This window comes from Pseudomonas gingeri (assembly GCF_013385635.1).
Lineage (GTDB): Bacteria > Pseudomonadota > Gammaproteobacteria > Pseudomonadales > Pseudomonadaceae > Aquipseudomonas > Aquipseudomonas gingeri_A.
The window spans coordinates 1-115343 of the sequence record NZ_JACAPR010000013.1 but is presented as its reverse complement, the minus strand read 5'-3'; the positions used below and the strand labels follow the sequence as shown (position 1 = coordinate 115343).

The 115343-nt window shown below is 63.2% G+C and carries 82 protein-coding genes and 1 riboswitch (1 of these 83 running past the window's edge); of the genes, 48 read left to right on the top strand and 34 right to left on the bottom strand.

Annotation, left to right across the window (positions count from 1 at the left end):
- On the top strand, positions 1-965 hold the 3' portion of the coding sequence (gene ahpF / locus HX851_RS41410) for an alkyl hydroperoxide reductase subunit F (RefSeq protein ID WP_177056778.1). 601 nt of this gene lie to the left of the window's left edge; only the last 965 of its 1566 coding nucleotides appear in the window; its start codon lies off the left edge, out of view; it ends in the stop codon at positions 963-965.
- Positions 966-1157: 192 nt separating this feature from the next.
- On the opposite strand, the gene gloA is transcribed toward ahpF, so the two are convergent.
- The 4 genes from gloA to HX851_RS41390 form a co-directional block, all read right to left on the bottom strand.
- Positions 1158-1688: a lactoylglutathione lyase gene (gene gloA / locus HX851_RS41405; RefSeq protein WP_177063884.1), complete on the bottom strand. Its 531-nt coding sequence runs from the start codon at positions 1686-1688 to the stop codon at positions 1158-1160.
- A gap of 649 nt (positions 1689-2337) precedes the next feature.
- The gene (locus tag HX851_RS41400; RefSeq protein ID WP_177063883.1) at positions 2338-2697 is read right to left on the bottom strand and encodes a histone-like nucleoid-structuring protein, MvaT/MvaU family; all 360 of its coding nucleotides are present in this window, start codon (positions 2695-2697) and stop codon (positions 2338-2340) included.
- Positions 2698-2954: 257 nt separating this feature from the next.
- Positions 2955-4499 (bottom strand): EAL domain-containing protein, encoded by a 1545-nt coding sequence (locus HX851_RS41395; RefSeq protein ID WP_177063882.1) that lies wholly within the window; start codon positions 4497-4499, stop codon positions 2955-2957.
- Positions 4500-4566: 67 nt separating this feature from the next.
- The gene (locus tag HX851_RS41390) at positions 4567-5439 is read right to left on the bottom strand and encodes a LysR family transcriptional regulator (RefSeq protein WP_177063881.1); all 873 of its coding nucleotides are present in this window, start codon (positions 5437-5439) and stop codon (positions 4567-4569) included.
- Positions 5440-5527: 88 nt separating this feature from the next.
- On the opposite strand from HX851_RS41390, the gene HX851_RS41385 reads away from it, so the two are divergent.
- Both HX851_RS41385 and hppD read left to right on the top strand, forming a co-directional pair.
- A complete protein-coding gene (locus HX851_RS41385) occupies positions 5528-6466 on the top strand; it encodes a DMT family transporter (RefSeq protein ID WP_177056782.1) in 939 nt (312 codons plus the stop codon).
- A 225-nt stretch (positions 6467-6691) separates the two neighbouring features.
- Entirely contained in the window at positions 6692-7768 is a 1077-nt protein-coding gene (hppD, locus tag HX851_RS41380) for a 4-hydroxyphenylpyruvate dioxygenase (RefSeq protein WP_177056783.1), read from the top strand.
- Positions 7769-7901: 133 nt separating this feature from the next.
- Here hppD and HX851_RS41375 read toward each other — a convergent pair whose 3' ends face one another.
- Complete coding sequence (locus tag HX851_RS41375) at positions 7902-8543, bottom strand: DUF1345 domain-containing protein (protein ID WP_177056784.1); 642 nt, start codon at positions 8541-8543, stop codon at positions 7902-7904.
- Between the two features lie 366 nt (positions 8544-8909).
- On the opposite strand from HX851_RS41375, the gene HX851_RS41370 reads away from it, so the two are divergent.
- From HX851_RS41370 to HX851_RS41270, 21 genes are all read left to right on the top strand, one after another.
- Positions 8910-10043, top strand: coding sequence for a substrate-binding domain-containing protein (locus tag HX851_RS41370; RefSeq protein WP_177056785.1), 1134 nt, complete (start codon positions 8910-8912; stop codon positions 10041-10043).
- Between the two features lie 269 nt (positions 10044-10312).
- Positions 10313-22783 carry a filamentous hemagglutinin family protein gene (locus HX851_RS41365; protein WP_177063880.1) on the top strand — a complete coding sequence of 4157 codons (12471 nt, stop codon included), beginning with the start codon at positions 10313-10315 and terminating at the stop codon, positions 22781-22783.
- A 200-nt stretch (positions 22784-22983) separates the two neighbouring features.
- Positions 22984-23586, top strand: coding sequence for a transposase (locus tag HX851_RS41360; RefSeq protein WP_177063879.1), 603 nt, complete (start codon positions 22984-22986; stop codon positions 23584-23586).
- A gap of 131 nt (positions 23587-23717) precedes the next feature.
- A complete protein-coding gene (locus tag HX851_RS41355; RefSeq protein WP_369680896.1) occupies positions 23718-25271 on the top strand; it encodes a ShlB/FhaC/HecB family hemolysin secretion/activation protein in 1554 nt (517 codons plus the stop codon).
- A 23-nt stretch (positions 25272-25294) separates the two neighbouring features.
- A complete protein-coding gene (locus tag HX851_RS41350) occupies positions 25295-27139 on the top strand; it encodes a DUF2341 domain-containing protein (protein ID WP_177063877.1) in 1845 nt (614 codons plus the stop codon).
- An 11-nt stretch (positions 27140-27150) separates the two neighbouring features.
- Positions 27151-27576, top strand: coding sequence for an ExbD/TolR family protein (locus tag HX851_RS41345; RefSeq protein WP_017128493.1), 426 nt, complete (start codon positions 27151-27153; stop codon positions 27574-27576).
- 2 nt (positions 27577-27578) lie between these two features.
- Positions 27579-28286 carry an energy transducer TonB gene (locus HX851_RS41340; protein ID WP_177063876.1) on the top strand — a complete coding sequence of 236 codons (708 nt, stop codon included), beginning with the start codon at positions 27579-27581 and terminating at the stop codon, positions 28284-28286.
- A 40-nt stretch (positions 28287-28326) separates the two neighbouring features.
- Positions 28327-30051, top strand: coding sequence for a putative porin (locus tag HX851_RS41335; protein ID WP_017128491.1), 1725 nt, complete (start codon positions 28327-28329; stop codon positions 30049-30051).
- Positions 30052-30067: 16 nt separating this feature from the next.
- A complete protein-coding gene (locus tag HX851_RS41330; protein WP_370590637.1) occupies positions 30068-30715 on the top strand; it encodes a DNA repair protein in 648 nt (215 codons plus the stop codon).
- Between the two features lie 17 nt (positions 30716-30732).
- The gene (locus HX851_RS41325) at positions 30733-31221 is read left to right on the top strand and encodes a YbjN domain-containing protein (RefSeq protein WP_177056792.1); all 489 of its coding nucleotides are present in this window, start codon (positions 30733-30735) and stop codon (positions 31219-31221) included.
- The gene (locus HX851_RS41320) at positions 31218-32171 is read left to right on the top strand and encodes a peptidylprolyl isomerase (RefSeq protein ID WP_177063875.1); all 954 of its coding nucleotides are present in this window, start codon (positions 31218-31220) and stop codon (positions 32169-32171) included. Before HX851_RS41325 ends, HX851_RS41320 begins: the two co-directional genes overlap by 4 nt.
- 58 nt (positions 32172-32229) lie before the next feature.
- Entirely contained in the window at positions 32230-33207 is a 978-nt protein-coding gene (locus HX851_RS41315) for a LysR family transcriptional regulator (protein ID WP_177063874.1), read from the top strand.
- A gap of 505 nt (positions 33208-33712) precedes the next feature.
- The gene (gene pelX / locus HX851_RS41310; RefSeq protein ID WP_177056794.1) at positions 33713-34645 is read left to right on the top strand and encodes a UDP-N-acetylglucosamine C4-epimerase PelX; all 933 of its coding nucleotides are present in this window, start codon (positions 33713-33715) and stop codon (positions 34643-34645) included.
- Positions 34646-34725: 80 nt separating this feature from the next.
- Positions 34726-37545: a bifunctional glycoside hydrolase/polysaccharide deacetylase family protein gene (locus HX851_RS41305; protein WP_177063873.1), complete on the top strand. Its 2820-nt coding sequence runs from the start codon at positions 34726-34728 to the stop codon at positions 37543-37545.
- Complete coding sequence (locus HX851_RS41300) at positions 37523-41113, top strand: tetratricopeptide repeat protein (protein ID WP_177063872.1); 3591 nt, start codon at positions 37523-37525, stop codon at positions 41111-41113. Before HX851_RS41305 ends, HX851_RS41300 begins: the two co-directional genes overlap by 23 nt.
- A gap of 28 nt (positions 41114-41141) precedes the next feature.
- Complete coding sequence (locus tag HX851_RS41295; RefSeq protein WP_177056796.1) at positions 41142-41663, top strand: penicillin-binding protein activator LpoB; 522 nt, start codon at positions 41142-41144, stop codon at positions 41661-41663.
- Between the two features lie 5 nt (positions 41664-41668).
- On the top strand, positions 41669-43039 hold the full coding sequence (locus tag HX851_RS41290) for a PelD GGDEF domain-containing protein (RefSeq protein ID WP_177056797.1): 1371 nt from the start codon (positions 41669-41671) through the stop codon (positions 43037-43039).
- A complete protein-coding gene (locus HX851_RS41285) occupies positions 43017-44006 on the top strand; it encodes a tetratricopeptide repeat protein (protein WP_177056798.1) in 990 nt (329 codons plus the stop codon). Before HX851_RS41290 ends, HX851_RS41285 begins: the two co-directional genes overlap by 23 nt.
- Complete coding sequence (pelF, locus tag HX851_RS41280) at positions 44003-45535, top strand: GT4 family glycosyltransferase PelF (RefSeq protein ID WP_177056799.1); 1533 nt, start codon at positions 44003-44005, stop codon at positions 45533-45535. Before HX851_RS41285 ends, pelF begins: the two co-directional genes overlap by 4 nt.
- Complete coding sequence (gene pelG / locus HX851_RS41275) at positions 45536-46906, top strand: exopolysaccharide Pel transporter PelG (RefSeq protein ID WP_177056800.1); 1371 nt, start codon at positions 45536-45538, stop codon at positions 46904-46906.
- Between the two features lie 193 nt (positions 46907-47099).
- Positions 47100-47621: a GNAT family N-acetyltransferase gene (locus HX851_RS41270; RefSeq protein ID WP_177063871.1), complete on the top strand. Its 522-nt coding sequence runs from the start codon at positions 47100-47102 to the stop codon at positions 47619-47621.
- Between the two features lie 16 nt (positions 47622-47637).
- Here the strand turns inward: HX851_RS41270 and HX851_RS41265 are convergent, their stop codons facing one another.
- The 3 genes from HX851_RS41265 to HX851_RS41255 are packed head-to-tail and all read right to left on the bottom strand — an operon-like array spanning position 47638 to position 51621.
- Complete coding sequence (locus tag HX851_RS41265) at positions 47638-49062, bottom strand: efflux transporter outer membrane subunit (RefSeq protein WP_177056801.1); 1425 nt, start codon at positions 49060-49062, stop codon at positions 47638-47640.
- Position 49063: 1 nt separating this feature from the next.
- Positions 49064-50092 carry an HlyD family secretion protein gene (locus HX851_RS41260; protein WP_177056802.1) on the bottom strand — a complete coding sequence of 343 codons (1029 nt, stop codon included), beginning with the start codon at positions 50090-50092 and terminating at the stop codon, positions 49064-49066.
- Complete coding sequence (locus HX851_RS41255; RefSeq protein WP_177063870.1) at positions 50089-51621, bottom strand: MFS transporter; 1533 nt, start codon at positions 51619-51621, stop codon at positions 50089-50091. The genes HX851_RS41260 and HX851_RS41255 overlap by 4 nt, the downstream gene beginning before the upstream one ends.
- Positions 51622-51717: 96 nt before the next feature.
- On the opposite strand from HX851_RS41255, the gene HX851_RS41250 reads away from it, so the two are divergent.
- Positions 51718-52476 (top strand): IclR family transcriptional regulator, encoded by a 759-nt coding sequence (locus HX851_RS41250; RefSeq protein WP_177056804.1) that lies wholly within the window; start codon positions 51718-51720, stop codon positions 52474-52476.
- A gap of 111 nt (positions 52477-52587) precedes the next feature.
- On the opposite strand, the gene HX851_RS41245 is transcribed toward HX851_RS41250, so the two are convergent.
- Positions 52588-52854, bottom strand: a complete 267-nt coding sequence (locus tag HX851_RS41245; RefSeq protein WP_177056805.1) for a DUF2790 domain-containing protein — start codon at positions 52852-52854, stop codon at positions 52588-52590.
- 808 nt (positions 52855-53662) lie between these two features.
- On the opposite strand from HX851_RS41245, the gene HX851_RS41240 reads away from it, so the two are divergent.
- The 8 genes from HX851_RS41240 (at position 53663) to HX851_RS41205 (ending at position 60266) form a co-directional block, all read left to right on the top strand.
- Positions 53663-54511, top strand: a complete 849-nt coding sequence (locus HX851_RS41240; protein ID WP_177056806.1) for a transporter substrate-binding protein — start codon at positions 53663-53665, stop codon at positions 54509-54511.
- 53 nt (positions 54512-54564) lie between these two features.
- Positions 54565-55227 carry an amino acid ABC transporter permease gene (locus tag HX851_RS41235; RefSeq protein WP_177056807.1) on the top strand — a complete coding sequence of 221 codons (663 nt, stop codon included), beginning with the start codon at positions 54565-54567 and terminating at the stop codon, positions 55225-55227.
- Positions 55228-55236: 9 nt separating this feature from the next.
- The gene (locus HX851_RS41230; RefSeq protein WP_177056808.1) at positions 55237-55899 is read left to right on the top strand and encodes an amino acid ABC transporter permease; all 663 of its coding nucleotides are present in this window, start codon (positions 55237-55239) and stop codon (positions 55897-55899) included.
- Positions 55896-56687: an amino acid ABC transporter ATP-binding protein gene (locus HX851_RS41225; protein WP_177056809.1), complete on the top strand. Its 792-nt coding sequence runs from the start codon at positions 55896-55898 to the stop codon at positions 56685-56687. The genes HX851_RS41230 and HX851_RS41225 overlap by 4 nt, the downstream gene beginning before the upstream one ends.
- Positions 56688-56708: 21 nt before the next feature.
- On the top strand, positions 56709-57095 hold the full coding sequence (locus HX851_RS41220; RefSeq protein ID WP_177063869.1) for a RidA family protein: 387 nt from the start codon (positions 56709-56711) through the stop codon (positions 57093-57095).
- Between the two features lie 212 nt (positions 57096-57307).
- The gene (locus HX851_RS41215; RefSeq protein WP_177056811.1) at positions 57308-58072 is read left to right on the top strand and encodes an IclR family transcriptional regulator; all 765 of its coding nucleotides are present in this window, start codon (positions 57308-57310) and stop codon (positions 58070-58072) included.
- Between the two features lie 35 nt (positions 58073-58107).
- Positions 58108-59325 carry an amino acid deaminase gene (locus HX851_RS41210; protein WP_177056812.1) on the top strand — a complete coding sequence of 406 codons (1218 nt, stop codon included), beginning with the start codon at positions 58108-58110 and terminating at the stop codon, positions 59323-59325.
- 14 nt (positions 59326-59339) lie between these two features.
- Positions 59340-60266: a sugar kinase gene (locus HX851_RS41205; protein ID WP_177063868.1), complete on the top strand. Its 927-nt coding sequence runs from the start codon at positions 59340-59342 to the stop codon at positions 60264-60266.
- Between the two features lie 137 nt (positions 60267-60403).
- On the opposite strand, the gene HX851_RS41200 is transcribed toward HX851_RS41205, so the two are convergent.
- Positions 60404-60679 carry a peptidylprolyl isomerase gene (locus tag HX851_RS41200; RefSeq protein WP_007932676.1) on the bottom strand — a complete coding sequence of 92 codons (276 nt, stop codon included), beginning with the start codon at positions 60677-60679 and terminating at the stop codon, positions 60404-60406.
- A gap of 58 nt (positions 60680-60737) precedes the next feature.
- A complete protein-coding gene (locus tag HX851_RS41195) occupies positions 60738-63272 on the bottom strand; it encodes a PAS domain-containing hybrid sensor histidine kinase/response regulator (protein WP_177063867.1) in 2535 nt (844 codons plus the stop codon).
- A 135-nt stretch (positions 63273-63407) separates the two neighbouring features.
- Between HX851_RS41195 and HX851_RS41190 the strand changes: the two genes are divergently transcribed.
- Positions 63408-64577 carry a PilT/PilU family type 4a pilus ATPase gene (locus HX851_RS41190; RefSeq protein WP_177063866.1) on the top strand — a complete coding sequence of 390 codons (1170 nt, stop codon included), beginning with the start codon at positions 63408-63410 and terminating at the stop codon, positions 64575-64577.
- A gap of 77 nt (positions 64578-64654) precedes the next feature.
- On the opposite strand, the gene HX851_RS41185 is transcribed toward HX851_RS41190, so the two are convergent.
- From HX851_RS41185 to HX851_RS41150, 8 genes are all read right to left on the bottom strand, one after another.
- Entirely contained in the window at positions 64655-65593 is a 939-nt protein-coding gene (locus tag HX851_RS41185) for a carbohydrate kinase family protein (RefSeq protein ID WP_177063865.1), read from the bottom strand.
- Positions 65594-65599: 6 nt separating this feature from the next.
- Positions 65600-67090: a xylulokinase gene (gene xylB / locus HX851_RS41180; RefSeq protein ID WP_177063864.1), complete on the bottom strand. Its 1491-nt coding sequence runs from the start codon at positions 67088-67090 to the stop codon at positions 65600-65602.
- Positions 67091-67205: 115 nt separating this feature from the next.
- A complete protein-coding gene (locus tag HX851_RS41175; protein ID WP_177063863.1) occupies positions 67206-68687 on the bottom strand; it encodes a mannitol dehydrogenase family protein in 1482 nt (493 codons plus the stop codon).
- Positions 68688-68720: 33 nt separating this feature from the next.
- Positions 68721-69824 carry an ABC transporter ATP-binding protein gene (locus HX851_RS41170; protein WP_177056819.1) on the bottom strand — a complete coding sequence of 368 codons (1104 nt, stop codon included), beginning with the start codon at positions 69822-69824 and terminating at the stop codon, positions 68721-68723.
- 148 nt (positions 69825-69972) lie between these two features.
- The gene (locus HX851_RS41165; protein ID WP_177056820.1) at positions 69973-70809 is read right to left on the bottom strand and encodes a carbohydrate ABC transporter permease; all 837 of its coding nucleotides are present in this window, start codon (positions 70807-70809) and stop codon (positions 69973-69975) included.
- Between the two features lie 10 nt (positions 70810-70819).
- Entirely contained in the window at positions 70820-71746 is a 927-nt protein-coding gene (locus HX851_RS41160) for a carbohydrate ABC transporter permease (RefSeq protein ID WP_177056821.1), read from the bottom strand.
- A gap of 137 nt (positions 71747-71883) precedes the next feature.
- Positions 71884-73194, bottom strand: coding sequence for an ABC transporter substrate-binding protein (locus HX851_RS41155; protein ID WP_177056822.1), 1311 nt, complete (start codon positions 73192-73194; stop codon positions 71884-71886).
- Between the two features lie 435 nt (positions 73195-73629).
- Positions 73630-74535 (bottom strand): AraC family transcriptional regulator, encoded by a 906-nt coding sequence (locus tag HX851_RS41150; protein WP_177056823.1) that lies wholly within the window; start codon positions 74533-74535, stop codon positions 73630-73632.
- Between the two features lie 133 nt (positions 74536-74668).
- Here HX851_RS41150 and cobF point away from each other — a divergent pair, with 133 nt between their 5' ends.
- Positions 74669-75430 (top strand): precorrin-6A synthase (deacetylating), encoded by a 762-nt coding sequence (gene cobF / locus HX851_RS41145; RefSeq protein ID WP_177063862.1) that lies wholly within the window; start codon positions 74669-74671, stop codon positions 75428-75430.
- A 183-nt stretch (positions 75431-75613) separates the two neighbouring features.
- Positions 75614-77872 carry a glycoside hydrolase gene (locus tag HX851_RS41140; RefSeq protein WP_256262742.1) on the top strand — a complete coding sequence of 753 codons (2259 nt, stop codon included), beginning with the start codon at positions 75614-75616 and terminating at the stop codon, positions 77870-77872.
- A 12-nt stretch (positions 77873-77884) separates the two neighbouring features.
- Here the strand turns inward: HX851_RS41140 and HX851_RS41135 are convergent, their stop codons facing one another.
- A complete protein-coding gene (locus tag HX851_RS41135; RefSeq protein WP_177063860.1) occupies positions 77885-79174 on the bottom strand; it encodes a glycosyltransferase in 1290 nt (429 codons plus the stop codon).
- Positions 79175-79265: 91 nt separating this feature from the next.
- A riboswitch (cobalamin riboswitch) is annotated at positions 79266-79470 on the top strand.
- 97 nt (positions 79471-79567) lie between these two features.
- On the opposite strand from HX851_RS41135, the gene cobW reads away from it, so the two are divergent.
- The 4 genes from cobW to HX851_RS41115 are packed head-to-tail and all read left to right on the top strand — an operon-like array spanning position 79568 to position 86107.
- Positions 79568-80641 carry a cobalamin biosynthesis protein CobW gene (gene cobW / locus HX851_RS41130; protein ID WP_177056827.1) on the top strand — a complete coding sequence of 358 codons (1074 nt, stop codon included), beginning with the start codon at positions 79568-79570 and terminating at the stop codon, positions 80639-80641.
- Between the two features lie 4 nt (positions 80642-80645).
- Positions 80646-84419, top strand: coding sequence for a cobaltochelatase subunit CobN (gene cobN / locus HX851_RS41125; protein WP_177063859.1), 3774 nt, complete (start codon positions 80646-80648; stop codon positions 84417-84419).
- Positions 84420-84431: 12 nt separating this feature from the next.
- Positions 84432-85433: a magnesium chelatase ATPase subunit I gene (locus HX851_RS41120; RefSeq protein WP_177056829.1), complete on the top strand. Its 1002-nt coding sequence runs from the start codon at positions 84432-84434 to the stop codon at positions 85431-85433.
- Complete coding sequence (locus tag HX851_RS41115) at positions 85358-86107, top strand: vWA domain-containing protein (protein WP_177056830.1); 750 nt, start codon at positions 85358-85360, stop codon at positions 86105-86107. Before HX851_RS41120 ends, HX851_RS41115 begins: the two co-directional genes overlap by 76 nt.
- 21 nt (positions 86108-86128) lie before the next feature.
- Here HX851_RS41115 and nirD read toward each other — a convergent pair whose 3' ends face one another.
- The 12 genes from nirD to argH form a co-directional block, all read right to left on the bottom strand.
- Positions 86129-86503, bottom strand: a complete 375-nt coding sequence (nirD, locus tag HX851_RS41110) for a nitrite reductase small subunit NirD (RefSeq protein WP_177056831.1) — start codon at positions 86501-86503, stop codon at positions 86129-86131.
- Positions 86503-89061, bottom strand: coding sequence for a nitrite reductase large subunit NirB (nirB, locus tag HX851_RS41105; protein ID WP_177056832.1), 2559 nt, complete (start codon positions 89059-89061; stop codon positions 86503-86505). Before nirB ends, nirD begins: the two co-directional genes overlap by 1 nt.
- A gap of 377 nt (positions 89062-89438) precedes the next feature.
- The gene (locus HX851_RS41100; RefSeq protein ID WP_177063858.1) at positions 89439-93494 is read right to left on the bottom strand and encodes a bifunctional nitrate reductase/sulfite reductase flavoprotein subunit alpha; all 4056 of its coding nucleotides are present in this window, start codon (positions 93492-93494) and stop codon (positions 89439-89441) included.
- 316 nt (positions 93495-93810) lie between these two features.
- The gene (locus HX851_RS41095; RefSeq protein ID WP_177063857.1) at positions 93811-94530 is read right to left on the bottom strand and encodes an HPP family protein; all 720 of its coding nucleotides are present in this window, start codon (positions 94528-94530) and stop codon (positions 93811-93813) included.
- Between the two features lie 157 nt (positions 94531-94687).
- Positions 94688-95860 (bottom strand): MFS transporter, encoded by a 1173-nt coding sequence (locus tag HX851_RS41090; RefSeq protein ID WP_177063856.1) that lies wholly within the window; start codon positions 95858-95860, stop codon positions 94688-94690.
- 107 nt (positions 95861-95967) lie between these two features.
- A complete protein-coding gene (locus tag HX851_RS41085; RefSeq protein ID WP_177063855.1) occupies positions 95968-97323 on the bottom strand; it encodes an MmgE/PrpD family protein in 1356 nt (451 codons plus the stop codon).
- Between the two features lie 6 nt (positions 97324-97329).
- On the bottom strand, positions 97330-98259 hold the full coding sequence (locus tag HX851_RS41080) for a polysaccharide deacetylase family protein (protein ID WP_218170455.1): 930 nt from the start codon (positions 98257-98259) through the stop codon (positions 97330-97332).
- The gene (locus tag HX851_RS41075; RefSeq protein WP_177063854.1) at positions 98252-99094 is read right to left on the bottom strand and encodes a polysaccharide deacetylase family protein; all 843 of its coding nucleotides are present in this window, start codon (positions 99092-99094) and stop codon (positions 98252-98254) included. The genes HX851_RS41080 and HX851_RS41075 overlap by 8 nt, the downstream gene beginning before the upstream one ends.
- Positions 99095-99123: 29 nt before the next feature.
- On the bottom strand, positions 99124-99942 hold the full coding sequence (locus HX851_RS41070; protein WP_177063853.1) for an ABC transporter substrate-binding protein: 819 nt from the start codon (positions 99940-99942) through the stop codon (positions 99124-99126).
- 38 nt (positions 99943-99980) lie between these two features.
- A complete protein-coding gene (locus tag HX851_RS41065) occupies positions 99981-100745 on the bottom strand; it encodes an amino acid ABC transporter ATP-binding protein (RefSeq protein ID WP_177056839.1) in 765 nt (254 codons plus the stop codon).
- Between the two features lie 20 nt (positions 100746-100765).
- Positions 100766-101644, bottom strand: a complete 879-nt coding sequence (locus HX851_RS41060) for an amino acid ABC transporter permease (RefSeq protein ID WP_177056840.1) — start codon at positions 101642-101644, stop codon at positions 100766-100768.
- A 148-nt stretch (positions 101645-101792) separates the two neighbouring features.
- Positions 101793-103220 (bottom strand): argininosuccinate lyase, encoded by a 1428-nt coding sequence (argH, locus tag HX851_RS41055; protein WP_177056841.1) that lies wholly within the window; start codon positions 103218-103220, stop codon positions 101793-101795.
- Positions 103221-103516: 296 nt separating this feature from the next.
- On the opposite strand from argH, the gene HX851_RS41050 reads away from it, so the two are divergent.
- Positions 103517-104482, top strand: coding sequence for a LysR family transcriptional regulator (locus HX851_RS41050; protein ID WP_177063852.1), 966 nt, complete (start codon positions 103517-103519; stop codon positions 104480-104482).
- On the opposite strand, the gene HX851_RS41045 is transcribed toward HX851_RS41050, so the two are convergent.
- Both HX851_RS41045 and HX851_RS41040 read right to left on the bottom strand, forming a co-directional pair.
- Complete coding sequence (locus HX851_RS41045) at positions 104387-104761, bottom strand: type VI secretion system contractile sheath small subunit (RefSeq protein WP_177063845.1); 375 nt, start codon at positions 104759-104761, stop codon at positions 104387-104389. The two genes, HX851_RS41050 and HX851_RS41045, sit on opposite strands and share 96 nt — an antisense overlap.
- Positions 104762-105187: 426 nt before the next feature.
- Positions 105188-106102, bottom strand: a complete 915-nt coding sequence (locus tag HX851_RS41040; RefSeq protein WP_177056843.1) for a MurR/RpiR family transcriptional regulator — start codon at positions 106100-106102, stop codon at positions 105188-105190.
- A gap of 306 nt (positions 106103-106408) precedes the next feature.
- On the opposite strand from HX851_RS41040, the gene HX851_RS41035 reads away from it, so the two are divergent.
- The 7 genes from HX851_RS41035 to HX851_RS41005 all read left to right on the top strand — a co-directional run bounded on the left by HX851_RS41035 (position 106409) and on the right by HX851_RS41005 (position 115258).
- On the top strand, positions 106409-108346 hold the full coding sequence (locus tag HX851_RS41035; protein WP_177063851.1) for a bifunctional 5-dehydro-2-deoxygluconokinase/5-dehydro-2-deoxyphosphogluconate aldolase: 1938 nt from the start codon (positions 106409-106411) through the stop codon (positions 108344-108346).
- Between the two features lie 158 nt (positions 108347-108504).
- Positions 108505-109398: a myo-inosose-2 dehydratase gene (gene iolE / locus HX851_RS41030; protein WP_177063850.1), complete on the top strand. Its 894-nt coding sequence runs from the start codon at positions 108505-108507 to the stop codon at positions 109396-109398.
- Positions 109395-110204, top strand: coding sequence for a 5-deoxy-glucuronate isomerase (gene iolB / locus HX851_RS41025; RefSeq protein ID WP_177063849.1), 810 nt, complete (start codon positions 109395-109397; stop codon positions 110202-110204). Before iolE ends, iolB begins: the two co-directional genes overlap by 4 nt.
- A gap of 35 nt (positions 110205-110239) precedes the next feature.
- Positions 110240-111064, top strand: coding sequence for a TIM barrel protein (locus tag HX851_RS41020; RefSeq protein ID WP_177063848.1), 825 nt, complete (start codon positions 110240-110242; stop codon positions 111062-111064).
- Complete coding sequence (gene iolD / locus HX851_RS41015) at positions 111061-112998, top strand: 3D-(3,5/4)-trihydroxycyclohexane-1,2-dione acylhydrolase (decyclizing) (RefSeq protein ID WP_177063847.1); 1938 nt, start codon at positions 111061-111063, stop codon at positions 112996-112998. The genes HX851_RS41020 and iolD overlap by 4 nt, the downstream gene beginning before the upstream one ends.
- A gap of 39 nt (positions 112999-113037) precedes the next feature.
- Positions 113038-114051: a bifunctional inositol 2-dehydrogenase/D-chiro-inositol 1-dehydrogenase gene (iolG, locus tag HX851_RS41010; protein WP_177056849.1), complete on the top strand. Its 1014-nt coding sequence runs from the start codon at positions 113038-113040 to the stop codon at positions 114049-114051.
- Positions 114052-114235: 184 nt separating this feature from the next.
- On the top strand, positions 114236-115258 hold the full coding sequence (locus HX851_RS41005) for a Gfo/Idh/MocA family protein (RefSeq protein ID WP_177063846.1): 1023 nt from the start codon (positions 114236-114238) through the stop codon (positions 115256-115258).
- Positions 115259-115343 lie beyond the last annotated feature (85 nt).

The following is a 115343-nucleotide window of genomic DNA, read 5'->3' as shown; positions in this document are numbered from 1 at the left end:
AACAGGCGGAAAAACTCAACGCCAAGGACGCCTTTGACGTCCTCGTGGTCGGCGGTGGCCCGGCCGGTGCCGCGGCAGCCATCTACGCTGCCCGCAAAGGTATCCGCACCGGTGTCGCAGCCGAGCGTTTCGGTGGCCAGGTGCTGGACACCATGGCGATCGAGAACTTTATCTCGGTCCAGGAAACCGAAGGGCCGAAACTGGCCAGCGCCCTGGAAGAGCACGTTCGCCAGTACGACGTCGATATCATGAACCTGCAGCGTGCCAGTGCCCTGGTGCCGGCGAAGAATGCCGGTGAGCTGCACGAAGTCCGCTTCGAAAGTGGTGCCAGCCTCAAGGCCAAGACCGTGATCCTCGCCACCGGCGCCCGCTGGCGTGAAATGGGTGTGCCAGGTGAACAGGAATACAAGGCCAAGGGTGTGTGCTTCTGCCCGCACTGCGATGGCCCGCTGTTCAAGGGCAAGCGTGTCGCCGTGATCGGTGGCGGCAACTCCGGTGTCGAGGCGGCCATCGACCTGGCCGGTATCGTCAGCCACGTGACGCTGCTGGAATTCGACAGCAAGCTGCGTGCCGACGCTGTACTGCAACGCAAGCTCTACAGCCTGCCGAACGTCAATGTCATCACCAGTGCTCTGACCAGTGAGGTCAAGGGCGATGGTCAGAAGGTCACCGGCCTGGTCTACAAGGACCGTGATTCCGGTGAGTTCAACACCATCGAACTGGAAGGTATCTTCGTGCAGATCGGTCTGCTGCCGAATACCGACTGGCTCAAGGGCAGTGTCGAGTTGTCGCCCCGGGGCGAGATCATTGTCGATGCACGCGGCGAGACTTCGCTGCCGGGTATCTTCGCTGCCGGTGACGTCACCACGGTGCCGTACAAGCAGATCGTGATCGCGGTGGGCGAGGGGGCCAAGGCTTCGTTGAGCGCCTTCGATCACCTGATCCGCACCTCCGCTCCGGCCTGATTGAACGCTACATAACTTGCCGATCGTTCCCACGCAGAGCGTGGGAATGCCTCACTGGACGCTCTGCGTCCGCTTCTGTGACGCAGAGCGTCACGGGCTGTATTCCCACGCAGAGCGTGGGAACGATCATATAGCGCATTAAAAAGCCCCATGGATCGACGATCCATGGGGCTTTTGCATTGGCGGGTGTGATCAGGCGTCTTGCAGCGGCGCCGGCTGGATGATCTCGACCCAATAGGCGTCCGGATCCTTCACGAAAGCCAGGCTTTTCATGCGGCCATCCGTCAGGCGTTTCTGGAACTCCACGCCCAGGTCCTCGAAGCGCGCGCAGGCGGCACGGATGTCCGGCACCGAGATGCAGATATGGCCGAAGCCACGCGGATCGGTGTTGCCGTTGTGGTAGGCGAAATCGGGGTCGTTCTCGGTGCCGTGGTTGTGGGTCAGTTCCAGGATGCCGGGAATCGACTTCATCCATTGTGTGCGCGTTGCCGCATCGGCCGGAATCTGCGATTTGTCCACCAGGGCAAGGAAATACAGGCTGAACTCGGCTTCCGGGAAGTCACGTTTCTCCACCAGGGAGAAGCCCAGTACACGGGTGTAGAAATCCAGGGACTGGGTGGCGTCCTTGACACGCAGCATGGTGTGGTTGAACACGAAGCCCTGGGTGGCGGTGTCGGGTTGGGCGGTAACGCCGGGGAATGTGTTCAGGTCGTGCAGGCTCATAAGCCCTCCGCGAAGGTGGTGAAGGCGGTCGATCGATAAAACACCGGCACGGGCTGGCCGGTCTCGGACCTTGTGGGATACAGGATGATACGTAAAGCGCAGTCGCACTCCAAATCCTGTCGGTGAATTCTAGGGATTCAGGGCGACGGGGAGGTAATAGCGGGGTACTTCGGGGGAAGGGATAAGTTATATGAAGTGCAGGTGGATAAACGTCGGGGCATAAAGAAGCCCGCCGAAGCGGGCATTGGGGCGCTAATCCTTTAGCAGCCTTCATCCTGTAAGAGTCGATGTGAAAAAAATGTGAAGGCTTCGAACGGGTATCTTTTATCCGACCGGCGTCGAGGTGGGTGATGAGGGTGCGCGGCTGTGCGAGATTTTTTACATCACCTGCTTCGAATGGAAATAACTGACAGCGTTCAAGGAACATGCGGTACTTACTGGCCAGTTGTCATTAGTTGTGCGGGAGATGAAATCAGCAACAGGGCGGAACTCTGTTGGAGGTAATCTGTCGTGCGCTTGTTTTCCGTGGCGGTCGCCTTGAACAGTCTTTGAAAGAGTCGCGCGGCCTTGTGACTTGTTAATCAATGAGACGTGTTGTTATTCCATAAAAAACCCTGCATTTACAGGGTTTTTATGGGAGTGGTAGAAGTTAACCGCGTAGCCAGGAGTCCACGGTGGCAGCACCGTATTGTTCCTTCCAGGCTTTGAGCCCACGGTGATTACCGCCCTTGGTTTCGATCAGTTCTCCCGTATGAGGGTTCTGATAGACCTTGACCACGCGAGCGCGACGCTGCTTGGGCGCATGGGCGGTCTTGGCGCTGGAGGCCTGGGGATCGAGGATGGCGTTGACCTCCCGCAGGCTCTTGCCATAGGTCTTCATCAGGTCTTTGAGTTTTTTCTCGAACTCGATTTCCTTCTTGAGCCCGGCATCGTTTTTCAGGGCTTCCAACTGAGCGAGTTGTTCTTGCAGGGCTTTTTCTGCGGCGCGAAATTCAGCGAGTCTGGACAAGATTTTTACTCCAATAGTCTATTCGGTTGCCATGAACCTATAACAAAGAGACAAGCCGTCGCTTACAGTCGATCCCACCAGACACTGTCCACAGTGCCCTGAATACGCTGGGTCATTATGTATAAACCCGAGGCTTTCCCGTCAATTTACTGCTGGCAGGAAAAAGTGTAGTAGTTCTCGGCCCAAGAGTAAATCATATGGCTAAAGTAGTAGGACAAAAGTGCGGGAGTTGCCTGCCGCCTTTGTTTCATTGTGGATTAATCGGCATTCTGCTGCTTGAGACTGCTGAGAAAATCCGCGGCGGGTAACGGTTTGCCAAACAGATAGCCCTGCAGGAAGTCGACGCCGCGGGAAGCCAGGTAATCCCGTTGTTCGGCGGTTTCCACGCCTTCGGCAACGATGCCCAGTTCCAGCTTGCCGCTCAACTCGATAATGCTATCCAGAATATGCCGCGACAGTGCATCGAGGCCGATCATGGCGACAAAACTCTGGTCGATCTTCAGATAATCGACATTGAACTTGCGCAGGTAATTCAGGCTGGAGTGCCCGGTGCCGAAGTCATCGATGGCGACCATCACTCCCAGGCTGTGCAACTGTTCGAACAGTTGATGGGTAATTGCGCTGGGCTCGATCAACTCCCGCTCGGTCAATTCCAGCACCAGCCTGATCTGGCCCGGCGCGAAGGCCGCGAGAAACTGCCGACAGTCCTCCACCAGTTGCAGGTCGTGGCAATGGCTGGCGGTGATATTCACGCCGACGTGAAAGCCGGGCTCGAACGCGTCCGAGTGCGGGGCCAGGAGGGCCGCGGTCTGTTGCAGCAGCGAACGGGTCATGGGCACGATCAGGCCGGAGTGTTCGGCGAAGGGAATAAACAGATCCGGGCGCACCAGGCCTTCACGGGGATGGTTCCAGCGCATCAACACCTCCAGGCCTGACCATTTCAAGGTGTCGCTGTGCACCACGGGCTGGAAATACGGAACGAACTCGCGGGCTTCAAGAGCCCGCTGCAACTCGTGGCTTGGCGCACCGGAGCGCTTCTGCAGCCAGCGGGTGGTAATGCCGGCCAATACGCCGAGTATCAGCAGCAGGACCAGCAACTCCAGGTACTCCTTGCCAACATAGCGCCAGGCCTCGCCTTCGGGAAAGCCCGCGCTGACGCTGAACGGGAAACGCGTGGAGCGCAGGCTGGCCTGGGCCACGGCAAAGGCCGGTGCCTTGCCCCCGACCACCTGTCCCTGGCCGGAGATCCAGACATTGCCGACCTGCAACACCAGACCGGCCTCGCGACCGATCAGGCGCAACAGGTTACCCAGGTGATAACCGTCGATACTGACCATCGCCGCACCATTGCCCTGTGCCAGGCGCAGGACCAGCAGCGACGACTTGGGCGTGACCGGGTTGCCGTCCATCAACCAGAGTCGACCACCGACATAATCGGCCGGATTGACAACTTCCTGATAAGGGCCGAACAACGAAGTGCAATACAGATTGTTGTTCCAGGCCAGGTTGGCCGCGCGCACGAACGGGCGTCGGGTCACCTGTTCGCGCAGGGCCAACTCGACTTCGGCGCAGGGGCGGCCGGCCAGCGGGACAATGGCATGGGCCGACAGCTCGGCGTTGTCGAGCATCAGTTCGAACTGTTTCAGCGCGTCGTCGGCGGTTTCCCGGCTATGGGCATTCAAGGCCCGATCGGCTTGCCAGTGCAGAATGGCTATACCCGAGACGATGGGCAGCAGGCCAATCAGCAGGCTCAGCCCGTAACGGGCAGGCCGGGAGCGAGAGCCTTTGACGGTCAGTGGCATTCAGTGAACCTGTGTCGGCAGGGGAGCGGTAGACGGATGATAGTTGGCGGTTGTCGCGCGTGCGTGCTCAGCGGTAATCGAAACCCTTCGCCAGGTCGATAAAGGCCTGGGTGGCGGGAGAGACCTCGCGCCGATCGAGCACGGCGATGCCGATCTGGCGCTTGACCGGCGGTGACAGTGGCCGACTGATATAGCCCGGAGCCGGATGTTCGGGCAATGACTGTTCGGCGACCACTGTCACACCTTCGCCACGGGCTACGGCGGTCAGGATGCTGAGCAACTGTGCGGTGCGGTAACGCACATCCGGCACCAGGCGCTGGGTGGCAAACAGTCGGGAGACCAGTTCACCGGAGCCGGCCCCCGTAAGTATGAACGGTTCCCCGCAGAGGTCCCTCAGTTCGACCGACGCCTTCCGGCCAAGGGGATGATCCGCCGGCAGCAGTGCGACCATCTGGTCCTCCACCAGGGCGAAGGTATCGAAGCGTTCTTCGGGCAGGACCACAAAGCCGACATCGATGCGCCGATCCTCCAGCCATTGCAGCACTTGTCGATCCGGTCCCTCATCGACATGCACCTGGATCCCCGGATGTTCGTGCCTGTAGCGTGTGAGCAGCGCCGGCAGCAGCTTGCTGGAGGCGGTCGGGCCAAAGGAGCCGATACGCAGGGTGCCGCTTTTCATGCCCCGGGCATCGGCGGCCTCCTGTTTCAAGGTGTCCGCCAGGCCAAGCATGGCCCGAGCCCGTTGCAGCAACTGGGCGCCGATATCGGTCAGTTCCACCTGGTGCTGATGGCGACGAACCAGCTCGACCCCCAGCTCCTGCTCCAATCCCTTGATCGCGTGGGATACGGCGGACTGGCTGATCCCGAGCCGTTGGGCGGCTGTGGTGAAACCTTGCAGCTCGGCCACCAGGGAAAACACTTCCAGTTGGGTCAGGGTCATGAGCTTTTACTCATTTTACGATGATCGAGGATAACTAAAATAATACGTGCAGGTTAGCAACAGGTCGGGCCAGCGCCCAGGAGAAAACATGCATACCCAGGCACCTGCCTTCAGCCCCAGTAATGATCTGTGGGTGTATTTCAAGCTCGCCGGGGTCTCGATGATCTGGGGCGGGACCTTTGTCGCCGGGCGCTTCCTGTCCGCTGATATCGCGCCGTTGCTGCTGGCCAGCCTGCGCTTCCTGCTGGCCAGCGTGATCCTGCTGGTGTTTATCGCGGTGGCGCGTATCCCGCTGGTGCTGCCGGATAAAAAGCAGTTCGCTCAACTGGCGGTGTTGGGTTTTTTCGGCATCTTTCTCTACAACCTCTGCTTCTTCTACGGCCTGCACTACATCAACGCCTCGCGAGCGTCGCTGATCGTGGTGCTGAACCCGGCGGTGTTCGGGCTGGCGTCGTGGCTGTTCTTCAAGGAGCGCCTGAGTCCCCTGAAAGTGCTTGGCATCCTGGTCTGCATGGGCGGAGCGGGGCTGGTGATCGTCAGCGGCAACCGCAGCCCGTTCGAAGGCGCGAGCCAGGCCTGGATCGGCGACCTGCTGATCTTCGGTTGCGTGCTGTCCTGGGCGGTCTACTCGCTGTTTTCGCGCGACCTGACCCGGGCCCTCGGTCCGCTGACCACCGTCACCTATTCGATCTGGCTCGGCACGGCGATGCTGTGGCTGGCGACCTGGCTGCGCGGGGAGGCGAGTCTTGAAGTGATCGGCGCCCTGAATCCGCCGCAACTGCTGAGCCTGGTGTACCTCGGCGGCCTGGGTTCGGCACTGGCCTATATCTGGTACTACGACGGTATCCAGCGTATCGGCGCGACGCGCGCCGGCGTATTTATCGGCCTCAACCCGCTGACCGCGGTGATCTGCGGCGCACTCTTGCTGGGCGAGCAACTGACGTCGATCATGTGCCTGGGCGGCGTGCTGATCCTCGCCGGCATCTACCTGTGCAACCGACCGCCACGGTTGTCGCGCAAGGGTTGATGAAAAGGGCTGGATGAAAAAGGGATACGGACAAAACGGTTTACGCCATGTAGAATCAATTTACGCCTATAAGAATAACGTCTCATGAAGCTACTTGGGTTCCAACTGATCTTCGGCGACTTCCTTGCCCGCAGCGTGCGGGGAATTTCCTGTGCGCCACCCGCCAACGTCCGCATTGATAGCAACTAACTGACCGTTACTTGATAAAAATGATGAGGCGTCACCATGACCGATATCTTCGAAAACCCGATGGGCCTGATGGGCTTTGAGTTCATCGAATTCGCATCGCCGACCCCGAACACCCTGGAGCCGATCTTCGAGATCATGGGCTTCACCAAGGTCGCGACCCACCGCTCCAAGAACGTGCACCTGTACCGCCAGGGCGCGATCAACCTGATCCTCAACAACGAACCCCACAGCGTGGCCTCGTACTTCGCCGCCGAGCACGGTCCGTCGGTATGTGGCATGGCTTTCCGTGTGCAGAACGCCCAGAAAGCCTACGCCCGCGCCCTGGAACTGGGTGCCCAGCCGATTCATATCGCCACCGGTCCGATGGAACTGAACCTGCCGGCGATCAAGGGCATCGGCGGCGCGCCGCTGTATCTGATCGACCGTTATGGCGAGGGCAGCTCGATCTATGACATCGACTTCGTCTACCTCGACGGTGTCGACCGCCACCCGCAGGGCGCGGGCCTGAAGATCATCGACCACCTGACCCATAACGTCTATCGCGGGCGCATGGCCTACTGGGCGAAGTTCTACGAGACGCTGTTCAATTTCCGCGAAATCCGCTACTTCGACATCAAGGGCGAATACACCGGCCTGACTTCCAAGGCCATGACCGCCCCGGACGGCATGATCCGCATCCCGCTGAACGAAGAGTCTTCCAAGGGTGCCGGGCAGATCGAAGAGTTCCTGATGCAGTTCAACGGCGAGGGCATCCAGCACGTGGCCTTCCTCACCGACGACCTGGTCAAGACCTGGGACCAGTTGAAGAAGATCGGCATGCGCTTCATGACCGCGCCGCCGGAAACCTACTACGAGATGCTCGAAGGCCGCTTGCCGAACCATGGCGAACCGGTCGCCGAACTGCAATCACGCGGCATCCTGCTGGACGGTTCGTCGCAAGAGGGCGACAAGCGTCTGCTGCTGCAAATCTTCTCGGAAACCCTGATGGGCCCGGTGTTCTTCGAATTCATCCAGCGCAAGGGCGACGATGGTTTCGGCGAAGGCAACTTCAAGGCGCTGTTCGAATCCATCGAGCGTGACCAGGTCCGGCGTGGCGTGCTCGCCACCGAGTGACGTCCTACACGATGATCGTTCCCACGCTTTGCGTGGGAATGCCTCACGGGACGCTCCGCGTCCGCTCTGCAGGTGACGCCGAGCGTCATGGGCTGCATTCCCACGCGGAGCGTGGGAACGATCACAGGCGTTTTCAGCCAAACAACCCCGCCGCGATATTGATCGAAAACCCCAGGATCGCCGTGTTGAACAGGAAGCCGATCAGCGACTGCGCCAGCACCACCTTGCGCAACGCCTTGGTTGCGACCCCGACATCCGACGTCTGCACCGCCACGCTGATGGTGAACGAGAAGTACAGGAAGTCCCAGTAGTCCGGATGCTGCTCGCCATCGGCAAAACGCAGCGGCGGGTCCCCGTCCTGCGACAGATAAAACTGTCGCGCATAATGCACGCTGAAAATCACCCCGATCAGCAACCATGAGCCCAGCACCGTCAGCCCGGTAAAACCGTAGCGCAGCGCCCTGGCATGGCTGTCCAGATCCTTGCTGCCGGCCAGTTCGAACGTGATCGCCGCGAGACTTGCAATCGCCGCGATGGACACCATCAACAGCACCAGTCCGGCATTTTCGTCCTCGCGTTCGACAAAGCGCTGCACATCCTCGGGCTTGGCCATCACCGTCAACCACATCATCAGTGCCAGGTAAGCCCAGACGCCGGCATTCCAGCCGACCAGGATCTTGTTCAGCACAGGGCTGACCGGAGCGAGGACACCCACCGTGAGGCCGAGGAGGGCGGCGAGGGTCAGGCGCGGATGGGTACGGGCTAAATGGGGCATAAAGGCTCGCTGTCGCAAATTGTTCATGCACCTTAGCATGCGGCTCCGACAGAACTCGGGTTCCTCGTCCTGTCATATCCGCGCAAGGCCTGCCCATGTCTCGCCACCTGTAGCGACGGGCTCTTTGCCACTCCCGTAAACCCCCCGCGATAACACGATAAAACCCTGCAAACACCCGAGAATTTATTTAAAAATCAAGGGGATTCACCCGAGGTTTTTTCCTTTATCTGTCACCGGAACTTGAGAACTTCTGCTCCATGGCCTCACCCCACAAGCCATCTGGAACACGGCAATTGGCAGAGCGCCATGGCGTCATGAACGAGCAAAAAAAACTCAACGTACGAACACGACGAAAGGAGATTCTTCATGTTTAAGCGCACGATGATCGCAGCGTCCCTGGTTGTTGCCGCCCTGGCTTCGGCCCAATCGATGGCTGCGGTAGTAGGTGGTGGTGCCACTCTGCCAGAAGGCCTGTACAACGATTCGGCATTCCGTCCTTCGACTTTCGATGTTTACGTCGGTGTCGGTAGCGGCGCGGGCAAGACTGCCTTCCTGAAAAACGACGCCACTCAATTCGGCAAGGCTGCTGGTGTTCCCGTCAGCTACGCCGGTAGCGATTCGATCCTCTCCAGCGGCTCGGCTACTGCTGACCTCGATGCCTACAACACTGCCCACAACACGGCTGGCATTGCCAACGCCGCCAACTGGGGGCCGCTGATCCAGATTCCGTCGGTGGGTACTTCGGTCACCATCCCGTACAACAAATCGGGTATCACCAACCTCAACCTGACCAGCGCCCAGCTGTGCCAGGCGTTCTCCGGCCAGGCCGCAACCTGGGGTGCGCTGCTCGGCACTTCCGACAACACCCCGATCGTCGTGGTCTACCGTTCCGGTAGCAGCGGTACTTCCGAGGTACTGTCGCGTCACCTGAACAGCCAGTGCCCAACCCTGTTCACCACCAGCAGCACCTTCACTACCGCTCAGACGGGTGCAGAGCCTGCCAACTGGGTCGCTGTAGCAACCAGCGGTGATATGGCTACCACCGTGGCTGCCACTCCTGGTGCCATCGGTTATGTCGGTCCGGACAGCGTCGACGCCACCAACAACGCCGTGGTTGCCAGGGTCAACGGTCTGCTGCCAACCGTCGGTAACGTGACCACTGCCTTGAGCGCCATCGCTCCACCCACCGGTACTGCCCGCAACAACCCAGTCAACTGGGCTCCAGTACTGGCTAACCCCGCTACTGGCTACAGCCTGGTTGCGTATACCTTCCTGGACATCGGCCAGTGCTACCGTGATGCTGCTGTCACCACTTCGGTACGTGACTTCATGACCAAGCACTACGGTGCAATCGTGAACAACGATTCGATCATCACTGCCCACAAGTTCATTCCATTGAGCGGTACCTGGAAATCCGCAATTCGCGGTGCCTTCCTGACTTCCAACAGTCTGGCAGTCGGCGACACCAGCGTCTGCAACGGCATCGGCCGTCCGCTGTAACCTTCGGGTTTCATCGGCTTTCACCCGGAACCGGCGGTAGCCCAAGGCTATCGCCGGCTCTTCCATTCGGGGTGTTTTTTCCTCCCGGACCGAGGCCTCCGCGAGCGTCGATCCAGTCAATCCGGCCCCGCCATACACGTCTTCATGAACTTTCCATGACAAGCGTTCGGTCCCGTCCCTCGCCAACCGCCTTCTTCTTATTAGCCGTGCCTGCGCCCCGGGTACCGGTGTTCAGCAATTTCCGTGCAACAGGAAAAGGAACAGTCGTGATGCGTCTCCTCAAAAACCAACCCGAAGCGTTTTCCGGCAACACGGGTACCGGTCCCTGGCACCTCAAGCCGCTGGCCCAGGCCATTGCGTTGCTGCTGGTCGCCGGTGGCGCGCAGGCGCAACCGCTGGCGTTCAGTTCGAATTGGTTCGCGGCCAAGGGCGCGGCCCAGGCGTCAGGGGCGGCGCGACCCGGTGTGACGCCAGGTTCGCCACCGCCGTTGGCGCAACAGCAACGGGCCAACCAGGTGCTGCAACGCTCCCTGACCAACCTCAACAACACCGTGGCGGCCATCGCTGCCCAGCAGGCGGCGCAGGCCGCAGGCCGTTCGGCCGCGCTGATCGCGCCGCAGACCATCCACAATGGCCTGGGCGGCAACGGCCTGAACTTCGTGATCGGCCCGGATGGCAAGCCGCTGTTCGTCAACGCCGAAGCACCGGTGCAGACCGATAGCAACGGCAAGACCAATGTGTCGATCAAGCAGACCGCCGACAAGGCAATCCTCAACTGGGAAACCTTCAACATTGGTCGCGATACCACCCTGGAGTTCCAGCAGAACGCCGACTGGGCGGTGCTGAACAAGGTCAACAATGCCACCGCGCCGAGCCAGATCCAGGGCCAGATCAAGGGCGCGGGTACCGTGATGGTGCTCAACCAGAACGGCGTGATCTTCAGCGGCAGCAGCCAGGTCAACGTGCGCAACCTGGTGGTGGCGGCCACCACCATGAAGGACGAGGACTTCCGCGACCATGGCCTGTACAACGGTACCCAGCCGGTGTTTACCGGTGCCGGGGGCAAGGTCGAGGTGCAAAGCGGGGCACGGATCGAAACCCATGCCCCGGCATCTTCCACGGCAGGCGGCGGCTATGTGCTGTTGCTGGGCTCGGAAGTCGAGAACGCCGGCACCATCAGCACCCAGAAAGGCCAGACGTTGATGGCGGCCGGCGACAGCTTTGTGATCCGCAAGGGCTACTCCACCGACGGCAACCCGAATTCGACCACCCGTGGCAACGAAGTCAGTGTTGTCCGCGACAATACCAGCGCCGCCGGCAAGGTCACCAACAGTGGCCTGGTCATGGCGGCCACCGGCGATATCACCCTGACCGGTCACGAAGTCATCCAGAACGGCGTACTGCTCGCCAGCACCTCGGTCGATACCCGTGGCACCCTGCACCTCAATGGCACCGGCAGTGGCGCCAGCGTGGTCCTCGGGGAGGGCAGCACCAGTGCGATCCTGATCGACAACAGCAGCGCCCTGAATAGCCAGCTCTCCGGCCAGACCGGGCCGATTACCAACGCTACCGACGATATCGTCGGTGCCGGCAACGACCGCCGGGCACTGTCGCGCGTCGAGATCAACAGCGACGGTACCGTGGATTTCCGCAATGGCTCCATCACCCTCGCCACCGGCGGCCAGGTCATGGTCAATGCCGGCCAGCGCAGCCTTGTGCGCGATGGCGCGATCATCGACGTCTCGGGGGCTGTCGGTGTGCAGGTGGCGATGGAAGCCAACAGCATCAAGGTCAATATCCAGGGCAACGAACAGCGCGATGCCGCAGTCAACCGCGATGGCGGCAAGCTCAACAGCACTGACGTCTGGGTCGATGTCCGCGACCTGGTGTTCGTCCCGGCCGGTACCAACGGCTACCCCACCGACCGCTGGTACACCGCCGGTGGCTTGCTGGAGGTCAGCGGTTACCTCGGCACCCAGGCCCACGGCATCGGCGAGTGGATGGCCCAGGGTGGCGTGGTCAATTTCACCGGCAACGATGTGGTGACCCAGGCCGGTTCGCAGATCAATGTGTCCGGCGGCACCCTGGATGTGCAGGGCGGGATGATCAAGCAAAGCTGGCTCAAGGGCGCCAACGGCCGGCTGTACGGAATCTCCAGCGCCCCTGGCGATATCCTCTACACCGGTATCTACAAAGGGTATGAGTCCACCAGTACCCGCTGGGGCCAGACCGAGTATTTCTATAACCCGTTGCTGGCGCCCCGCGAACGCTACGAAAGCGGCTATGTCGTCGGTCGCGATGCCGGCAGCCTGGTGATCGGCACCCGCAATGCGGTGCTCGAAGGCAATGTTGTCGGCGACACCTTCCAGGGTGATCGCCAGACCCGTGCGCCCCAGGCCGGCCTGGATGGCTACAACCAGTCGCAAAAGGCCGCCGCGCGTGGTGCGCAACTGGTGGTCGGCAACTACGTCCCTTATTACGTCAAGTCCAGCGGCTTGTTGCAATACGCATTGGGCGCCGATGCCAACACCCTGAAGAACGTGATCCTCAACCAGAGTAGCGAGCAGATCGCCGCCGGACTGGACCTGAACACTGCCTTGCCAGCGGATCGCCAGGGCACGCTGGTACTCAATACCGACCGACTCAACGGTTTCAACCTGGGCGCGCTGAAAGTCGCGACCACCGGCACTATCACGGTCGACAGCGCGGTGCAGGTCGGTAATGGCGGGGCGATTACCCTGTTCGGTCCTCAGGTCGACGTGAATGCCAACCTGACCGCACGCGCGGGGACCATCCAGCTCGGCAACGTGCTGCAGCAGTTCGGCAGCAACGGGCTGGCGGACAGCACACTCGGCGGTGCCGGTCGGGTGACGGTGGGGCAGGGTGTCAAGCTCGATGCCCGCGGCCTGTGGACCAACCAGATGCTGGAGACCGGCAATAACAGCGGCCTGGCCTACCTGAACGGCGGCACCATCTCGCTGCGTAGCAGCGGTGACCTGACCCTCGGCACCGACAGCGTGGTCGATGTGTCCTCGGGGGGCGCCCTGTTGTTCAAGAACAAGCAGCAGGGCGGCAAGGGCGGTGACGTGACCCTGGCGGCCAATGCCAATGTCTCCACCGGCACCGGCAAGCTGACCCTGGGCGGCGAGATCCGCGGTCAGGGTGTGAACGGTGGCGGTACCCTGTCGATGCAGGCCGGCAAGGTGCTGATCAGCGACTCGGCGACCAGCGCCCCCGCCGATACCCTGCTGCTCAATGGCGGGTTCTTCAACAAGGGCTTCTCCGCCTATGACATCAAGGGTAACCAGGGCCTGATCGTTGCCGATGGCACCCAGGTCGATGTCAGCATGCCGGTGTACCGTTTTGGCGAACAGGCACTGGCTACGCCCGGTGGCGGGGACCCGTCCGCAGCCCTGGAAACCTGGACCCCGCCGGTCTACCAGGAGGATGCGATCAAAGGTGTGCTGACCCAGCGCAAGGGGGCCAGCCTGAGCCTGCAAGCCGGTACGTTGCTATCCACCGCGGCGGATATGGCCACGGTCGAGGCCGTGATCGGCAAGGGCGCGGTGATCAATGTCGATCCCGGCCAATCCATTGCCGTGCGCAGCATCGGCCAGTTGACGGTGGACGGCCGGCTCAATGCCTGGGGCGGGAATATCACCCTGGGGCAGGTGGCGCAATCCGGCACGACGACGGAAGTCCCCAATGCCGCCGGCCATGGCCGCTCGATCTGGATCGGCGAACAGGCCGTGCTGGATGTGGCGTCCCGTGCGGTCATCGCCGTCGACATCAAGGGCAATCGCTACGGGCAGGTACGTCGCGGTGGCAGTATCGTGATCGGCGGTGAAATCGATCACGCAACCGGCCAGGCCAGTGCCGCCGATCTGTTTGTGGTTATCCGCGAAGGCGCGACCCTTGATGCCTCCGGGGCACAGGCGACGCTGGATATTCCGGGGCAGGGCGCCATTCAGGTCGCCAGCGATGGTGGCAGCCTCTCCATCGCTTCGCGTAACGGCGTCTATCTGGATGGCAACCTGTTTGCCCGGGCTGGGGGTGTAGGGGCCGCGGGCGGCAGTCTCGCCGTGGCGCTGGAGTCGAACAGTTACCTGTCGCCGGCGGCGGATCGGGTCTTGCAATTGCGCGAACTGATCATCAGCCAGCATCGCGATGCCAGTCTGTTGCCGCTCGGCAGCGACGCCGATTCGGTTGCCAACAGCCTGGTCTACGGCCATGGCCGACTGGCGGCCGACCAGGTTCGCGACGGCGGTTTTGGCAACCTGGCCTTGCTCAGCAACGGCGTGCTGAGCTTTGACGGTGATGTGAACCTGGCCTTGAACCAGAGCCTGTCGCTGTATTCCGGCGCCCTGGGCCTGGCCGAATCCTCGGCGGCGAATGCCCGGATCCAACTGTCCGCGGCCTATGTCCGGCTGGCCGGGTTGGCGCCTATGGGGAAAGACTTCCATACGTCGCCAACCTTGCGTACCGGTACTTCCACGCAAGCCACCCAGGGCATATTCGAGGTACAAAGCCAACTGCTGGATGTCCGCGATCAGGTCCGCTTCGGTGCCCGGGGCACTATCGCTCAACAGGCGGGCCCCCTGACACTGGACCGCCGTGGCTTCGAGCAGGTGAACCTGCGCAGCGAAGGCGATATGCGCTTGCTCGCCAGCACCGGGACCATCCCGACGACCTCCCTGATCACCCCCGCGGCGCTCGGCCTGATCGCCGCGCAGATCTATCCGGACACCAATGCCCAGGCGCTTATTTCCGCAAAACGCGTGGATATCGGGCGTACCACGGTGACCACGCCACGCGTGCCTTATTCGGCATTCGGCCGCTTGACCGTCGAGGCGGACCTGATCAACCAGGGTGGTGTCCTGCGGGCGCCACTGGGGTCACTGATTCTCGGACGCAGCGACGCCGGTCCGGGTAATCCTGTCGCCACGGCTGAGGTCAACCTGTTGTCCGGCAGCCTGACCTCGGTCAGCGGCAAGGGTTTGGTCATGCCCTACGGCGGTACGGTCGACGGTATCACCTACCTGTACAACGGTGTGCCCCTGGACAAGTCGCTGTTGAGCAATGAAGACGGCAAGGTCCCGCGCGGTATCGAGTTGCGCGGCCAGTCGGTGGCGGTGGACGAGGGCGCGGTGGTCGATGTCTCCGGCGGCGGCGACCTGACCGGTGCCGGCTTTATCTCCGGGCGCGGAGGTTCCACCGATGCGCGTTTCAACCCGCTGGTGCAGTTCAATGCCGATGGCAGTTTCACCTTGCCGGGGCTGTCGACCAATCCGATCTATGCAATTATCCCCGGAGTCCAGGCCGGCTATGCCCCTGGCGGCTCATCGGACCCGGTAGTGGGCCGGCAGATCACCATCGGCGCGGGCGTGCCCGGCCTGCCGGCGGGTATCTACACCTTGCTGCCGTCGTCCTATGCGCTGTTGCCGGGAGCATTCCGGGTCGAGATCAACGGCCTCTCCGGGCAGGGTGGCGTCCTGGGTGCGCAGGCCATGCGCAATGGCTCCTGGTCGACCTCCGGGTCGCTGTCCATCGCCGGCACCGGTATTCGCGACAGCCTGTCCAGCCAGGTGATCGTGACTTCCGCCGATGTGCTGCGGCGTTATTCCCAGTACAACGAAACCAGCCTCAGCAGTTTTATCCTGGCCGATGCCGCCAAGCTTGGCGTGCCACCGATTCTGATGGCCCGCGACGCCAAGGCCTTCGACCTCAAGTTGGACCTCAATACTACCGGGCGCCCCAGCTTCAGCTTCTCCGGCCAGTTGCTGGCCGAGCGGGGTGCCGGCGGCAATGGCAGTACGACTGCGATCACGACATCCCAGGGCGGAATCGAGGTGGTGGCCAAAGGCGCGACGGCGACCTCTGGGTTCGTTGGCGTTACGCTGGAGGATGCCGACCTGAATGCCATCGGTTCCAAAAGCCTGGCACTGGGTGGCGGGGCGACCGCTGTGTATGGACAGGGTGGCAACTACATGACCTTCAAGAACGCCGGTGCCGTCACGTTGCGCAGTGGTGCCGGACTGGTCGGGCCGGAAGTTTTCCTGGTGGGTGATGTGGTTGTGGAACAGGGGGCGAGCATCAGCACCCTGGGCCAAGGTGCGGCTGCTCGCCAGGGTGCGGGCTACATCTATGCCCCCGGGACCGTCAGTGTATTGGCGGTGTCCAATGATCGACTGAACGTCCTTGCGCCCGAAGCCGGTGGTAGCAGCGGCATTCGTATCGGTGTCTGCGGCACGATTTGTTCCGGCACGACCAGCCTGTACTCCGAAGGCACCCTCGTGATGGCGACCAACAACACCTTCGCCCTCGATGAGTCCGTGCGCTACGGCACCCGCCACCTGACCCTGGCGGTGGGTGCGATCAACGCCGGCAGCGCCCAGTCACTGGCCGACATGGCCGCCAACAACGCCTTGCCCAGCGGCCTGATGCTTAACCAGGCCGTGCTCGATCGCCTGTTGCGTGGCGATACCAGCACTGGCGCCCCGGCCCTGGAAACCCTGGAACTGAGTGCCCGGGACGCCTTCAACTTCTATGGCGACGTGACCCTCGACACCTACGACAGCGTCACCGGGCAATCGCGGCTCAAGGAACTGGTGCTGACCACGCCGGCCATCTATGGCGCCGGTACCAGCGCCAACAACGCGACCATCCGCACCGCCGACCTGATCTGGAACGGCGCCCAGGGCAAGCCCGGCACGGTGGTCAACGGCGGAGCGGGGACCGGCAGCGGCAACCTGAATATCCAGGCCGAACGCATCGAGTTCGGCTACGGGCCCAATACCCAACCCGGCACACTGCCGTCCTATGACCGCCTGGCCCTGGGCTTCGCCAATGTCAACCTGAGTGCCAGCGACCGCATCACCGCCAACCACAAGGGCAGCCTGGCGGTGTACCAGAGCCAGGGCGCCTATGTCGAAGGCAAGGGCTACAGCTACAGTGGTGGCAACTTGAACATGCTGACGCCGCTGCTGACCGGCGAGGCGGGCTCGGTCAACAAGATCACCGCCGGTGGGGCGATCCAGATGTCCGCGCCGGCGGGCTCGAGCCCTGGCGATGCGACACTGGGCTCCGGCGCCCTGGGCGCCGAGCTGTCGTTGTCGGGCAAGAGCATCGTGCTCGACACCCGCATCGCTCTGCCCAGCGGCAAACTGACCCTCGCCGCCGAAGGCGACCTGACCCTCACCGACGCGGCGCGGATCGATATGTCCGGGCGCAAGGTCACCCTCAATGATGTCGACAAGTACAGCTGGGGCGGCGATGCGACCCTGCAAAGCCGTACCGGCAACATCCGCCAGGCGGCCGGCTCGGTGATCGACCTGCGGGCCGTCAACAACCAGGCCGGCACCCTCAAGGTCGTGGCACTGGATCCTTCGGCTGGCCTGGTGGACCTGCAAGGGCAGATCCTCGGCAGCAGCAGCGGCTACTACGATGCCGGCGGCACCCTGGTACCGTACAAATCCGCTGGCGTGGATATCCGCGCCCAGCGCCTGGGGCTTACCGGCACCCTGGACAGCCAGTTCGCCGCCCTCAACCAGCGTCTCAACGACGGCCAGGTATTCGGCTCCCGCAGCTTCCAGCTCAAGCAGGGCGACCTGAATATCGGCAGCGATATCAAGGCGGGGGATGTCAATGTCTCCATCGATAATGGCAGCCTCACCGTCAATGGCACCATCGACGCCAGCGGCGAGCGGGTCGGCAGTATCCGCCTGGCCGGCAAGAATGGCTTGACCCTGGGCGGCAATGCGCTGCTCGACGCCCATGGCAGCGTGCTGCGGGTCGACAGCTACGGCAAGATCATCGATTCGCCGAACCGCGCCATTGTCGAACTGAGCTCCGGCGACGGCACGCTGACCCTGGCCAGCGGTGCGCGTATCGATCTGCGTCACGGCACCGCGGCCAAGCCGGGGCAGGGCGACGGCCAGGCCCGTGGCACCCTGGAACTCAATGCCCCGCGTATCGGCAGCGATGGCCGGCCGACCTCGGCCGATGGCAGCCAGGGCCAGGATGCGGCGACCTATGGCGATATCGCCATCGATGCCCGCAGCGGCCTGATCATCCAGGGCGCCAAGTCCATCGCCCTCAATGCGGTACAACGTTATACCGATGCCAAGGATGGCGTCGATCAGGCGGCCAGTGGTCGTCCTTATCAATATATCGATCAGGACTACTTGAACGAGAAAGACAAGGACAGCGCCAAGTTCATCGAAAACGCCTTGAAGAACAATACGTTGCTCAACGGCAAACTGGCGGGCCTGCACAACGCGACCTATGACGATGTTTTCCACCTGCGTCCGGGTGTCGAGGTCGTCGCCAAAGGCGACCTGGTGGTACAGGGCGACCTCGATCTGTCCGGTTACCGCTACGCCAGCCTGCGCGCCGGCGAAGTCGGAGCGCTGGTGATGCGTGCCGGTGGCGACCTGGATATCTACGGCAGCATCAACGATGGCTTTGCCCCACCGCCGAAAACCCAGGACGACAGCGGTTGGTTGCTGACCGAAGGCAAACAGATGTTCGGCGGCGACGTGGTACTGCCCAAGGGCGGTATCGTACTGCAGCAGGACACGGCATTCCCGGCGGGCAAGGTGCTCAACTATGACCTGCCGATCCAGGCCCTGACCGTGGCGGCGGGCACGGTGTTGCCGGCCACCGGCACCCTGGGCGCGGCGATCAGCCTACCGGCGGGCACGGTGCTGTCGGGAGCGATCTACAACGCCAACGGCAGCCTGGCTTACGCGGCAGGCACGTTGCTCGATCAGCCGCTGGTGGTCGCCGCGGGCATGAAGCTGGGGGCGGGCACCCGTCTGGCCGGTAATACCGCGCTCGACGCCATGACCTGGCCGGCCGGCGTGCCGCTGCCAAGCCGGCCGCTGGCTTCGATCAACGACAGCAACCCCAATGTGGTGATGCTGGCGGGCTCGATCACCTTGCTCAAGGGTTCGGTGATTCCGTCCATGACTGATCTCAAGCTGGGTGGGAAGTCGATCGATCTGCGCGATGGCGCCCAGGGCAGCAACTGGGCCGTGGCGTCGATGTTGCCGGAAGGCTCGCAATCCTGGTCGATACGACTGGTGGCGGGGGCCGATACCGCTGCGGCGGACACACGCCTGACGGATCTGTATGCCGAGCACGGGACTATCCGCCTGGCGGATACCCACTATGGGATGACAGCCGTTCCAGCCGCGGGCGCATTGGTCTGGACCAAGGCCGGTTCGTTGGATATTTATGGTGACGAGAGCATGGTGGGTAAACCGATCGATTTTGATCTGATCGGTTGGCCAACCATGTGCGAGGATTCACCGAGTTTTTGTGCGGTCCCCCCTCCTGTATATCTCTGGACCAAGGAAGGTTCGCTGGATATTTATGGCGACGAGAGCATGGTGGGCAAACCGATCGATTTTGATCTGATCGGCTGGGCAACCATGTGCGAGGACTCACCGGCCTTTTGCAAGGCCCAGTCGTCTGACTATGCCCTTGAGCCGGGTAAGTCGAATTTCAGCGTCCTGCGCACGGGTACCGGAGATCTGGAATTGCTTAGCTCCGGCAATTTGAATATGGACTCGCTGTACGGTGTCTACACGGCGGGCTCATCGACGGCTGTCAGCTCCGACTTCAATCAAGCCAGGGGGCGCAATGGCAATCTTCTGCCCGATCAATTGGGAGGATACGAATCACTGGTCGACGGCGGTACGGGCAGTCTCTATCGCGCCTGGTATCCGGAGCATGGCGGCAACCTTCTACTGAGTGTCGGCGGTGACCTGAGCGGCGATGCACTGGCGCAGAAGCAGGTGGCAAGCGGTGATCCAATCCAGTTGTCCAGTGCTGCCGTGGGCAACTGGCTCTGGCGCCAGGGCAGCGGGGACGCATTGAGTCAAGGCGCGATACCCACCGCGTGGTGGATCAATTTCGGTACCTACACAAGCTTCAACAACACCAGCGTACTGACCGGCTTTACCGGCTTTGGCACCCTGGGTGGTGGCAATGTCGATGTTCGGGTCGGAGGAGATGCCGGTACCCTGGTGCAAAAAGGGGACTTCATCTCCACCGCGGGTACCCAGAGTACCGCGCTACGCAGCCAGGGGCTGGTCCTGGCCGTGGGCAGCACGGGCCGTGTCGGTACGGATGGCCAACTGATGCTCACCGGCGGTGGCGATTTGAACTTCCAGGTCGGTGGTGGCTTGAACCCGACCCTGGCCGCCCGAAATCCGCTGGACCTTAACGGTAATGCCCTGGCACCGATCCATGACCTGCAAGGTGCCCTCATCAACCTGCGCGGCAACCTGCAAGTGCAGGCCGGCGCGTTGGGCGGGATCGATCTGCGCTACGGACGTTTCCCGCAGCAGCACGATTCGACCGATACCCGGGCCTTTGATCCCTACACGGCCTCCCTGGCCAGTTCCACCGGTGGACTGGTATTGATCCCCGGTGACGCGACGATCAGCCTTTCGACCCGTGGCGATCTGGTCGTGGGCGGCGCCACCGATCCGGGCCGAGTGTTACAACCCAACAGTGTCGCGTTCGATGTAAATCCTGGTGCGGCGCCCCCCAATCCGTTCTCGGGTACTGGATATGGCTGGTTCTCGCTCTGGACCGATCACACGGCCATTGATCTGTTTTCGGCGGGGGGCAATCTGACACCGAGCACCCAGATCGGTGAAGTCAATACTTCCAATGCTCCGATCCAGGGCAAAAATACTTCTCCTACCGACGGCCGTTTTGTCTACCCATCCATTCTGCGTGCGGTAGCCGCCAATGGCAGCTTCTACTACGGGCCTTCGGCACTCTACAGTGCGAGCAATCTCGGCAGCGCCTATAACTATTCGTTGCTGTTGGCTCCTTCGGTCAACGGCCAGCTCGAGTTCCTTGCCGCTGATTCGCTGTACGGCGGCGGGTATGCGATCAATCAATCCGGTGCCGCAGCCAGTGCGATCGCTACACCGTTCAAACCGGCCTTTGTGGGTTACGACAGCAGTGGTACCAAGGTCGTCGATAACCAGGGTGGTGCGGGTGTTGCTGTCGATATCGAAAAAGGCCGATACCCGCTCTTCGCCTTTGGCGCGGATACCGCATCGACCCGCAGCAATGTCCTGCCTGCACGGTTCTATGCCCGAGACGGCGATATCGTCGGCTTGCGCACCGGTGAAATCCTTTCCTTCAACAATGGCAGCAATTGGTACGAAAGCGCCGGTCCGGTACGAATCATGGCCGGGCGCGATATCGTCAGCAGCGGAAAAGCCAAGGGGGACCTGGGGGTGCCGACTGATCAGGGGCTGTCGGTTGGGCAGACCACCGGCAACCTGTTCGCCCACAACGACCCGACCGATATTTCCGTGATCCAGGCCGGCCGCGACATTCTGTACAGCACATTCAACGTGGCCGGCCCCGGCACCCTGGAGATCAGTGCCGGGCGCAATATCCTGATGGAGGACAAGGTCAGTATCACCAGCCTGGGCGCCGTGGTGCCCGGCGATTCACGGCCGGGGGCGGATATCGTGTTGCAGGCCGGCATCGGTGCCAACGGTCCGGACTACGCGCGCTTTGTCGCGGCTTACCTGGATCCGGCGAACCTCGCCCAGCCGGGCGAGTCCTTGTCCGGGCAGGGCGGCAAGGTGGCCAAGACCTACGAGGCGGAACTGCTGGCCTGGCTGGCCGAACGTTATGGCTTCAGCGGCGATGTCGGACAGGCACGGGCCTATTTCGCGGCCCTGGCACCGCAACAGCAACGGGTCTTTGCCCGCGACGTATATTTCGCCGAGCTCAAGGCCGGCGGCCGCGAGTACAACCAGGTCGGCGGGCCGCGTGAGGGCAGCTACCTGCGGGGGCGCGAAGCGATTGCCGCGCTGTTCCCGGACACCGATGTGGCGGGCAACCCGATAGGTTACCAGGGCGATATCACTCTGTTCGGCGGCGCCGGGGTACACACCAACTTCGGGGGGTCGATCCAGATGCTGACGCCGGGCGGGAAGCAGGTGTTCGGTATCGAGGGCGCCGCGCCACCGTCCACGGCGGGCGTCATCACCCAGGGCTCGGGGGATATCCAGCTGTATTCCCAGGGCAGCATCCTGCTCGGCCAGAGCCGGATCATGACCACCTTCGGCGGCTCGATCATGGGCTGGTCGGCGCAAGGCGACATCAACGCCGGGCGCGGCTCCAAGACCACCGTGGTCTACACGCCGCCCAAGCGCGTGTATGACGGCTGGGGCAACGTCAGCCTGTCCCCGGCGGTGCCGAGTACCGGTGCCGGTATCGCCACCCTGAACCCGATTGCGGAAGTGAAGCCGGGCGATATCGACCTGATCGCACCACTGGGCACTATCGATGCGGGCGAGGCGGGAATCCGGGTCTCGGGCAACGTCAACATCGCCGCCCTGCATGTGGTGAACGCGGCGAACATTCAGGTCCAGGGCAAGTCCTCGGGTGTACCGGTGGTGGCGTCGGTCAATACCGGGGCGATCACCTCGGCCAGCGCGGCGGCGAGCTCGGCGACCCAGGCGGCGGACGACGTGGCGCGTCAGCAGCAGGCCAACGCCCGGCAGAACCAGCCTTCGGTGTTCACCGTGCAGGTACTGAGCTTCGGCCAGGAGCGCCTGGAACCTTCGCGCGACGGTGCCAGCCGTTCGCCGGCCTACAACCCCGGCAGCCCCGTGCAAGTGCTGGGCGCCGGTCCTCTGGACGAGCAGGCGCGGCAGCGTCTGACCGAAGAGGAACGGGGCAACCTGACCTTGTAATACCTGGTGTTTCTCCTCTGGGGGCGGCCGTGATGGCCGCCCTTTTTTTATGCCGGCAGACCGCCATGGAATGAAGCTTTTGTGACAAAAGTTCGGTAGCACAAGGCCAGCTCCGTCATGGATATGTGACGTGTGCAAGGGGCCGCAAGGCGACGATTCCTGAGGATGACGGGAAGGCGGGGAGATCGAGGATGGGGACTATGGAACGTTACTCGAAAGTGGGCATGCAGGAGCTGGACCAGCGTTTGTCGAAGATCGTCGAAGCGGCGCGCAAGAAGCCGGTGTCGGTCTACCGCTACGGGGCGCCGTGGGTCTGGATCGTCTCCCAGGAGGACTGGCAGGGGGCCTTGAAGGAGGTCTCCAGCTACATCCCGTCGGGGCACTCGCTGGTGCTGTTGCGCCCGCAGATCGATGACCTGCTGGACGACCACCGTGAAGTCCTGCTGGCGCTCAATGCCGACTCGAAGATGCTGATCGCGCCGCAGACGGTCATGCACATCCTCCTGCTGCAACTGCTGTATTCGGTGCCCAGCGAGCAGCAACTGTACGAACAACTCAATTACAACCTGCTGTTCCGCTGGTTCGTCGGCCTGGACCTGAACCAGAAGGTCTGGAACTTCAACATCCTCAGCAAAGACATCGCCACGCTGCTGGACAACCCGCGGGCGGTGACGCTGATCCAGAAAATCATCGGCGAGGTGTTCTGTGGCGCGCTGCTGCAGATGCCGGAGTTCTCCCTGAACTTTGCCCTGCTGCACACCTGGCTCGCCAGGCACGCGGTCACGGCGCTGTCGAGCAATTGATCGAACAAGCGGCGGGAAACACCGCCGCGACGGTTTCGAATTCATTCGAGACCTTTCTGAATTTAGGGGGCGGTGTGAAGCATCTGTTCTTCAAAGAGGCGCGAGCGATAAACGCCGGGCGCTGGCTGCCAGTGTGCGCGGGATTGGCCCTGGCGCTGCTGGGACGGCCAGTGTTGGCCGAGGAAGCTACCGCGCGCCTGTTGGATGTCAACGAGTACGTCGTGCGCGGCAATACCGTGCTCGATGCGCGGGATATCGAGGAAGCGGTGTACCCGTTTCTCGGCCCGCACAAAGCCCTGACCGATATCGAAGGCGCACGGGATGCCTTGCAGAAAATCTACCAGGCCAAGGGTTACCAGTCGGTGTTTGTCGAGTTGCCCGAGCAAAAGGTCGAGGAAGGCATCGTCTACCTGCAGGTCAGCGAGACCAAGGTCGGACGGGTGCGCGTGGTCGGTGCCAAGCACTACTCCCCGGTCGAGATCCGCGATGACGTGCCGGCCCTGAAGGAGGGCGAGGTGCCCAACTTCGCCAATGTCCAGGGCGAATTGGCGGCGTTGAACAAGACGGCGGGGCGGCAGGTCATGCCACTGGTTCGCGAGGGCCAGCGGCCCGGCACCATGGACGTCGACCTGCAAGTGGAAGACAAGAATCCCTGGCACGCCAGCCTGGGCCTGAACAACGACTACAGCGCCGACACCCAGGAACTGCGGGCGGTCACTTCGCTGGGTTATGACAACCTCTGGCAACGGGGTCACAGCGTTTCCCTGACCTACTTCACCGCGCCGCAAGAGCAGGACAACGCCAAGGTCTGGTCAGGGTCCTATACCGCACCCATCACCGATCGCTGGTCGGTGCAACTGTCCGGGTACAAGTCCGACAGTAACGTCGCGACCATCGGTGGCAGCAATGTCCTGGGCAAGGGCCACTCCTATGGCATTTCCGGAATCTACAGCCTGCCGGCATCGGATGCCTGGGCCAACTCGTTTTCCCTAGGTGTGGATTTCAAGGACTTCGAGGAGCAGCTCAAGTTCGGTGGCAGCAGCGACACCGTGCCGCTCAAGTACGCACCGATCACCCTGGGCTACAACGGCTATCGCTATACCGAGAGCTCCCAGCTGGGCCTGGGCCTGAGCCTGGTGGCCGGCACCCGGGCGTTCTTCGGTTATGGCAGCGACGGTCAGGAATTCGGCCGTAAGCGCTACAAGGCCAGTCCCAGTTTCACGGTGCTCAAGGGCGACCTGAATTACACCTGGAGCTTCCTCGGCGACTGGCAGAGCGCCTCGAAGGCATCGTTCCAGCTGACCTCGAGCCCACTGGTTTCCAACGAACAGATGTCCGCCGGTGGCGCCACTTCGGTGCGCGGTTACCTGGCGGCCGAGCGCACCGGTGACGAAGGTTATCTGCTCTCCCAGGAACTGCGCACACCTTCGCTGGCCAAGTTCCTCGGCAGCTATGTCCAGGAGTGGCGCTTCTATGTCTTCGCCGAAGGCGCCCAACTGTACCTGCGTGAACCGCTGATCGAACAGCAATCGGACTACAGCCTCGCCAGTGTCGGCCTGGGCACCCGCGCCAGCCTGGTCGACTGGCTGTCCGGCAGCCTCGACTGGGGCTACCCGTTGCTGGACGGACCGAACACCAAGAAACAGGACCCACGTTTGCACTTCAGCCTGCAAGCCACTTTCTGAACCCATAAAAAGGAGCATTTTTCATGCAGCGCCTGATGACTTTCCTGTTGATCTGCCTGGGCTTCGTGCTCCCGGCCACTGCCCAGGCCTGGTGGCAGGATGACTGGCATTACCGCAAGCAGATCACCGTCGACACCACGCCCCAGGGCGCGGCCATCAACGAGGCCCTGGGCCGCACCAGCCTGTTGGTACGCCTGCACACCGGCAACTTCACCTTCGACGGGGTCAAGGAAGACGGTTCGGACCTGCGCTTTGTCGCCGCCGATGACAAGACCGTGCTCAATTACCAGATCGAAAGCTTCGACCCGCTGATGGGCATGGCGCTGATCTGGGTCGATGTGCCGAAGATCGAAGGCGGCCAGCGCCAGGACATCTGGATGTACTACGGCAACCAGAAGGCCCCGGCCACCAGCAACGGGCAACTGGCCTTCGAGCCGAACTACACCGCCGTCTACCATTTCGACGGCGCGGCCGCCACGCCGCCCAAGGACGCCACGGCATTTTCCAACAATGCCCAGAATGCTACCGGCAACCGTATCGATGGCGTGATCGGCGGGGCGTTGCAGTTCGGCGGCCAGCCGCTGCTGCTGCCGGCCAGCCCGTCGCTGCAATACACCGCCGGCGGAGCGTTCACCCTGAGTGCCTGGGTACGTCTGGACCAGGCTTCGGGTGAGCAACTGTTGATGGCCCGTCGCGAAGGCGCTCATGCCTTCCTGCTCGGCGTCAGCCAGGGCATACCATTCATCGAGATCAACGGTCAGCGCGTGGTGTCGACCCAGGCACTGAATCCCGGTCAATGGCAGCACCTGGCACTGACCGCCCAGGGCAGCAAGGTGGCGGTATTCGTCAACGGTCGCGAAACCGCGACCCTAGCCCAGGAAGTGCCGGCCTTCAATTCGTTGATCGCGATCGGTGGCGACGTTCCGCCCGTGGCTGCCGCTGATCCGGCGGCGCCGGCTTCGAGTGCCTTCCAGGCCTTCAACGGCGCCATCGACGAACTGCGCCTGTCCAAGGTCGTGCGTCCCGCCGCCGCGCTGCTGGCCGATGCCTCGGCCCAGGGCGCCGAATCGAAACTGGTGGTCTATGGTGCCGACGAAGAACAGTCGGGCTTCGGCTTCGGCAGTCTCGGCTTCCTGCTCAAGGCGGTGCCGGTGGATGCCTGGGTGATCATCGCCGTGCTGGTGCTGATGATGATCCAGTCGTGGTTCATCATGATCCGCAAGAACCGCGCCCTGGGCCGCGTCAGCCGCGCCAACGAAGCCTTCCGCGAGCAGTTCGGCCAGATCGGCACGCGCCTGGAAATGTTCGCCGACGACCAGGACCTGGCCCGACGGCTGGAGTACTCCTCGCTGTGGCGCCTGTACCTGGTGGCGGTCAAGGAGATCCGTACCCGCCGCGCCCAGGGCGCCGATACCTCGTCGGTCTCGGCCGCCACCATCGAAGCCATCCGCTGCTCCATGGACGGCGTGCGCACCCGGGAAAACCAGCAACTGAGCGCCAAGCTGTCGACCCTCTCCAACGCCATTGCCGGCGGCCCGTACATCGGCCTGCTCGGGACGGTGCTGGGGATCATGGTGGTGTTCCTCGGTACGGCCATGGCCGGTGACGTCAACATCAACGCCATTGCCCCGGGCATGGCGGCGGCCTTGCTGGCCACGGCCATGGGCCTGTTCGTCGCGATCCCGGCACTGTTTGGCTACAACCGCCTGATCACCCGCAACAAGGAAGTCAGTGCCGACATGCGCGTGTTCGTCGATGAGTTCATCACCCGCCTGGCGGAAATGCATGGCGAGGGCCAGTCCCACGACAACGCTCGCGGGCGTGCTGCGCATGCCGATCATCACGTCGCCGACATGCTGTCGGTCTGAGGGGAACTGCCATGGCTTCCGTAAACACCTCCCATGACGACGATGACGATGCCGCCGTCGACAGCATCAACATCACGCCCCTGGTGGACGTGCTGATGGTGGTGCTGGTGATGTTCATCCTCACCGCCACGGCCCAGGTCTCGGGGATCCAGATCCACTTGCCCAAGGCCAGTGCCTCGGTGTCGTTGTCCGAGGCCAAGACCAAGGCCATCTCGGTCAACGACGGTGGCCAGGTGTTCCTCGACGCGTACCCGGTGACCTTACCGGAGCTGGAGGAGCGCCTGCGTATCGAGAAGGCGCAGAGCCCGGACTTCCCGATCATCGTGCGTGGCGACGCCACGGTGCAGTACCAGAAAGTGATCGAAGTGCTCGACCTGCTGCGACGCCTGGAGCTGTCCCAGGTCGGGCTGGTCACCGGCAAACCGAACCAGGGCTGACCATGACCGCCAAATTACCGATCAGCCCCGATCCCGTGAAGAAGTCGCCCTTGCGCCTGGTGAAGTGGGGCGCCGGGTTGCTGCTGGGCGCCGCCGCCGCGTGGTTCCTGTGGCAGTGGGCCCACGACATGAGCGGGGTCCGTCGCGAAGCGCCGAAGGTGCCGATGATCATCCCGTTACCGCCTCCGCCACCACCGCCGCCTCCTGAGCCGGAAAAGCCCACGGAGCCGGAGACCCCGGTGGAAGAGAAGGTGCCCGAGCCGACGCCCGAACCTGAAGAGGTCAAGCCACAGGAAGAAGCACCGCCCTCACCGGCGGACGACCTGGCCAACCCGATGCAGATCGACGGCGATGCCCAGGCCGGTGGCGATGCCTTCAACATCGGCGCGGGCAAGGGCGGTGGCATGGCCGGTGCCGGCGGTGGACGACTGGGTAACGGCACCTACAGCCAGTTCCTCGCGTACACCTTCCAGCGCGTGCTCAAGGAGAACCCTGACCTGCGCAACCTGGCGTTTTCGCTGCAGACCGATGTCTGGCTCAGCGCCGCCGGAGAAATCACCCGGGTCGAGCTGGTCAAGTCCAGTGGCGATCCGAAGCTCGATACACAGGTGCTGGCCGCCTTGCGCGCCGCCCCTCGATTAAACGAACGGCCACCGGCCTCGATGACCTTGCCGGTGCGCATTTCCCTGCAAGGCCGCCGTCCCGGCTAGCCCCATACATGTGCAGTCTTGTCTAAGGAGTTCAGTGCAAATGGTTTCCAATGTGAATCGATTGAGCCTGGCGGTCGGCCTGGTCATCGCGACCCTGGTCGGACAGGCGACGGCCCAGACCGCGCCTTCGGAGAACGCCACGATCAATCTGATCCGGCTGCTGGTGCAGCAGGGCGTGCTGAAAAAGGAGCAGGCCGACGGCCTGATCGCCCAGGCCGAGAAGGAAGCGGTCCAGGCACGCCAGGCCAACGCCGTCGCAGCCAGCGCACCGGCGGCAACGCCGGGTGAGGTGCGGGTGCAATACGTCCCGGCGATCGTCCGCGACCAGATCCGCGACCAGGTCAAGGCCGAAGTCATGGCCACCGCCAAGCAGGAGAACTGGGCGCAACCGAATACCTTCCCGGACTGGGTGTCGCGGATCAGTTTCGATGGCGATATCCGCCTGCGCGACGAGTCGCGCTATTACGCCGGTGGCAATGACAACGATGCCAACGGCAGCTCGGGCATCAACAGCAAGGAAATCATCGATTTCGCCAAGCTCAACGCCAACGGTCCCTATGACGTCAATCCACAGAGTTCCACCGGCCTGCCGCCATTGCTCAATACCCGTGAAGACCGCGAGAACCTGTTCCGGATCAGGGCCCGGCTGGGCATGAAAGCAGTGATTTCCCCGGAGTGGATGGCCGGCGTGCGGATCGGCACCGGTTCGGACAACAACCCGGTGTCCACCACCCAGACCCTGGGCGGCGGCTTTGCCAAGAAGGATATCTGGCTCGACCAGGGTTACCTGACCTGGAAGCCCTACGACTATGTGAGCATCACCGGCGGGCGGATGGCCAACCCGTTCTTCTCCACCGACATGTTGTACTCCACCGACCTGAACTTCGACGGCATCGCCGCCGTCTTCGACCGCAAGCTGAACGCCGATTGGGGCCTGTTCGGCACGGTCGGCGCGTTCCCGGTGGAATACAGCAACGATACCTTCACCAGCAATGGTTCGGACAAGCAGGCCAGCGACAACAAATGGCTGTATGGCGGCCAGATCGGCGCCAACTGGCAGTTCAGCCAGCACAACCGCCTCAAGGGCGCGTTGGCCTACTACCGTTTCGACAATATCGAGGGCAAGCGCTCCAGTCCATGTGAACCGTGGAACGGCGATCCTGGCTGCGACACCGACGGCACGCGCTCGGCGTTCATGCAGAAAGGCAACACGGTGTTCCTGCTGCGCAATATCACCCCGGACCCGACGAACCCGGCCAAGACCCCGCAACCGCAATTCGTCGGCCTGGCTTCGGAGTTCAACCTGATCGACCTGAACCTGGTGCTCGACAGCGAACTGCCGGAAGACTTCAAGCTGCGCAGCCACGTCAACTACGTGCATAACCTGGGCTACGACGAAGGCGAGATGACCAAGCGCTCCGAAGGCCAGATCGTCAACAACCTGGACAACGACGGCAAGGTGGAAAGCGGCGCCAACGCAATGATGGTGCAGTTCACTCTCGGCAACGCGCTGGAACTCAAGCGCAAGGGCGACTGGAACGTCTTCGGTGGCTACAAGTACATCCAGCCGGACGCCTTGCCGGACGGTTTCAACGATTCCTCGTTCCACCTCGGCGGCACCAACGCCAAGGGTTTCTTCCTCGGCGCCAACTACGGCCTGGACAAGAACGTGATCGCCACCGCGCGCTGGCTCAATTCGGAGACGGTGTATGGCGCGCCATTCGATATCGATGTCATGCAGCTTGAAATCAACACGCGCTTCTAAGCGCGAGGGAGGACCCATGAACATGCGAGCCCAGGTGCGCTGGTCGACGTTGTTGCTGGCGGTCGGCGTGGCACTGGCCAACGGCGCCAGCGCCGAAGGCATGGAGGAGCGCTTGCGCACCCAGTTGCGCAGCACTACCCAGCAATTGCAGGCGCTGCAAAGCGAGCAGGCCCAGGCCAGCGCGGCGCGGCTTGCCGCGGAAAACCAGGCCAAGGCGGCCCAGGCGCAGATCAAACAATTGACCGCCGAACTGGCCAAGGCCAAGGGCCTGAGTGAGCAGTTGGCCGGCCAGCAACAGGCCCTGCAGAGCCAGGCCCAGGCCTTCTCGGTAGCCGCCAACGAGCAGTTGGGCAAGTTCAAGAAAGCCTATGACGACCTGCTGGTGATGGCCAAGGCCAAGGAGGCCGAACGCGCCAAGCTGCAAGGACAACTGACCGAGCGTGACACACAAGTGCAGCAATGTTCGGCCAAGAATCAACAGATGTACGGGATCGCCAAGGAGATCCTCGCCGCCTACGAAAAAATCGACGTGGCCGAGGTGATGAAAATCCGTCAACCCTTCGCCGGCAGCGCCCGGGTCAAGTTCGAGGAAATGGCCCAGGCCTTTGGCGACGACCTCTACAAGAACCAGTTCGATGCGAGCCACGCATCGCTCAATCAATGACCAGCAAGGAAGATCCCATGAGCGAACACCTGATCGAAACCGTGAATCCGGACAGCCTGACCGAACTGCTGCAAGGCGCCGGCTATCGGGTCAACCGCACCGACCAGAACGGTATCGTGCAACTGCTCAGCGCCAGCCAGGGCATCGGTTACGCCGTGCGTTTCGGCAACCCGGCGGTACAAGAGGGCGATTATGTCGACTTCACCTACAGTTGCGCGCTGCGGGTCCAGGGCGAACTGCCGGCCGGCCTGGCGGAGTTGTGGAACGCTTCGCGGCGCTTTGCCCGCCTGTCGGTGCAGGGTGAGTTCCTGGTGATGGAAATGGACGTGGTGGTGGCTGCCGGTGTCAGCTTGAACTACCTGCGTGGCAACCTGGAACTGTGGGATCGCCTGCTGCAGGAGTTCATTGTCTACCTGCGTGAGTACAGCCAGCACGCCGCGCAATTGCAGGCGCAACCGCAAGCCCTGGCTGAACCGGCGGCACATGAGGAGGAGGCGGCCCTGTGAAAAAAAGCAACCTGTTGGCCGGCGCCGGTGCGCTGGCCGTGCTGGTCGGGGCGGTCGCCCTGGCCATGCGTCCGGGTAATGATCCGGTGGCGGCGGTGCAGCCGCCACCTTCCGTCGTGCAGCTGGCGGCGAATGACCCGGCCGTCGCCCGCCTGGGCAACCAGCAAGTGGCGCCCGAGGAACTGAAGGCGCTATTGGCGACGCTACCGGCTGAATCGCGCGAGCAATTGCGCGGTAACCGCGCAGCGCTGGAAAGCTGGATTCGCAGTCGCCTGGCGGAGAAGGCGGTGCTCGAACAGGCCGATGCCCAGGGCTGGCGCCAGCGCCCGGAGATCGAACAGCAGACCCGCGCCGCTACCGAACAGATCGTCTTGCGTAATTACCTGGCGTCGGTCAGCCAGGTACCGGCTGACTATCCGAGCGGCGAAGAACTGCAGCAGGCCTACGAGAGCGGCAAATCGGCCTGGCAAACGCCGCCCTTGTACCGGGTCAGCCAGATCTTCCTCGCGGTGCCCGATCAGCAGGCGCTGGAAAGCGTACGCAAGCAGGCAGTGGACCTGAGCCGTCGTGCCCAGGCCGCACCGGGGGAGTTTGCCGCCTTGGCGAGCCAGTATTCCCAGGACCGCGACACTGCCAAACGCGGCGGCGACTCGGGCCTGCAACCCTTGCAGCAACTGGTTCCGGAAATCCGTGGCGCGCTGTCGCGGCTGAAGGTCGGCGCGGTGGCGGACCCGGTACAGAGCGCGGCGGGGTTCCATATCGTCAAGCTCACCGAGTTGCAGCCGTCGCGCACGGCCACCCTCGACGAGTTGCGCGACCGCCTGCGTGATGCCCTGCGCAGCCAGCGTCAGGAACAGATTGCCAAGGCCTACCTGGAAGGCATGTTCAACACCGCGACCTTGAGTATCGACGGTGCGGTCCTCAACCAGGTGCTTGAAGAGAAACGCTGAACCAGAAACTGCCATTGGATGGTTGGGCGCCGTCAGGCGTCGACAGGGAGTCTGAATGATGTCATTGAACGAATCCGCCCAGCGCATGGGCTCCACGAAGTACCACGGCCCGGTTGGACCCCGCGAGCCGTGGTTGGCGCTGGCCGAACGGATCGAGGCGGAAACCGCGCGGTTCTTTCTCGCCAGCGCCCGTTGCGGCTGTTTCATGCAGGCGGCGCGCAGCCTGAATATCAAATCGACCCAATTGCGCAAGCAATTGGCGTTGCTCGAAGAACAACTCGGTCACCCGCTGTTCGTGTACCAGGGCAGCGCGCTGATCCTCAGTCGCGACGGCCAGCAATTACAGGCGCGGTTGATCGCCCTGGCCCATGAGCGGCGGTTGCCGGTCATTGAGCAACCGCGGGTGCGCCTGGCGATCGCCGAATCGATCCTGCACGACATCCTCGGCCGTGACCTGATCGGCTTGCTGCGCCGCAATGCCAGCGTGCGCCTGGAAATCATCCCGGTGGACAGTGCCTTGTCCTTGCAGGCCCTGAGCGCCGATGTGGTGGTCTGGTTGTCGGGCGTCGATTCGCCATGGCCGGGACCGAGTTTCGACATCAGCGAACCACAAGCCCTGGCGCAACTTGATTACCTGCCGCATATCGCCAAGCGCTACTCACGCGTGGCGGTGCGCCCGGACTCCCTGGACGATCTGAAAGACTACATGCTGGTGCAGTGGCAGCACGACCGCCATATCGAGGGCTTCCAGCCGTGGAACAGCCTGGTGGAGCAGCGCCTGGCCGGTGTGGTGCAAGTGCATTCCTACGAACTGATGCTGGAAATGATCCGTTGCAGCGCCTGCATCGGCTTGCTGCCGCGCTACATCACCCGCTTCGACCGCGGGCTGGCGGCGCTGCCCGGGTTGTTCGACGAAAGCATGCAACGCCGTGCCTGGCTGGCCACCCAGCGTGACGCCGGGGGCAGGGAAGAAGTGCAGATGATTGTCGAGCTGATCCTGCACACCTTCAGGGCGCGGCGGGAGTGGTTTGAATAACGGATTATCGCCTGAACTGACTTTGATCGTTCCCACGCTCCAGCGTGGGAATGCCTTTCAGGACGCTCCGCGTCCGCTCTTGTGACGCTGAGCGTCACGGGCTGCATTACCACGCGGAGCGTGGGAACGATCAGGGCGAGTCGTAGCGTTGATATTTTCCGATCCGCTGCATCCGCTTGGCCGGTTCGCTCGTATAGCTTTTTTGGGGTGGCAGGTCAAAATATTGGCTTATTCATAAAAGTCGTTCGAATATTTAAAAAGTCTCGACATATTGTTGACGGTCGCCGCGCGATATCCCACTATGACGCCGTTGGCTGCTTGATTTTATTAATGTTTTTTTGACGCCAGCGTTCTGAAGGTTCTCCATGAAAAGGCGGTACAGCCTTTAAAGCGGGTGGGGCACTACAGGGAAGGCCAGTGATTACGGCTCAGGGCCATGCCTTATTCCCCGCAAGTGCTAGCTTCATGCGCTGGGATTGCGATGTTTTTTCTTTTGGGATGATCTATGTCTGCCGAACGGATACTGGTAACTGGGGGCGCCGGCTTCATTGGTTCGCACCTCGTGGATGCACTGCTGGCCAAAGGTCATGCCGTTCGGGTACTGGACGATCTCTCCACCGGCAAGGTGAGCAACCTGCCGATGGACAATGCTTGCCTCAAGCTGGTGGTCGGCGACGTTGCCGATGCCGCCACCCTGGCTGAAGCCATGCAGGGTTGCAGTGCGGTGGTGCACCTGGCCGCCGTCGCGTCGGTGCAGGCCTCGGTCGAAGATCCGGTACGCACCCATCGGAGCAATTTCATCGGCACCCTGCGGGTGTGCGAGGCGATGATCGCCGCCGGTATCCGTCGGGTGGTATTTGCCTCCAGTGCCGCGGTGTACGGCAATAACGGGGAGGGCACCGCGATCGATGAAGACACGCCCAAAGCGCCCCTCACGCCCTATGCGGCGGATAAGCTCGCCAGCGAGTACTACCTGGATTTCTATCGCCGCCAGCACGGCCTGGAACCGGTGATCCTGCGTTTCTTCAATATCTTCGGGCCGCGCCAGGATCCGTCCTCGCCGTACTCCGGGGTGATCAGCATTTTCAGCGAACGGGCGAAGACCGGACAACCGATCACGGTGTTCGGTGATGGCGGGCAAACCCGCGATTTCGTCTATGTCGAAGACCTGGTGAAGATCCTCGTCCAGGGCCTTGAGCGCCCACAAGCCACTCCGGATGCCACCAATGTCGGGCTCAGTGGGGTAACCACCCTCAATGACCTGATTGCCGCCCTCGGGCAGATCGGCGGCCAGCCGCTGAACGTGAGCCATGCTCCGGCCCGCTCCGGGGACATCCGCCACTCCAAGGCCGACAACCGCCGCCTGCGCGAGCGTTTCGACCTGGGCACGCCGACCGTCATGACCGAAGGCCTGGCACGACTTTACCGCAGTCTCTAGTTCCATCGCCTTGCAGGCACTCCGTGCGCGGGGTGTCGGTAGTCTGATGTTGTGCGGATTGATCTACTGAAGAGTAAGTTATGGAAATCGAGTTTCGCAGGGCGCGTGTCTGCCGTGTCTGTAAAGTGGTACGGCGTCTGTTCACCGCGTTGGCATTGTGTGCGACCCATTCGGTCGTGCAGGCCGCGCCGGCGGCCCCTGCCAGCGTCGGGTTCTGGTACGCCGAGCGGCCACCGCTGGAGGAACTGGCGCAGTTCGAATGGAGCGTGGTCGAACCCGGTCATATGACCCGCGCCGATGTCGCCACCTTGCGCAAACTCGGCAGCCAGCCGTTCGCCTACCTGTCGGTGGGCGAATTCGACGGCGACCGTGCCGCCCTGGACAAGGAAGCCCTGAGCCAGGGTGCGAGCACCATCCGCAACAAGGCCTGGGACAGCCAGGTCATGGACATTGCCACGCCGGCCTGGCGCGAGCACCTGTTCAAACGCGCCAAGGCATTGCAGGAGCAGGGCTATGCCGGTCTGTTCCTCGATACCCTCGACAGTTTTCAACTGCTCCCTGAAGCCAATCGTGAACCACAACGCCAGGCACTGGCCTCCTTCCTGCGTGAACTGCACAGTCGTCAGCCAACCCTGAAGCTGTTCTTCAACCGTGGCTTCGAAGTGCTGGGCGAACTCGATGGCGTGGCCTCGGCCGTGGCCGTCGAATCGATCCATGCCGGTTGGGATGCCTCGGCCAAGCGCTATCGGCCGGTGTCGGAGTCTGACCGCAACTGGCTGGAAGGTGAACTCAAGCCGCTGCGGGCAAAGAATATTCCGCTGGTGGCCATCGATTACCTGCCGCCGAACCGTCGTGAAGAGGCGCGCAAGCTGGTCCGCCAGTTGAGCCAGGAAGGCTTTGTCCCGGTGGTCACTACTCCGGATCTCAATGCCCTGAGCATGAGCGCCGTGGAAGTGCAGCCGCGCCGCATCGCCATGCTTTATGACCCCCGTGAAGGTGAACTCTACGACCACGCCGGGCACCGGATGCTCGGTGGCCTGCTGGAATACCTCGGTTATCGGGTGGATTACCTGCCGGTGGACGACAGCCTGCCGTCCCATGGTTTTGCCGGCCTGTACGCCGGGGTGGTGATATGGATGACCAGTGGCCCGCCCCAGGACAGCCGTGCCTTTTACAGCTGGATAGGCAAACGCCTGGACGAGCAGGTGCCGCTGGCGATCATGGCCGGCCTGCCGATCGAGGATCGCGCATTGCTCAAGCGCCTGGGCCTGAACCTGGCTGCGCCGGGGGCTCGCGATGGGCTGCATGTGCTGAGCCAGGACAAGGCGTTGATCGGTGCCTTTGAAGCACCGGTGGTGGCGCGTAGCCGTGAACTGACCCGGGTCACGCTGCTGCCCGACGGGCCCAAACCGGCCCTGCTGCTGGGTGACGACAAGGGCGGCAAGTTCGCCCCGGTGGTCACCGCAAACTGGGGCGGCATGGCACTGGCCCCTTATGTGGTGGAAGCCAACGTCGAACGTACCCGCTGGATTCTCGATCCGTTCGCCTTTGTCCAGAAAGCCCTGCGCCTGCCGGTCCAGCCGCGCCCGGACACCACCACCGAGAACGGCCGGCGGATTGCCACGGTGCATATCGATGGCGACGGCTTCCCGTCCCACGCCGAAGTGCGCGGCACACCGTATTCCGGGCGCCAGGTGCTGGATGACTACATTCGTCCCAATCCGTTCCTGACGTCGGTGTCGATCATCGAAGGCGAGGTCGGGCCCAAGGGCATGTCGCCGTTCCTCGCCAAAGAGTTGGAGCCGATCGCCCAGGAGATCTTTGCCGATCCCAAGGTCGAGGTCGCCAGCCACACCTACAGCCATCCGTTCTACATGCAGCCCGACAAGGCCAGGCAGGACGAGGACTTCCATGCCGAATACGGCCTGCGCCTGAATATCCCGGGTTACAAGACCCTCGATTACAAGCGCGAGATCTTCGGCTCGCGGGACTACATCAACAGTCGCCTGACCACCGCGAAGAAGCCGGTGAAGATGATCTTCTGGCCGGGCGACGCGTTGCCGAGCGCCGAGACCATCAAGATGGCCTATGACGCCGGGCTGAAAAACGTCAACGGCGGGCAGACGATCCTGACCAAGGCCAATCCGTCACTGACCGGCCTCTATCCGTTGCTGCGTCCCACCGAAGGCGGCCTGCAGTACTACGCGCCGGTGATCAACGAGAACATGTACACCAACCTGTGGAAGGGCCCGTACTACGGTTTCCGCGATGTGATCGACACCTTCGAGCTGACCGACAGTCCACGGCGCCTGCGCGGTATCCATCTGTACTATCACTTCTATTCGGGCACCAAGCAGGCCTCGATCAAGGCCATGACCGATATCTACCAGTTCATGCGCGGCCAGCAACCGCTGTCGTTGTGGATGAGCGATTACCTGGATCGGGTCCACGGCCTGTACCAGGCCAGCCTGGCCCGCACGGCCAACGGTGACTGGCAGGTTCGCGGCATGGATGGCCTGCGCACCCTGCGCCTGGATCCGGCGCTGGGCTGGCCGGATCTCGCTCGTTCCCAGGGCGTGGCCGGTGTCCGCGATCTGCCCCAGGGCCGTTATGTGGCACTGAGCAGCGATCACGCACTGTTGGCCCTGCGACCCGAGCGTGACCCACGCCCGGCGCTGGAGCTGGCGAATATTCCCTTGCGGGACTGGCGTTATGTGAATGACCGACAGGTGACGTTCTCCTTCGCCGGCGAATTCAACCTGGAGTTTTCGGTGCGCTCGGCCAGTGCCTGTCGGGTCGAGGTCCAGGGCCAGCGTTACGCCGGCAAGTCCGAACAGGGCCTGTGGCTTTTCCAACTTCCAATGAAGCAGGTGAGTGATGCCCAACTCCTCTGCAACTAAGACCAAAAGCGCGCGGCTGCTCAATCCCTGGGCGCTGCTGCTGGTGGCGATCGCTGTCGGCGTATTGCTGTGGGCGACCTTTCGCAACGAGGACGCGTTCCGTCCCAAGGGCGGTCAGCCGGACGAGGTCTCGGCCAGCTATGCCGAGGTGCTGCTGGCGGCGCATCCGCAAAACAGCGAACTGCGCACCCAATTGCTCGACCTGCTGATCCAGCTGGGTGATTACCCGCGCGCGGAAAAGCACCTGGCCGACTGGCCGCAGGCCGATCCGACGCTGAAGAACTATTACCGCTTGCAGCTCGATGCCCTGGCCTTGAACAACAGCACTGACAGCGTCGCCTTGCAGGCCCTGGCCGCGCGCTTCAAGGCTTTTGACTACAAGCAGTTGCCGACAGCGCAGCTCGAACGCCTTCCCGCGTTGGCCCTGAGCGCCCAGGCCCCGGGCCTGGCGGCCGATGCCTATGCCGAACTGGCTCGTCGTGATCCCAAGCAGCGCGACCGGTGGCTGGCCGAAGCAGCGAAGTGGTACCTGGCCAGCGAACAGCCCGGCCGGGCTGCCGATATCTATGTGCAACTGCTCGAAGGCAGCCAGAAGCCTGAAGAGCGCCGACAGCTTCTCGAAGAAGCCTTCAAGGGCCTGGTGGCGGCGGACCGTGGCGATCAGGCCGCCGAGCTGCTGGCCAAGGAACTGACCACGCAGCCAGAGAGCGAATTCAATCCGACCCTGCTTGACCAGGGTGTCGATGTAGCCGTAGCGCATAACCGCGTTGACCTGGCCGAGCAGTTCTTCAGCGCCTGGCGCAAGTTGCAGCCCGACAGCCCGGAAGTCCTGGCCAAGGAGTTCAAGCAGCGTTTGGCGTTCGGTGATCTCGAGGGCGCCCACACGGTAGGCCTGCAACTGCTCGAACAGCGTCCGCAAGACCCGTTGCTGCTGGAGCAGATGGCGCATATCGCCGAATGGCAGGGGGACTCGGCGTCGGCGCTGGGTTACTGGATCGACCTGAGCAAGCTGCGCGACAACCCGGCCGAGTTCGAGCACACCTGGCGCCTGGCGATGCAGACCTACGACTTCGACCGGGGCATCCCGGTGCTGGCGGGGATCATGCACAAGCGCGCGCTGACCGACGTAGAGCTCGATGCCCTGGTGTACGCCGAAGAGTCGCGCGGCACCCCCGAACAGGCCGAGAAGTGGTTGCGCAGCTATGTGACCCGGTACCCGAAACACCGACTGGCCTGGGTCCGTCTGTTGCAGAACCTGGAAAACACCGAGCAGTACCAGGCACGCCTGGACGTCTGGAAGAACTTTGCCAAGCGTTACCCGCTGAGCAGTACCGAGCGGGTGGACTGGGCCAACAACTACCTCAAGCTGTTTGACAGCCAGTCGGCCTGGCAGGTGATCACGGCGGTCGACGGCAACAGGATCGACGATATCAATTACTGGCAGTCCCGTGCCGCACTGGCCTGGGACCTGGAGAAGGACGAGGAACTGCGGGTCGCCCTGGAAAAAATGCTGGTCATCAAGGGCTCGCTCAATCTCGGCGACGAGAGCGAGCTGATTGCCCTCTATCGCAGCCGCGATCCACGCAAGGCCTTGCAGTTGACCGTCGATAGCTGGCGCCAGGGCCACAACCCGCAGCGTCTGGTGGCCGCCTTGCAACTGGCCCAGGAACTCCAGGACTGGCCATTGGTGATCGACCTGCTCAAGGAAGCCGAGGAGTACCCGGATGCTTCCGAGCGCTCCCAGGTGCTGGCGGCCCGTGGCGCGCTGGCGGTGCAGCAGGGACAGACCGACGAGGCGCTGCGCCTGTATCGCCTGGGGCTGAGCCGTTTCCCGGATGACAATACGTTCCGCGAACGCCTGATGTGGCTGTATGTCGACCTCGGTCGCACCGCTGAGATCAAGCCGTTGCTGCAACAATGGCGGGCCCTGGCACGCAGTGACAGCACCCTGTGGCTGCCGTTTGCCGCCGCCAGTCAACTGGTCGGGCGCAACACCGAGGCCCTGGCCTGGTATCGCCTGTACCTGCAAGCCAACCCTGGCGACTGGATGGTCCAGGCCGCCTACGCCGATGCCCTGGAAGGCGCCGGCTACGCCGATTCGGCCCAGCGTCTGCGGCTCAAGCTCAACCGCGAGGTGACCCCGGAACTGATTCGCGCCACGCCGCAGGGTTACTCGACCTGGCTGCGCCTGCTGGCCAGCAGTTATTCGTCGCGCAAGGCGCAGAACAAGGCGATGCAGTGGCTGGACGGTTCCAAGCCGATGCTGCAACTGTGGTTCGATCAGTTGCTGGCGCGCCTGGATGACATCAACCAGTCGGCGCAGAAAGATGACTGGCTGGCCTGGGCTCGCAGTCGTGGCCTGAAGATCAGCGGCTACGAGCAGATCCAGGAAGCCTTGCGCGGCAGCAACCGCCAGGCCCTCGAACGCCTGGTGGCCAGCGGCGACCTGGATCCGGCACAGCAGGTCGAGGCTCTGAACAGTCTCGGCCGCGGCGGCGAAGCGCTGGCCGTCGACCTGTCGGCCCTGGGCGACGAACAGCCGCCGGCGATCCGCGAGCAATTGCGCCGCCAGGCCATCGAGATGACCGAGCGGACCCCGCAGGGCATGCTGTTTTCCTGGCAGCGACAGGACTATGGTGGATTGGTGTTCAACGGTCCACGCCTGACCACCGCGCGTAACCTGGATGACAACTGGTACGCCAAGCTGGTGCTGGAGCAGGGCCAATACAGTGGCGATACCGTGGACTCATCGCGCCTGGGCAGCGAGACCAATACCGAGTTGACCTTGCAGCGGCAACTGGAGAACGGCAACTACAAGCTGATCTTCGACAGCAGCCTGCGCAAGGACGATGATCGCAACGGCCTCGGGGTCAGCCGCACCTGGCAGGTGGACAGCGGCAACGAGCTGGATGTCGGCGCCGACTGGCACCGCAAGAACGAAGACACCGGGCTGATGCGCGCCTTCGGCCGCCAGGACGATGTCTGGGTGGGCGGACGCCATCGCTACTCGGCCCGCGACCAACTGTCGTGGAACCTGGCCCAGCGTTCGTTCTCGACCCGTGGCGGCGATGACCTGGGCAACGGCCAGGCGCTGAAGATCGAGTTCGACCATACCTTGCAGTTCGAAGGGCCGAACTGGGAACTGCGCAGCGGTATCGACTATCAGCACAACAGCCTGAACAACCGTTCGTTGCCCAACCTGGCGAGCACCCAGGGCGGTGCGCTGGACCTGGTCGGACTCGAACTGGACGACCCGAGCGAGATCACCAGCCAGACCCTGCTGCAGAAACGCTACGGCCAGTTGTTCTTCGGCAGTTCGTGGCGGCGCGGTTTCCCGGGCGCACTGAACCGCACACGCGGGCAGTACACCTGGCTGGTGGATGTCAGTTCGGGCTGGCAGTGGACCGACAACACCATCAACTATGCAATCAGTACCGGTATCGGCACCGAAGTGCTGGGGGATGACGAATTGGCAGTGACCTTCGGCTACCAGTCGGCGCCGGAAGGCGGCACGGGCAAGTCCGGCGGTACCGCAGGTGTCAGTTACAGCGTGCGTTTCGGACGCTGATCATGGAATTCAAAGAGGAGTTAACCTTATGCAATCCATTCGTTGCGTGAGTCTGGCAATGGCCGCCGTGCTGATGGCCGGCTGCAGCAGCTTTACCAGCCAGAGCAGCCCCGAGTTGTCCAGCAAGGCCCGTTGGGGCGTGTTGCCGCTGGTCAACTATTCGCAGACGCCCCAGGCCGGCGAGCGCAGTGAGCAGATCCTGCTCAGCGTGCTGAGCAGCCGTGGCCTGCAACCGCAGGTCTATGCCGGCGCGCCGGGGCAGGGTGAACAGGCCCTGCTCGACGATAACGAGCGCCTGGCCGGGGCGATGGACTGGGCCCGTGAGCAGAAGCTCGACTACGTGGTGTCCGGCAGCGTCGAGGAGTGGCAATACAAGAACGGCCTGGATGGCGAGCCGGCGGTGGGCATCAGCCTGCGGGTGGTCGAGGCCGGCACCGGCAAGGTGCTCTGGAGCAACAGCGGCGCCCGTGCCGGCTGGTCCCGTGAAAGCCTGGCCGGTGCGGCCCAGAAGGTCCTCGACAAGCTTGTCGGCGGCCTGCGGATCGAGTGACTGCGATGAACTCTCCCCACATGGACTACGTGCTGGCGCCGCGCGCCAGCGGTCCGGCGTCATGGCTGGAAACCTTCCTGGTGACCGCGCTGGTCATCGGCTTCGGTCTCTGGCTGACGCCGGAAGACCCGTTGCAGGTACAGGCCGAGTTCCCCTGGTCGGTGCTGGCGCCGCTGTTGCTGGGTGTGCGCTACGGTTTTGTCCGTGGCCTGATCAGCGCCAGCTTGCTGGTGGCGGCGTTCTTCGTCCTGCGCCAGTCGGGATTGGCCGGTTATGCGCAGATCGCTCCGTCCTACATTGTCGGCGTGCTGGTCTGCGGCATGCTCGTCGGCGAAGTGCGTGACCTGTGGGAGCGGCGGTTGTTGCGCTTGCAGATGGCCAACGAGTACCGCCAGTACCGGCTCGATGACTTCACCCGCGCGCACCAGATCCTGCGGGTATCCCACGATCGTCTGGAGCAGCGCCTGGCCGGCAGCGACCAGAGCCTGCGCAGCTCGTTGCTGGGCCTGCGTGATCGCCTGCGCGCGGCGCCCAATGGCGATGATTCGCTGACCTTGCTGGCCGAGCCGGTGTTGACCCTGCTCGGCCAGTACGGCTCGCTGCGGGTAGCCGGCTTGTACCGGGTGGAGCAGGCGCGCGGCACGGTGCCGACGCTGACCCTGCTGGCAGCCACCGGGACCATGGGCCCGCTGGACAACAAGGACCTGTTGGTCAGCTTGTGTCTGGAACGCGAAGAGCTGGTGAGTGTGCGTGAGGAGCTGATCGATGCCGGCGGACAGGCCGCGGTGTCGTCGTTGCAGGCCTGTATCCCGCTGGTGGACACCCACGGCCGGATGCTGGCGATTCTCGCGGTACGGCAGATGCCGTTCTTCGCCTTCCAGGAGCGTACCCTCAGCCTGTTGGCCTTGCTCGCCGGGCATATCGCCGACCTGCTGCATCACGATCCGCAGGTCCTGCAACTGGAGAGCACCGACGCCCAGCACTTCACCCGCCAGCTCAAGCGCTCGCTGGTGGACGTCGAGCGGCATGGCTTGTCCGGCTGTCTCTATGCGTTCGAGCTGACCCAGTCCAACGATGAACTGGCGCGGTTGTTCGAACGCAGCCAGCGTGGTCTCGACCTGCATCTGACCCTGGTCAACGAGCGTGGACATGCGCTGTTGCTGGTGCTGTTGCCGCTGACCAGCGCCGAGGGCGCCGAAGGCTATATGGCACGCCTGGGCAAGCTGATCCACGAACACTTCGGCATGACCGTCGACCTGGCCGGCCTGGGGGTGAACGTGCTGCCTTACGATCTGGAGTCGGCCCGGCAACGGGACGGCCTGCGCAACTTCCTGCATAACGAGTGTGGCCTGAATGTTCAGCAAGTGGCTGTTTAGCGGGGCGCTGTTTTTCGAGGCGGGGAGTTGGGCCAGTCTGACGGCACAGCTGCCCGACCTGCAGATCGCGCTCCTGTACGCAATGACCCACGGCATCGCCTGCGGCCTGCTGGCGGCGGCCGTGTGGCTGTTGCTGCCGGCGCGTTATCGCCGACCATTGCCGTGGAGCCCGCTGTTCATTTTCAGCCTGGCGTTTTTTGTGCCGTTGATCGGTGCTGTCGGGGTGATCGCGGCGATCTTTCCGGCCTTGTACCTGCCACGCAAGCGCGAAACGCAGATGTGGCAGGCGGTGGGTATTCCCGAACTGCCGTTTCGCGCGCAGACCCAGTTGCACTCGCCGACCTTCGGTGACAGCGGCCTGCAGGATGTATTGCGCCACGCCCCCGATCCGGACCAGCGCCTGGCGGCCCTGCTCGCCACCCGACGCATGCCGGGCAAGGAAGCAGTGCCGATTCTCAAGCTGGCCCTGGGCGATCCGAGCGACGATGTGCGCCTGCTGGCGTACTCGATGCTCGACAAGCAGGAAAGCGATATCAACCAGCGCATCCAGATGTCCCTCGAACAGTTGTCCGGTGCCTCGGCGCAGAAGGCGGGCGCCTTGCACGGTACATTGGCCCGCTGGTACTGGGAGCTGGCCTACCTGGGCCTGGCCCAGGGCAGCGTCCAGCAGCACGTGCTCGGCCAGGCCGGGGAACATGCGGAACTGGCGCTGAAAGCCGGCGAGGGCGGTGAACTGCTGTTGCTGGCCGGACGTATCGCGCTGGAGCGTGGCGATATCGGCAAGGCGCGGCTGCATATGCACCAGGCCCAGGAAGCGGGCATGGACCCGGCCAAGGTCATCCCGTTCCGTGCCGAGATCGCCTTTGAAACCGGGCGCTATGCCGAGATTCCCGCGCTGCTGAAAAGCCTGCCGCCGGAGATGCAACAACGTCCGCCCTTTGCCGGGCTGGTAAGGACCTGGACATGAAAAAGCCCATCGATCCGACCCCCATGGCCGATGTCTGCCTGTTGCTCGAAGGCACCTGGCCCTACGTGCGTGGCGGTGTGTCCGGTTGGATTCACCAGATGATCCTCGGGCTGCCGCAACTGACCTTTTCCGTGCTGTTCATCGGTGGTCAGCGGGAAGCCTACGGGCAGCGCCGCTACGAGATTCCAGCGAACGTGGTGCATATCGAAGAGGTGTACCTGGAGGAAGCCTGGCGCAATCCCAAGCACAAGCGTGTCGCCCATACGGCCTCCCTCGAAGAGTTGAGCAATCTCTACCGTTACCTGCACAACCCGGAGAAGCCCGCCGCCGAGCTGGGCTTTGGCGTGCTCGACTCGCTGGCCCAGGGGCGGATCACCCTGGACGATGTGCTCTACAGCCGTCCCAGTTGGGAAGCGCTGACCGAAGGCTACGAGCAACATTGTGCCGATCCGTCCTTCGTCAACTATTTCTGGACCCTGCGCACCATGCAGTCGCCGTTGCTGATGCTGGCCGACGCGGCCCGGCGGATGCCGCGGGCGCGGGTCCTGCATTCGATTTCCACCGGCTATGCCGGACTGGTGGGCTGCATCCTCAAGCAGTTGTGGGGCTGCCAGTTCCTGCTCAGCGAACATGGCATCTACACCAAGGAGCGCAAGATCGACCTGGCCCAGGCCAGTTGGATCGCCGAAAGCAGCAACCAGGCGCTCAACGACAGCATGGACTCGGGCTCCGGCTATATCCGCATGCTCTGGGTGCGCTTCTTCGAACGCATCGGCCATCTGGTGTACGAGAGTGCCGACCAGATCATTGCCTTGTACGACGGCAACCGCCAGCGGCAGATCAAGGACGGTGCGCCGGTCGCACGCACCCAGGTGATTCCCAACGGGATCAACCTGGAGCTCTGGACCCAGGCCCTCAACGCTCGCGCCGAAGGCATCGCGCCGGTGGTCGGGCTGATCGGTCGCGTGGTGCCGATCAAGGATGTGAAAACCTTCCTGCGGGCCATGCGCGGGGTGGTCAGTGTCATGCCCCAGGTTGAAGGCTGGATCGTCGGACCGGAAGAGGAAGACCCCGAGTACGTTGCCGAGTGCCGCAGTCTGGTGGCGAGCCTGGGGTTGGAGAAAAAGGTCTTGTTCCTCGGTTTCCAGAAGATCCAGGAGATCCTGCCGCAACTGGGCCTGATGGTGTTGACCTCCATCAGCGAGGCTCAGCCCCTGGTGATTCTCGAAGCCTGGGCCGCCGGCACCCCGGTGGTCAGCAGCGACGTCGGTTCCTGCCGCGAACTGATCGAGGGCGGCGAAGCGGCCGACCGCGATCTCGGCCTGGCCGGGGAGGTGGTGGCGATTGCCGATCCGCAGGCCACGTCGCAGGCGATCATCGACCTGCTGCGCAGCCCCGAGCGCTGGAAGTCCGCCCAGGCGGCGGGCTTGCTGCGGGTTCACCGTTATTACAGCGAGACCTTGATGATCGACCGTTATCGCACGCTTTATCAGGCGGCCATGGGCACCGCACAAAGGGAGATCGGGTAAATGGCCGGCATCGGTTTCGAACTGCGCAAGATTCTCTCGCGCGACTCCTACACGTCGACACTGCACGCCTATGTCTATGCCGGCCTGATCAGTTCCGGGCCCTGGGTCCTGTCGATCCTCAGTGTGATGCTGGTGGGTATCATCAGTCTTGGCCTGGTGGTCCCGGAAGTCCTGATCCGCCAGTTCCTGATCACTGTGACCTACCTGATGGCGACATCGCTGATCCTCACCGGCGGCTTGCAGCTGTTTTTCACCCGCTTCGTCTCCGACCGCCTGTTCGAACGCAAGTACGAACAGATCCTGCCGAACCTGGTGGGGGTGTTGCTGCTGGTGACCCTGGGCTCCGGGTTGCTGGGCATCGTCCTGCTGACCACGCTGTTCGACCAGCCGCTGATCTACCGGCTGCTGACCCTGGCCAATTTCGTGGTGCTCTGCAACCTCTGGCTGGTGATCATCTTCCTCTCCGGGATGAAGGCCTATAACCGTATCCTGCTGGTGATGCTGGTGGGGTATGCGCTGATGGTCGGCAGTGCATTCTTCCTGCGCTACATGGGCATGGAAGGACTGTTGCTGGCGTTGTTGCTGGGCCATAGCACGCTGCTGTTCCTGTTTCTCTACGATATCCTGCGCGAATACCGCGCCGAGAAACTGGTCGCCTTCGACTTCCTGGATCGGCGCCAGGTGTTTGTCAGCCTGCTGCTCACCGGGCTCTGCTACAACCTGGGAATCTGGATCGACAAGTTCATCTTCTGGTTCAACCCGCAAACCTCGAGCCAGGTGATCGGGCCGATGCGTGCCTCGATTCTCTATGACTTGCCGATCTTTCTCGCCTACCTGGCGATCATTCCCGGCATGGCGGTGTTCCTGGTTCGGATCGAAACCGACTTTGCCGAGTGGTATGACCGGCTGTTCCGTGCGGTTCGCGATGGCGAGACCTTGCAGCATATCGGCTCGCTGAAGGCCGAGATGACCTTCTCGATTCGCCAGGGCCTGCTGGAAATCTGCAAGGTCCAGGGGCTGACGGTGGTCCTGTTGTTCCTCTTCGGCCCGCGTCTGCTGGAGTGGCTGGGAATGTCCAGCTACTACCTGCCGCTGTTCTATATCGACCTGATCGGGGTGAGCATCCAGGTGGTGTTCATGGCGATCCTCAACGTGTTTTTCTACCTCGACAAACGGGCGATCGTGCTGGAGCTGTGCCTGTTGTTCGTGGTGCTCAACGCGGCGTTGACCGTGCTCAGCCTGTACCTTGGCCCGAGCTTCTTCGGCTACGGCTTCACCTTTTCGCTGTTGGTCTGTGTGTTGCTGGGGCTGGCGCGCTTGTCGACGGCACTGGATGACCTGGAATACGAGACTTTCATGCTGTCACGCTGATTGTTCTGTCTGATCGTTCCCACGCTCCAGCGTGGGAACGCCTCCCTGGACGCTCTGCGTCCGCTCTTGTGACGCGGAGCGTCACGGGCTGCATGCCCACGCGGAGCGTGGGAACGATCGTACGGTCCTTTGCCAGCCTGTCGCGAACCGCTCTACACTGGCTGGCCTTGTTGTTTTTATGGAAGAAAAAACGATGCCTGCCGAGACTCCCTCCGTCGTGATCGAGCGTTTCCGTGAAGCCCATGTCGAGGGCATCACCGCGCTCTACAACGAACCCGCCGTCTGCCGCCAGGTACTGCAGATGCCGTTCCAGTCCGCTGAAGCCTGGCGCCAGCGCCTGATCCAGCGCCAGGACAACGAACGTCTGCTCTCGCTGGTGGCGTTGCATGAAGGTGGGGTGATCGGCAGTTGCTCGCTGGAGCAATACAGCCGCGTGCGGCGCAGCCATGCCGGCACTATCGGCATGGGCGTGGCGACGGCCTGGCAGGGCAAGGGCGTCGGTTCGCAACTGCTGGCGGCGGTGCTGGAGGTGGCGGACAACTGGATGAACCTGCAGCGTGTAGAACTCTGCGTGTATGCCGACAATGCGGCGGCTCAGGGCCTGTACCGCAAGTTCGGCTTCGAGGAGGAGGGCGTGATGCGCGACTATGCGATTCGCGACGGCCGCCTGGTGGATACGCTGAACATGGCGCGGCTGCGCCGATCCTTGGCTTGAGTCCTCCGGGATCAGGTCATGGCTGGCTTGTCGGCGGCCAGCCACCACCGAGCGCCTTGTACAACTGCACCAGGTCGGTCGACACCTTGGTCGAACTGTCGGCCAGGGCGCTCTGGGTGGCGATCAACGCGCGCTGTACCCCGAGCACATTGATAAAGTCGACGGCGCCTTCCTGGTAGCGTTGCCGGGCGTTGTCCAGGGCGATCCGGTTCTGTCGTACGGCTTCTTCCAGCGAGGCATGATGGCGCTGTTCGGCGCTGTAGTCGGTCAGGGCATTGTCCACTTCGTGCCAGGCCCCGAGCACCGTGCGCTGGTAGTTCAGCGCCGCTTCCTGCTGCTGGTGTTCACGCAGTTCGAGGGTCCCGGTCAGGCGACCGCCCTGGAAGATCGGCAGGTAGAGACTGGGACCGAAGTTCCACTGTCGCGAGCCCCAACTGCCGATGTCCGAACCTTCCAGGGTCTGGAAGCCGAAACTGCCGCCGAGGCTGACCCGCGGATAGAAGTCGGCCTTGGCCACGCCGATGGCGGCGGTGGCACGGTGCAGGGTGGCTTCGGCCTGCTGGATGTCCGGGCGGCGTTGCGCGAGTTCCGAAGGCAGGCCGACCGGCACCCGGGTCGGTGGCAAAGGAATCGGTGCCGCCGGTGACAGTCGTGCGCTCAGGCTGCGCGGTTGTTCACCGAGCAGGTAGCTCAAGGCATTGATCAGCCGGGCCTGCTGCGCTTCCAGCAAGGGCAGGCGGGCTTCGATATCGGCGACCTGGGCGGCGGCGTTGGCGGTGTCGAGCTGGGTGGTGACGCCGTTGTCGTAGCGGGTCTGGGTCAGGTCGCGGCTGTGCCGGGCGATATCGAGGTTCTGCCGGGCGACTTCCAGGCGTGCCTGGGTGCCGCGCAGGCGCAGGTAGTCGCTGGCGGTCTCGGCGGCGACGCTGAGCAGCACGCCATTGCGCTGGGCCTGGCTGAGGTCGACCGCCGCATCGGCGCTTTCCAGGCCGCGGCGCACGTGGCCCCACAGGTCGACCTCCCAACTGGCATCGAGGCCCAGGGTCCAGAGATCGAAGGGCGACTGACCATTGTTGTTGGAGGCATCCAGCAGGCCGGTGGCGCTGTTGCGTTCACGCTGGTAACTGCCCGAAGCGGATACGCCGGGCAGTTGTTCGCCGCCGGCGACCTGGCGGGCCGCGCGGCTTTGCAGCAAGCGCTCATTGGCGCCGCGCACATCGAAGTTGGCTTGCGCGGAGCGTTCGACCAGTTCGGACAGCAGCGGGTCGTTGAACTGCCGCCACCAGCTCACATCGATGGCCTGTGCCGCCGCGCTGCTGCGCACGTTCCGCGCTTCGGTGCTCCAGGCGTCGGGCAGGTCGGCACGGGGCGTGCTGAAGTCCGGACCCACACTACAGGCGCCGAGCCCGGCGAAGGCCAGCAGGCAAAAATAGCCGCGCATGCTACAGGCTCCCCTGGGTGATGACCCGGGCGACTACCGACATGCCCACCCGCAACCCGTCCAGGCCCGGCTGGTCATGGTCGAAGACGATCTTCACCGGGATCCGCTGCACCACCTTGGTGAAGTTGCCGGTGGCATTGTCCGGGGCAATCGCGGAAAAACTCAGGCCGGTGGCCGGCGCCAGGCTGTCGATATGGCCGCGATAGGTGCGGTCGGGGAAGCTGTCGATGGCGATGTCCACCGCCTGGTCGGGCCGCATGTGGGTCAACTGGGTTTCGCGGAAGTTGGCGACGACATAAGCGTCGCTGACCGGGACCACGGCCATCACCGCCTTGCCCGGGGCGACATAGGCGCCGACCCGGACACTGCGCTGGCCGATCACGCCGTCGCGAGGGGCGACCACGTGGGTGTAGGAGACATTGAGGTCGGCCTGGACCAGCGTCGCATGAGCCTGCTGCACCGCCGCCTCGGCCATTTCCAGGCGGGCCTTGAGCACATCCTGGTTCTTCTGCTGTTCCAGCCTGGCCGCCGCATCATGATCGCGCGCCGCTTGCCAGCGGGTCAGGTCGGCCGCGGATTTCTGTTGTTCCTCGCGTGTGCCGGCACCGGCGCTGGAGAGGTTGCGATAACGCTGGGCGTTGGCTTCGGCAAAGCGCAGGGACGCAGCCGTCGAGCGCAAGGTGGCATCGGCCTGGGTGATCAGCGTGGCCTGGCGTTCCAGCTCTGCGGCGAGGTTCTTCACCTGGGCCTGGGCGGCGTTGACCGCGGCGATGGCGGCGGCTTGCGCGGCCTGGTAATCGCGGGCGTCGATTTCCAGCAGCAGTTGGCCGGCCTTGACCGGCTGGTTGTCGGCTACCGCAACGTTGCTCACCACCCCGGCGATTTGCGGGGCGATCAGTACCGAGTCGGCGCTGATGCGCGCGTCGTCGGTGCTTTGCGCGCCATCGCTGTGCAGCAGGTGATAACCGGTATACACCACGGCCAGGAGCACGGCGCCCCCGACCAGGCTGAGAGAGAGTCTGGGTTTCATGGCATTTTCGGTGGTTGAGGTGGGAAGGGCCGGGTTGGCAGGGTCAGCAGGAGAATCGCCAGGATCGCGATCAGCCCGATGATTGCCAGGAAGGCGTCGCTGAAGCTCAAGATGAAGGCTTGTTCACGCAGGCGGCCGGCCATGGCCGTGATCGGTTGCTCTTCCAGCAGCGGCGCCAGTGCCAACTGGCTGGACGACCACTGGTCCACCAGCACATTGGAGTGTTGGTGCTGGCGGGCGGTGATGAAGTTCTCCAGCAGCACTGTGCCGATCACCGAGGCCAGGCCGCGAATCGAGTTGACAATGGCCGAGGCGAAGGGGCCTTCCATCGGTTGGATCACCCCGGTGGCAGTCATCAGCAGAGGGACGACGATCATCGGCTGGCCGAGGGTCTGCAGCAGTTGCAGTGCATAGAAGTCTTCGCGTACCCAGGCGCCGGTCAGGTGCGAGCCGCCGAGACAGGCCAGGGTTATCAGCCCCAGCCCACAGGCGATCACGTAGCGCGAATCGACCCAGTTGCGGTTGATCACGGTTGCCACCATCGGCGCCAGCAGCAGTTGCGGCAGGGCGATCAGCAGCGCCAGGGGCATGGTCTGGGCGGCGCGATAGTCCTGGATGTGGCCCAGGTAGTTGGCAGGCAGCGCCACCGCCGACAACGACACCATCACGAACAACGCCAGGGTGGCGATGCCATAGGCGAAGTTGCGCCGCTCCAGCAGTTGCACCTTGAACAGTGGCAGCGGATGGAACCATTCATTGAGCAGGAACAGCGGCAGGCAGATGGCCGCCCCCGCCAGCAGCAGACAGATCAGCGGCGACTCCAGCCAGTCCAGGCGTTCACCCTGCATCAGGCCGATGACCAGCATGGCCAGGCCACCGCAGCCGAGCAGCGCGCCACGCCAGTCGGCCTGCTTGAAGCGCTCCAGGCGCAGCGGGTCCTGTGGAATGCCATAGGCGATAAAGGCCGTGGCGAGCAGGCCGAATGGGGCGATCTGCCAGAACACCAGGCGCCAGTCGAGGTTTTCGGTCCAGGCGGCGGCCAGGGGCAAGGAGATATTCGGGCCGAAGGTCGCGGTCAGCGCATAGGCCGACAGCCCGTACAGCTTGTAGTGCCACGGCAGGAAGCGCAGGGCCACGGTCATCAGCAGCGGTGGCAAGGCGCCGCCCGCCAGGCCTTGCAGCACCCGCAGCAGCAACAGCACATCGAGGTTGGGCGCCAGCGGGCAGAGTACACCGAAGAAGCTGAAGGCCAGGGTCATGGCCATGGCGAAGCGGCGCAGGGAAAAGGTCACCGCCAGCCAGGGCGCGATCAGCATCGCCGAGACCTCCGCGGCTGCATACAATGCGCTGATCCATGTGCCTTCGTCATGGCCGATGCCGAACACCCCCAGCACATCCGCCAGGGCGAGTTCGGTGACCCGATCGTTGATACCCGAGGTCAAGGCCGCGATCAGTACGCCCACCAGCCCGATGATCAGGCGCCGGTCGAACGGTACCGCCACGGGTGGCGGGGGAAGGGGGGACAACATGCACGCAGATCCTGTAAGAGGCGGTTGCTTGAAAACGTGACCGCTATCAATAATTCGGTACACTGTATCATTCAGTGATACAGAGGAGCAATATCCATGTCAGTGCCTGAAACGGAACGCGGCGGCATCCAGGTGATCGCCCGTGCGGCGGCGATCCTGCGGTGCCTCGAAAATGAACCGGGTGGCTTGAGCCTGGGAGCGATTGCCAAGCGCATCGACTTGCCGCGCTCGACGGTCCAGCGCCTGGTCGATGCCCTGGCCCTGGAGCAGCTACTGGAGATCCAGGGACCCGCCGGCGTACGTCTGGGCCCGGCCTTGATGCGCCTGGCTTCCCACAGTCATGTCGATGTGACACAAAAGACCCGGCCTTATCTGGAGCAACTGTCCCGTGAAACCGGCGAAACCGTGGTCCTGCTGCATGCCAGTGGAGCTGAACTACTGATCCTGCAGATGGCGTTGTCGACCCAGCCGCTGCGGGTCGTGCCGGATGCCAGTTCGTTCCTGACCATGCATGCGACCTCGGGGGGCAAGGTGCTGCTCGCGCGCATGAGCGACGAAGCGGTGACACAACTGTTGGGGAAGAATCTCAAGAGCCTGACGCCGAGCACCCAGACCCATTTGCCGGACCTGCTGGCGGAGCTGGCGGAGGTGCGGCGCACCGGTGTGGCTTTTGACGCCGATGGGCATATGCCGGGAGTCAGTGCGATGGGGGTCGAGTTGGTGACCGGCCAGGGGGTCTACGCATTGTGCGTGGTGGCACCGACGGTGCGTCTTGAAGGGGCGCGCGGTGAAGTACGTGAGCGTCTGCTGGCGACGCAGAAGGCCATGCTGAAGGCTTTTGACAGCGTCAAATAATCCCTTGCGCAGTTGCTCGCACAGGCCTCATCGCGGGCAAGCCGGCTCCCACCAGAGGAAGCACGGCAGCCAGGACCTTGCGCTGGGGCGACGGTGTTCGAGCAGGCGATATCAATTATTGAAATCGCAGGCTTCCGACATCTTGCGATAAGTGACGTCCTCGATTTTCCCGGCCTTGTCGACAAACTTCATATCGGCATTGATCACTTTGCAGGTTGAGGTGGGCTGCTCGGTCATGGAGATCAGCTTGTCGATGTTCAGCGGCATGCCGTAGTGATAAGGCACCGCCTGGGGCGTGGCGTTGGTGTCGGCCTGGGCCATGCCGGCAACGGCGGTCAGGGCCAGGGCGCTGGTCATCAAAAGGGTACGAAGTTTCATGATGTATCTCCGAAGCAGGCTTGAGGTTCCGTTCGACACCCGATGTGTTGAACATGCCGCGGAGGGCGACAGAAAGGATCTGCGCTGACGCGGTCGATTTCACTTTCCATGGCTGGGATTAACCCTGAATTAAGTGTAGGGCTTTTTATTAGCTTACTAACGGAGTCGGAAAGTGGCTAATCGCCATTGATCAGATACCAAAGGATTCATACGAAAGTTAATGTCAAAAACATGCCGCGAATTGCTAGAATTCACCATTACCTGCCAGTAAGGTCAAAAAAACGGCAGATCTCCAGCGAAATTCAATTCAGGTGATCAGCGTGGCTAGAGGATTTGTGCTGTACATGGTCGGAATGGCAGCGGTTCTGCTGGTATTCGCGGTAGTGCTGACGATGCTACTGCGTTGATGGTTCAACGCAATTTCCGACCGTTCCGATAGGCCTTGATTTCTACCTGTGACAAGTACATCACCTTCGTTCATGCGCTGGATTCACTGACGCCTTCGCGGGCAAGCCCTGCTCCTACAGTTATATATCGATACCGCCGCAAGGGGCGCCCGCCCCGAAATCACCCACCTGCGCACTGCTTTGGGGCCTTGGCACCCACTGGCACGTTGCTTTCCGTAGCACACTCGTCTGGTCCCTCCAGTAACAGTATTTTTCTCTCTAATCCTATCCATTTGATTTTAATCACTTTTTAAAGATGGCTAGGTGATGCCAGATTGCTGTGGCACACTTTCTGCTCTCTATTCCGTTGTTACATACTAAGTTCCGGTATAACGGAACACACATCATCGGAGTGCAACGTCATGCATCGCGTACCTTCCTTGTTCAAAGCGTGTGCTTTTCTTTTTGCCGCCACGGCGGTTGTGGCTGGGGCCGCCCAGGCCGCCGACAGCAAGCTCGACAGTGTGCTCAAGCGCGGTCACCTGATCGTCGGCACCGGCAGCACCAACGCGCCGTGGCACTTCCAGGGCGCGGACGGCAAGTTGCAAGGCTTCGATATCGATATCGGCGCGATGATCGCCAAGGGCCTGTTCAATGATGCGAGCAAGGTCGAGTACGTGGTGCAGTCTTCCGACGCACGGATTCCCAACCTGCTGACCGACAAGGTCGACATCAGTTGCCAGTTCATCACCGTGACCGCCAGTCGCGCCCAGCAGGTGGCCTTCACCCTGCCGTACTACCGCGAAGGCGTTGGCCTGCTGCTGCCGATCAACAGCAAGTACAAGGAAATCGATGACCTGAAAGCCGCCGGCGACGGCGTCACCGTGGCGGTGCTACAGAACGTCTATGCCGAAGAACTGGTGCACCAGGCGCTGCCAAAGGCCAAGGTCGACCAGTACGACAGCGTCGACCTGATGTACCAGGCGGTGAACTCCGGCCGTGCCGACGCCGCCGCCACCGACCAGTCCTCGGTCAAGTACCTGATGGTGCAGAACCCTGGCCGCTACCGCAGCCCGACCTACGCCTGGAGCCCGCAAACCTACGCCTGTGCGGTCAAGCGCGGCGACCAGGACTGGCTGAACTTCGTCAACACCGCGCTGCATGAATCCATGACCGGCGTCGAGTTCCCGACCTATGCGGCATCCTTCAAGAAATGGTTCGGCGTAGACCTGCCATCCCCAGAGATCGGTTTCCCTGTCGAATTCAAGTGATCCGTTAAGGGCAGGGCGCCGCTGGCGGCGCCTTGTCGAAGGTACTCTGAACCATGAACTATCAGTTGAACTTTGCCGCCGTCTGGCGCGATTTCCCCAGTTTGCTGGCAGGGCTCGGCCTGGGCCTCGAACTGGCCTTGCTGTCGATTGCCATCGGTTGCGTGATCGGCCTGATGATGGCGTTTGCCTTGCTCAGCAAGCATCGCGCATTGCGGGTGGTGGCTTCGGTGTATGTCACGGTGATCCGTAACACGCCGATCCTGGTGCTGATCCTGTTGATCTACTTCGCCATGCCCAGCCTGGGCATCCGGCTGGACAAGATCCCCTCGTTCATCATCACCCTGTCGTTGTATGCCGGCGCCTACCTGACCGAAGTGTTCCGCTCCGGCCTGTTGAGCATCCCCAAGGGCCAGCGCGAAGCCGGGTTGGCCATCGGCCTCGGCGAATGGCAGGTGCGGGCCTACGTGACCGTCCCGGTAATGTTGCGCAACGTGCTGCCGGCGCTGTCCAACAACTTCATCTCGCTGTTCAAGGACACCTCGCTGGCGGCGGCGATCGCCGTGCCGGAGCTGACCTATTACGCCCGCAAGATCAACGTGGAGAGCTACCGGGTGATCGAAACCTGGATGGTCACCACCGCGCTCTATGTGGTTGCCTGTTACCTCATTGCCATGATGCTGCGTTACCTCGAACAGCGTCTGGCGATTCGCCGCTAGGAGTCCCCCATGTACGAATCCCCAAGCTGGCTGCATGAGTTGTGGGTCGCCCGGGACACCCTGTGGCAGGGCTTTCTGACCAGCGTGCAATGTTCGGCCCTGGCCATTGTCTGCGGCACCCTGATCGGCATCGCCGCCGGATTGGTGCTGACCTACGGCAAGTTCTGGATGCGCGTGCCGTTCCGCCTGTACGTCGACCTGATTCGCGGCACACCGGTGTTTGTCCTGGTGCTGGCCTGCTTCTACATGGCCCCGGCGCTGGGCTGGCAGATCAGTGCATTCCAGGCCGGGGCCCTGGGCCTGACGCTGTTCTGCGGCTCCCATGTGGCGGAAATCGTCCGTGGTTCACTGCAGGCGATTCCCCGTGGGCAACTGGAAGCGGGCAAGGCCATCGGCCTGACCTTCTACCAGTCCCTCGGCTACGTGCTGTTGCCCCAGGCGCTGCGGCAGATCCTGCCGACCTGGGTCAACTCGTCGACCGAGATCGTCAAGGCCTCCACCCTGCTGTCGGTGATCGGCGTCGCCGAACTGCTGCTCAGCACCCAGCAGGTGATCGCCCGGACCTTCATGACCCTGGAGTTCTACCTGTTCGCAGGGTTCTTGTTCTTCATCATCAACTACGCCATCGAACTGCTCGGTCGGCATATTGAAAAGCGGGTGGCGTTGCCATGATTCCGACTACCAGTCAAAACGACAAGCAGGCGCTGCTCAGCATTCGCGGCCTGCACAAACAATACGGCCCGGTCGAAGTGCTCAAGGGCGTCGACCTGGAAATGCAGCGCGGCAACGTGGTCACGCTGATCGGTTCCAGCGGCTCGGGCAAGACCACGCTGCTGCGTTGCGTGAACCTGCTGGAAGAGTTCCAGGGCGGGCAGATCACCCTCGATGGCGAGTCCATCGGCTACAGCGAAGTCAATGGCAAGCGCGTGCGTCACCCGGAAAAAGTCATCGCCCAGCATCGGGCCATGACCGGCATGGCGTTCCAGCAGTTCAACCTGTTTCCGCACCTGACCGCGTTGCAGAACGTCACGTTGGGTCTGCTCAAGGTCAAGAAACTGCCCAAGGACCAGGCCATCGTCCTGGCGGAAAAATGGCTGGACCGGGTCGGCCTGCTGCAGCGTCGCGATTACTTCCCCGGCCAGTTGTCCGGCGGCCAGCAGCAGCGCGTGGCGATTGCCCGGGCCATTGCGATGAACCCGAGCCTGATGCTGTTCGACGAAGTGACCTCGGCCCTCGACCCAGAACTGGTCGGCGAAGTGCTTGCGGTGATCAAGGGCCTGGCCGAAGAGGGCATGACCATGTTGCTGGTCACCCACGAGATGCGCTTTGCCTTCGAAGTCTCGGACAAGATCGTTTTCATGAACCAGGGACGCATTGAAGAACAGGGGCCACCCAAAGAACTGTTCGAGCGCCCGCAATCGCCGCGTCTCGCGGAATTTCTCAAGAACACGCGTTTTTAACTTTCATTCAAGGAGAACATCATGAGCATTACTCGTTACGGCACCGGCAGCGCCGCGGGTGGCGGTCAGCCTCGTCCTTTCGCCCGTGCCGTCGAAGCCGATGGCTGGCTGCATGTGTCCGGCCAGGTGCCGGCGCTCAATGGTGAAATCATTGTCGGCGGCATCGTCGAGCAGACGCACCAGACCATGAAAAACCTGATCGCGATTCTCGAAGAGGCCGGTTATGGCCTGGAAAACGTGGTACGCGCCGGTGTCTGGCTGGAGGATCCACGGGATTTCTGGAGCTTCAACAAGGTCTTTTCCGAGTACTTCACGCCCGAACACGCTCCGGCGCGGGCCTGTGTGCAGGCGAACATGATGGTCGACTGCAAGGTCGAGATCGACTGCATCGCGTACAAGAAGAAGTGATGAAACCCTGATGGGCCTTTCGCGAGCAAGCTCTGCTCCTACAGGTTTTGATGATCGTTCCCACGTTCTGCGTGGGAATGCCTCTTGGGACGCTCTGCGTCCGCTGTTGTGACGCGTAGCGTCACGGGCTGCATTCCCACGCGGAGCTTGGGAACGATCAACGAATAATGGATGTAAACTCCCCGGCAATTTTTCAATGGGATTGCACTGACATGACCGAAGACACCATCAAGCGCCGGGCAAAAGGGCTGGACCGGGCGTTCGATATCCTCGACTACCTCAAGGAAATCGGCCAGCCATTGCGCCCCAACGATATCGCCAGCGGCATCGGCAGCCCCAAGTCCACGGTCTACGAACTGGTGGCCTCGCTGCTGGAACGACGGATTCTGGAAACCGTCGGCAAGGAAGGGCACGTCTATCTGGGCCGCCAGCTGTATTTCCTTGGCCAGGCCCACCTGCGTCACTTCGATCTCACCCGCGAGGCCGATCACGCCCTGCAGGAAATCGTCAGCCAGACCCACGAAACCGCGCAGATGTGCCTGCTCAACGGGCGCAAGTACACCGTGGCACTGATGAAGGAGGGCGAGCGGCATTTCCGTATTTCCTCGGATATCGGTGAAAACGCGCCGATTCCCTGGACCGCGTCCGGCCGCCTGTTGCTGGCGCATTTGAGCGACCAGGCAATCATCGATCTGATCGATCACGACGACTTTATCCTGCCGGATGGCCAGCGCCTGCCGCTGGAGGTCTTCCTCGGGGAAATCCGTCAGGCCGGTATCGACGGGTTCTTTTCCTTCGATAGCGTCGCCGACACCTTTACCCACTGTTTCGCCGCGCCCGTCAAGGACGAGCGGGGCATCTGCATCGCGACCCTGTGCATCGTCGCACCCCGGGCCGATGCAAAGAAAAACTACAACGACTATCGCCGGGTGCTGATCGACAGCGCGAACAACCTGGCCCGTCGTATCAACGAATAGCAGCGGCTGCGGCCGCGCCTGTCAAGGAGTCTGAAATGCCTGTTGCCCTGAACATTCCCGCCGTGGAGAAAGGCGCGGCCGCCATCGGTGCCCAGCTGGTACGTGACGTCAGTCTGCCGGCCCTGGTGCTGCACCGCGAAGCACTGGAACACAATATCCGCTGGATGCAGGACTTCGTCAGCCGCAGCGGTGCCGAACTGGCGCCCCACGGCAAGACCAGCATGGTCCCGGCACTGTTTCAGCGCCAGTTGGCCCAGGGCGCCTGGGGCCTGACCCTGGCCACCGCGGTACAGACCCGTGCGGCCTATGCCGCGGGTGTACGGCGGGTATTGATGGCCAACCAGTTGGTGGGCGCGGCGAACATGGCATTGATTGCCGAGTTGCTGGCGGATCCGCAGTTCGAGTTCCACTGCATGGTCGATCATCCGGATAACGTCGCGGCCCTGGGTGAGTTTTTCGCCGGGCGCGGCCTGCGCCTCAATGTGATGATCGAATACGGTGTGGTCGGCGGGCGTTGTGGCTGCCGCAGCGAGCAGGAAGTGCTGGACCTGGCCAAGGCGATCAAGGCCCAGCCGGCGCTGGCGCTGACCGGCATCGAAGGTTACGAAGGGGTAATCCACGGCGATGAGGCCGTCAGCGGCATCCGTGCCTTCGCCGGCTCCCTGGTGCGCCTGGCGGTGCATTTGCAGAACAGCGGTTCGTTCGATATCGGCAAGCCGATCATCACCGCTTCGGGTTCGGCCTGGTATGACCTGATCGCTGAAGAGTTCGAGGCGCAGAATGCCGGCGGGCGTTTCCTCAGCGTGCTGCGTCCCGGCAGCTATGTGGCCCACGACCATGGTATCTACAAGGACGCCCAATGCTGTGTGCTGCATCGTCGCGGCGACCTCGGCGAGGGCCTGCGCCCGGCGCTGGAAGTCTGGGCCCATGTGCAGTCGATGCCCGAACCTGGTTTTGCGGTGATCGCCCTGGGCAAGCGTGACGTGGCCTTCGACGCCGGCCTGCCGGTGCCCTTGCTGCGCTACAAGGCGGGCGTGGTGCCGGCGGTGGGCGAGGACGTCAGCGCCTGCAAGGTCACCGCGGTGATGGACCAGCACGCCTTTATGACCGTGGCGCCGGGCTGCGAGCTGCGGGTCGGGGATATCGTCTCGTTCGGCACTTCCCATCCCTGCCTGACCTTCGACAAGTGGCGCGTGGGCTGCATTGTCGATGAGCAACTGAGCGTGATCGAGACCTTCGACACCTGCTTCTAAGGGATATTGCTGGAATGACCACTCTGAACCTGCCCCCACCGCGCATTGCCCTGATCGGCGAATGCATGATCGAACTGCAACAACACGCCGACGCCAGCCTGCACCAGAGCTTCGGCGGCGACACCCTGAACACCGCGGTCTATCTCTCCCGGGAACTGGCCGGGCGTGGCTCGGTGGATTACGTCACGGCCCTGGGGGACGACAGTTTCAGCGACGCCATGTGCCGGATCTGGGCTGAAGAGGGCATCGGCCTGGACAGGGTCCAGCGCCTGCCTGGTCGCCTGCCCGGCCTCTACTGCATCCAGACCGATGCCCGCGGCGAGCGCCGCTTCCTTTACTGGCGCAACGAAGCGGCGGTCCGCGATTGTTTCACCACGCCGGCCGCCGCGCCGATTCTAGCGGCCTTGCCGGACTATGATGTGCTGTACTTCAGCGGCATTACCCTCGCGGTGCTCGGCGAACTCGGCCGGGAGAAGCTGATCGCGGTGTTGCAGGAAGCTCGTCGCGGCGATACCCGGGTGGTCTTCGACAACAACTACCGGCCGCGCCTCTGGTCCGGTGTCGAGCAGGCACGCGCGGCGTATCGCTCGATCCTGCCGTATGTCGACCTGGCATTGCTGACCTTGGAGGACGAACAGGCGCTGTTCGACTATGCCGACGGCACGGCGGTATTCAGGGCCTACGAGCAGATCGGCACGCCGGAAGTGGTGCTCAAGCGTGGTGCCGAGAGTTGTCTGATCCGTTGCGAAGGCGAGGCGTTCGAAGTACCGGCACAGAAGGTCGAGACCGTGGTGGACACCACGGCGGCGGGGGATTCGTTCAGTGCCGGGTATCTCGCCAGTCGCCTGACCGGCGGCAATCCGCAACAGGCGGCACTGGCCGGGCATCGGTTGGCAAGCCGGGTGATCCAGGTGCGCGGGGCGTTGATTCCCCGAGGTTGAGTGTCGTTCTTGCGGGCCTCTTCGCGGCGATGCGGCGTCCCGACAAGCCCGGCTCCCACGGATCGTAGTCGTGTGGGAGCCGGGCTTGCCCGCGAAGAACGATGACGCGGTTCTCCGGCTCAGTCGCGGTAGAACACTTAGTCGCGGTAGAACACTTGCACCAGGTGATAACCGAACTTGCTCTTGATCGGGCCGTGCACGGTGCGCAACGGTTTCTTGAAGATCACCTGGTCAATCGCGCCGACCATCTGCCCCGGGCGCACTTCCCCCAGGTCACCACCGCGCTTGCCCGAAGGGCAGGTGGAGTACTTCTTGGCCAGCACATCGAAGGCCTCGCCCTTGGCGATGCGTTGCTTGAGCTGTTCGGCTTCCTCGGCGGTCTTGACCAGGATATGACGGGCTTGGGCTTTCATGGACGGGTTACCTTGAAACGGTGGGGCGGACAACAGGGCGCGCGATTATGCCTGAAGATCAGTCGCCGTGGCCGATCATATCGCGTACCCGGTTGGCCAGCAGGTCAAGGGTGAAAGGTTTGGCGATCAGGTCCATGCCGTCTTCGAGAAAACCCTGGCGTTCGGCGGCTTTCTCCGCGTAACCGGTCATGAACAGCACTTTCAGCCCCGGACGATGCTGACGGGCGATCTCGGCCAGTTGCCGGCCGTTCATCCCCGGCAGGCCGACGTCGGTTACCAGCAGGTCGATGCGCAGCGACGATTCCAGCAACGGCAGGGCCGTGCGCGCATCGGCGGCCGGATGCACCGTGTAGCCCAACTCGTCCAGCACGCTGAGTACCAGCATGCGCACCGCCGGATCGTCCTCCACCACCATCACCGACTCATCGGCCGCGGCCGTGGGCGATTGCAGGTTGTCGGGCACCGGCACCGACTCGTTGGCCACGGCGTGGAATCGTGGCAGGTACAGCCGCACGCAGGTGCCTTCGCCAGGTTCGCTTTGCAGGGTGACATGGCCACCGGACTGCTGGGCAAAGCCATAGATCATCGACAGCCCGAGGCCGGTGCCCTGGCCGATGGGTTTGGTGGTGAAGAACGGGTCGAAGGCCTTGGCCAGGATCAGCGGGCTCATGCCGGTGCCGTTGTCGCTGACGCCGATCATCACGTAGTCGCCGGCCTTGACCGTCTCCAGGGTGCTGATATCGCTGCCGTCGAGGTAGCTGTTGGCGGTTTCGATCAACAGCGTGCCGCCTTCGGGCATCGCATCGCGGGCATTGATCACCAGGTTGAGCAGGGCGCTTTCCAGTTGCCCGGTGTCGGTGTTCACCGGCCAGATATCCTGTCCGAGCCGGACCTGCAGGTCGATATGCGCGCCCTTGGTGCGGCTGAACAGGTCCTCCAGCGATTGCACCAACTGGTTCGGGTCGATGCGCTTGCGGTCCAGCGATTGCCGGCGGGAGAAGGCCAGCAGGCGGTGGGTCAGGGCCGCCGCGCGCTGGGCCGAACTGACCGCGGCATCGGCGAAACGGCCGATCTCGGTGCAGCGCCCGGCAGCGATGTAGCGCTGCATCAGGTCAAGGCTGCCGATGATGCCGGTGAGCATATTGTTGAAGTCATGGGCAATGCCGCCGGTCAACTGGCCCACCGCTTCCATCTTCTGCGCATGGCGCAGGGCATCTTCGGCGCGCTCGCGCTCGAACATTTCGTTCTGCAGGCGCTGGTTCGACTCGGCCAGGGCCTGGGTGCGCTGGGCCACGCGCTCTTCGAGGGTTTCGTTGAGGTTGCGCAGGGCTTCTTCGGTCTGTTTGCGCTCGGTTTCGTCGCTGACGAAGATATAGAAACCGTTGACCGCTCCGTCCGGCCCATAGCGTGGCAGGTAGCGCATCGCCGCGTGGCGGTCGCGACCGTCGCGGTGCGGGCTGTCGACACTGAAGCTGCAGGCCTTGCCCGCCAGCGCGCCGGCGATATGTTCGGCGCGCCGGGCATAGGCGCGCTCGCCGAGCACCTCGCGCAGGGTCTTGCCGTAGAGTTCCTGGGGTGTCTTGCCGAACCAGTCGAGGTAGGCGCTGTTGTTCAGGCGAAAGCGCTCCTCGCGGTCGACATAGCCGATGAGCGCCGGCACGGCATTGATCACCAGTTGCAGCTCGGTCTGGCTCTGGCGCAGGGCCTGTTCACTGTGCTTGCGTTCGGTGATGTCCAGGGCTGCGCCGACAAAGCGTTGGGCCCGGCCATGGGAACCCTGGTAGCAACGGCCACGAGCGAACACCCAGCGTACCTGGCCGTTGGTCCGGACCCGGTATTCCTCGGCGTGCTCGGTGTTGTTCTCCAGGCAATGCTTGATCCCGCGCGCCACCAGACCACGATCCTCCGGGTGAACGTTCTCCATGTACACGCTGATGGGCGTCTGTGCCGCCAGTGCCGGGTCGACGCCGTGCAGCCGGGCAAAGCGCGCGTCGGTGACGAAGCGGTCCTGGTCGATATCCCAGTCCCAGGTGCCCAGGGTGCCGGTGGCGGCCATCGCCAGTTGCAGGCGTTCTTCGCTGTCCTGCTGGGCCTTGATGCTGGCGTCGGAGCGCTGCTGTAGTTCCAGGGCCAGGCGCCGGCGTTCGTTGGTTTCGATGGCGGTGACCAGAATGCCGGCTACCTCGCCCCGTTCGTCACGCACCGGGCTGTAGGTCAGGTCCAGCCAGAGGTCGACTTTCACACCACTGTGGTGCACGTTGAAATATTGCTCCGGCAGACTGCGGGTCTGGCCTTGCAGCACGGCCTGGAAGATCGGTGCGTTGAAGTCCTGGTAATCCGGCCAGGTGTCGTTGGCCGGCTGGCCGAACGCCTGGGGATGGCGGTCGCCGATAAGCCGGCCGAAGCCGTCGTTGTAGATCTGTACCAGTTGTGCGCCCCAGAGCAGCAGCATCGGCATGGGCGAGTGGGTGACGATATCCGCCGCGGTACGCAGGCTCTGCGGCCAGCGATCGATCGCGCCCACGGGGCTGCGGGGCCAGTCCTGGCGGCCCATGAGGGTGGCGACGTCGTTGTCGGGGATCGATCCGTTCATAAACCTGCCTTGAAGGTGAAGCTTTGAGTTGCGCAGCGGCTTATTATCCCGCCAAGCTGTAGACCATTGCCAATTCGAAATGACAGCGGATTTTTTGTCTAAACCTCAATTGAATGTATTGCGGACACCTTTGCCATGGAAATCCACGCCTTATTGAAAACCCTGGCCGCCCAGGACGGTTCGGACTTGTACCTGTCGACCGGGGCACCGCCGTGTGCCAAGTTCAACGGCGTACTCAAGCCATTGGGCATCGAAGCGCTCAAGGCCGGTGAGGTGGCACTGATCGCCGACGGTATCATGGACGCCGAGCAGCGCCAGCAGTTCGAGCGGGAACTGGAGATGAACCTGGCGATGTCATTGCCGGGTGTCGGGCGTTTCCGGGTCAATATCTTCAAGCAGCGCAACGAAGTGTCGATTGTCGCCCGTAACATCAAGCTGGAGATTCCCCGTTTCGAGGACCTCAAGCTGCCGCCGATCCTGCTCGACACCATCATGGAAAAGCGCGGCCTGGTGCTGTTCGTCGGCGCCACGGGCTCAGGCAAGTCGACTTCCCTGGCAGCCCTGATCGATTACCGCAACCGCCACAGCAGCGGCCATATCATCACCATCGAGGATCCGGTGGAGTATATCCACCGGCACAAGAAGTCGATCATCAACCAGCGTGAAGTGGGGGTCGACACCCGCAGCTTCCATGCCGCGCTGAAAAATACCCTGCGCCAGGCCCCGGATGTGATCCTGATCGGCGAGATCCGTGATCGCGAAACCATGGAACACGCCCTGGCCTTTGCCGACACCGGGCACCTGGCGATCTCCACCCTGCATGCCAACAACGCCAACCAGGCGCTGGACCGGATCATCAATTTCTTTCCGGAAGACCGTCGTCCGCAATTGCTCAATGACCTCGGTAACAACCTGCAGGCGTTTGTCTCGCAACGGCTGGTGCGTACCACTGACGGCAAGCGCCGGGCGGCGGTGGAGGTGATGCTGGGCACGCCGACGATCCGTGACTTCATCAAGCGCAACGAGTTTTCCGAGCTCAAGGGCATCATGGAGAAGTCCGAGATCAGTGGCATGCAGACCTTCGACACGGCCTTGTTCCACCTGGTGGTGGAAGGGGCGATCGACGAGGAGGAAGCGCTGAAGAATGCCGACTCGGTGAACAACCTGCGCCTGCGCCTGAAGTTGCATCAGGACAACGGCGCCCTGGCCCAGCAGAACACACCGCCCGCACCACCAGTGGCGGCACGGGAGCTGGATGTGAAGGACTGGGGCCTGGTGGACGATGGCGAACGCGGTCCGGGTTGAAGCACCGGATGTAATTCGGAGCGGAGGTATCAGCAGTGCGAGGACAGTTCGCACTGCTGTCTGTCGATTTTTCGCGATCAGGCCACCTGATGGCGGTAGGGCAGGTCCGGGCCGGTGCGGCTGCAGGTAATCGCCGCGGCGCTGACGGCGAAGTCCAGCATGCCGTCGATCTGTGCCTTGTCCAGGCGTTCCAGGCCGTTCACCGAGTCCAGTTGCTGCTCGGTCAGCCAGGCGATCAGCGCGGCCTGGAAGGTGTCGCCGGCACCGACGGTATCGGCCGTGACGACTTCGCGCGCGGGCACCGACCAGTGGCCATGGCGGCGGCTGAAGACGCTGGCGCCCTGGGTGCCACGGGTCAGGAATACCACCTGGCAGCGCTGGGCCAGCCATTCCTCGGCAACGCTGCGTGGGTCGCGATCGGGGTAGAGCAAACCCAGGTCCTCGTCGCTGACCTTGATCATGTCGGCATGTTCGGCCAGTTCCGCGATGCGCTGGCGCCACAGTTCGATATTCGGCTCAGGGTTGAGGCGCACATTGGGGTCGAGGGTGATCAGCCGGCGACCGCTTTCCCGGCGTACCAGGGTCAGCAGGGTGTCGGCAATCGGCTGCACCACCAGCGAGAACGAGCCGATATGCAGGCCGCGCACCTCGTCGCCGAGCTCGGGCAGGTGCCCCGGCAGCAACTGGCGGTCGGCACAGCCTTCGCCACGGAAGCTGTAGTGGGGCGAACCGTCGGCACCCACGGCAACCATAGCCAGGGTGGTGGGGGCGTCGAAGTCCAGCAGGTAATCGGCGCGCACGCCTTCTTCGCGCAGGACCTGTTGCAGGCGTCGTCCCAGGTAATCGGTGGACAGCCCGGCCAACAGCGCCGAATCGACACCCAGGCGGCGCAGGCCGACCGCGACGTTGAACGGCGAGCCACCGGCAATTGCCTTGAAGTTCACTTTCGACGTCTGCCCGCTTGCGTCGGGCTCACTGAAAAAATCAAACAGTGCTTCACCACAGACCAGATACATGGATGCTTACTCTTGAATGACCGCGACCTGTTGGCGGTAGCGGTGATAAATCGGTTGATAGGCGCTGACATTGGCCGGGATCGGCCGGGTTTCGCTGGCGGCGTCGAGGCTGACGCAACGGTCGCACAGTTCGGCCAGGCTGTGAATCGCCCCGGATTGGCACCAGGCAGCCTGGATCGCGGCACCGAGGGCAGCGGCTTCGCTCTGCTCGGTGCAGACCACCGGGGTGTCCATGATATCGGCGACCATCTGTCGCCAGACCGCGCTTTTCGCGCCGCCGCCGATCAGGCGGATACCGTGGCTTTGCAGGCCGTTGCCGCGCAGCAGGTCGAGGCCGTAGCGCAGGCCGAACGTGGTGCCTTCGACCACGGCCCGGCACAGGTTGGCCTGGGTCAGGTTGGTCAGCGTCAGGCCGAGCAGGCTACCGGTGGCCTGGGGCAGGGCGGGCACCCGCTCGCCATTGAGGAACGGCAGCATGCTGACGCCATCGGCGCCGATGGGCGCCTCATTGACCCGGGCATTGAAGTCATCGAGTCCGAGATTGAACAGCTCGCGCACCGCGCCGGTGGCGTTGGTCAGGTTCATGGTGCAGATCAGCGGCAACCAGCCGCCGCTGGAGGAGCAGAACGCCGCCACCGAGGCATCGGGACTGATCAGCGGCCGTTCGGCGTAGGCGTAGACGGTGCCGGAGGAACCCAGGCTCATGGTGATCACGCCCAGGCGGATATTGCCGGTGCCGATGGCGCCCATCATGTTGTCGCCGCCGCCGCTGGAGACCAGGGCGTCGGGGTTGATCCCCAGTTGCCGGGCGATTTCCGGCAGGACCCGACCGACCGGCTGGTGGGCCTCCAGCAGCTCCGGCAGGGCCGCCTGCAGGCGCCCGCTGGGGTCGATATCGCGCAGCAGTTGCAGGTCCCAGCCGCGCTGGCGCACATCGAAGTAACCACTGCCGGAGGCATCGCCGTACTCCGCGCAAGCGCGACCGGTCAGCCAGTAGTTGAGGTAGTCGTGGGGCAGCAGGATATGGGCGATCCGGGCGAACAACTCGGGATGCTGTTCCTTGGTCCAGAGCAGCTTGGACACCGTGTAGCCGGGGGCGATCACCAGGCCCAGGCGTTCGAGCGAACCTGTTTCGCCGCCCAGGTGTTCCAGCAGGCGCTGGTTTTCCGGGGTGGTTTCGGTGTCGCACCAGAGCTTGGCCGGACGCAGGACCTGGCCTTGCTCGTCGAGCAGCACCAGACCGTGCTGCTGACCGGAGACGCCGATGCCGAGGATTGCCTGGCCGTCGACCCCGGCGACCTGCAACGCCTGGCGGGTGGCGAGGACAAACGCCTGCAGCCATTCACCGGTGTCCTGCTCACGACGGCCATGGGCGCCGCTGATCATGCTGTGGGGGGCCGAGCCCTGGCCAAGCACCTGGCCGCTGACGGTGTCGAGGACAATCGCCTTGGTGCCTTGGGTGCCGCAATCGATACCGAGGTAGAGTTTCTGCTTCATGGAGGTGCCTGGTGGTTGTGAATTGATCACTCAATCTTGCCTGGACACAAAACTGTAGGAGCCATCACACATTTCCGAGCCGGCAAGCCGGCTCCTACAAGGAGCCATCACACATTCAATTGGCCTTGGCCAACAAGCGCTCCAGTGTCTTGCTCACGCCCACTTCGCGCAAGCTGTTGAAGCAGTTTTCGAAGGCCGCGACAAACTCCTTCGATTGCGCAATCGCCGTGCCGAAGATTTCTTCCACCGCCAGCAAGCGCTGCACGATCAGGCTGTCATCGGCCACCAGCGCCTGACAGAACTCGGCCCGCGGATCGGGAATGCGGTAGGTCGTACCGTTTTCATCGACACCCTTGAGGTACAGGGCCCAGGCCGCCACCACCAGCGCCGCGCGTTCGGTTTCGCGACCATCGGCGATCAGCCGGTTGATGGTCGGGATGGTGAACTTGGGAAACTTCGACGAACCGTCGGAGCAGACCCGCTCCAACTGGTCGGCAATCGCCTGGTTGGAGAAACGCTCGACCAGGGTGTTCTTGTAGTCGGTCAGGTCGATCCCCGGTACCGGCGCCAGTTGCGGGGTCACGTCCAGGTCCATGTAGGCACGCATATAGGCCACGAACAGCGGGTCGTTCATGGTTTCGTGGACGAAGCGGTAGCCCTTGAGGAAGCCCAGGTAGGTGAGGGCCAGGTGGCTGCCGTTGAGCAGCTTGATCTTCATCTCCTCATAGGGCGTGACGTCGTCGGTGAACTGCACGCCGACCTTTTCCCAGGCCGGCCGGCCATCGACGAACTTGTCTTCCAGGACCCACTGCACAAAGGGTTCGCAGACCACCGGCCAGGCGTCGTCGACACCATGCTCGTCATGCAGTTGCAGGCGATGGGCGGCGCTGGTCATCGGGGTGATGCGGTCGACCATGGCGTTGGGGAAGCTGACATGCCCGGCGATCCAGTCGCGCAGGTCGGCATCGCGCAGGGCGGCGAAGGCCAGCAGAGCCTTGCGGGTCACCGCGCCGTTGTGCGGCAGGTTATCGCAGGACATCAGGGTGAAGGCTGCAATGCCGTTGGCGCGGCGCTTGGCCAGGGCCGCGCAGAGGAAGCCGAAGACGGTCTGTGGTTGATCCGGGTGGCGCAGGTCGTGCTGGATCTGCGGCAGGTGGCTCATGAATTCGCCGTTGCTGTCGTCGATGCAGTAGCCGCCCTCGGTGATGGTCAGCGAGACGATACGGATCTGCGGCGAGGCCAGCTTGTCGATCAGCGCCTGGGCGTCGTCCTGGGCCAGCAGCATGCCGCTGATGGAGGCGATCACGCGGGTTTCGGTGTCGTCGCCGTCGCCCAGTTCATAGAGGGTGTAGAGGTAGTCCTGGGCCGCCAGGGCATCACGGACGCCCTGGTCTTCCTTGCGCAGGCCGACGCCGCAGATGCTCCAGTCCAGGCCCTCGCCGAGGTTCATCAGGGCGTCGGTGTAGTAAGCCTGGTGGGCGCGGTGAAAGCCGCCGACGCCGATGTGGGCGATGCCTTGCCGGGTGTTGGTCGCGGCGTATTGAGGCAGCGCGACTTCGGGGGCCAGGTTGTGCAGGTTCTGTTTGTTCAGGTTCATTGCAAGGAGCTCTCGTCAATCAGGCGTCGTCAATCAGGCGGCAGCGCGCAGCGGGCGGGCGACCGCAACGCCGTCGGCATCGAATAGGTGGCAGTGGGTGCTGTCCAGGTGCAGGTTGAGCGTCTCGCCGTACTGGCTGGCCAGGTCACCGCGGATGCGCATGGTCAGCGGCTCGCCGGAGCGGGTCACGACATGGCAGAAGGTGTCGCTGCCGAGGCGCTCGCCGACATCGGCGGTGACTTGCAGGGTGCAATCCCCGGGGCTGGCGATTTCCAGGTGTTCCGGGCGGATGCCCAGGGTCACCGGGCTGCCGACGCTGAGGCTGGCGCCACTGTGGGGCAGACTGATGCGGGTGCCGGCCTCCAGTTCGACTTCACAGCCCTGGCCGTCGATGCGACTGACCTTGCCCTTGAGGAAGCCCATCTTCGGTGTGCCGAGGAAGCCGGCGACAAACAGGTTGGCCGGCGAATGATAGAGCTCCAGGGGCGAGCCGACCTGTTCGACGCGACCGCTGTTGAGGACCACCACCTTGTCGGCCAGGGTCATGGCTTCGACCTGGTCGTGGGTCACGTAGATCATGGTTGCCTGCAGTTCCTTGTGCAGGCGCGCCAGTTCCAGGCGCATCTGCACGCGCAGGGCGGCGTCGAGGTTGGACAGCGGTTCGTCGAACAGGAAGATCTTCGGATTGCGCACGATCGCCCGGCCGATGGCGACCCGCTGACGCTGGCCGCCGGAGAGTTGCTTGGGCTTGCGTTCGAGCAACGGACCGAGTTCGAGGATACGCGCGGCTTCGTTGACCTTGCGCTCGACATCGGCCTTGGCCACGCCGGCCAGGTCGAGGGCGAAGGACATGTTCTTGCGCACGCTCATGTGCGGATACAGGGCGTAGGTCTGGAACACCATCGCCAGGTCGCGCTTGGCCGGGCTGACTTCGGTGATATCGCGACCGTCCAGTTCGATGGTGCCGGAGGTGACTTCCTCCAGCCCGGCGATCAACCGCAGCAGGGTGGACTTGCCGCAGCCGGACGGGCCGACGAAGACCACGAATTCACGGTCGCGGACTTCCAGATCGATGCCCTTGATGATGGAAAAACCTTCGAAGCCTTTTTGCAGATTCTTGATTTTCAGGTTGGCCATGGTGAGGCTCCTTTTGAAGTTCGCTGCGAATCCCTGTGGGAGCCGGCTTGCCGGCGATGAGGCCCTTGAGCCTTGCGGCAACCGTTCGGTCGCTATCGCTGGCAAGCCAGCTCCTGCACGGGTTCTGTTTTGTTCAAAAAATGCTGATTTACTTCACGGCACCGAAGGACAGGCCGCGTACCAGTTGTTTCTGGCTGATCCAGCCGAAGATCAGGATCGGTGCGCAGGCCAGGGTCGAGACGGCGGACAGCTTGGCCCAGAACAAGCCCTCGGGGCTCGAGTAGGAAGCGATCAACGCGGTCAGCGGCGCGGCATTGGAAGAGGTCAGGTTCAGCGACCAGAACGCTTCGTTCCAGCACAGGATCAACGACAGCAGCATGGTCGAGGCGAGCCCGCCCTTGCTGATCGGCAGCAGCACCCGGACCATTTCCTGCAGCAGCGTGGCACCGTCGAGGCGGGCGGCTTCGAGGATGTCCTTGGGGATGTCCTTGAAGTAGGTGTACACCATCCAGACCACGATCGGCAGGTTGATCAGGGTGTAGATCACGATCAGCGCGATGCGTGTGTCGAGCAGCCCGAAGGACTTGGCCAGCAGGTAGATCGGCATCAGCACGCCCACCGGCGGCAGCATCTTGGTGGAGAGCATCCACAGCAGGGTGCGCTTGGTCCGCTGGGTTTCGTAGAACGCCATGGAGTAGGCCGCAGGCACCGCGATCAGCATGCACAGCAGCGTGGCGCTGAAGGAGATCACCACCGAGTTCCAGGCGAAGTGGAAGTAGTCACTGCGCTCCTGGATATGCAGGTAGTTCTCCAGCGTCGGGGTGAAGAAGAACTGCGGCGGCGTGGCGAACGCGTCGATCTCGGTCTTGAAGCTGGTCAGCACCATCCAGAAGATCGGGAAGAAGATCAGGATCGCGATGGCCCAGGCCAGGATGCCGAGCAGCACGCTTTGCAGGCGCCGGGATTGTTTGAGTGTGAGGGTCATGGCGCGGGCCTCAAGGCTTGTCTGTCAGGTTTTTGCCGATCATCCGCACCAGGATGATCGCGGCGATATTGGCGATGATCACGGCGATCAGGCCGCCGGCCGAAGCCATGCCGACATCGAACTGCACCAGGGCCTGGTTGTAGATCAGGTACGCCAGGTTGGTCGAGGCATAACCCGGACCACCGTTGGTGGTGGTGAAGATTTCGGCGAACACCGAGAGCAGGAAGATGGTTTCGATCATCACCACCACGGCGATCGGCCGGGCCAGGTGCGGCAGGGTCAGGTGCCAGAAGATCGCTACCGGACCGGCACCGTCCAGGCGCGCGGCTTCTTTCTGTTCCTGGTCCAGGGACTGCATGGCGGTCATCAGGATCAGGATGGCGAAGGGTAGCCACTGCCAGGAGACGATGATGATGATCGACAGCAGCGGGTAATGGGCCAGCCAGTCCACCGGTTGCGCGCCGAACAGGCGCCACAGCGCGGCGAGAATCCCCGAGACCGGGTGGAAAATCAGGTTTTTCCAGATCAATGCGCCGACGGTGGGCATGATGAAAAAGGGCGAGATCAGCAGGACCCGGACGATACCGCGACCGAGGAACTCGGAAGCTTCCAGCAGGGCCGAGATCAGTACGCCGAACACCACGCTGATCAGCAGCACGCTGCCCACCAGCAACAGGGTATTGGTGGCGCCGGGCAGGAAGCCCGAATCGGTGAGGAAGTAGGTGTAGTTTTCCAGGCCGACAAACTGGTTTTCGCCCGGATAGAGCAGGTTGTAGCGGATCAGCGAAAAGTAGATGGTCATGCCCAGGGGCACGATCATCCACAGCAGCAACAGACCGACCGAGGGCGAGACCAGAAACCAGCCGGGATTACGCAGACGGCTTTTGCGCAGCGGCTGGGGTATATCCATATGGGCTTTGGCAGTGGAGGTATTCATGGTGTTCAAAACCGATTAGGTACAAGGAGCGGGCAATCTGCAGGAGCTGGCTTAGCGATAGCGACCGAACGATTGCCGCAAGGCTCAAGGGCCTCATCGCCGGCAAGCCGGCTCCTGCAGGGGACGGTGTGTCCCTGTTACTTCGGATATCCCGCGCGTTTCATTTCACGTTCGGTGAAGGTCTGGGCATCGGCCAGGGCTTTGTCGACGGTGGTCTGGCCGGTCAGGGCGGCGGAGAACTGCTTGCCGACCTGGGTACCGACAGCCTGGAACTCGGGAATGGTCACCAGCTGGATCCCGACATAAGGCACGGGCTTGGCGCTCGGGTCTTTCGGGTTGGCGGCCTTGAGCGATTCCAGAGTGATTTTGGCGAACGGCGCGGCCTTCATGTAAGCGTCGCTGTAGGTCGAGGCCCGGGTGCCCGGCGGTACGTTGGCGATACCGTCTTCCTTGGCCACCAGTGCCCCGTATTCCTTGGAGGTGGCCCAGCTGCTGAAGGTCTTCGCCGCGTCCTTGGCCTTGGAGCTGGTCGGGATCGCCAGGGCCCAGGAGTAGAGCCAGGCCGAACCTTTCTCGGTGACCTGGTGCGGTGCGTAGGTAAAGCCGACGTGATCGCTGACCTTGCTCTGGGTCTTGTCGGTGACGAAGGAGCCGGCGACGCTGGCATCGACCCACATGGCGCACTTGCCGCTGTTGAACAGCGCCAGGTTTTCGTTGAAGCCGTTGCTCGAAGCGCCGGGCGGGCCGGACTTCTTCATGGTGTCGACGTAGAAGTTCAGGGCGTTCTTCCACTCGGGGCCGTTGAATTCCGGCTGCCATTTCTCATCGAACCAGCGTGCGCCATAGGCGTTGGCGACGGTGGTGATCAGCGCCATGTTCTCACCCCAGCCTGCCTTGCCGCGCAGGCAGATACCGTACTGCTCCTTCTCGGGATGGTTGAGCTTGGCGGCGAACTCGCCGATCTGTTCCCAGGTCGGGCGCTCGGGCATGGTCAGCCCGGCGTCCTTGAACAGGTCGGTGCGGTAGTAGGTCATGGAACTTTCGGCGTAGAACGGCAGGGCGAACAGGGTGCCCTTGACCGACAGGCCGTCGCGTACCGAAGGGAAGACATCGTCGATATCGTAGGCGGCGGGCAGGTTGGTCATGGGTTCCAGCCAGCCCTTGGCGCCCCAGAGCGCGGCTTCGTACATGCCGATGGTCAGCACGTCGAACTGGCCACCCTGGGTGGCGATATCGGTGGTCAGGCGCTGGCGCAGGACGTTTTCTTCGAGGACCACCCAGTTCAGCTTGATATCCGGGTGCTCGGCCTCGAAAGTCTTCGAGAGCTTCTGCATGCGAATCATGTCGCTGTTGTTGACGGTGGCGATGGTCAGGGTCTGGGCGCCGAAACTGACGCCACTGATGGTCAGGCAGGTAGAGACGAGCAGAGCTTTTGCAATGGCTTTCATCGAACACTCCTCTTCTTGCGCGCGGCGGCGGTCGAAGGTCGGTTTATTGTTTTTGTGTCTTCCGGTGTCCTGGAAGAATCTGCAGATGATTACAGCCCTCAATCGCCTGGCTGACAAATCCTTGACGACACTTTAATCGGTACTTTTTTGCACTGAGGCGGAATGTCGCAGGTCTGGGAAACAGCTGCTCGGGAGGGGATGGCTCGGAATCAGGCCTTGGGGGAGGGGTAAATCAGTACAGGTTCGGCTGCAAAAAAGCGTCAGCCGAACGCCTGATCTTTCCTGTTTGATCATTTTGATCGTTCCCACGCTCCGCGTGGGAATGCCTCGCTGGACGCTCTGCGTCCGCTTCAAAGGCTTCGCGGGCAAGCCCGCTCCCACAGCGTCACGGGCTGCATTCCCACGGGGACCGGGGGAACGATCAGTATTGGCTTTTCAGCCGAGGTTCTGCTCGGTCAGGCGTTGCACCACCAGGCGTCGATAATGGGAGGGGGTCATGCCCTTGAGCTGCTGGAAACGTCGGTTGAAGTTGGAAATATTGTTGAAACCGGACTCGAAACACACATCGGTCACTGGTTTGTCGCCGTCGGCCAGCAGTTCGCAGGACTTGCTGATCCGCAGGCGATTGACGAATTCGACGAAGCAGCGCCCCGTGGCCTGCTTGAACACCCGGGAAAAGTACGTTGGTTTCATCCCCAGGTACTCGGCGACCTCTTCCAGCGGCAGTTCGCGGGCGTAGTGGGCAAAGATGTAGTCCACTGCGCGGTTGGTGCGGTCGATATTGTTCTCGTCGGCCAGCTGCGGGGTGGTGGCCCCGGAGAGCAACTGGTAATCGGTGCAGCCGCTGAGCAGTTCCAGCAGGATCAGGAAGTGCCCCAGGCGCGTTACGCCCTGGGCATCGGCGATACGCTGCATCAGTTGCGTGGCCTGGCGAATGGTGTCCTTGCAGCGGAACTCGATGCCGTATTGGGCGCGCTCGAGCAACGGCGTCAGGGTTTTCAGCTCGGCAAAAATCTGGTGTCCTTCCTCGAACAGCTCCTCGGTGAAGTTCACCAGCATGTCGCGCTTGGGCACCACTTCGTCCTCGGCCACCTGACTGATCCAGTTGTGGGGCAGGTTGGGGCCGGTGAGGAACAGGCTCTGCGGGTAGAAATTGCCGATATAGTCGCCGATGAAGACCTTGCCTGAGCTGGCGACGATCAGGTGCAGCTCGTATTCCTTGTGGAAGTGCCAACGCACCAGCGGGCAGGGAAAACCATGCTGGCGATAGATGATGGACAGGCCATTATGGTCGTCCATCAGTTCATAGGAAGGATCGGTGACGCGGGCTGTTCGGGTCATTGGAGGCGCTTTTATTGTTATCGCTACCCGATAATGCCTCCTTCGCGAGCCGGCTGCCAGCCTTGTACAGACGGTCGGATCAGCCGAACCTGCCCGCCATGGCGTTGCGGTCCCTCTATTCAGGAGCAAAACAGTGAAGAGCGTTCTATTGATTGGTATCGGTTCCGGTCATCCCGAACAGATCACCGTACAGGCCATCAAGGCCCTGAACCGCGCCTCGGTATTCTTCCTGCTGGACAAGGGCGAGGCCAAGGATGAACTGGTGCGTTTGCGCAAGGAGATCTGCCAGCGGTATATCGAGCAGCCGGGTTATCGCCTGGTGCAGGTCAGCGATCCGCTGCGTGAAGACAATGAGGTGACCTACCAGGCCGGTGTCGAGCGCTGGCATGCACAGCGCGCGGAGCTGTTCGCGCGGCTGATCGACGAGGAACTGGCCGAGAACGAGTGCGGCGCCTTTCTGGTCTGGGGCGAGCCGGGACTGTATGACAGCACCCTGCGCATCCTCGATCGGGTCGTGGCCCTCGGCGGTCCGGTGTTCGAGGTCGAGGTGATTCCCGGGATCAGCAGCGTGCAGGCCCTGGCGGCACGCCACCGCATTCCCCTGAACCGCATCGGCGAGCCGATCCGTATCACCACGGGCAGACGCCTGGAGGCTGCCGATCTGGACAACGTGGTGGTAATGCTCGATGCGCACTGTGCTTTCGGCCAGTTCGCCGATCAAGAGCTGGAAATCTACTGGGGGGCATACCTGGGCACTGAGGACGAACTGCTGGTGAGCGGCAAGCTGCACGAGGTGCAGGGGCGAATTCGCGAGCTGCGCGAGGCTGCCAGGTTGAGCAAGGGCTGGATCATGGACACTTACCTGCTGCGTCGGCCCCTGAATCCGGATCAGTAAGTACGCTGGCATTGATCGGGCGGTTTTCCTGTATTGCTACGAGACGGTTCCTACAGAGAAGGCAGGCAGTGTCGTTTAGTGTCCGCAGCATTCAAAAACCGCCTGCGAGACTCTTATAACGCCATGAACTGCGTACTCGGTATTGATCGACTTCAGTGGCTGCCCCTGACGCTTGTCCTGTGCTTGACCGGTTTGCCTGCGTTCGGACATTCGCTGGTCGAACTGCCCTACAGTGGCGGGACGTTCAGCATCGACCCGGTCACCCTGGAAACGACCTTGCGCCGCGACAATGGCGAAGTCTCGGTACTCAGTGCGGCGGCGTTCCCCGAGACGGCAAGGATCAGCGACCTGGCAGGCCGGCACTGGCGTATTCGCAACGGCTCCGAACAGTTCCAGGTCGAGGTCGGGATCGAGCAGGACGCGTTGCGCCTCTCGGTAAGGGCCGCTCAGCCGGCTCGCCTGGACTGGCCCAGACCCGTGGAGGCAAAAGCCATCGAGGCCCACGCCATACCGTTCGGCGAAGGCAGCTATATTCCCGGCGACGATCGCCAATGGCTGGACTGGCTGGTACGGCGTTATGAGCCCGATGCGCTGAACGGACTGCTGTCGATGCCGTTCTGGAGCGAGCTGCGCGCGGATCATTCGGTGACCTGGCTGGTGCAGACCCCGTTCGATACCCGTTTCAGCGTGATCGAGCAGGATCAACGACCGTTGCCCCGGCTCAGCCATGAGTTCAACCGGCTGTCCGAGGGCGCGGCGTATACCGTCAGCGTGGCGATCGGTCCGCGGGATCCTCTGTACGGCGCGCGTTTCTATCGCCAGTGGCTGCTGGAGCACGGCCGCTTCGTTTCGTTGAAACAGAAGATCGAGCGCCAGCCCCAGGTCGCCAGGCTGGGTGGCGCTCCGCATATCTACCTGTGGGGCGCCGGCCCCTTGAAAACCGGGGATATTGCCGACTGGCCGGCGTTCCTGAAGTTTTTTGCCGCGCGCCGGGCCGATCCCCGCCATCTGACCTCACGCTTGTGGGAAGCATTCGACCCACAAGCGCGGGAAAATTTCGTCGCTGCACTGCTGGAAGCGGAAGCTCGGGAGGCCGTTGTATCGACCTTCGGCAAGATCGAAGTGACCCGTGCGCTGAATGCCGCGTTGCAGCATGCACTGCCGCCGGCACCGGTGGAGCCGTTGCCGGGCAATCATGATCCGGCAGCCAACGTGGTCTGGGGCCATGTGGTGCGCGAGCAATTGGTCGAGGCCTTCGGCCCCTGGCTGATGGCGCCTCGACGCTGGGGCGGCGGCCTGTCGCTCGATACCGTGGCGGCCCTGCAGCAAGCCGGCCTGACCAAGGCCTGGCTCGGCGCGGATGACTGGCGTGACGCGATGTGGCACCCCGAAGCGGTGGAGGCGGCCAAGGCCTCGGGTTATCTGGTGGCCGTCTACGACAGCTATGGCAGCGCACACCCCTCGAACCTGCGGGCGACCTGGGCCACGGCGCAGATGGGCGATGAACTGGCGGCCGCCGGTTATCGCGACAGCAAGGGCGACAAGGTTCGCGGTTTCAGCGGTCGGGGCGTCTATGTCAACGCCCGGCTGGTCGAACCCTACGCGCAACGAAGGATCTCCGCGGTGGCGCGGGCGGCACGTCTCAACAGCTATTTCCTCGATGTCGATGCGGCCGGCCCCGAACTCAAGGACTACACCCCGGGCCGGGAAACCAGTGAACGTGAAGATGCCGAGGCGCGGACCCGCCGGTTGTTGTTTCCGACCCGCACACTGGACCTGGTCACGGGTAGCGAGGGCGGGCTGGCGTCCTACGCGCCGAGCATCGCCTACAGCCATGGCATCGCGACCCAGCCGTTTGCCTGGATGGACCCGGATATCGGCAAGAACAAGCAGTCAGTCTATTACCGGGGCGGCTACTGGCCGCCGGAAACCCCGGCGCTGTACTTCAAGCCCGTGCCCCTGAAGCCGTCGCTCGCGCGCTTCGTGACTTCCGCGGAGTTCCGGCTACCGTTGTATCAGCTGGTGCTCCACGACAGCCTGGTCAGCACGCACCATTGGGAATACAGCTCGTTGAAGTTTTCCAGCGAGCGCGAGCACACGGCGCTGCTGCAGTTGCTGTACATGGTGCCGCCGCTGTATCACCTCAATGATCGGGTGCTCGCCCGCGACCTGCCGTTTATCAGTGCCTATGACCGGGTGTTCCGACCACTGCACGAGCGTCTGTTCGTCGAACGCATGAGCGATTTCCAGGTGCTGTCGGCCGATCGCCAGTTGCAACGTTCGGTGTTCGCCGACGGCACCCTGATCACCGTGAACTTCAGTCTGAAGACCCTGCGCTCGCCGGAAGGAAGGCGCCTGCCGCCACGTTCGGCGCTGGTGCTGGTGCCGGACCAGGAGCCGCAACTGATCGAGATCGCCCGGCTTTTCGCCGAGGCGTCATGAGCGATATGGCCTTCAGGCTATGCGGTTTTTTGCTTCGATCCACTGGGCCATGTACTGGGTGCTCTTGTGATGGTGATGACGCAGCATCGCGCCGGTGAAGTTGTCGCGTCGATGCTGCGCCAGTTGTTGCCGGCACTGCTCGATGCGTGCCACCAGGGCCGGGCCGTGGAACCTGCGGTCATAACGGGCCGCCAGCAGGGCCTTGCCGTCGGCCTGGGCCCGCAGCCATGACGGCTGGTCCCGGTACAGGCGGACCGCCGCCTGCGCCAGGGCGTCGGCGCTGGTCGCGATGGCACCGGGCCAGGGCAGTTCGCCGTGCATCGCCTCGGCACCGATCGGCGTGGTGATATTCGGTGTGCCGCAAAGCATCGCATCGGCGAGCTTGCCCTTGATACCGGCGCCAAAGCGCAGCGGCGCCAGGCAGATACGCGCGGCACTCATCACCTGCAGGGCGTCCTCGGCCCAGTTCATCACATGAAAACCCTGGGTGGGGTTGTGCAATGCCGTCGCTTTCGGTGGTGTGTAGGCGCCATAGACATGCAACTGCGCACCGGGCAGTTGCTGGCGGATCAACGGCCAAAGGGTGGTTTTCATCCAGAGCACCGCGTCCCAGTTCGGCGCGTGGCGGAAATTGCCGATGCTGAGGAAGTGCGCGCGGTCCTCGAAGGGGCTGAACGCCTCGGGCTGCCCGACCATCAGCGGACACCAATGCAGCAAGGCGGGTGGCACCCTGAACTGCTCAGTGAGCAACTGGATCTCGACATCGGAAATCATCAGGCTGAGGTCCGAGCGATAGATCGCGGCGATTTCCCGCTGGGCCAGGTCGGTGTCGCTCATCTGCCGGAACACTTCGCCCAGCTCGGGAGCGAACAGCGCGGTGAAGTCGTTCGGGTCCGGATCGGCCTTCAGGCGCTCCTTGAGCTGCTGCTGGCGGGCATCGCGCAGGCTTTGCAGGTCCGAGGTCTCCAGCACGCGCAGGGCGTCGGGGCAATGTTTCTCGACCCGCCAGCCGAACTGCTCCTCCATCATGAAACGGTCGAACAGCACCACATCCGGCCGCAGGGCCGAGATAAAGCTGTCGAAACTGCTGTTGTTGAGTTCGATGGCCTGCTCGGCGATGCCCAGAGCCTGCAGGTCTGCCTTGTGTTCGCCGATGCTGGCGGGGCTGGCGAAGGTGATGCGCCAACCGGCTTCGAGGAAGCTTTCAAGGATCTGCATCATGTGCCCGCCGGCGGCCGAGGAACGGGGTTCGGGCCAGACATAACCGATAACCAGGACGTGGATGGTGTCGGTGGCACTCATGGGCAGCATTTCCTTGAAGCGGGCAGGGCAGGAGAAGGGGGCGCAATTAAACCACAGCGGCCGCCGAGATTGACCTGTTCCGATGCACTGCGTAGCCTTGCAGGTTCGAGGTTCTTCGGTATCCGGCCGAAGCTAAGAAGGGAACGCGGTATGCCGCGGCTGCCCCCGCAACTGTGAGCGGTTTGACAGTCTTGCACGGCCACTGCCCTTGGGCGGGAAGGCGCGAGACAAGGTGAACGGAAGATTCCGGACACCCGACCGCAAGCCAGGAGACCTGCCTCGTGACAGATTCTCACTACAACCGGGCGGGGTGATCCGGTGGCGAACCTTTCCGTGCCCCCAGGGCGGCGGCTTTCGTCCCGTATGCCCGCTACTTTTGCCAAAGGGCATCCGATGAAAACACTGGCCAAACTTCCCGTCACCATCGTTACCGGCTTCCTCGGCTCGGGCAAGACCACTTTGCTGCGCCATATGCTGGACAACGCCCAGGGCCGCCGTATCGCGGTGATCGTCAACGAGTTCGGTGAACTCGGTATCGACGGCGAGATCCTCAAGCAGTGCTCCATCGGCTGCACCGAAGAAGAAGCCAACGGCCGCGTCTATGAACTGGCCAACGGCTGCCTGTGCTGCACCGTGCAGGAAGAGTTCTTCCCGGTGATGCGCGAGCTGGTGGCCCGTCGCGGCGACCTCGACCATATCCTCATCGAAACCTCCGGCCTGGCGCTGCCCAAGCCGTTGGTCCAGGCCTTCCAGTGGCCGGAAATCCGCAGTGCCTGCACCGTCGACGCAGTGATCACCGTGGTCGACAGCCCGGCCGTGGCCGCCGGCACCTTTGCCGCGTTCCCCGACCAGGTGGATGCCCAGCGCAAGCTCGACCCGAACCTGGACCATGAATCGCCGCTGCACGAGCTGTTCGCCGACCAACTGTCGAGTGCCGACCTGGTGATCCTCAACAAGGCCGACCTGATCAGCCCCGAAGACCTGGCCAAGGTCCGCCTGGAAGTGGCCGAAGAGCTGCCGCCGGCGGTGAAGGTCATCGAAGCCAGCAGCGGCCGCCTGCCGCTGGACGTGTTGCTGGGCCTGGGTGCCGGTTCCGAGGAGCATATCGACGGCCGCCACAGCCACCATGACCATCACCACGACGGTGACAGTGAAGATCATGACGACCACGATCACGATGCCTTCGACTCGATCTCCATCGAGTTGCCGCAAGCCGACGAAAGCCTGCTGCTCGATGCCCTGACCCAACTGGTGGTGCAACACGGCATCCTGCGGGTCAAGGGCTTCGCCGCGATTCCGAACAAGCCGATGCGCCTGCTGATCCAGGGCGTGGGCACGCGCTTCGACAAACACTTCGACCGCGCCTGGGGCGCCGACGAGTCGCGGGTCACCCGCCTGGTGCTGATCGGCCAGGAACTGGATGCCGCGCTGCTCGAATCGACCCTGCGCAACGCGCTGACGGCCTGATCCCATGCATCTGCTCAGGACTCAGCCCGGCGGCTTCGTGTCGGACGACAATATCGCCGACCTTGGACAAACCCCCGCCGAGCTGGTGATCCTGTGCAGTGGCGATTCAAGCCTGGCCTTGCTCGCCGCCGCGGCGCAGCAACTGCCCGAAGATTATCCCAGCCTGCGTCTGGCCAACCCGATGCAGGTACAGAATCATGCCTCGGTCGATCTCTATGTCGACCAGGTCCTGCAGCATGCCAAGGTCATCCTGCTGTCGCTGCACGGTGGCATCGGTTACTGGCGTTATGGTATCGAGCGCCTGGTGCAACTGGCCGAGCGCGGCGTGACCTTGATCCTGGTGCCGGGCGACGACCGTCCCGATCCCGAACTGAGCGACCTGAGCAACGTCCCGGCGGCGCAAGGCGAGCGACTCTGGCACTTCCTGCGCCAGGGCGGGTTGGGCAACGCCTTGCAGTTGTATCGTTGCCTGGCGACCACCTGGCTGGGGCGCGACTACCCCTGGCAGGAACCGCGGACCTTGCCGCGCACAGCGATCTATCATCCGCGTCTTGGCGACGCGCAACTGGCTGACTGGCGCGCTGACTGGCAGGCCGATCTACCGGTGGCGGCGGTGCTGTTCTATCGCTCGCACTTGCAGGCGGCCAATACCGCCTTTATCGACGTGTTCTGCCAGCGTTTGCAGAACGCCGGGCTGAACCCCTTGCCGGTTGCCGTGGCGAGCCTCAAGGAGCCCGCTTGCCTGGCCGTGGTCGAGGACTGGCTGGACGAGGTCGCGGCGGCGGTGATCCTCAATACCACCGGCTTTGCCCAGTCGAGCCCCGAAGCGCCGCATCTGCGCCCGTTCCGTCGCGATATACCGGTGATCCAGGCGATCTGCGCCCAGGACAACGAACCCGGCTGGCAGGCCAGCGAGCAGGGACTGGGACCACGGGATCTGGCAATGCATATCGCCTTGCCGGAGCTGGACGGGCGGATCATCAGCCGGCCGATCAGTTTCAAGGACCTGGCCTGGCGCAGCGAGCGCAGCCAGAGTGACGTGGTCTGCTACCGGCCGCAGCCCGAACGCATGGACTTTGTCGCCGAACTGGCGCGACGCTGGGTCGAACTGGCACAAGTGGCCAATGGCGACAAACGCATCGCCCTGATCCTGGCCAACTACCCGACCCGTGACGGGCGCATCGGCAACGGCGTCGGTCTCGATACGCCGGCGGCGGCCCTGAATATCCTGCGGGCATTGCAGGCCCGAGGCTACCCGTTGAGCGAGGAATTGCCCGCCAGCGGCACCGGGCTGATCCAGGCCTTGCTCGGCGGGGTCAGTAACGACCTCGACAGCCTTGACCTGCGGCCCTGTCACCAGAGCCTGGCGCTGGCAGACTACCAGGCACTGTTCGAGCGCCTGCCCGAAGCCAATCGCCAGGCCGTGCTCGCCCGCTGGGGCAGCGCGGAAAACGACCCGATGTTCCGCGGCGGGCGGATGATGGTCGCCGGCCTGCGTTTCGGTCTGACCTTTGTCGGCATCCAGCCGGCCCGGGGTTATCAGGTCGATGCCAGCGCGGTGTACCACGACCCGGACCTGGTGCCGCCCCATGGTTACCTGGCGTTCTACTTCTGGTTGCGTCATGTCTACGGCGCCCATGGCGTGATCCATGTCGGCAAGCACGGCAACCTCGAATGGCTGCCGGGCAAGGGCGTCGGCCTGTCGGAAAACTGCTGGCCGGATGCACTGCTGGGGCCATTACCGAATATCTACCCGTTTATCGTCAACGATCCGGGCGAGGGCGCCCAGGCCAAGCGCCGGACCCAGGCGGTGATCATCGACCACCTGATGCCGCCGCTGACCCGGGCGCAAACCTACGGCCCGCTGCGTGACCTGGAACTGCTGGCCGACGAGTACTACGAAGCGCAGTTGCTCGATCCACGCCGCGCCCGCGAGTTGCAGCGAGATATTCTCAAGCTGGTCCGCGAGACCCGCATCGACCGCGAACTGCAACTGGATGCCGGCCTGGACAGCGAGGCCGACGCGGCGATCTGGCTGCCGCGCCTGGACACCTACCTCTGCGACCTCAAAGAGTCGCAGATTCGCGATGGCCTGCACGTCTTCGGCGAGTCGCCGGACGGGCGCCTGCGCATCGACACCCTGTTGGCCCTGCTGCGGATTCCCCGGGGCGATGGCCGTGGTGCCCAGTCGAGCCTGCTGCGCGCCCTGGCCAAGGCCTTCGAGCTGGGTTTCGACCCGCTCGATTGCGCCCTGGCCGAGCCCTGGACCGGGCGCCGCCCCGAAGCCTTGCAGGTCCTCGGCGATGCTGCCTGGCGCACTGCCGGCGACAGCCGCGAGCGCCTCGAACTGTATGCCGCGCAACTGATCGAGCAATCCCTGGCCGGATCAAACGTTGTGCCGGACAGCGAACCCTGGGCCGATGTCCGCAGCATCATGGATGGCCTGTTGAGCAACGTCGCGCCGCGCCTGGATGCCTGCGGCCCGGCCGAGATGCAAGGCTTGCTCGCGGCCCTGGAGGGACGCTTCGTGCCGGCCGGGCCGAGTGGTGCACCGAGTCGCGGACGCCTCGACGTGCTGCCCACCGGGCGCAATTTCTTTTCCGTGGATGTGCGCAACCTGCCGACCACCACGGCCTGGCGTATCGGTTTCCAATCCGCCAACCTGATTCTCGAACGGCACCTGCAGGACCACGGCGATCATCTGCGCCAGCTCGGCCTGTCGGTCTGGGGCACGGCGACCATGCGCACCGGTGGCGACGATATCGCCCAGGCCATGGCATTGATGGGCGTGCGCCCGGTCTGGGCCACGGGCAGCCAGCGGGTCGACGACTTCGAGATCCTGCCGCTGAGCCTGCTGGACCGTCCGCGAGTGGACGTTACCCTGCGGGTCTCGGGTTTTTTCCGCGATGCCTTCGCCAACCTGATCCGCCTGTTCGACGCGGCGGTACAGGCGGTGGCGGCACTGGATGAGCCTGTGGACATGAACCCGCTGGCGGCCAAGGTACGCCACGAACGCGAGCAGTTGCAGGCCGAGGGGCTCGATACGGAGCAGGCTGCGCGCCAGGCCGGCTGGCGGATCTTCGGGGCCAAGCCGGGGGCCTATGGCGCTGGCGTGCAGAACGCCATTGACGGGCGTCTGTGGCAAAGCCGCGACGACCTTGCCGAGGTCTACCTGAACTGGGGCGGCTACGCCTATGGCGGCGCCGATGAAGGCACGGCCGCCCGAGACCTGTTTGCCCGACGCCTGAGCCAGGTCCAGGCGGTGCTGCAGAACCAGGACAACCGCGAGCACGACCTGCTCGACTCCAACGATTACTACCAGTTCCAGGGTGGCATGCTGGCGGCCGTGGAAAGCCTCAGCGGCGAAAGCGCGGCCAGTTACCATGGCGACCACAGCCAGCCCGACCTGCCGAAGATACGCACCCTCAAGGAGGAGCTGAACCGGGTGATCCGCTCCCGCGCAGCCAATCCGAAGTGGATTGACGGGGTCAAGCGCCACGGTTACAAGGGCGCTTTCGAACTGGCGGCGACGGTCGACAACCTGTTCGCCTTCGATGCCGCCACCCATTTGATCGACGATCACCAGTACGCCTTGCTGGCCGATGCCTATCTGCTCGATGCCGGCACCCGCGAGTTTGTCCGCGAGCACAATCCCCATGCCCTGCGGGATATGACCGAACGCCTGCTGGAAGCCCAGCAGCGTGGTTTGTGGAGTGAGCCCGGTGCCTATCGCGAGGCCCTGGAAAACCTGCTGCTGGATATAGAAGAAGATTCCTGAGGTGTATGCCCGATGAGTGATTCCCCGCATTTCCCGCTGTCGGCGGTGGTCGGTGCCGATGCGCTGAAACTGGCGCTGTGCCTGACCGCCATCGACCCGAAGATCGGCGGTGTGCTGATCGAGGGGCCGCGCGGCATGGCCAAGTCGACCCTGGCCCGGGGGCTGGCGGACCTGCTCGCCAGCGGGCAGTTCGTCACCTTGCCCCTTGGCGCCACAGAGGAGCGTCTGGTCGGTACCCTCGACCTGGATGCGGCCCTGGGCGAGGGCCGCGCGCAATTTTCCCCCGGCGTGCTGGCCAAGGCTGACGGCGGCGTCCTGTATGTCGACGAGGTCAACCTGCTGGCCGATCATCTGGTGGACCTGCTGCTCGATGTGGCGGCCAGCGGCACCAACCTGGTGGAGCGCGACGGCATTTCCCACCGACATGCGGCGCGCTTTGTGCTGATCGGCACGATGAACCCGGAAGAAGGCGAACTGCGTCCGCAATTGCTCGACCGATTCGGCCTGAATGTGGCCTTGAGCGGTCAGCCACTGCCGAGCGAGCGGGGGCAGATCATTCGGCGCCGGCTGGATTTCGACAGTGATCCGCAGGCGTTCTGCGAGCACTGGGAACAACAGCAGCAGGCGCTGCGCCAGCGTTGCCAACAGGCGCGGGCCTTGTTGCCGGCCATTGCCCTGGATGATCAGGCCCTGGCGCAGATCACCGAGCGCTGTTTTGCCGCCGGGGTCGATGGCCTTCGCGCGGACCTGGTCTGGTTGCGGGCAGCGCGTGCCCACGCCGCCTGGCGGGGCGCGCAGCGGATTGGCGAAGAGGATATCGAGGCGGTCGCCGAGTTTGCCCTGCGTCATCGGCGCCGGGAAAGTTCGCCGCCGGCCCCGGCATCGAGTCCTGCCGGCAGCACACAACATGAATCGAACGCGGCCCAGGGCCTGGGGCAATGGGGCGAGTTGCCGGCTCAGGTCCTGCCGGTGGGGGCTCGCCGGGAAATCCCGAGCTGGCCAAAAAAGCCTTAGGCATTCGCCCTCGACTGACGCCGGGGGCGAATGCCAAGGCCCGGGCGGGTCGGGTTCCACAAGGGCGCCAGGGTGCGAGTCGGGCCGGCGAAGGCGGGGCGATCAGTTGGGTCGAGACCCTGCTCGGTGGCCGGCCCCGGATGCGGCATGACCTGCGTTTTCGTCCGCGCAGCAGTTCGCCCCATGAATTGTGGCTGGTGATTGTCGACGCCTCGGCGTCCATCCGCCGCCAGCAGGCCCTCAGCGATGCCAAGGGCCTGCTGGCGCAACTGTTCGACGATGCCTATCGCCAGCGCGCGCGTTTGGCGTTACTGACCGCCAGCGGTCAGCGACCGCAGTGGCAGATCCAGGGCCTGAAGGCCTCCGGTGGCCTGCGCGGCTGGTTGGAGGCCTTGGGGGCGGGCGGTGGCACACCCCTGCTGGCGGCCTTGCAGGAGGCGAGCGAGTGGTTGGTCATACGGCAAAAGCGCTTTGCCCTGGAGCAGCAGCGGGTGCTGGTGCTGACCGATGGACGCCTCAAGGCCTGGACGGCACCGGCACCGTTCAACTGTCCGACGCTGTTGATCGACCTGGAGAAAGCGCCGATCCGCCTGGGCCGGGCGCGGCAACTGGCCAGTGAACTCGAGGCCGAGTACCGGCATATCGAGTCCCTTGAGCTGCCGCCGGCCCATTGAAACGCTGCCCGTCGGCGGCGTTCAGACCACCGCGATCTCCACCGCATCGCCGACCCAGCGTACCGGCCATACCCGTAGCCGTTGTTCCGGGTACTCCAGGCACATACCATCCTCCAGGCTGAAGTGCTGCTTGTATAACGGCGAGGCGATTACCGGCTGCCCCTTGATATTGCCGACGATGCCGCGACCGATCACATTCGCCCCGGACAACGGATCGCGGTTGTCGATGGCATACAGGGTCCGGCCCTGCGCTTCATCGGGCAGATAGAACAGGGCTACCTGGGCACAGTGGAACCAGACCACCACGCCGGAGTTTTCCACCAGGTCCTCGCGACGGCAGACCGCCTGCCACTGGAAGTCGTTGGCAAAGCTGTGTTGTGTTGTCGGCTGGCCCATCAGACCACCTCCTCGTGAGCGGGAATCAGGTTGAGTTCGTGTGCGCGCACCGGCCGGCGCTGCTCGCGTTCCTTGACGAACTGAATGTCCGGATCGCTGCGCTGGTCGTTGACGAAGGTGCGGAAGCGCTTGAGTTTTTCCGGGTCGCTGACCGCGTTGGCCCACTCGCATTCGTAGCGATCGACCACCAGCTGCAACTGACTTTCCAGTTCCGCGGCCAGGCCCAGGCTGTCGTCGATGATCACCGCCTTGAGGAAATCGAGGCCGCCTTCCAGGTTTTCGCGCCAGACCGAGGTGCGTTGCAGGCGGTCGGCGGTGCGGATGTAGAACATCAGGAAGCGGTCGACGTAGCGGATCAGGGTCTCGTCATCGAGGTCGGTGGCGAACAGCTCGGCATGGCGCGGGCGCATGCCGCCGTTACCGCAGACATACAGGTTCCAGCCTTTCTCGGTGGCGATCACGCCAATGTCCTTGCTCTGTGCTTCGGCGCATTCGCGGGTGCAGCCGGACACCGCCAGCTTGAACTTGTGCGGCGCGCGCAGGCCCTTGTAGCGATTCTCCAGAAGCAGGGCCATGGCCACGCTGTCCTGCACGCCGTAGCGACACCAGGTGCTGCCGACGCAGGATTTCACCGTGCGCAGGGATTTGCCGTAGCCGTGCCCGGTCTCGAAACCGGCGTCGATCAGCTCGCCCCAGATCTGCGGTAGTTCATGCAGTTGGGCGCCGAACAGATCGATGCGCTGGCCGCCGGTGATCTTGGTATAGAGGTCGTATTTCTTCGCCACGGCACCGAGGGCGATCAGCTTGTCCGGGGTGATTTCGCCGGCGGCGATGCGCGGAATGATCGAATAGGTGCCGTTCTTCTGCATATTGGCCATGAAGGTGTCGTTGGTGTCCTGTAGCGGCACCAATGACTTGTCCATGATCGGCCGATTCCAGCAGGACGCGAGGATCGAGCCCACCGCCGGCTTGCAGATATCGCAGCCGGTATGGCCCTTGCCATGCTGTTCGAGCAGGGCTTCGAAGGTTTCGATCCGGCCCACCCGCACCAGCGCGTAGAGTTCCTGGCGGGTGTAGGCGAAGTGTTCGCAGAGGCTCTTGTCCACGGCCACGCCACGGGCGATCAACTCATGTTCGAAGACCTGCTTGAGCAAGGCGCTGCAACCGCCGCAGCCGGTAGCTGCCTTGGTCTGTGCCTTGAGCGTCGAGAGATCGCCGCAACCGGCATCGATCGCGCAGCAGATCGCGCCCTTGGTGACGTTGTGGCAGGAGCAGATGGTCGCGGTCTCGGGCAACGCATCGGCGCCCAGGGCCGGTACGCCCTCGCCCTGGGGCAGGATCAGGCCGGCCGGATCCTGGGGCAGGGCAATGGCGTTCTGCACGTATTGCAGCAGGGTATCGTAGTAGCTGTTGTCACCCACCAGCACCGCGCCGATGACTTTCTTGCCTTCGGCATCGACCACCAGGCGCCGGTAACTGGCATTGGCCTCATCGATAAAGCGATAGCTGCGCGCACCGGGGGTGGCGCCGTGGGCATCGCCGATGGAGCCGACGTCGACACCGAGCAGCTTGAGCTTGGTCGACATGTCGGCGCCGTTGAAGCTGTCGAAGGTTGCCCCGGCAAGGCGTGCCGCGACATTGCGCGCCATGCTGTAGCCCGGCGCCACGAGACCGAAGACGCTGCCGTTCCACGAGGCGCATTCGCCGATGGCCGAGATGGCCGGGTCGCTGGTCTGGCAGTGCGAGTCGACGACGATACCGCCCCGTGGTGCGATCTCCAGGCCGCTGTTGCGTCCCAGCAGGTCCTGCGGGCGAATCCCCGCTGAGAACACGATCAGGTCGGTTTCAAGAAATTCGCCGCCGTCAAAATTCATCCGATAGCGATAGTCCTCGCCAGCAACGATTTCCTGGGTTGCGCGGGACAGATGGACACCGACGCCAAGGCTTTCGATGCGGGCCTTGAGCGCGGCGCCGCCATCATGGTCCAACTGCACCGGCATCAGCCGTGGAGCGAACTCCACCACGTGGGCTTCGAGGCCGAGGGACTTGAGGGCGTTGGCCGCCTCCAGCCCGAGCAGGCCGCCACCGACCACCACGCCACGGCGGGCATCGCTGGCCGCCTCGCGGATCGCGTCGAGATCGTCGAGGGTCCGGTAGACCAGGCGGGCCGAACCTTCGGAACCGGGAATCGGCGGTACGAAGGGGTAGGAGCCGGTGGCGAGAATCAGTTGGTCGTAGGCCTGGCGTCCGGAGCGGGTGACAATCTCCCGGTGTTCGCGGTCGATTTCCAGGACCTCGGCGCCCAGGTGCAGGTTGACCCCGTGGCGCTCGTACAACCCCGGTTCGCCGAGGGCGAGGGCATGGGCGTCCTTGCCGGCAAAGTATTCGGAGAGATGCACGCGGTCATACGCCGCTTGCCATTCCTCGCCGTAGACATGCAGTTCGAAGTGCAGCAGGGCACCGCGTTCGATCAGTTGTTCGACACAGTGATGCCCGACCATGCCATTGCCAACGATCACCAGTTTCTTGCGGCGTTCGACATTCACGATAGCGTTCATGGAGGTTCCTCGGATCACGGCCAATCACGGCTGGCCCAGCAAAAAAAATGCAAAAAAAACGCCTGGAGCCGAAGCTCCAGGCGCCTTTGCCTGGTGTTGTTTCCTGTTCTGTGAGTGATCGCCGTTGACCACCTGAACGGTCTGCCTGGTCATTCATGGCAGAGAGTAACGGGATAAAAGCAGGGAGCGTGCCAAGTGCCGGTTTGGTGGGTTATTTCAGTAGCGGCGCCGGGCTCGGATTGAAAAGTGAACCTTGTTGGTGCGTATTTAGCTCGGGTCACCAGTTATGGGGCGTCCTTGCGGCCGTTTTCGCGGGCAAGCCCGCTCCCACAGGGTTGGAGTCGTACACAACATTCAGTTTCAACGCGAGCGAGCATTCAATAGACATCCCGCACATAACGCTTGTCCGCCGCCAGGGCAGTGACATAGGCCACGGCCTCATCGGCATCCAGCCCACCATGGGTGCGCACCACCTGCTTGAGCGCCGCGTCGACATCCCGTGCCATGCGGCTGGCATCGCCGCAGACATAAAAGCCGGCGCCTTCCTCCAACCAGGCCCAGAGCTGCGCGCCTTGTTCGATCATGCGCTGCTGCACGTAGATCTTCTGTGCCTGGTCCCGGGAGAACGCGGTATCGAGCCGGTGCAGGTGGCCTTGTTCACACCACGCTTGCAGCTCTTGTCGGTAATAGAAGTCGCTGGTGGCATGCTGCTCACCGAAGAACAGCCAGTTCTTGCCCGTGGCACCGATAGCCTGGCGTTCCTGCAGAAAAGCGCGGAACGGTGCCACGCCGGTGCCCGGCCCGACCATGATCATCGGCGCGCGGGGATCGGCCGGCGGGCGGAAGTTCGCCGACTTCTGCACGAAGATCGGCACTTGCAGGCCTTCGGCGCGGTCGGCGAGAAAACCCGAGCAACTGCCGGAGCGCGGCTGTCCGGCGTGTTCGTAACGCACGGTGGAGACCGTCAGATGGACCTCGCCGGGGTGCACCTTGGGGCTCGATGAAATGGAATACAGCCTGGGTTGCAGCGGCTTCAGGCAATCCACCAGCTCCTGCGGACTGAGATCGACCTGCAGCTCCCGCAGCAGGTCCGCCGGTTGCCGGCCCCAGAGCCAGTCCTTGAGTTCGGTCTTGTGCTCATCGGCCAGCAGGCGCTTGAGCTGTGTACTGCCGGAGCGCTGGAATACCAGTTGCAGCAGTGCCGGGCTGATCCGCGCGGTTTCCAGGTGGCGGCTGAGGACTTCGGCCAGTGGCATCGGGGTCTGGTCCTTGATCGTGACCACGGCATCGGCCTGCGCCGCCAGGCAGGTCATCAATTGTTCCACCTGCCGCGGGCAGTGGCTGGGCCAGACCCCCAGGGCATCACCGGCCTGATAGTCGAGGCCGCTGTCGCCCAGGTCGAAGACGAACTGACGGGTCTCCTTGCCGGCTTCGGGGCCGCTGAGCAGAAAGTTGTGCTTCAGGCGCGCCGCCAAGGGCTGCTGGCGACTGTAGCGAGGCTTGCCGGTAACCGCAGCGGGCTTTTCGGACAGCGCCGAGTCGAGCTTTTCCAGCCAGGCGCCGGCCGGCTCCTGGTAATCCGGTTCACAATCGACCCGCGGCGCCAGACGCTGCGCCCCGAGGCTGTGCAGGCGCTCATCGAGTTTGCGACCGAAGCCGCAGAACTGGTCATAACTGGAATCGCCGAAGGCCAGCACGGCAAAGCGCAGGTTCGCCAGGCTGGGCGCATTGTCCGCCGCCAATGCCTGCCAGAAACTATTGGCATTGTCCGGCGGGTCGCCGTCGCCGAAGGTGCTGGTCAGCAGCAACGCACGACCGGCCTGGCTCAGTTCCTGGGCCTGGATGCTGTCCATCGACACCAGCCGGACCCGATGGCCTTTCTCTGTCAGGTGTTCGGCAGCCGACTTGGCGAAGGCTTCGACCGTGCCGGTCTGGGACGACCAGAGCAGCAGCAACGGCGGTTCTTCGGCTTGTGACGCTCGACTGGGTGCTGGCTGCATAGTGCTGTCGTCATGACGGGCGAACAGCCCGGCGAGGATGCCTTCGAGGATCAACCGGTTGGCGGGCTGCAGTGGCGCGTTGGCCGGTAGCGCCGGCACGCCCGCCACGGCCTGGCTGCTGCGCAAACCAAGCAGGAAACCCTGCAGGTAGAGGTTCTCGCTAGGGGCCAGTTGAATACTGGGTGGCGTGTCGAGCCCGAGGATCTGGGCCAGGGCTTGGGTCTGCATCGTGTGCGGGGCCTCCGTGCGCGTGGGCAAGGGCAGGGGATCGGGCGTAGGTGTCTCGACCCGACTCAGGGTCACGGCGCTGAACTTGAATTCCGGTTGCAGGGAAATCGGGTCGACGGCATCGCCGGTGACCGCATTGATCGCCAGGTCTTCGCCGTACACATCATTCCAATGGAAGGGCGCGAAGCAGTTGCCGGGCAATACCCGCTCGCTGATCTGTGCCGGCAATACCGCCCGGCCCCGGGCCGAACGGACTTCGACGCGGTCCTTTTCGGCGATCCCCAGACGCGCCGCATCGAGCGGATTGATCTCGACAAAAGGGCCGGGATTGAGCTTGTTCAGGGTGGCGACCTTGCCGGTCTTGGTCAGGGTGTGCCACTGGTGCTGCAAGCGCCCGGTATTGAGCACCATCGGGAAGCGGTCGCCGGGTTGATCGGCCGCCGGCTGCCAGGGCCGGGCGAAAAACATCGCCCTGCCGCTCGCCGTGGGGAACAGCAGGCGCGGGTAACTGCCGTCGGCCGCCGGTTGGCGGGCTTTGCCCAGGCCGTCATTGAGGTAGCGGATCGGGTTGCGGTCATGCAGTTGACCCGGGCCACAGGGCCACTGCAACGGCGTCTGTTCCAGGCGCTCGTAGCTGACACCCCGCAGGTCGTAGCCGGTCTTCGGGTTCCAGGCCCGCTTGATTTCCTCGAACACCTCGGCGGCGCTGGCATAGCTGAACGCTTCGGCATAGCCCATTTCGCAGGCTACCCGGGCGATGATCTGCCAATCGGGCAGGGCCTGGCCCGGCGCATCGACGGCCTTGCGCATCAGGGTCAGGTTGCGTTCGGAGTTGATCATCACGCCCTGGGCCTCGGCCCATAGCGCCGCCGGCAGCAGGATATCGGCATAACCGTTGGTTTCGGTGTCGAGAAAGGCGTCCTGGGCAATCACCAGTTCGGCGGCCTGGAGCCCGGCAATCACCTTCTGCCGATTGGGCAGCGAGGCCACCGGGTTGGTGCAGATGATCCAGCAGGCCTTGACCTTGCCGGCCTGCATGTCCTCGAACAGCGCGACACTGCCGCCGCCCACCGTCTGGCTCAGGCTGCCACGGGGGATTTGCCAGAGGTCTTCGATAAAGTCGCGGTCGGCGGCGACCAGGGCTGAACGCTGGCCGGGCAGCCCGGGGCCCATGTAGCCCATTTCCCGACCGCCCATGGCATTCGGTTGGCCGGTGAGGGAGAACGGACCGCTGCCCGGACGGCAGATCGCCCCGGTGGCCAGGTGCAGGTTGCACAACGCATTGGTGTGCCAGGTGCCATGGGTGCTCTGGTTCAGGCCCATGGTCCAGCAACTCATCCACTCGGCGGCTTCGCCGATCCACTGCGCCGCCTGGCGGATCTGTGCCTCGGGCAGGCCGGTCAGTGTCGCGACCCGATCCGGGCTGTAGTCTTCGAGAAACGCCGGGAGCGCTTCCCAGCCCTCGGTAAAGGCGGCGATGAATTGCGGGTCGGTATGACCGTTTTTCAGCAGCAGGTGCAGCAGACCATTGAGCAAGGCGAGGTCGCTGCCCGGCTTGATCTGCAGGAACAGGTCGGCCTTGTCGGCGGTAGCGTTGCGCCGTGGGTCGACGACGATCAGGCGGGCCCCGGACTTGAGGCGATCCATCAGGCGCAGGAACAGGATCGGATGACAATCGGCCATGTTCGCACCGATGACAAAGAACAGATTGGCCTTGTCGAAATCCTGGTAGGAGCCCGGCGGCCCATCGGCGCCCAGCGACAGCTTGTAGCCGGCTCCGGCGCTGGCCATGCACAGGCGCGAGTTGGACTCGATCATATTGGTGCGGACAAAGCCCTTGGCCAGCTTGTTGGCCAGGTACTGGGCTTCCAGGGACATCTGCCCGGAGACATAAAAGGACAATGCATCGGGGCCGTGCTCCTCGAGGATGGCCTTGAGGCGGCGGGCGGTTTCACTGATGGCCTGGTCCATGCCCACCTGGCCCGGATCGCGTTTGCGCTCATGGCGGACAAAGGCCTGCGCCATCCGCCCGGAATGGTTCAGCGGCTGGGCGCAGGTGCTGCCTTTGGTGCAGAGACGCCCGAAGTTGGTCGGGTGTTGCTTGTCGCCGCTGACCTTGATCACCTGATTGTCGCGGACCTCCATGACGATGCCGCAGCCGACACCGCAATAAGGACACACGCTGCGCACGGTGGTATGGGTCATGGTTTCCCCCGCAGTTTCCCGGAAATGAAAAAGGCGCTGTGTCGCACTCCGTCGAAACGGGGCAACACGGCGCCTTTGTCGTGAAATCAGCCGTCAGCGTTGACGGTGGTTGTTCCGGTGACTGCAAGGCTCGCGCCAAGTAGTCGGATCTTGTACCGGGCAGCAGAGCGCCTTCGCGGGCAAGCCCGCTTCCACAGGGACATCGCGGTCGTTGTGGGAGCGGGCTTGCCCGCGAATAGTGCTCGCACCACGGGGCTCAAGTTGCACCGTGTGCGACTGCGCAACCCGGTATTCGCCCCAGCTTGGGGCAAAAAGCTCAGCGTCTGGCGGAAAATACCTCGCCGATGCTGCGACGTTTCGCCTGGGCTTCGCAGGTGATGATCAGTTGCTCCAGATCCTCGGGGGTGACATCGATGAACTCTTCCATCTGCGCCAGGGCTTGCTCCAGGTCCGCGCGGGTGATGCCCGGCGACTCGCCCGGCGTATGGCTGGCGAGAAAGGTACCCGGCGGTTCGATATGCACCTTGGGGTAACGCACCCGTGTCAGGTTGTTGTAGCCGATGGCAATCAGCAACAGGCACACCGCCGAGAGCATCACCGGCTCCACGACCTGCCAGCCCAGCGCCACGGTGTCCGGATCGGCGATCACCATCAGCAGGGCCAGGGCGCCGGCCGGCGGATGCAGGCAACGCAACAGGCACATCGCCAGAAGCGCGAGGCCCACCGCCAGGCTGGCGCTGCCCAGGCTACGGTCGAGAAAGTGCACCACCAGCAGCGACACCAGCGTGGCACAGCCGTAGCTGCCGAGGATCGACCAGGGCTGGGCCAGGGCGCCCGATGAAACGGCGAACAACAACACCGCCGAGGCCCCCAGCGGGCCGATCAGGTGCAGCGCCACCGGCAGGCCGAACAGCTGGGCACAGGCCCAGACGCTGAACAGGGTGCCGAGGGAAACCCCGATAGCGGCGCGACTCCATTCGCTGGGGCGGGTGTTGAGGGCGGTAGGCAACAGGCGGCGTGACCAGCGGGCAAGCATGGCGAGAACGATCCAATTCGGTTTCGACGGGAAAAAAGAAGGGCTTGTGCGCGTGGCGCAAAGCCCTTTCAAAGTTCCAACATTTGGGGGAGGAACCGGCACAGTGTGCCGCTCGATCGAACCTTTGGATAATTCATAATAATGCGCTTCAAGTGCATTATTTTTGCAGTGAAGGAATGCCCCGGCCGGCGAGGAAACACAGGCAGCCGCCCAGTGCCGTGAGGCCGCTGAGCACATAGAACATGGTGGTGGCCGGTGTATTGATCAGCAGGTAGCCGCAGATCACCGGGCTCAGGGCTCCGCCCAGGGCCGCCAGGTTCTGCGCGCCGAGGTAGCTGCCACGCAGGTTTTCCGGGGCTATGGTGTCGATGAACAGATACTCCGCCGGGTAGATGATCATTTCGCCGAGGGTGAAGATGAACATCGCGATGCACCAGGACACCAGGTTGGTGGCGTAGCTGAAGCCGATCAGGCCGATGATGAAGAAGGTGGTGCCGACGCCGATCCAGTAGCGCAGTTGTTCGCGCTTGAGAAAGCGGCCGATCTGGTACTGCAGCAGGATCACGCTGATGGCGTTGCAGGCGAGAATCGCCGACATGGTGGTCAGGGCGTCCTGGTTGCTGTGGGTGACCAGCAGGAACTGCGACAGGTACAGGGTATAGCGGCCATGGACGATGGTGTTGAGCAGGCTGCCGCAGGTGAACATGATCAGGGTGCGGTCGCCGCGCAGGGTCGACAGGGTGCCGAGAAAGCTCGCCGGCTTGCCGATCAGGGCCTGGGCGTGAGGGGCGATGCCGAACATCAGGAACATGCTGGAGAAGGCGATCCCGGCGGCGATCAGGAACGGTGCCAGCGGCTGGACCCCGGCGATGACCACGCCGAGCATGGGGCCGGTGGCATAGCCGACATTGGTCAGGGTGTAGCGCAGCGAGAACACCTTGGCCCGCTGGCCCATGGGCAGGTTTTCGCTGATGATCGCCTTGGAGCCGATCAGGAACAGCGCCGAGGCGGTTTCGGTGATGATCAGGGTCAGGGTGGTCAGGTACAGGTTCTGGGCAAAGGTCAGCAGGGTGAAGCCGATGGCGCTGGAGAGCATGGCCAGGATCAGCAGCCGACGCTTTTCCAGGCGGTCGATGACATAACCGCCGTAGAGCGACATCAGGGTCGCGATAAACACTGCGATGCCCAGTAGCAGACCGACATCCTGCTGGTTCAGGCCCAGCTTCCTGCTGAGGAACAGGGTCAGCAGCGGACTGGTGATTGCACGGCTGACGACGATGGTCACGGAACAGATCATCAACCGACGGATAACGAGGGAATAGGTGGCCACAGTAGTGCTTATGTCCTTGTTGTTTTTTTCGGCGTTTCACCACGAAATGCCGTCGTGCATGGCCTTTGCAGGAGCCGGCTTGCCGGCTCCTGCAAAGTTGTGTTTCGTCAGAAAAAATCGTCTTCAACCAGGATGCCGACCGACTCCAGCTCTTCCAGTCGCCACAACCTCTCCAGCAAAGCTTCGGCCCGTGCCCTGGGCATCGCCCGGGTCGCCAGGCTGAAAAACTTCTCTTGCAGGCCGTCGTCGCTCAACGGGTTGCCCGGCGCCCCTAGCGGTACCTCGACACAGAGCCGTGCCTCGCGCCCATCGGTGGTGCACAGCGTCACCCACGGTTCGCCGTCGTCGGACAGCTGCGGATCGACTTCCAGGTGGATCCGTGACATCCACTGGGCGATCTGCGGCGACCGGCGGTTTTCCTCGCCATAAGCCTCCAGTCGCACATGACCGAATGCCAGGCGTGCCGCCAGGGCGTACGGCAGGCTCATCTGCGCGCCGGCCAGCGAGCTGGCGTCGCGCCCGCCGCACATGTTCTCGAGGAAGCCGCACAGCGAGACGTGAACGTTCTCGACCTCGCAGGCCTCGACCTGCAATTGCCCGAGCAGCATGCCCACCGCATCGATAGCCGAATGGGTGCCCCGGCAGGAGGCATAAGGTTTGATCGAGCAGCGCGCGAGCTTCCAGATTTGCCCCAGCCCATCCTCCAGCGCCGCGGGCCGCGCCTGTTCCCCGGCCAGGGTGCGCAGGAAACCGCCCCAGACATCGTCGAACACCCGGCCCGGCCCGCTGATGCCCTCGCGGGCGAAACGCGCCGCGAGCAATCCGCCTTCGGCGGCGCGGCCGCTGTGCAGGCGCTTGCTCTGCGAGCCGTCGTGGATAAAGGCCCACAGTCCGCCGCTGAAACTGGCGGCAATGCCCAGCGCCGAAGCCATCCGTGCCGGATCGAGGCCGAGGATCCGCCCGCAGGCCGCTGCCGCGCCGAACACCCCGCAGGTCGCGGTGGAGTGCCAGCCGCTGCCGTTGTGCTGCTCGTAACCGCCGCAAGCCTCCAGGACCCGGCGGCCGACCTCGTAGCCGATCACCACCGCGCAGATCAGTTGCTTGCCGCTGACCGGCTCGCGACAGGTACTGACGGCAGCCATCACCGCCGGCAGCACCACCGCGCCGGAGTGATCGCAGCCGCCGGTATCGTCCAGCTCCAGGGCATGGGCCGCGATACCGTTGAGCAGCGCGGCCTGGCTGGCCTGGGTGCGCAGGTCGCTGCCCCAGATGGGCGAACGACCCTCACCGGCCAGGTCCAGGGCCCGGCGCACGCCGAGCGCGACCTCGCTGTCGGCCCCGGCCAGGGCCGCGCCAAAGGTGTCGAGGATATGTCGCTTGGCTTGTTCCACCAGGGCAACGGGCAGGTCTTCGAAGCGACTCTCGACACAAAAGCGCGCGAGGCGCTGCAGGCGTTCGCTCATGGCAGGTCAGTCCTGTGCGGGCAGGTAGGTTCGGTAGTGCCGCTCGTAGACCGCGGCCGGATGGTCCTCGGTCATCGGCGCCGCGTTCTGCGACCACCATTGGGCGACCTCTTGCGCAGTGGCGATCCACACATCCTGGTGCTGCCGGATCCCCTGGAGCAGCTCGCGCAGTACACCGATACGACCCGGCGTGGCGATGATTTCCGGGTGCAGGCGCAATACGTAGCACAGGCCGAAGCGGTGGAAACCGGCAAAGTCCATCTGCATATTGCCCAGGGTATGGCTGTAGGAAGCGATCCGCGATTGTGCCGGCGGCACCGCGGGGCTGAGGTTGAAGGCGAAGTAGGGCTCGTCTTCCAGCTCATAGTGCAGCGGCAGCTCGATCAACCGTGGGGCGGTCGGATGGGCGAACGGCAGATCGTCGCCGCGCCATGACGACGACCAGTGGATCCCTTGCTCCTGCAGAGCCTCGGTAAAACCCGGCAGCCAGTTACCGGCGGGAATCCGGAAGCCTCGCGGCCGCTGCCCGGTCAAGGTCGCCAGGGCCTCGCAACCCTGGACCAGCGCCGCCCGCTGCTCGGCCAGGCTGAGCAGATCGTAGTTCTGGTGGCGATAACCGGCACAGGCGATCTCATGGCCGCCGGCGAGGATCGCCTGGATATGCGCCGGGTGCTCCTCGGCGACGATGCCTGGAATGCACCAGCTGCTGCGCACCTGCAACTCGTCGAACAGGCCGAGCAGGCGCTCGACCCCGCGCTGGCTGCCATAGCGCCAGACCGACAGGGTCTTGTCGCGCCCGGCGACCTGCGGGGCCTGGGTGAGGATGCCGTGGATATCGTTGTAATCGACGGTGATCACCACCGCGCTGCGATACGGTGCGGGCCAGGGGCTCTGGAAAGCGGGCTTTGACACTACCGTGCGTTGGAACTCAGCCATGATGATGCTCCTTGAGCCACCATTGGGCGACCTCGCGGCAGGTGGCGAACCAGACGTCATCGCGCTGGCGCATATGTTCGAACAGCCGTTCGAGCAACAGCAGGCGCCCCGGCTTGCCGGTGATCTTGGGATGGAACAGGGTGGTCAGGCACAGGCCTTCGTCCGCGGCGCCATTGAACTCCCGGCACCAGTTATCGAGGGTCAGCTCGTAGCTGGCGGTGCGATCCAGCCCGGATGGAAAGTCCGGCCCGCGGGTGTAGGCGATGGAGGCGTAGTCGTCCATCTCCCAGCGACCGGGAATCTCCACCAGCGGCTGGCGGTGACCGGGCACATTCACCAGGTACGGCCGGTCATCTCCGCGCATGCTGCTGGAGTAGGTCACGCCGGCTTCCACCAGCATTGCCGGGGTCTCGGCATGCCAGTCGCCGGACGGCGTGCGAAAGCCCTCGGCGCGGATATGCAGGTGTTGCCAGAACACCTCGCGGCATTTCTTCATCACGTCCTTCTGCTGGTCCAGCGAAAGGGCGTAAAAGGATTCGTGCTTGTAGCCGTGGTAGGCCACCTCATGTCCACGTTCAATGATCGCCTGGCACTGGCGCGGCCAGTTTTCCACGACCCAGGCCGGGACGAAGAAAGTGGTCGGCAGGCGAAACTCTTCCAGCAGGTCCAGCAGGCGCGGCAATGCCCGGTAAGGGCCATAGCCGCCAAAGCCGAAGTACTCGGGCTTGTGCCAGATCGAGTCGTCGAGCATGGCATCGCCGGTCGGACCGTCGAGGTCGAAGGCCAGGGCCAGGCAGGCTTTGTGCCCGCCTGGCCAGGTCGGTGTCGGGGACATGGGGGGCTATTCCTTCTCTACACCAGCGGTTACTGGCCTTTGTTGACTGAGACGGTGTCGATCGCGCCCACCGTCAGTTCCCATTTCTTCAGGATGGCCTGGTAGCTGCCGTCGGCGATCATGCTCTGCAGGGCGGCCTGGATGGCGTCACGCAGTTGCTGGTTTTCCTTGCTCACGCCGATCCCGGTGAACTGCACGGTCATCGGCGTGCCGATGATCTTGAAGGTGTTCTTTTCCTGGGTGGCCAGGTACGGCAGGGTCTCGCTGCCTTGCACGGCGGCATTGATGCGGCTCTGGCGCAGTTGCGCGCGGGCGTCGGCGGAACCTTCGGTGCCGATGACCTTGATCTGCTTGTCAGCCGGGCAGTTGGCGCTGCTCCAGGCGGCGATTTCCGCCGGGAAGGTGGTACGGCGACTGGTACCGACGGTCTTGCCGCAGATATCGGTCATCTGGTTGATGTCCTTGTTCTTCTCCAGGGTGTAGAACTGCGAGCCGCTGGTGAAGTAGTCGACGAAATCCACGGCCTTCTGGCGTTCGGCGGTGTCGGTCATGCCTGACAGCACGATGTCCACGCGCTTGGTGGTCAGGGCGTTGACCATCTGCTCGAAGGAGGTTTCCTGCCATTTCATCTTCACGCCCAGGCGCTCGGCCAGGGCGTTGCCCAGGTCGTAGTCGACCCCGGTGAGTTCGTTGGTGGCCGGGTCCTTGAAGTCCATCGGCGGGTAGTTGGGCATGATCGCCGCGACGATTTCGCCCTTGGCCTTGATGCTGGCTGGCAATTCGGCGGCCCAGGTGAAGCTGGAAGCCATCAGGCCGGCGAGTACTGCTGGGATTACGTAATTCTTCATGGTCGTTCTCTTATGAGTGTTGTGAGGTTCAGTTGAACCTAGGTTCGAACGGCAGAAATGAAGCTTTGGGTGCGAGGGTTCTGTGGACTTATTAGTATTTCTTCGGGGCTTCCTTCCTCCACGATCTGCCCGCCGTCCATGAACACCATGCGGTTCGAGACTTCGCGTGCGAAGCCCAGTTCATGGGTGACGACGATCATGGTCATGCCGGTGCGCGCCAGATCGCGCATCACCGACAGCACCTCACCGACCAGTTCCGGGTCGAGTGCCGAAGTGGGTTCATCGAACAGCATCAGCTTGGGCCGCATCGCCAGGGCCCGGGCGATGGCCACCCGTTGCTGCTGGCCGCCGGACAGCTCGATGGGGTAGCTGTTGCGCTTGTCGGCCAGGCCGACCCGGGCCAGCAGTTCCAGGGCTTCCTCGACGGACTCCTTGGGCGAGCGGCGCAGGACCTGGACCGGACCTTCGATGATGTTTTCCAGCACGGTCATGTGCGGGAACAGGTTGAAGCGCTGGAACACCATGCCGGTGGCCAGGCGCTGGCGGGCGATCTGCGCTTCGTTGAGCTCGTGCAGCTTGTTGCCGGCAATACGGTAGCCGACCAGTTCGCCGTCGACCCAGAGGCCGCCCTTGTCGATCTTTTCCAACTGGTTGACGCAACGCAGCAGGGTGCTCTTGCCGGAACCGGACGGGCCGATGATGCACAGCACTTCGCCTTGTTCGACTTCGATGCTGACGTCCTTGAGGGCGTGGAACGAGTCGTAGTATTTGTTCAGGCTCACGGCCTTGACGATGCTTCTCATGTTCGAATTCTCCAGGACGCTTACGAACGCTTGCCGGCGCCGCGGGCGAATCGGCGTTCCAGACGGCTTTGACCAAAGGACAGGACGGTGATGGCCAGCAGGTACCAGATACCGGCAACCATCAGCAGCTCCATCACACGGGCGTTGGCGTAGTAGATGTTCTGGGCGTTGTAGAGCAGTTCCGAATACTGGATCACGCTCGCCAGACTGGTCGCCTTGACCATGCTGATGAACTCGTTGCCCACCGGCGGGATGATGATGCGCATGGCCTGGGGCAGGATGATCCGACGCAGGGCCTGCAGGCGCGGCATGCCGATGGACTTGGCCGCTTCATACTGGCCGGTGTCCACGGACAGCAGGCCGGCACGTACCACTTCGGCGGTGTAGGCGCCCTGGTTGATGCTCAGGCCCAGGAGTGCCGCGACGAACGGGGTCATCAGGCTGACGGTGTCGAGCTGGAACAGTCCGGGAATGCCGACGGTGGGGAAGATCAGCGCCAGGTTGAACCACAGCAGCAACTGCAGGATCAGCGGTGTGCCACGGAACAGCCAGGTGTAGGTGATCGCCACGTAGCGCAGGATCGGGTTGCTCGACATGCGCATGATCGCAGTGATCACGCCGAAGACAATGCCCAGGATCATGGCGAGGACGGCCATGATCAGGGTATTGAGCAGGCCGGTCAGGATCGACTTGGCGGTGAAGAACTGGCCGATATAGGCCCATTCGATCTGGCCGTTGGCAAAGGCGCGGACCAGTCCGACCAGGGCGATGACGATCACCGTGGCGAAGAAGATCCGCCCGTAGTAACGCCGGGGCACGTGCTCGTACTGGGTAATGTCGAACTGGTTCTCGGCCTGCTTGCGCTCGGCGAGGAGGCGTTCTGCCTGGGTCTGGCTCATGGTGTTTCTCCATGTGGGAGCGGGCTTGCCCGCGAAGGCGATCTCAGGATCGCCAAAAGCTTCGCGGGCAAGCCCGCTCCCACAATGTCATGTGTTTCTACAGTGTTGTCTGTGTTCCCACAGCGTTATATAGCGCGGCTCAACACGCTCAGAGACGATAGCCGCTGTACTCGGACGCCCACTGCGCTTGCGCAGCCAGGGCGGTTTTCAACCGGGCAATCTGCTCGCGAACCTGTTGCGGCGCGGTGCCGCCCCAACCACTGCGGGCATTGATGGCGGCTTCGAGCGTCAGGCTGTCGCGCACTTGCGGGGTCAGGCGGCTGTCGATCTCGGCCAGCAGGGCCGGGCTGGCATCCCAGAGTTCGATATCCCGGGCTTCGCAGGCCTTGACCAGCGCCCCGGTGATTTCATGGGCTTCCTTGAACGGTACGCCACGCACCGCCAGCCAGTCGGCCACTTCGGTGGCCAGGGTGAAGCCCAGGGGGGCCTGGCGCCGCAGTTCCTCGACATTGACGGTCATGGTCGCGACCATCCCGGCCATGGCCGGCAGCACCAGCAGCAGGGTGTCGACACTGTCGAGCACGCCGTTCTTGTCTTCGCTCAGGTCGCGGTTGTAGGACAGCGGCAGGGACTTGAGGGTCGACAGCAGACCAGTCAGGTTACCGATCAGGCGACCGGCCTTGCCCCGTGCCAGCTCGGCGATATCCGGGTTTTTCTTCTGCGGCATGATCGAACTGCCGGTAGCGTAGGCGTCGTCCAGGGCAACCCAGCGGAACTGGCGCGACGACCACAGGCAGAACTCTTCGGCCAGGCGCGAGATATTGATCCCGAGCATGCTGGCGACAAACAGGAACTCGGCGACATGGTCACGGCTGGCGACGGCATCGATGGAGTTCTCGCACACGCCGTTGTAACCCATTTCCCGGGCCGACTGCTGTGGCTGGCGAGCGATGGCGGAACCGGCCATGGCGGCGGCGCCCAGGGGTGACAGCGCGGTGCGGGCATCCCAGTCCACCAGGCGCTGGACGTCGCGCAGCATGGCTTGCGCATGGGCCAGCAGGTGGTGGGCGAAAACGATCGGTTGGGCCTGCTGCAGGTGGGTGAAACCGGGGCAGATGCTCTCGACATGCTGCTCGGCCTGTTCGACCAGCGCCTGTTGCAACGCCAGTACTTCCACCGCCAGGGTCCGTACATGATCGCGCAGGAACAGGCGCAGGTCGTTGGCGGTCTGGTCGTTGCGCGAACGTCCGGCGCGCAGCTTGCCGCCCAGGGCGCCAAGGCGCTCGGTCAGCAGGCGTTCGATAAAGGTATGCACGTCCTCATCGTCGAGGGTCGGTGCGATGCGGCCGGCCTGGAAGTCCTCGCCGATCACATGAAGCGCCTCGACCATGATCCGGGTTTCCTGCTCGTCGAGCAGGCCGGCGCGCTGCAATTCATGGGCGTGGGCCCGGGAGCCTGCGAGGTCGTAGGGCGTCAGGCGGAAGTAGCGCTCCGGGCAACGCGACAAGGCGGCCAGGGCGGCGGACGGACCGCTCTTGAAACGGGCTCCCCAGAGACGATCGGTGGCTTGGGTCATTGTTGTTTTCCTCACGCAGATTGAGTGTTCAAGGCAGGACCGCAGCGAGCGTTCGGGCGGGGCGAAGCCAGCCGGAAGCGGGATGGGTCATGCCGTTTTCAGGAGGGCAGTTGCAAGTGAAAGGAACTGATCGAAGTGTCAGTTTTTAAACGCGTACAATCAGCGAGTTGTCGCTGATTTGCAGAAATTGATTGTGGTTGCCAAGCCTTGTTTTCTGTGTTCATTATTATTGACCGGCTATGTTCTTGTTGTGGGACAAATCCTGGTGAATAGGCGGTTTGAGGTCAATAAGCATTATGGAAACCCAACTTTCCACTTCTGGAAACCCATCGGCAAAACCCGGCCAGAGAGCGCCGTTGGCCCTCAGCGGGCTGGATTTCAAATTGCTCAAGGTATTCAAGGCGGTGGTCGAGGCCGGAGGCTTCAGTGCTGCGCAGAATGAGCTGAATGTGGGGCTCGCGGCCATCAGCAAGCAGATTTCCGACCTGGAGATCCGCATCGGCATGCGCCTCTGCACGCGCGGTCGGGAAGGTTTCTGTCTGACCGAAGAGGGGAGTCTGGTGTATCAGGCCTCCATCGAGTTATTTGCCTCGGTGGACAAGTTTCGTGATCGGCTTAGTTCAGCACAGAATGAACTGGTCGGTGATCTTAGTGTTGGAGTCGTGGATAACACTATTTCCGATCTTAACTCACCGTTAGTTGCGGCGTTGCGAATCATCAACGATGAATCGCCGAAAGTAAGATTTCGCCTGCACGCGGCACAACTGGATGAAGTCGAACGTGGCGTGGTCGAAGGACGATTTGTTGCCGGGATCGTGCCGGTGTATCAGAAAAGAGAGGAGTTCGATTACTTCTCCCTGTATGAGGAACTGTCCGAGGCTTACTGCGGTGTCGGGCATCCGTTGTTCGATCTCGACGATGGATTGATCGACCGGGATGTGCTGCGTAACCATGCCTTCGTCAATCACCGTTATGCGATTCACCGGGACAAGCTCGACTTTGTCGGCCACGACAGTTATTCGGCCTCCGCTTCCCAGGTCGAGGCCGTGGCGATGTTGATCCAGACCGGGCGTTTTGTCGGCTTCCTGCCGCAGCATTACGCCACCCCGCTGGTCAACCGGGGGCAGTTGCGGGCGCTGCGGCCGGAGACCATCTGCTTCAGCACCTCATTCAACCTGATCCTGCGCCACAACACGGCGCGCGGTCCCTTGATCAAGGCTTTCGCCCAGGCCCTGGGCGTGGATCTCAAGGCGCCGGTCTAGGTTGCCCCGCGGGTTGAGCAGCCAGTGGCCGGCGCTCTCGCGAACCTGTTTGCCGAGGATCCGTTCGTGGATTTCATTGTTGAACAGCAGTCCTTCGATGACACGGCGGTAGTCCGGGTCATCGGCCAATGGCCCCTTGAACGCCACCAGCGCATCGCGCAATTCCATCAGTCCGCTCAATGGCGGCGGGACAGCGGTTCCCGCAGGCGCGAGCCTGGCTGGTAGTTGCACTTGCGACGGGGGACAGGCCGATATCTGCGGACGGTTTTTCTTGCTCATGGACGCTTCCTTGCCAACTGCGGCGGCATCAGGTCAGAGGGGGCGTGCGTGTCGCGACAGAACTGGAAGTGGCGTGCGTTCAGCAGCGCAAACTCGCGTTTCAAGTTCGAACAGTCGACGGATTTATTGTAAATCAGCGATTCGCGTGGGGTTGGCTGCGCGGGGCTTTTAGTGCCCGTCATATTTACGGGTTTATACGTAGGAACTTTCTAGTTTTTTGCAGGGGTGTAGGTTTAAGCCAGACTGGAAAGTGGGAAACCGTGCAGTCGAGAAAGGAATGTTCTGCTGCATCCGAGTTTCGGGTCAGTATGCAAAACATGAACTGTCGGAATAATCCTTCGTTAGTACCGGCAGTGCTAATGTTCTTACATAAAAACCTCGTGTAACACCTTGTTACCAGAGGCTTTTTTAGCACGAGAGAAACCCTCAGTCCTCGAACCCGACCTGCTCATGGATTTCATCCATCTTCAGTTCCAGCCGGTAGGCCACGGCAATGAACAGTGCCTGGCACAGGCACAGCGTGGCGCTCAGGGAGCGGAAGGCGAAGGAACTGCCCTCATTGACCAGCAACACCGTATTGGCCCGCTTGGCCAGGGGCGACAGATTGCTGTCGGTGATGATCAGGGTCTTGGCCTGGTGGTGCTGGGCAATGCGCAGGCAGTGCTGGGTTTCCTTGCCATAGGGCGTGAAGCTGATGGCGATCACCAGGTCGTTGGCCCGCACGCTGCGCATCTGCTCGCGGTAGCTGCCGCCCAGCCCGGACACCAGGTGGATGCGCTTGTTGGTGTGTTGCAGGTTGTAGACCAGGTAGTCGGCCACGGCGAACGAGCGGCGCACGCCGACCACATAGATATTGTCGGCGTTGACCACCAGGTCCACGGCCTTTTCGAACGCTTCATCGTCGAGCTCCAGGCCCAGCCGCTCGATCCCCGACAGCGTGGCGTTGACGCACTCGCGCGCCAGGTCGCCGCCGCTGGCTTTCTGCGACTTGTTGGCAATCATGCTGCGGATGCGTTGCTGGTAGTTCTGTACCGGCGTGGTCTTGTGGGTATAGGCCTCGCGGAACAGCGCCTGCATTTCGCTGAAGCCGCTGAAGCCGAAGCGCTGGGAAAAGCGCACGATCGCCGAGGGATGCACTTCGCATTCGCGGGCGATATCGCTGATCCGATCGACCATGATCCGGTCACTCTGCTGGCTCATGTAGCTGGCGATACGCTTGAGCTGGCGGGGCAGGTCCTCGTACTCCTCGGTGATCAGTTGCAACAGGCGTTCGGCATTGATCGGGGGGCTGGGGAGGTCGCCGACAGGCGAGGTCGAAGCCGGCTGATCGGTGCTGGACATAGTGAATCCTTCTGGCTTGTTCTTTTAGGGCAGGGCATGTGTCCGGCCCTTGACAATAGGTTGGCTTGCGCAGTCTACAGGGTAGGCGCAAAAAAAAGCGTCGCCATGGGGACCGGCGGCCGGGCTGAATCGATGCACCCTGACCGGAGTGACTTTGTTGGAGCTTATTGGAAAAAATATTCTACATAAAAAATATATAGAAAAAATATTGATTGGCTCCGCCAGACGTTTTAGTCTGCATCCACCAAGCGTGTGTCTCGCCGCTCGGGCGAGGGGCGCCGACTGATAAAAATAACAGGAGCCAGCATGGGCCAGACTCGTTTTGCCAATGGGCGTCAATTGGATCTGATCTGCCTCGGACGCCTGGGCGTCGATCTTTACGCGCAACAGGTCGGTGCACGGTTGGAGGATGTGAGCAGCTTCGCCAAGTACCTCGGCGGCTCTTCCGCCAACATTGCCTTCGGGACCGCCCGCCTGGGACTCAAGTCAGCCATGTTGAGCCGGGTCGGCGACGATCACATGGGCCGCTTCCTCCTGGAGTCCCTGGCCCGCGAAGGCTGTGATGTCAGTGGCATCACCGTCGACCCGCAACGCCTGACCGCCCTGGTCCTGCTCGGGATCAAGGACCGCGAAACCTTCCCCCTGGTGTTCTACCGGGAAAACTGCGCCGATATGGCACTGCGTGCCGAAGACATTGCCGAAAGCTTTATCGCTTCGAGCAAATCCCTGCTGATCACCGGCACGCATTTCTCCACCGAAGGGGTCTACAACGCCAGCGTCCAGGCCCTCGACTACGCCGAGAAGCATCAGGTCAGGCGTGTGCTCGACATCGACTACCGCCCGGTGCTCTGGGGCCTGGCCGGCAAGGCTGACGGTGAAACCCGCTTTGTCGCCGACCAGCAGGTCAGTGCCCATGTACAGAAGATCCTGCCGCGCTTCGACCTGATCGTCGGGACCGAAGAGGAGTTCCTGATCGCCGGCGGCTCGACCGACTTGCTCGCGGCCTTGCGCCGGGTACGCGAACTGACTGCCGCGACCCTGGTGGTCAAGCTCGGCCCGCAAGGTTGCACGGTGATCCACGGGGCGATTCCGGCCCGCCTGGAAGACGGTGCGATCTATCCGGGCGTGCGGGTTGAAGTGCTGAATGTGCTGGGGGCCGGCGATGCTTTCATGGCCGGTTTCCTCAGTGGCTGGCTGGAAGGTGCCGACGACGAACAATGCTGTCGCCTGGCCAATGCCTGCGGTGGCCTGGTGGTTTCCCGGCATGCCTGCGCCCCGGCGATGCCGACCCGGGCCGAACTGGATTACCTGTTCAGCAGCCCGGTGCCGATTACCCGGCCTGACCAGGACCTGTTGCTGCAACGCCTGCATCAGGTCAGCGTGCCGCGCAAATCCTGGAAGCAACTGTTCATCTTTGCCTTCGATCATCGCGGGCAACTGGTGGAGCTGGCGCAGCAGGGCGGGCGCGATCCGGCCTGTATCAGTCATCTCAAGCAACTGTTCATCCAGGCGGTGGAGCGGGTCGAGGCCGATCTGCAAGACCAGGGCGTGGCGGCGGATATCGGCCTGCTGGCGGACCAGCGCTTTGGCCAGGACGCCCTCAATGCCGCGACCGGGCGTGGCTGGTGGGTCGCGCGTCCGGTGGAAGTCCAGGGTTCGCGGCCGCTGGCGTTCGAGCACGGGCGCTCCGTCGGCAGCAACCTGATCGGTTGGCCCCGGGAGCAGATCATCAAGTGCCTGGTGCAATACCATCCCGATGACGAGCCGATGCTGCGCCTGGAACAGGAAGCGCAGATCCTCGGGCTGTACCAGGCATCCCAGGTCAGTGGTCATGAGCTGCTGCTGGAGATCATCCCGCCCAAGGATCATCCTTCGTCCCATCCCGATGTGCTCTATCGCGCGCTCAAGCGCCTGTACAACCTGGGCATCTTCCCGGCCTGGTGGAAGATCGAGGCGCAGAGCGCAGAGGAGTGGCAGCGTCTCGATGCCCTGATCCAGGAGCGCGACCCGTACTGCCGTGGCGTCGTCCTGCTCGGCCTCAATGCACCGGCCGAGGCCCTTGCCGAAGGCTTTCGCCAGGCCCGTAGCAGCAGCACCTGTCGCGGATTCGCGGTCGGTCGTACGATCCACCATGAGCCGAGCCGGGCCTGGCTGGCGGGGGAAATCGACGACGAAGGGCTGATTCGCGCGGTGCAGGCGATTTTCGTGCAGTTGATCGATGCCTGGCGTGAAGCCAGGGCCTGAGATGGAAACCAATTTGATGATCGTTCCCACGTTCCGCGTGGTAACGCAGCCATGGACGCTCCGCGTCCAGTGACGCAGAGCGTCACGATATGCATTCCCACGCGGAGCGTGGGAACGATCGAGAAGCGTCTGTTGAACAACAAGAAAAGGTGCAGTCCATGCCCGCTATCCGTATTGGCATCAACCCGATTTCCTGGAGCAATGACGACTTGCCTTCCCTCGGCGGCGAAACGCCCCTGAGCACCGCCTTGAGCGAAGGCCAGGCCATCGGCTACGAGGGCTTCGAACTCAACGGCAAGTTTCCCAAGGATGCCAAGGGGGTCGGCGATGTCCTGCGTCCTTATGGCCTGGCCCTGGTCTCAGGCTGGTACTCCAGCCGTCTGGCACAGCGTTGCGCCGCCGAGGAAATCGACGCCATCGCCAGCCATGTCGAGTTGCTGGCACAGAACGGCGCCAAGGTGCTGGTCTACGGTGAAGTCGCCGACTCGATCCAGGGCCAGCGCATCCGCCTGGTCGAACGGCCACGCTTTCACACTGAACAGGCCTGGCAGGTCTACGCCGACAAACTCACCGAACTGGCGCGGTTCACCTTGTCCCGGGGCGTACGCCTGGCCTACCACCATCACATGGGCGCCTATGTCGAGTCGCCGACGGACATCGATACCCTGATGCGCCTGACCGGCCCGGAAGTCGGCCTGCTGTTCGATTCGGGGCACTGCTACATGGGTGGTGGCGAACCGCTGGATGTCCTGCGCAAGCATATCGGGCGCATCTGCCACGTGCATTTCAAGGATGTGCGCAAGCCGGTGGTGCAACTGGCGCGCAACCAACTCTGGAGTTTCCCGGACTGCATCATCAACGGCACCTTCACCGTGCCGGGCGACGGCGATATCGATTTTGCCGCGTTGCTCGATGTGTTGCTGGCCGCCGGCTATCAGGGCTGGCTGGTGGTCGAGGCGGAGCAGGATCCGGCGGTGGCACCGAGTTACGCCTACGCGAAAAAAGGCTATGACACCCTGCGGGCACTGCTCAACGAGAGGATCGCGCCATGAATCTGCTGGTCAAGAGTTCACCCCGTGGCCAACAGATGGTCGCCTTGCCCGCCGGCGCCCTGGAGTACGTGGGATTCGCCGCCTATCGCCTGAGCCTGGGTGAAAGCCTGCCGGTCAGCGCCGATGACCGCGAGCTGTGCCTGGTGCTGCTGTCCGGGCGGGTCGATATCCAGGGCGAGACGCCGGGGCAGGGTGCCTTTCACTGGGACAATATCGGTGAACGTCATTCGGTGTTCGAGGACAAGTCGCCCTATGCCGCGTACCTGCCGCCCCACAGTCAAGCCAGGATTACTGCCTTGAGCGATGTGCAGATCGCCGTCTGCGCGGCACCGGGCTCGGCGTCCGCGACGCTGCCGGCACGCCTGATCCGACCCGAAGGCATGAAGCGCAGCGTGCGCGGCAAGGGCGCCAATACCCGTTATGTCTGCGACATTCTGCCCGACAGTGAACCGGCGCATTCACTGCTGGTGGTCGAGGTGCGCACGCCGTCGGGGCATTCTTCCAGCTACCCGCCGCACAAACACGACACCGACGACCTGCCGCACCAGAGCTTCCTGGAGGAAACCTACTACCACCAGGTCAACCCGCCCCAGGGCTTTGTCTTCCAGCGGGTCTACACCGACGACCGCAGCCTCGACCAGGCCATGGCCGTGGAGAACAGCGACCTGGTGGTGGTGCCCAAGGGATATCACCCGGTCAGCGTGCCGTACGGCTACGAGTCCTATTACCTGAACGTGATGGCCGGCCCCAAGCGCGTCTGGCAGTTCCACAACGACCCGCAACACGCCTGGTTGATGGACCTCTGACGAATGCCAGCCCTTGCCCACGGAGAACAACAATAATGCGCCAGCCCCTGCGTTTCGCCCTGAATCGTATGGTTGCCCCACGTCTTGCCTTGGCGGACTTCATCGCCCTGGCGGTCGGCCTCGGGGCCGATGCCATCGAGATCCGCAACGACCTCGCGGGCATCGAGATCGAGGACGGCAGTTCGCCCCGGGACATTCGCCGCCTGTGTGCCGCGCAAGGCCTGCGGGTACTGTCCATCAACGCCCTGTATCCCTTTGATGTCTGGAATGACGAGCGCCGTGCCCAGGCCATCCGGCTGGCGAGTTATGCCCATGACTGTGGGGCCGAGGCGCTGGTCATGTGCCCGTTGAACGACCGTGCCGACCCACGCAATGCCGCCGAACGCGCCACGGGCTTGCGCACGGCATTGAGCGAACTGGCGCCGATCCTGCGCGAATACGGCATTCTCGGTTTTATCGAGCCACTGGGCTTCGAGGAGTGCTCATTGCGGCGCAAACGCCAGGCGGTGGATGCCATCAAGGCCATTGGCGGGCTGGATGTGTTCCGCCTGGTCCACGACACCTTTCATCACCACCTGGCGGGCGAGGAGGAATTTTTCCCCGAACTGACCGGTCTGGTGCACATCTCCGGCGTTGAGGATGCCCAGGCACCACTGGCGACCATTCGTGATGGCCATCGGGTCCTGGTGGGCGAGGCGGATATTCTCGGTAACGCCACGCAGATCCGTCACTTGCTCGCCAATGGCTACAACGGGCACCTGTCCTTCGAACCGTTCGCCGAGAGCGTTCACGGCCTGGAGGATATCCGCCGGGCCCTGGGCGCGAGCATGGATCATCTGAACAGCAAGGTGGCTGCATGAGCACGACACGACTGACCATGGCCCAGGCCCTGGTGAAATTCCTCGATAACCAGTATGTCGAGGTCGACGGGGTACAGAGCAAGTTCGTTGCCGGGGTCTTCACCATTTTCGGTCACGGCAATGTCCTCGGCCTGGGCCAGGCGCTGGAGCAGGACAGCGGCGGTCTGGTGGTGCACCAGGGCCGCAACGAGCAGGGCATGGCCCATGCCGCCATCGGTTTCGCCAAGCAGCACCTGCGGCGCCGGATCTACGCCTGCACGTCGTCCGTCGGGCCAGGGGCGGCGAACATGCTGACCGCGGCCGCCACGGCCACCGCCAACCGCATCCCGCTGTTGCTGCTGCCGGGGGATGTCTATGCCAGTCGCCAGCCCGACCCGGTGCTGCAGCAGATCGAACAGTTCCACGACCTGAGCATCAGTACCAACGACGCGTTCAAGGCCGTGAGCAAATACTGGGACCGGATCAACCGTCCGGAACAGCTGATGAGCGCGGCGATCCAGGCCATGCGCGTGCTCACCGATCCGGCGGAAACCGGCGCGGTGACCCTGGCCTTGCCCCAGGATGTCCAGGCCGAGGCCTATGACTACCCGGACTATTTCCTGCAGAAACGCGTGCATCGCATCGAGCGCCGGCCGGCCAGCGAAGCCATGCTCGACGACGCCGTGGCCCTGCTCAAGGGCAAGCGCACACCGCTGATCATCTGTGGCGGCGGAGTGCGTTACTCCGGCGCCGGTGCGGCTTTGCAGGCCTTTGCCGAGCGTTTCGACATTCCCTTCGCCGAGACCCAGGCAGGCAAGAGCGCGATCGTTTCGGCGCACCCGCTGAACGTCGGCGGCATCGGCGAGACCGGCTGCCTGGCGGCCAACCTGCTGGCCCGGGATGCCGACCTGATCATCGGCATCGGTACCCGCTACAGCGACTTCACCACATCGTCGAAATGGCTGTTCCAGCATCCGCAGGTCGAGTTCCTCAACCTCAATATCAGTCCCTGCGATGCCGTGAAACTCGATGGCGTGCAACTGCTGGCCGACGCCCGCTGCGGTCTGCAGGCGCTGTCCGCGGCCCTGGCCGACTCGGGCTACCGCTCCGGCTGGGGAGACCGGCCGCAACAGGCCAGGGCACGGCTCGACGAGGAAATCGAACGGGTCTACCAGGTCGAGTACCAGGCCACGGACTTCGTCCCGGAGGTCAACGATCACACCGATCCGGCGGTGCTGCGCGAGTTTATCGAGCTGACCGGTTCCTGCCTGACCCAGAGCCGGGTGCTCGGCGTACTCAACCAGACCCTGGCCGACGATGCGGTGATCGTCGCCGCGGCCGGCAGCCTGCCGGGCGACCTGCAACGGGCGTGGCGCAGCAAGGGGATCAATACCTACCACGTCGAATATGGCTATTCGTGCATGGGGTACGAGATCAATGCCGCGCTGGGGGTGAAACTCGCCGAGCCGGCACGCGAGGTCTACGCTCTGGTCGGCGATGGTTCCTACCTGATGCTGCACTCGGAACTGGCGACCTCGATCCAGGAGCGACGCAAGATCAATGTGATCCTGCTCGACAACATGAGCTTCGGCTGCATCAACAACTTGCAGATGGGCAACGGCATGGACAGCTTCGGCACCGAGTTCCGCTATCGCAATCCGCAGACCGGCCAGCTCGACGGCGGCTTCGTGCCGGTGGACTTCGCCATGAGTGCCGCCGCCTATGGCTGCAAGAGCTACAAGGTCAGCACCCTCGAACAGTTGCACGCGGCCCTGGCCGATGCGCGCTTGCAGACGGTGTCGACCCTGATCGATATCAAGGTCCTGCCCAAGACCATGATCCATTCCTACCTGTCCTGGTGGCGGGTCGGCGTGGCGCAGGTGTCCACCAGCGAACGCACCGATGCGGTGGCGAAAAACCTCAATGCCCAGTTGGCGAAAGCCCGGCAGTACTGATTGCAGACCCTCAACAAGAGCATAAACGGGAGTATTTCCATGTCGTCCTTGAAGCTTGGCGTGATCGGCACCGGAGCCATCGGCCGTGATCATATCCGTCGCTGCAGCCAGACCCTGCTGGGCAGCCAGGTGGTGGCGGTCACCGATATCGACCTGGAACAGGCGGCCCGGGTCGTGGCCGAGCTAAACCTGGTCGCCGAGGTCTATCCCGACGGTCATGCGCTGATCAAGGCGCCGGAGGTCGAAGCGGTGCTGGTGACATCCTGGGGGCCGAGCCACGAAGAGTTTGTCCTGGCGGCGATTGCCGCCGGCAAGCCGGTGTTCTGCGAAAAACCCCTGGCCGTGACCGCCTCCGGTTGCCGCAAGATCGTCGAAGCCGAGGTCGCCCATGGCAAGCGCCTGGTCCAGGTCGGCTTCATGCGCCCCTACGACCAGGGCTACCAGGCCCTCAAGGCGGTGATCGACAGCGGCCAGATCGGTGAACCGCTGATGCTGCATTGCGCTCACCGCAACCCGACCGTGGGCGAGAACTACAAGACCGACATGGCGATCACCGACACCCTGATCCATGAACTGGACGTGTTGCGCTGGCTGCTGGCCGACGACTACGTCTCGGTGCAGGTGGTGTTCCCGCGCAAGTCGCCCAAGGCCTTCCCTCATCTCAAGGACCCGCAGATCGTCTTGCTGGAGACGGCGCGCGGTACGCGAATCGATGTCGAGGTCTTCGTCAACTGCCAGTACGGCTACGACATCCAGTGCGAAGTGGTCGGGGAAACCGGTATCGCCCGGTTGCCGGAGCCGTCCCAGGTACAGTTGCGCAGCCAGGCCAAGCTGTCCAACGCGATCCTGATGGACTGGAAGGACCGCTTTATCGCCGCCTATGACGTCGAGTTGCAGGCCTTTATCGATGGTGTGCGGGGCGGGCAGGTTGGCGGACCATCGGCCTGGGACGGGTTTGCCGCGGCGGTGGCGGCGGATGCCTGTATCGAAGCGCAGAACAGTGGCGCCATCGTACGGATCGGCTTGCCACCAAGGCCGGCATTCTATAACTGATCCGGGGCCTTGTGCTGGCAGGCCTGACCTCTTCGCGGGCAAGCCCGCTCCCACAAGGGTTGTGTCGCACGCTTGACTCATGTTCGACACGGATACTGCGGGAGCGGGCTGCCCGCGAAGGCGATGTCATGAACACCGCAAAAATCGCGGTCGACCCGCATTCCCTCATGCAAAGGAGCTTGTCATGCGTATAGGACTCGTCGGCTACGGCCATGGCGGCCGTTATTTCCATGGGCCGTTGCTGGCCAGCCTGACGGGGGCGACCTTTGTCGGTGTGGTCAGTCGCGATGCCGGGCGACGCCGTCAGCTGGCCGCCGATCATCCCGGCCTGCCAGCGTTCGACAACCTGGCGCAACTGGTCGAGGCCGGTATCGATATCGCGGTGATCTGCACGCCACTCGCCGGTCGCCGGGAACTGATCCTCGAAGCCATCGAACGGGGTGTCGGCGTGGTCAGCGACAAGCCTTTCGCCGTCGATGCCGGCGAGGCCGAGGAGCTGATCCGGGCCGCACGGGACAAGGGCGTGCTGCTCAGCGTCTACCAGAACCGCCGTTGGGATTCCGACTTCCTTACCGTGCGCAAAATGCTTGCCGCCAACGCCTTGGGCCGGATCAGCCGTTTCGAATCGCGGATTGAGCGTTATGCCCCGGCCAGCGTCGGCGATCCCGGTGGTGGGGGAATCCTGCGTGATTTCGGCAGTCACCTGGTGGACCAGGCGCTGCTACTGTTCGGTCCGGTGGCACGGGTCTATGCCGAGGTGGATTTCCTCGCCGCTCACGGGGGACTCGATGATGATTTCTTTCTGTCACTGAGCCATCGCAACGGGGTGGTTTCGCACCTGTGGGGCAATGCCGTGCAGAATCTGCCGGGACCGCGTTTTCGCGTCACCGGCGAGTCCGGCAGCTACAGCGTCACGGGCCTGGATGTGCAGAGCGAGGCGCTGCTGGCCGGGCGCTCGCCAAAGACCGAGGGCGAACGCTGGGGGGTGGAAGAACACCGTAACTGGGGCTGGTTCGAGCAAGGCCGCGAACGTGAAAAGGTGCCGTCCGAGCGCGGCAACTGGCCAGAGTTCTACCGCCAGCTACAGGAGGCGGTGGCCGGACGCGGACCCGTGCCGGTGTTGCCTGAAGACGCGCTGGAAACCACCCGGGTGCTGGATGCCGCGCGGCTCAGCGCGCAAGAGTCCAGGGTGGTGCGGTTGGATTAGTAGTGCCTGTGCCGGTCTCATCGCTGGCAAGCCAGCTCCCACAGAGTCCGAGTACGACTCAAATCCTGTAATTGGATGGACTCGC

Coding starts and splice junctions, on each gene's coding strand:
- gloA (WP_177063884.1), bottom strand. CDS start 1,688: ATGAGCCTGCACGACCTGAACACATTCCCCGGCGTTACCGCCCAACCC.
- HX851_RS41395 (WP_177063882.1), bottom strand. CDS start 4,499: ATGCCACTGACCGTCAAAGGCTCTCGCTCCCGGCCTGCCCGTTACGGG.
- HX851_RS41390 (WP_177063881.1), bottom strand. CDS start 5,439: ATGACCCTGACCCAACTGGAAGTGTTTTCCCTGGTGGCCGAGCTGCAA.
- HX851_RS41385 (WP_177056782.1), top strand. CDS start 5,528: ATGCATACCCAGGCACCTGCCTTCAGCCCCAGTAATGATCTGTGGGTG.
- hppD (WP_177056783.1), top strand. CDS start 6,692: ATGACCGATATCTTCGAAAACCCGATGGGCCTGATGGGCTTTGAGTTC.
- HX851_RS41375 (WP_177056784.1), bottom strand. CDS start 8,543: ATGCCCCATTTAGCCCGTACCCATCCGCGCCTGACCCTCGCCGCCCTC.
- HX851_RS41370 (WP_177056785.1), top strand. CDS start 8,910: ATGTTTAAGCGCACGATGATCGCAGCGTCCCTGGTTGTTGCCGCCCTG.
- HX851_RS41365 (WP_177063880.1), top strand. CDS start 10,313: ATGCGTCTCCTCAAAAACCAACCCGAAGCGTTTTCCGGCAACACGGGT.
- HX851_RS41360 (WP_177063879.1), top strand. CDS start 22,984: ATGGAACGTTACTCGAAAGTGGGCATGCAGGAGCTGGACCAGCGTTTG.
- HX851_RS41350 (WP_177063877.1), top strand. CDS start 25,295: ATGCAGCGCCTGATGACTTTCCTGTTGATCTGCCTGGGCTTCGTGCTC.
- HX851_RS41345 (WP_017128493.1), top strand. CDS start 27,151: ATGGCTTCCGTAAACACCTCCCATGACGACGATGACGATGCCGCCGTC.
- HX851_RS41340 (WP_177063876.1), top strand. CDS start 27,579: ATGACCGCCAAATTACCGATCAGCCCCGATCCCGTGAAGAAGTCGCCC.
- HX851_RS41335 (WP_017128491.1), top strand. CDS start 28,327: ATGGTTTCCAATGTGAATCGATTGAGCCTGGCGGTCGGCCTGGTCATC.
- HX851_RS41330 (WP_370590637.1), top strand. CDS start 30,068: ATGAACATGCGAGCCCAGGTGCGCTGGTCGACGTTGTTGCTGGCGGTC.
- HX851_RS41325 (WP_177056792.1), top strand. CDS start 30,733: ATGAGCGAACACCTGATCGAAACCGTGAATCCGGACAGCCTGACCGAA.
- HX851_RS41315 (WP_177063874.1), top strand. CDS start 32,230: ATGTCATTGAACGAATCCGCCCAGCGCATGGGCTCCACGAAGTACCAC.
- pelX (WP_177056794.1), top strand. CDS start 33,713: ATGTCTGCCGAACGGATACTGGTAACTGGGGGCGCCGGCTTCATTGGT.
- HX851_RS41305 (WP_177063873.1), top strand. CDS start 34,726: ATGGAAATCGAGTTTCGCAGGGCGCGTGTCTGCCGTGTCTGTAAAGTG.
- HX851_RS41300 (WP_177063872.1), top strand. CDS start 37,523: ATGCCCAACTCCTCTGCAACTAAGACCAAAAGCGCGCGGCTGCTCAAT.
- HX851_RS41295 (WP_177056796.1), top strand. CDS start 41,142: ATGCAATCCATTCGTTGCGTGAGTCTGGCAATGGCCGCCGTGCTGATG.
- HX851_RS41290 (WP_177056797.1), top strand. CDS start 41,669: ATGAACTCTCCCCACATGGACTACGTGCTGGCGCCGCGCGCCAGCGGT.
- HX851_RS41285 (WP_177056798.1), top strand. CDS start 43,017: ATGTTCAGCAAGTGGCTGTTTAGCGGGGCGCTGTTTTTCGAGGCGGGG.
- pelF (WP_177056799.1), top strand. CDS start 44,003: ATGAAAAAGCCCATCGATCCGACCCCCATGGCCGATGTCTGCCTGTTG.
- pelG (WP_177056800.1), top strand. CDS start 45,536: ATGGCCGGCATCGGTTTCGAACTGCGCAAGATTCTCTCGCGCGACTCC.
- HX851_RS41270 (WP_177063871.1), top strand. CDS start 47,100: ATGCCTGCCGAGACTCCCTCCGTCGTGATCGAGCGTTTCCGTGAAGCC.
- HX851_RS41265 (WP_177056801.1), bottom strand. CDS start 49,062: ATGCGCGGCTATTTTTGCCTGCTGGCCTTCGCCGGGCTCGGCGCCTGT.
- HX851_RS41260 (WP_177056802.1), bottom strand. CDS start 50,092: ATGAAACCCAGACTCTCTCTCAGCCTGGTCGGGGGCGCCGTGCTCCTG.
- HX851_RS41255 (WP_177063870.1), bottom strand. CDS start 51,621: ATGTTGTCCCCCCTTCCCCCGCCACCCGTGGCGGTACCGTTCGACCGG.
- HX851_RS41250 (WP_177056804.1), top strand. CDS start 51,718: ATGTCAGTGCCTGAAACGGAACGCGGCGGCATCCAGGTGATCGCCCGT.
- HX851_RS41245 (WP_177056805.1), bottom strand. CDS start 52,854: ATGAAACTTCGTACCCTTTTGATGACCAGCGCCCTGGCCCTGACCGCC.
- HX851_RS41240 (WP_177056806.1), top strand. CDS start 53,663: ATGCATCGCGTACCTTCCTTGTTCAAAGCGTGTGCTTTTCTTTTTGCC.
- HX851_RS41235 (WP_177056807.1), top strand. CDS start 54,565: ATGAACTATCAGTTGAACTTTGCCGCCGTCTGGCGCGATTTCCCCAGT.
- HX851_RS41230 (WP_177056808.1), top strand. CDS start 55,237: ATGTACGAATCCCCAAGCTGGCTGCATGAGTTGTGGGTCGCCCGGGAC.
- HX851_RS41225 (WP_177056809.1), top strand. CDS start 55,896: ATGATTCCGACTACCAGTCAAAACGACAAGCAGGCGCTGCTCAGCATT.
- HX851_RS41220 (WP_177063869.1), top strand. CDS start 56,709: ATGAGCATTACTCGTTACGGCACCGGCAGCGCCGCGGGTGGCGGTCAG.
- HX851_RS41215 (WP_177056811.1), top strand. CDS start 57,308: ATGACCGAAGACACCATCAAGCGCCGGGCAAAAGGGCTGGACCGGGCG.
- HX851_RS41210 (WP_177056812.1), top strand. CDS start 58,108: ATGCCTGTTGCCCTGAACATTCCCGCCGTGGAGAAAGGCGCGGCCGCC.
- HX851_RS41205 (WP_177063868.1), top strand. CDS start 59,340: ATGACCACTCTGAACCTGCCCCCACCGCGCATTGCCCTGATCGGCGAA.
- HX851_RS41200 (WP_007932676.1), bottom strand. CDS start 60,679: ATGAAAGCCCAAGCCCGTCATATCCTGGTCAAGACCGCCGAGGAAGCC.
- HX851_RS41195 (WP_177063867.1), bottom strand. CDS start 63,272: ATGAACGGATCGATCCCCGACAACGACGTCGCCACCCTCATGGGCCGC.
- HX851_RS41190 (WP_177063866.1), top strand. CDS start 63,408: ATGGAAATCCACGCCTTATTGAAAACCCTGGCCGCCCAGGACGGTTCG.
- HX851_RS41185 (WP_177063865.1), bottom strand. CDS start 65,593: ATGTATCTGGTCTGTGGTGAAGCACTGTTTGATTTTTTCAGTGAGCCC.
- xylB (WP_177063864.1), bottom strand. CDS start 67,090: ATGAAGCAGAAACTCTACCTCGGTATCGATTGCGGCACCCAAGGCACC.
- HX851_RS41175 (WP_177063863.1), bottom strand. CDS start 68,687: ATGAACCTGAACAAACAGAACCTGCACAACCTGGCCCCCGAAGTCGCG.
- HX851_RS41170 (WP_177056819.1), bottom strand. CDS start 69,824: ATGGCCAACCTGAAAATCAAGAATCTGCAAAAAGGCTTCGAAGGTTTT.
- HX851_RS41165 (WP_177056820.1), bottom strand. CDS start 70,809: ATGACCCTCACACTCAAACAATCCCGGCGCCTGCAAAGCGTGCTGCTC.
- HX851_RS41160 (WP_177056821.1), bottom strand. CDS start 71,746: ATGAATACCTCCACTGCCAAAGCCCATATGGATATACCCCAGCCGCTG.
- HX851_RS41155 (WP_177056822.1), bottom strand. CDS start 73,194: ATGAAAGCCATTGCAAAAGCTCTGCTCGTCTCTACCTGCCTGACCATC.
- HX851_RS41150 (WP_177056823.1), bottom strand. CDS start 74,535: ATGACCCGAACAGCCCGCGTCACCGATCCTTCCTATGAACTGATGGAC.
- HX851_RS41135 (WP_177063860.1), bottom strand. CDS start 79,174: ATGAGTGCCACCGACACCATCCACGTCCTGGTTATCGGTTATGTCTGG.
- cobW (WP_177056827.1), top strand. CDS start 79,568: ATGAAAACACTGGCCAAACTTCCCGTCACCATCGTTACCGGCTTCCTC.
- cobN (WP_177063859.1), top strand. CDS start 80,646: ATGCATCTGCTCAGGACTCAGCCCGGCGGCTTCGTGTCGGACGACAAT.
- HX851_RS41120 (WP_177056829.1), top strand. CDS start 84,432: ATGAGTGATTCCCCGCATTTCCCGCTGTCGGCGGTGGTCGGTGCCGAT.
- HX851_RS41115 (WP_177056830.1), top strand. CDS start 85,358: ATGGGGCGAGTTGCCGGCTCAGGTCCTGCCGGTGGGGGCTCGCCGGGA.
- nirD (WP_177056831.1), bottom strand. CDS start 86,503: ATGGGCCAGCCGACAACACAACACAGCTTTGCCAACGACTTCCAGTGG.
- nirB (WP_177056832.1), bottom strand. CDS start 89,061: ATGAACGCTATCGTGAATGTCGAACGCCGCAAGAAACTGGTGATCGTT.
- HX851_RS41100 (WP_177063858.1), bottom strand. CDS start 93,494: ATGACCCATACCACCGTGCGCAGCGTGTGTCCTTATTGCGGTGTCGGC.
- HX851_RS41095 (WP_177063857.1), bottom strand. CDS start 94,530: ATGCTTGCCCGCTGGTCACGCCGCCTGTTGCCTACCGCCCTCAACACC.
- HX851_RS41085 (WP_177063855.1), bottom strand. CDS start 97,323: ATGAGCGAACGCCTGCAGCGCCTCGCGCGCTTTTGTGTCGAGAGTCGC.
- HX851_RS41080 (WP_218170455.1), bottom strand. CDS start 98,259: ATGGCTGAGTTCCAACGCACGGTAGTGTCAAAGCCCGCTTTCCAGAGC.
- HX851_RS41075 (WP_177063854.1), bottom strand. CDS start 99,094: ATGTCCCCGACACCGACCTGGCCAGGCGGGCACAAAGCCTGCCTGGCC.
- HX851_RS41070 (WP_177063853.1), bottom strand. CDS start 99,942: ATGAAGAATTACGTAATCCCAGCAGTACTCGCCGGCCTGATGGCTTCC.
- HX851_RS41065 (WP_177056839.1), bottom strand. CDS start 100,745: ATGAGAAGCATCGTCAAGGCCGTGAGCCTGAACAAATACTACGACTCG.
- HX851_RS41060 (WP_177056840.1), bottom strand. CDS start 101,644: ATGAGCCAGACCCAGGCAGAACGCCTCCTCGCCGAGCGCAAGCAGGCC.
- argH (WP_177056841.1), bottom strand. CDS start 103,220: ATGACCCAAGCCACCGATCGTCTCTGGGGAGCCCGTTTCAAGAGCGGT.
- HX851_RS41050 (WP_177063852.1), top strand. CDS start 103,517: ATGGAAACCCAACTTTCCACTTCTGGAAACCCATCGGCAAAACCCGGC.
- HX851_RS41045 (WP_177063845.1), bottom strand. CDS start 104,761: ATGAGCAAGAAAAACCGTCCGCAGATATCGGCCTGTCCCCCGTCGCAA.
- HX851_RS41040 (WP_177056843.1), bottom strand. CDS start 106,102: ATGTCCAGCACCGATCAGCCGGCTTCGACCTCGCCTGTCGGCGACCTC.
- HX851_RS41035 (WP_177063851.1), top strand. CDS start 106,409: ATGGGCCAGACTCGTTTTGCCAATGGGCGTCAATTGGATCTGATCTGC.
- iolE (WP_177063850.1), top strand. CDS start 108,505: ATGCCCGCTATCCGTATTGGCATCAACCCGATTTCCTGGAGCAATGAC.
- iolB (WP_177063849.1), top strand. CDS start 109,395: ATGAATCTGCTGGTCAAGAGTTCACCCCGTGGCCAACAGATGGTCGCC.
- HX851_RS41020 (WP_177063848.1), top strand. CDS start 110,240: ATGCGCCAGCCCCTGCGTTTCGCCCTGAATCGTATGGTTGCCCCACGT.
- iolD (WP_177063847.1), top strand. CDS start 111,061: ATGAGCACGACACGACTGACCATGGCCCAGGCCCTGGTGAAATTCCTC.
- iolG (WP_177056849.1), top strand. CDS start 113,038: ATGTCGTCCTTGAAGCTTGGCGTGATCGGCACCGGAGCCATCGGCCGT.
- HX851_RS41005 (WP_177063846.1), top strand. CDS start 114,236: ATGCGTATAGGACTCGTCGGCTACGGCCATGGCGGCCGTTATTTCCAT.